Origin of the sequence: Bradyrhizobium sp. CCGUVB14, assembly GCF_024199935.1 — a bacterium.
Classification (GTDB): Bacteria; Pseudomonadota; Alphaproteobacteria; order Rhizobiales; family Xanthobacteraceae; genus Bradyrhizobium.
On sequence record NZ_JANADS010000001.1, the window covers coordinates 1,125,116 to 1,238,061 of the forward strand.

The 112,946-nt window shown below is 60.0% G+C and carries 110 protein-coding genes and 8 pseudogenes (2 of these 118 running past the window's edge); 64 read left to right on the plus strand and 54 right to left on the minus strand.

All coding sequences use genetic code 11. The features are described from left to right. From clpB to NLM32_RS05420, 11 genes and pseudogenes are all read left to right on the plus strand, one after another. Positions 1-541, plus strand: partial view of an ATP-dependent chaperone ClpB gene (gene clpB, locus NLM32_RS05365; RefSeq protein ID WP_254128220.1) — the 3' end only. It extends 2,099 nt beyond the left edge of the window; 541 of the gene's 2,640 nt are visible here — the last part of the coding sequence; its start codon lies off the left edge, out of view; the stop codon is at positions 539-541. A 127-nt stretch (positions 542-668) separates the two neighbouring features. After that, entirely contained in the window at positions 669-977 is a 309-nt protein-coding gene (locus tag NLM32_RS05370) for a UBP-type zinc finger domain-containing protein (RefSeq protein ID WP_083514123.1), read from the plus strand. Positions 978-1,142: 165 nt separating this feature from the next. Beyond that, positions 1,143-2,717, plus strand: coding sequence for an aldehyde dehydrogenase family protein (locus NLM32_RS05375; RefSeq protein ID WP_254128221.1), 1,575 nt, complete (start codon positions 1,143-1,145; stop codon positions 2,715-2,717). Between the two features lie 12 nt (positions 2,718-2,729). Continuing rightward, complete coding sequence (locus NLM32_RS05380; protein WP_254128222.1) at positions 2,730-4,478, plus strand: cyclic nucleotide-binding domain-containing thioredoxin-disulfide reductase; 1,749 nt, start codon at positions 2,730-2,732, stop codon at positions 4,476-4,478. Positions 4,479-4,565: 87 nt separating this feature from the next. Then, positions 4,566-5,051 carry a DUF1931 family protein gene (locus tag NLM32_RS05385; RefSeq protein ID WP_254128223.1) on the plus strand — a complete coding sequence of 162 codons (486 nt, stop codon included), beginning with the start codon at positions 4,566-4,568 and terminating at the stop codon, positions 5,049-5,051. 225 nt (positions 5,052-5,276) lie between these two features. Continuing rightward, positions 5,277-6,048: pseudogene (locus NLM32_RS05390) on the plus strand (aldo/keto reductase). Positions 6,049-6,065: 17 nt separating this feature from the next. Further along, on the plus strand, positions 6,066-6,527 hold the full coding sequence (gene trxC / locus NLM32_RS05395) for a thioredoxin TrxC (RefSeq protein ID WP_254128224.1): 462 nt from the start codon (positions 6,066-6,068) through the stop codon (positions 6,525-6,527). A gap of 132 nt (positions 6,528-6,659) precedes the next feature. Then, positions 6,660-6,878, plus strand: coding sequence for a hypothetical protein (locus NLM32_RS05400; RefSeq protein ID WP_254128225.1), 219 nt, complete (start codon positions 6,660-6,662; stop codon positions 6,876-6,878). A gap of 194 nt (positions 6,879-7,072) precedes the next feature. Further along, entirely contained in the window at positions 7,073-7,681 is a 609-nt protein-coding gene (locus NLM32_RS05405; RefSeq protein WP_254128226.1) for a hypothetical protein, read from the plus strand. 82 nt (positions 7,682-7,763) lie between these two features. After that, on the plus strand, positions 7,764-8,486 hold the full coding sequence (locus NLM32_RS05410; RefSeq protein ID WP_254128227.1) for a Bax inhibitor-1/YccA family protein: 723 nt from the start codon (positions 7,764-7,766) through the stop codon (positions 8,484-8,486). A 609-nt stretch (positions 8,487-9,095) separates the two neighbouring features. Continuing rightward, positions 9,096-9,488: a BLUF domain-containing protein gene (locus NLM32_RS05420; RefSeq protein WP_254128229.1), complete on the plus strand. Its 393-nt coding sequence runs from the start codon at positions 9,096-9,098 to the stop codon at positions 9,486-9,488. Positions 9,489-9,589: 101 nt separating this feature from the next. Here the strand turns inward: NLM32_RS05420 and NLM32_RS05425 are convergent, their stop codons facing one another. From NLM32_RS05425 to NLM32_RS05485, 13 genes are all read right to left on the minus strand, one after another. Then, a complete protein-coding gene (locus tag NLM32_RS05425) occupies positions 9,590-9,928 on the minus strand; it encodes a hypothetical protein (protein WP_254128230.1) in 339 nt (112 codons plus the stop codon). A gap of 62 nt (positions 9,929-9,990) precedes the next feature. Next, entirely contained in the window at positions 9,991-10,152 is a 162-nt protein-coding gene (locus NLM32_RS05430) for a hypothetical protein (protein ID WP_254128231.1), read from the minus strand. 97 nt (positions 10,153-10,249) lie between these two features. Continuing rightward, complete coding sequence (locus tag NLM32_RS05435) at positions 10,250-10,969, minus strand: type 1 glutamine amidotransferase domain-containing protein (RefSeq protein WP_254128232.1); 720 nt, start codon at positions 10,967-10,969, stop codon at positions 10,250-10,252. Positions 10,970-10,991: 22 nt separating this feature from the next. Then, complete coding sequence (locus NLM32_RS05440) at positions 10,992-12,203, minus strand: alkene reductase (protein WP_256568213.1); 1,212 nt, start codon at positions 12,201-12,203, stop codon at positions 10,992-10,994. Between the two features lie 157 nt (positions 12,204-12,360). Beyond that, positions 12,361-13,095, minus strand: a complete 735-nt coding sequence (locus NLM32_RS05445; protein WP_254128234.1) for a DUF6894 family protein — start codon at positions 13,093-13,095, stop codon at positions 12,361-12,363. 72 nt (positions 13,096-13,167) lie between these two features. Beyond that, positions 13,168-13,446, minus strand: a complete 279-nt coding sequence (locus NLM32_RS05450) for a chaperone modulator CbpM (RefSeq protein WP_254128235.1) — start codon at positions 13,444-13,446, stop codon at positions 13,168-13,170. 2 nt (positions 13,447-13,448) lie between these two features. After that, positions 13,449-14,360: a DnaJ C-terminal domain-containing protein gene (locus NLM32_RS05455; RefSeq protein ID WP_254128236.1), complete on the minus strand. Its 912-nt coding sequence runs from the start codon at positions 14,358-14,360 to the stop codon at positions 13,449-13,451. Positions 14,361-14,405: 45 nt separating this feature from the next. Further along, on the minus strand, positions 14,406-14,948 hold the full coding sequence (locus tag NLM32_RS05460) for a nucleotide exchange factor GrpE (protein ID WP_254128237.1): 543 nt from the start codon (positions 14,946-14,948) through the stop codon (positions 14,406-14,408). A 40-nt stretch (positions 14,949-14,988) separates the two neighbouring features. Continuing rightward, complete coding sequence (gene dnaK, locus NLM32_RS05465; protein WP_254128238.1) at positions 14,989-16,902, minus strand: molecular chaperone DnaK; 1,914 nt, start codon at positions 16,900-16,902, stop codon at positions 14,989-14,991. Positions 16,903-17,049: 147 nt separating this feature from the next. Further along, positions 17,050-17,529, minus strand: coding sequence for an Hsp20/alpha crystallin family protein (locus tag NLM32_RS05470; protein ID WP_254128239.1), 480 nt, complete (start codon positions 17,527-17,529; stop codon positions 17,050-17,052). A gap of 39 nt (positions 17,530-17,568) precedes the next feature. Further along, complete coding sequence (locus tag NLM32_RS05475) at positions 17,569-18,222, minus strand: BON domain-containing protein (protein WP_254128240.1); 654 nt, start codon at positions 18,220-18,222, stop codon at positions 17,569-17,571. Positions 18,223-18,455: 233 nt separating this feature from the next. Then, complete coding sequence (locus NLM32_RS05480; protein ID WP_254128241.1) at positions 18,456-19,091, minus strand: hypothetical protein; 636 nt, start codon at positions 19,089-19,091, stop codon at positions 18,456-18,458. Between the two features lie 36 nt (positions 19,092-19,127). After that, positions 19,128-19,598: a PRC-barrel domain-containing protein gene (locus tag NLM32_RS05485; protein WP_254128242.1), complete on the minus strand. Its 471-nt coding sequence runs from the start codon at positions 19,596-19,598 to the stop codon at positions 19,128-19,130. Positions 19,599-19,954: 356 nt separating this feature from the next. Between NLM32_RS05485 and NLM32_RS05490 the strand changes: the two genes are divergently transcribed. Beyond that, a complete protein-coding gene (locus NLM32_RS05490; RefSeq protein ID WP_254128243.1) occupies positions 19,955-20,662 on the plus strand; it encodes a helix-turn-helix domain-containing protein in 708 nt (235 codons plus the stop codon). Between the two features lie 319 nt (positions 20,663-20,981). On the opposite strand, the gene NLM32_RS05495 is transcribed toward NLM32_RS05490, so the two are convergent. Both NLM32_RS05495 and NLM32_RS05500 read right to left on the minus strand, forming a co-directional pair. Then, positions 20,982-21,551: a type 1 glutamine amidotransferase domain-containing protein gene (locus NLM32_RS05495; protein ID WP_254128244.1), complete on the minus strand. Its 570-nt coding sequence runs from the start codon at positions 21,549-21,551 to the stop codon at positions 20,982-20,984. 43 nt (positions 21,552-21,594) lie between these two features. Continuing rightward, on the minus strand, positions 21,595-22,803 hold the full coding sequence (locus NLM32_RS05500) for an alcohol dehydrogenase catalytic domain-containing protein (protein WP_254128245.1): 1,209 nt from the start codon (positions 22,801-22,803) through the stop codon (positions 21,595-21,597). Between the two features lie 298 nt (positions 22,804-23,101). Between NLM32_RS05500 and NLM32_RS46185 the strand changes: the two genes are divergently transcribed. Next, complete coding sequence (locus NLM32_RS46185; protein ID WP_375143521.1) at positions 23,102-23,332, plus strand: hypothetical protein; 231 nt, start codon at positions 23,102-23,104, stop codon at positions 23,330-23,332. A gap of 88 nt (positions 23,333-23,420) precedes the next feature. On the opposite strand, the gene NLM32_RS05505 is transcribed toward NLM32_RS46185, so the two are convergent. Beyond that, positions 23,421-24,032 (minus strand): HdeD family acid-resistance protein, encoded by a 612-nt coding sequence (locus NLM32_RS05505; protein ID WP_254128246.1) that lies wholly within the window; start codon positions 24,030-24,032, stop codon positions 23,421-23,423. 103 nt (positions 24,033-24,135) lie between these two features. Between NLM32_RS05505 and NLM32_RS05510 the strand changes: the two genes are divergently transcribed. Next, a protein-coding gene (locus NLM32_RS05510) for an IS630 family transposase (RefSeq protein ID WP_254128247.1) occupies positions 24,136-25,078 on the plus strand; the annotation gives its coding sequence in 2 pieces (ribosomal slippage) (positions 24,136-24,474 and positions 24,476-25,078; 942 coding nt in all). A 436-nt stretch (positions 25,079-25,514) separates the two neighbouring features. On the opposite strand, the gene NLM32_RS05515 is transcribed toward NLM32_RS05510, so the two are convergent. Then, positions 25,515-26,531 carry an NADP-dependent oxidoreductase gene (locus NLM32_RS05515; RefSeq protein WP_254128248.1) on the minus strand — a complete coding sequence of 339 codons (1,017 nt, stop codon included), beginning with the start codon at positions 26,529-26,531 and terminating at the stop codon, positions 25,515-25,517. 608 nt (positions 26,532-27,139) lie between these two features. Here NLM32_RS05515 and NLM32_RS05520 point away from each other — a divergent pair. Both NLM32_RS05520 and NLM32_RS05525 read left to right on the plus strand, forming a co-directional pair. Beyond that, positions 27,140-28,240, plus strand: coding sequence for an AI-2E family transporter (locus NLM32_RS05520; RefSeq protein WP_254128249.1), 1,101 nt, complete (start codon positions 27,140-27,142; stop codon positions 28,238-28,240). 321 nt (positions 28,241-28,561) lie between these two features. Then, the gene (locus NLM32_RS05525) at positions 28,562-29,074 is read left to right on the plus strand and encodes a phosphate-starvation-inducible PsiE family protein (RefSeq protein WP_254128250.1); all 513 of its coding nucleotides are present in this window, start codon (positions 28,562-28,564) and stop codon (positions 29,072-29,074) included. Here NLM32_RS05525 and NLM32_RS05530 read toward each other — a convergent pair. After that, positions 29,056-29,445 (minus strand): PRC-barrel domain-containing protein, encoded by a 390-nt coding sequence (locus NLM32_RS05530; RefSeq protein WP_254128251.1) that lies wholly within the window; start codon positions 29,443-29,445, stop codon positions 29,056-29,058. The genes NLM32_RS05525 and NLM32_RS05530 overlap by 19 nt on opposite strands. Before the next feature lie 271 nt (positions 29,446-29,716). Continuing rightward, a complete protein-coding gene (locus NLM32_RS46015) occupies positions 29,717-30,673 on the minus strand; it encodes a helix-turn-helix domain-containing protein (protein ID WP_254128252.1) in 957 nt (318 codons plus the stop codon). Between the two features lie 532 nt (positions 30,674-31,205). On the opposite strand from NLM32_RS46015, the gene NLM32_RS05540 reads away from it, so the two are divergent. The 3 genes and pseudogenes from NLM32_RS05540 to NLM32_RS05550 all read left to right on the plus strand — a co-directional run bounded on the left by NLM32_RS05540 (position 31,206) and on the right by NLM32_RS05550 (position 33,238). Continuing rightward, entirely contained in the window at positions 31,206-31,799 is a 594-nt protein-coding gene (locus NLM32_RS05540) for a TetR-like C-terminal domain-containing protein (protein ID WP_254128253.1), read from the plus strand. Between the two features lie 202 nt (positions 31,800-32,001). Further along, positions 32,002-32,532: pseudogene (locus tag NLM32_RS05545) on the plus strand (NYN domain-containing protein); the annotation flags it as partial. A gap of 313 nt (positions 32,533-32,845) precedes the next feature. Next, complete coding sequence (locus tag NLM32_RS05550) at positions 32,846-33,238, plus strand: response regulator (RefSeq protein ID WP_254128254.1); 393 nt, start codon at positions 32,846-32,848, stop codon at positions 33,236-33,238. Between the two features lie 137 nt (positions 33,239-33,375). Here the strand turns inward: NLM32_RS05550 and rpoH are convergent, their stop codons facing one another. The 3 genes from rpoH to NLM32_RS05565 form a co-directional block, all read right to left on the minus strand. After that, positions 33,376-34,362, minus strand: coding sequence for an RNA polymerase sigma factor RpoH (rpoH, locus tag NLM32_RS05555; protein WP_254128255.1), 987 nt, complete (start codon positions 34,360-34,362; stop codon positions 33,376-33,378). 141 nt (positions 34,363-34,503) lie between these two features. After that, complete coding sequence (locus tag NLM32_RS05560; RefSeq protein ID WP_254128256.1) at positions 34,504-35,064, minus strand: hypothetical protein; 561 nt, start codon at positions 35,062-35,064, stop codon at positions 34,504-34,506. A gap of 179 nt (positions 35,065-35,243) precedes the next feature. Then, complete coding sequence (locus NLM32_RS05565) at positions 35,244-35,702, minus strand: Hsp20 family protein (protein WP_254128257.1); 459 nt, start codon at positions 35,700-35,702, stop codon at positions 35,244-35,246. A gap of 427 nt (positions 35,703-36,129) precedes the next feature. Between NLM32_RS05565 and groES the strand changes: the two genes are divergently transcribed. The 11 genes and pseudogenes from groES (at position 36,130) to NLM32_RS05625 (ending at position 44,586) form a co-directional block, all read left to right on the plus strand. Next, positions 36,130-36,444 (plus strand): co-chaperone GroES, encoded by a 315-nt coding sequence (gene groES / locus NLM32_RS05570; RefSeq protein ID WP_254128258.1) that lies wholly within the window; start codon positions 36,130-36,132, stop codon positions 36,442-36,444. A 35-nt stretch (positions 36,445-36,479) separates the two neighbouring features. Next, positions 36,480-38,099, plus strand: a complete 1,620-nt coding sequence (gene groL, locus NLM32_RS05575) for a chaperonin GroEL (protein WP_254128259.1) — start codon at positions 36,480-36,482, stop codon at positions 38,097-38,099. Between the two features lie 202 nt (positions 38,100-38,301). Further along, positions 38,302-38,640 carry a hypothetical protein gene (locus NLM32_RS05580; protein ID WP_254128260.1) on the plus strand — a complete coding sequence of 113 codons (339 nt, stop codon included), beginning with the start codon at positions 38,302-38,304 and terminating at the stop codon, positions 38,638-38,640. Between the two features lie 64 nt (positions 38,641-38,704). Continuing rightward, entirely contained in the window at positions 38,705-38,893 is a 189-nt protein-coding gene (locus NLM32_RS05585) for a hypothetical protein (RefSeq protein ID WP_254128261.1), read from the plus strand. A 215-nt stretch (positions 38,894-39,108) separates the two neighbouring features. Further along, complete coding sequence (locus tag NLM32_RS05590; protein ID WP_254128262.1) at positions 39,109-39,567, plus strand: Hsp20 family protein; 459 nt, start codon at positions 39,109-39,111, stop codon at positions 39,565-39,567. Positions 39,568-39,649: 82 nt separating this feature from the next. Beyond that, on the plus strand, positions 39,650-40,141 hold the full coding sequence (locus tag NLM32_RS05595; RefSeq protein WP_254128263.1) for an Hsp20/alpha crystallin family protein: 492 nt from the start codon (positions 39,650-39,652) through the stop codon (positions 40,139-40,141). 80 nt (positions 40,142-40,221) lie between these two features. Then, positions 40,222-40,557 (plus strand): hypothetical protein, encoded by a 336-nt coding sequence (locus tag NLM32_RS05600; RefSeq protein WP_254128264.1) that lies wholly within the window; start codon positions 40,222-40,224, stop codon positions 40,555-40,557. A 129-nt stretch (positions 40,558-40,686) separates the two neighbouring features. Continuing rightward, on the plus strand, positions 40,687-41,901 hold the full coding sequence (locus NLM32_RS05605) for a trypsin-like peptidase domain-containing protein (protein WP_375143522.1): 1,215 nt from the start codon (positions 40,687-40,689) through the stop codon (positions 41,899-41,901). Between the two features lie 498 nt (positions 41,902-42,399). Then, complete coding sequence (locus NLM32_RS05610) at positions 42,400-42,615, plus strand: hypothetical protein (protein WP_254128265.1); 216 nt, start codon at positions 42,400-42,402, stop codon at positions 42,613-42,615. Between the two features lie 1,129 nt (positions 42,616-43,744). Then, positions 43,745-44,086 (plus strand): annotated as a pseudogene (locus NLM32_RS05620) (YcnI family protein); the annotation flags it as partial. Positions 44,087-44,412: 326 nt separating this feature from the next. After that, positions 44,413-44,586, plus strand: coding sequence for a DUF3606 domain-containing protein (locus tag NLM32_RS05625; protein ID WP_080669711.1), 174 nt, complete (start codon positions 44,413-44,415; stop codon positions 44,584-44,586). 84 nt (positions 44,587-44,670) lie between these two features. Here the strand turns inward: NLM32_RS05625 and NLM32_RS05630 are convergent, their stop codons facing one another. Continuing rightward, a complete protein-coding gene (locus NLM32_RS05630; protein WP_254128267.1) occupies positions 44,671-45,036 on the minus strand; it encodes a hypothetical protein in 366 nt (121 codons plus the stop codon). Positions 45,037-45,127: 91 nt separating this feature from the next. Further along, positions 45,128-45,385 (minus strand): hypothetical protein, encoded by a 258-nt coding sequence (locus NLM32_RS05635; protein WP_254128268.1) that lies wholly within the window; start codon positions 45,383-45,385, stop codon positions 45,128-45,130. 275 nt (positions 45,386-45,660) lie between these two features. Here NLM32_RS05635 and NLM32_RS05640 point away from each other — a divergent pair, with 275 nt between their 5' ends. Further along, positions 45,661-45,906: a DUF6894 family protein gene (locus NLM32_RS05640; RefSeq protein ID WP_014491569.1), complete on the plus strand. Its 246-nt coding sequence runs from the start codon at positions 45,661-45,663 to the stop codon at positions 45,904-45,906. Positions 45,907-46,020: 114 nt separating this feature from the next. On the opposite strand, the gene NLM32_RS05645 is transcribed toward NLM32_RS05640, so the two are convergent. Beyond that, positions 46,021-46,368 (minus strand): hypothetical protein, encoded by a 348-nt coding sequence (locus NLM32_RS05645; RefSeq protein WP_254128269.1) that lies wholly within the window; start codon positions 46,366-46,368, stop codon positions 46,021-46,023. 344 nt (positions 46,369-46,712) lie between these two features. Between NLM32_RS05645 and NLM32_RS05650 the strand changes: the two genes are divergently transcribed. The 3 genes from NLM32_RS05650 to NLM32_RS05660 all read left to right on the plus strand — a co-directional run bounded on the left by NLM32_RS05650 (position 46,713) and on the right by NLM32_RS05660 (position 47,608). Then, on the plus strand, positions 46,713-46,979 hold the full coding sequence (locus NLM32_RS05650) for a hypothetical protein (RefSeq protein WP_254128270.1): 267 nt from the start codon (positions 46,713-46,715) through the stop codon (positions 46,977-46,979). Further along, complete coding sequence (locus NLM32_RS05655; RefSeq protein ID WP_014491572.1) at positions 46,972-47,268, plus strand: hypothetical protein; 297 nt, start codon at positions 46,972-46,974, stop codon at positions 47,266-47,268. Before NLM32_RS05650 ends, NLM32_RS05655 begins: the two co-directional genes overlap by 8 nt. Positions 47,269-47,329: 61 nt before the next feature. After that, positions 47,330-47,608 (plus strand): DUF1488 domain-containing protein, encoded by a 279-nt coding sequence (locus tag NLM32_RS05660; RefSeq protein ID WP_014491573.1) that lies wholly within the window; start codon positions 47,330-47,332, stop codon positions 47,606-47,608. A gap of 488 nt (positions 47,609-48,096) precedes the next feature. Here NLM32_RS05660 and rpsU read toward each other — a convergent pair whose 3' ends face one another. Then, complete coding sequence (gene rpsU, locus NLM32_RS05665; protein ID WP_014491574.1) at positions 48,097-48,375, minus strand: 30S ribosomal protein S21; 279 nt, start codon at positions 48,373-48,375, stop codon at positions 48,097-48,099. Between the two features lie 448 nt (positions 48,376-48,823). Here rpsU and NLM32_RS05670 point away from each other — a divergent pair, with 448 nt between their 5' ends. The 3 genes and pseudogenes from NLM32_RS05670 to NLM32_RS05680 all read left to right on the plus strand — a co-directional run bounded on the left by NLM32_RS05670 (position 48,824) and on the right by NLM32_RS05680 (position 49,641). Then, positions 48,824-49,033, plus strand: coding sequence for a cold-shock protein (locus NLM32_RS05670; protein WP_254128271.1), 210 nt, complete (start codon positions 48,824-48,826; stop codon positions 49,031-49,033). A gap of 96 nt (positions 49,034-49,129) precedes the next feature. Continuing rightward, positions 49,130-49,370, plus strand: a pseudogene (locus NLM32_RS05675) (transcriptional regulator). Between the two features lie 55 nt (positions 49,371-49,425). Continuing rightward, positions 49,426-49,641 (plus strand): hypothetical protein, encoded by a 216-nt coding sequence (locus tag NLM32_RS05680; RefSeq protein WP_309144830.1) that lies wholly within the window; start codon positions 49,426-49,428, stop codon positions 49,639-49,641. Here NLM32_RS05680 and NLM32_RS05685 read toward each other — a convergent pair. Beyond that, positions 49,638-50,399 (minus strand): IS5 family transposase, encoded by a 762-nt coding sequence (locus tag NLM32_RS05685; RefSeq protein WP_254128273.1) that lies wholly within the window; start codon positions 50,397-50,399, stop codon positions 49,638-49,640. The genes NLM32_RS05680 and NLM32_RS05685 overlap by 4 nt on opposite strands. A gap of 210 nt (positions 50,400-50,609) precedes the next feature. On the opposite strand from NLM32_RS05685, the gene NLM32_RS05690 reads away from it, so the two are divergent. Genes NLM32_RS05690 through NLM32_RS05705 form a run of 4 tightly spaced genes read left to right on the plus strand, consistent with a single transcriptional unit; the run spans position 50,610 to position 54,223 of the window. Continuing rightward, positions 50,610-50,972 (plus strand): DUF3302 domain-containing protein, encoded by a 363-nt coding sequence (locus tag NLM32_RS05690; RefSeq protein WP_254128274.1) that lies wholly within the window; start codon positions 50,610-50,612, stop codon positions 50,970-50,972. Then, entirely contained in the window at positions 50,969-51,136 is a 168-nt protein-coding gene (locus NLM32_RS05695) for a hypothetical protein (RefSeq protein WP_254128275.1), read from the plus strand. Before NLM32_RS05690 ends, NLM32_RS05695 begins: the two co-directional genes overlap by 4 nt. A gap of 3 nt (positions 51,137-51,139) precedes the next feature. After that, positions 51,140-52,282: an HlyD family secretion protein gene (locus tag NLM32_RS05700; RefSeq protein WP_254128276.1), complete on the plus strand. Its 1,143-nt coding sequence runs from the start codon at positions 51,140-51,142 to the stop codon at positions 52,280-52,282. Between the two features lie 48 nt (positions 52,283-52,330). Then, positions 52,331-54,223 (plus strand): alkyl sulfatase dimerization domain-containing protein, encoded by a 1,893-nt coding sequence (locus tag NLM32_RS05705; protein ID WP_254128277.1) that lies wholly within the window; start codon positions 52,331-52,333, stop codon positions 54,221-54,223. Positions 54,224-54,327: 104 nt separating this feature from the next. Here NLM32_RS05705 and NLM32_RS05710 read toward each other — a convergent pair whose 3' ends face one another. The 3 genes from NLM32_RS05710 to NLM32_RS05720 form a co-directional block, all read right to left on the minus strand. Further along, the gene (locus NLM32_RS05710; protein ID WP_254135219.1) at positions 54,328-54,510 is read right to left on the minus strand and encodes a hypothetical protein; all 183 of its coding nucleotides are present in this window, start codon (positions 54,508-54,510) and stop codon (positions 54,328-54,330) included. 306 nt (positions 54,511-54,816) lie between these two features. Continuing rightward, positions 54,817-55,824, minus strand: coding sequence for a putative zinc-binding metallopeptidase (locus tag NLM32_RS05715; protein ID WP_256568214.1), 1,008 nt, complete (start codon positions 55,822-55,824; stop codon positions 54,817-54,819). Then, positions 55,821-55,991, minus strand: a complete 171-nt coding sequence (locus tag NLM32_RS05720; protein ID WP_254128279.1) for a hypothetical protein — start codon at positions 55,989-55,991, stop codon at positions 55,821-55,823. The genes NLM32_RS05715 and NLM32_RS05720 overlap by 4 nt, the downstream gene beginning before the upstream one ends. 219 nt (positions 55,992-56,210) lie before the next feature. Between NLM32_RS05720 and NLM32_RS05725 the strand changes: the two genes are divergently transcribed. Further along, positions 56,211-57,020: a transglutaminase family protein gene (locus NLM32_RS05725; protein ID WP_254128280.1), complete on the plus strand. Its 810-nt coding sequence runs from the start codon at positions 56,211-56,213 to the stop codon at positions 57,018-57,020. 60 nt (positions 57,021-57,080) lie between these two features. Here the strand turns inward: NLM32_RS05725 and NLM32_RS05730 are convergent, their stop codons facing one another. The 4 genes from NLM32_RS05730 to NLM32_RS05745 all read right to left on the minus strand — a co-directional run bounded on the left by NLM32_RS05730 (position 57,081) and on the right by NLM32_RS05745 (position 60,013). Further along, positions 57,081-57,320: a hypothetical protein gene (locus NLM32_RS05730; RefSeq protein WP_375143523.1), complete on the minus strand. Its 240-nt coding sequence runs from the start codon at positions 57,318-57,320 to the stop codon at positions 57,081-57,083. A gap of 477 nt (positions 57,321-57,797) precedes the next feature. Then, complete coding sequence (locus NLM32_RS05735; RefSeq protein WP_254128281.1) at positions 57,798-58,034, minus strand: DUF6894 family protein; 237 nt, start codon at positions 58,032-58,034, stop codon at positions 57,798-57,800. Between the two features lie 259 nt (positions 58,035-58,293). After that, entirely contained in the window at positions 58,294-58,494 is a 201-nt protein-coding gene (locus tag NLM32_RS05740; RefSeq protein ID WP_254128282.1) for a hypothetical protein, read from the minus strand. A 259-nt stretch (positions 58,495-58,753) separates the two neighbouring features. Next, complete coding sequence (locus tag NLM32_RS05745; RefSeq protein ID WP_254128283.1) at positions 58,754-60,013, minus strand: GAF domain-containing sensor histidine kinase; 1,260 nt, start codon at positions 60,011-60,013, stop codon at positions 58,754-58,756. Positions 60,014-60,134: 121 nt separating this feature from the next. Between NLM32_RS05745 and NLM32_RS05750 the strand changes: the two genes are divergently transcribed. Next, entirely contained in the window at positions 60,135-60,497 is a 363-nt protein-coding gene (locus NLM32_RS05750) for a response regulator (protein WP_309144831.1), read from the plus strand. 613 nt (positions 60,498-61,110) lie between these two features. Continuing rightward, the gene (locus tag NLM32_RS05755) at positions 61,111-61,308 is read left to right on the plus strand and encodes a hypothetical protein (RefSeq protein ID WP_254128284.1); all 198 of its coding nucleotides are present in this window, start codon (positions 61,111-61,113) and stop codon (positions 61,306-61,308) included. Positions 61,309-63,457: 2,149 nt separating this feature from the next. On the opposite strand, the gene NLM32_RS05760 is transcribed toward NLM32_RS05755, so the two are convergent. Then, positions 63,458-63,739, minus strand: a complete 282-nt coding sequence (locus NLM32_RS05760) for a hypothetical protein (RefSeq protein ID WP_254128285.1) — start codon at positions 63,737-63,739, stop codon at positions 63,458-63,460. 273 nt (positions 63,740-64,012) lie between these two features. Here NLM32_RS05760 and NLM32_RS05765 point away from each other — a divergent pair, with 273 nt between their 5' ends. The 13 genes and pseudogenes from NLM32_RS05765 to NLM32_RS05825 all read left to right on the plus strand — a co-directional run. Continuing rightward, entirely contained in the window at positions 64,013-65,026 is a 1,014-nt protein-coding gene (locus NLM32_RS05765) for a YiiX/YebB-like N1pC/P60 family cysteine hydrolase (RefSeq protein WP_254128286.1), read from the plus strand. A gap of 95 nt (positions 65,027-65,121) precedes the next feature. Further along, on the plus strand, positions 65,122-65,901 hold the full coding sequence (locus tag NLM32_RS05770; RefSeq protein ID WP_254128287.1) for a DUF6088 family protein: 780 nt from the start codon (positions 65,122-65,124) through the stop codon (positions 65,899-65,901). Beyond that, positions 65,898-66,971: a nucleotidyl transferase AbiEii/AbiGii toxin family protein gene (locus tag NLM32_RS05775; RefSeq protein WP_254128288.1), complete on the plus strand. Its 1,074-nt coding sequence runs from the start codon at positions 65,898-65,900 to the stop codon at positions 66,969-66,971. The genes NLM32_RS05770 and NLM32_RS05775 overlap by 4 nt, the downstream gene beginning before the upstream one ends. Beyond that, positions 66,968-67,825, plus strand: a complete 858-nt coding sequence (locus NLM32_RS05780) for a DNA-binding response regulator (protein WP_254128289.1) — start codon at positions 66,968-66,970, stop codon at positions 67,823-67,825. The genes NLM32_RS05775 and NLM32_RS05780 overlap by 4 nt, the downstream gene beginning before the upstream one ends. Next, the gene (locus tag NLM32_RS05785) at positions 67,822-68,400 is read left to right on the plus strand and encodes a hypothetical protein (protein ID WP_254128290.1); all 579 of its coding nucleotides are present in this window, start codon (positions 67,822-67,824) and stop codon (positions 68,398-68,400) included. Before NLM32_RS05780 ends, NLM32_RS05785 begins: the two co-directional genes overlap by 4 nt. Position 68,401: 1 nt before the next feature. Beyond that, on the plus strand, positions 68,402-71,806 hold the full coding sequence (locus tag NLM32_RS05790) for a UvrD-helicase domain-containing protein (protein WP_254128291.1): 3,405 nt from the start codon (positions 68,402-68,404) through the stop codon (positions 71,804-71,806). An 82-nt stretch (positions 71,807-71,888) separates the two neighbouring features. Then, positions 71,889-72,635 carry a multiubiquitin domain-containing protein gene (locus tag NLM32_RS05795; protein WP_309144873.1) on the plus strand — a complete coding sequence of 249 codons (747 nt, stop codon included), beginning with the start codon at positions 71,889-71,891 and terminating at the stop codon, positions 72,633-72,635. Continuing rightward, the gene (locus NLM32_RS05800) at positions 72,610-73,791 is read left to right on the plus strand and encodes a ThiF family adenylyltransferase (protein WP_254128293.1); all 1,182 of its coding nucleotides are present in this window, start codon (positions 72,610-72,612) and stop codon (positions 73,789-73,791) included. Before NLM32_RS05795 ends, NLM32_RS05800 begins: the two co-directional genes overlap by 26 nt. A gap of 77 nt (positions 73,792-73,868) precedes the next feature. Beyond that, positions 73,869-74,225 carry a DUF6527 family protein gene (locus NLM32_RS05805; protein ID WP_254135222.1) on the plus strand — a complete coding sequence of 119 codons (357 nt, stop codon included), beginning with the start codon at positions 73,869-73,871 and terminating at the stop codon, positions 74,223-74,225. Between the two features lie 151 nt (positions 74,226-74,376). After that, complete coding sequence (locus NLM32_RS05810) at positions 74,377-77,013, plus strand: PD-(D/E)XK nuclease family protein (RefSeq protein ID WP_254128294.1); 2,637 nt, start codon at positions 74,377-74,379, stop codon at positions 77,011-77,013. After that, positions 77,010-80,318: an exodeoxyribonuclease V subunit beta gene (locus NLM32_RS05815; RefSeq protein ID WP_254128295.1), complete on the plus strand. Its 3,309-nt coding sequence runs from the start codon at positions 77,010-77,012 to the stop codon at positions 80,316-80,318. Before NLM32_RS05810 ends, NLM32_RS05815 begins: the two co-directional genes overlap by 4 nt. Before the next feature lie 155 nt (positions 80,319-80,473). After that, entirely contained in the window at positions 80,474-80,827 is a 354-nt protein-coding gene (locus NLM32_RS05820; protein WP_254128296.1) for a hypothetical protein, read from the plus strand. 19 nt (positions 80,828-80,846) lie between these two features. Beyond that, positions 80,847-81,662 (plus strand): annotated as a pseudogene (locus tag NLM32_RS05825) (IS630 family transposase); the annotation flags it as partial. Positions 81,663-81,758: 96 nt separating this feature from the next. Here NLM32_RS05825 and NLM32_RS05830 read toward each other — a convergent pair. After that, a pseudogene (locus NLM32_RS05830) lies at positions 81,759-81,992 on the minus strand (transposase domain-containing protein); the annotation flags it as partial. Between the two features lie 306 nt (positions 81,993-82,298). Here NLM32_RS05830 and NLM32_RS05835 point away from each other — a divergent pair. Together NLM32_RS05835 and NLM32_RS05840 are read left to right on the plus strand one after the other, a co-directional pair. Then, positions 82,299-82,517, plus strand: a complete 219-nt coding sequence (locus NLM32_RS05835; protein ID WP_254128297.1) for a hypothetical protein — start codon at positions 82,299-82,301, stop codon at positions 82,515-82,517. Then, positions 82,504-84,576 (plus strand): recombinase family protein, encoded by a 2,073-nt coding sequence (locus NLM32_RS05840; RefSeq protein WP_254128298.1) that lies wholly within the window; start codon positions 82,504-82,506, stop codon positions 84,574-84,576. Before NLM32_RS05835 ends, NLM32_RS05840 begins: the two co-directional genes overlap by 14 nt. 27 nt (positions 84,577-84,603) lie before the next feature. On the opposite strand, the pseudogene NLM32_RS05845 reads toward NLM32_RS05840, so the two are convergent. The 16 genes and pseudogenes from NLM32_RS05845 to NLM32_RS05920 all read right to left on the minus strand — a co-directional run. Further along, positions 84,604-85,956, minus strand: a pseudogene (locus NLM32_RS05845) (IS66 family transposase); the annotation flags it as partial. 125 nt (positions 85,957-86,081) lie between these two features. Then, complete coding sequence (tnpB, locus tag NLM32_RS05850) at positions 86,082-86,435, minus strand: IS66 family insertion sequence element accessory protein TnpB (protein ID WP_027584880.1); 354 nt, start codon at positions 86,433-86,435, stop codon at positions 86,082-86,084. Beyond that, a complete protein-coding gene (locus NLM32_RS05855; RefSeq protein WP_254128299.1) occupies positions 86,416-86,814 on the minus strand; it encodes a transposase in 399 nt (132 codons plus the stop codon). Before NLM32_RS05855 ends, tnpB begins: the two co-directional genes overlap by 20 nt. Positions 86,815-86,925: 111 nt before the next feature. Further along, entirely contained in the window at positions 86,926-87,744 is an 819-nt protein-coding gene (locus NLM32_RS46020; RefSeq protein ID WP_254128300.1) for a cytochrome P450, read from the minus strand. Beyond that, positions 87,744-88,100 carry a hypothetical protein gene (locus NLM32_RS05865; RefSeq protein WP_254128301.1) on the minus strand — a complete coding sequence of 119 codons (357 nt, stop codon included), beginning with the start codon at positions 88,098-88,100 and terminating at the stop codon, positions 87,744-87,746. The genes NLM32_RS46020 and NLM32_RS05865 overlap by 1 nt, the downstream gene beginning before the upstream one ends. Before the next feature lie 416 nt (positions 88,101-88,516). Then, complete coding sequence (locus tag NLM32_RS05870; protein WP_254128302.1) at positions 88,517-90,040, minus strand: malonyl-CoA synthase; 1,524 nt, start codon at positions 90,038-90,040, stop codon at positions 88,517-88,519. Further along, positions 90,037-91,446: a malonyl-CoA decarboxylase domain-containing protein gene (locus NLM32_RS05875; RefSeq protein ID WP_254128303.1), complete on the minus strand. Its 1,410-nt coding sequence runs from the start codon at positions 91,444-91,446 to the stop codon at positions 90,037-90,039. Before NLM32_RS05875 ends, NLM32_RS05870 begins: the two co-directional genes overlap by 4 nt. Positions 91,447-91,562: 116 nt before the next feature. Continuing rightward, the gene (locus NLM32_RS05880) at positions 91,563-92,768 is read right to left on the minus strand and encodes a diaminopropionate ammonia-lyase (RefSeq protein ID WP_254128304.1); all 1,206 of its coding nucleotides are present in this window, start codon (positions 92,766-92,768) and stop codon (positions 91,563-91,565) included. A gap of 172 nt (positions 92,769-92,940) precedes the next feature. Continuing rightward, on the minus strand, positions 92,941-94,167 hold the full coding sequence (locus tag NLM32_RS05885) for a Zn-dependent hydrolase (protein ID WP_254128305.1): 1,227 nt from the start codon (positions 94,165-94,167) through the stop codon (positions 92,941-92,943). A gap of 51 nt (positions 94,168-94,218) precedes the next feature. Further along, positions 94,219-95,376, minus strand: a complete 1,158-nt coding sequence (locus tag NLM32_RS05890) for a M20 aminoacylase family protein (RefSeq protein ID WP_254128306.1) — start codon at positions 95,374-95,376, stop codon at positions 94,219-94,221. A gap of 37 nt (positions 95,377-95,413) precedes the next feature. Continuing rightward, positions 95,414-96,463, minus strand: a complete 1,050-nt coding sequence (locus tag NLM32_RS05895) for an amino acid ABC transporter substrate-binding protein (RefSeq protein ID WP_375143622.1) — start codon at positions 96,461-96,463, stop codon at positions 95,414-95,416. Between the two features lie 296 nt (positions 96,464-96,759). Beyond that, on the minus strand, positions 96,760-97,452 hold the full coding sequence (locus tag NLM32_RS05900; RefSeq protein WP_254135223.1) for an amino acid ABC transporter ATP-binding protein: 693 nt from the start codon (positions 97,450-97,452) through the stop codon (positions 96,760-96,762). Positions 97,453-97,613: 161 nt separating this feature from the next. After that, positions 97,614-98,753: an amino acid ABC transporter permease gene (locus NLM32_RS05905; protein WP_254128308.1), complete on the minus strand. Its 1,140-nt coding sequence runs from the start codon at positions 98,751-98,753 to the stop codon at positions 97,614-97,616. 2 nt (positions 98,754-98,755) lie between these two features. Continuing rightward, positions 98,756-99,955 (minus strand): amino acid ABC transporter permease, encoded by a 1,200-nt coding sequence (locus NLM32_RS05910; RefSeq protein WP_254128309.1) that lies wholly within the window; start codon positions 99,953-99,955, stop codon positions 98,756-98,758. Between the two features lie 111 nt (positions 99,956-100,066). Beyond that, positions 100,067-101,074 (minus strand): amino acid ABC transporter substrate-binding protein, encoded by a 1,008-nt coding sequence (locus tag NLM32_RS05915; protein ID WP_254099488.1) that lies wholly within the window; start codon positions 101,072-101,074, stop codon positions 100,067-100,069. Between the two features lie 180 nt (positions 101,075-101,254). After that, positions 101,255-102,691, minus strand: coding sequence for a M20 family metallopeptidase (locus tag NLM32_RS05920; protein WP_254128310.1), 1,437 nt, complete (start codon positions 102,689-102,691; stop codon positions 101,255-101,257). A gap of 349 nt (positions 102,692-103,040) precedes the next feature. Here NLM32_RS05920 and NLM32_RS05925 point away from each other — a divergent pair, with 349 nt between their 5' ends. Next, positions 103,041-103,541, plus strand: coding sequence for an Lrp/AsnC family transcriptional regulator (locus NLM32_RS05925; protein ID WP_254099484.1), 501 nt, complete (start codon positions 103,041-103,043; stop codon positions 103,539-103,541). A gap of 11 nt (positions 103,542-103,552) precedes the next feature. Here NLM32_RS05925 and NLM32_RS05930 read toward each other — a convergent pair whose 3' ends face one another. Together NLM32_RS05930 and NLM32_RS05935 are read right to left on the minus strand one after the other, a co-directional pair. Next, on the minus strand, positions 103,553-106,471 hold the full coding sequence (locus NLM32_RS05930; RefSeq protein WP_254128311.1) for an FAD-binding and (Fe-S)-binding domain-containing protein: 2,919 nt from the start codon (positions 106,469-106,471) through the stop codon (positions 103,553-103,555). 254 nt (positions 106,472-106,725) lie between these two features. Further along, positions 106,726-107,431 (minus strand): annotated as a pseudogene (locus NLM32_RS05935) (GntR family transcriptional regulator). Positions 107,432-107,581: 150 nt separating this feature from the next. Between NLM32_RS05935 and NLM32_RS05940 the strand changes: the two are divergent. From NLM32_RS05940 to NLM32_RS05955, 4 genes are all read left to right on the plus strand, one after another. Further along, positions 107,582-108,763 (plus strand): alanine--glyoxylate aminotransferase family protein, encoded by a 1,182-nt coding sequence (locus NLM32_RS05940; protein ID WP_254128312.1) that lies wholly within the window; start codon positions 107,582-107,584, stop codon positions 108,761-108,763. Between the two features lie 585 nt (positions 108,764-109,348). Next, on the plus strand, positions 109,349-110,935 hold the full coding sequence (ggt, locus tag NLM32_RS05945) for a gamma-glutamyltransferase (protein ID WP_254128313.1): 1,587 nt from the start codon (positions 109,349-109,351) through the stop codon (positions 110,933-110,935). A 582-nt stretch (positions 110,936-111,517) separates the two neighbouring features. After that, on the plus strand, positions 111,518-112,528 hold the full coding sequence (locus tag NLM32_RS05950) for an SDR family oxidoreductase (protein ID WP_254128314.1): 1,011 nt from the start codon (positions 111,518-111,520) through the stop codon (positions 112,526-112,528). A 341-nt stretch (positions 112,529-112,869) separates the two neighbouring features. After that, positions 112,870-112,946: the start of a TetR/AcrR family transcriptional regulator gene (locus NLM32_RS05955; protein ID WP_254128315.1), read on the plus strand. It continues 580 nt past the right edge of the window; only the first 77 of its 657 coding nucleotides appear in the window; it begins with the start codon at positions 112,870-112,872; its stop codon lies beyond the right edge, outside the window.

Sequence of the window (112,946 nt, forward strand, 5' to 3'; positions counted from 1 at the left end):
GACCGACGGCCAGGGCCGCACGGTCGACTTCCGCAACACGTTGATCATCATGACCTCCAACCTTGGTTCTGAGTTCCTGGTGAACCAGCCGGAGGGTGAGGATACGGCTGCGGTTCGCGAGCAAGTCATGGGCATGGTGCGGGCGCATTTCAGGCCCGAATTCCTGAACCGCGTGGACGAGATCATCCTGTTCCACCGCCTGCAGCGGAGCGAGATGGGCCGGATCGTCGAGATCCAGTTCGCCCGGCTTCAAAAGCTGCTGGACGATCGCAAGATCACCCTCGCGCTCGATGCGGACGCGAGGGATTGGCTCGCAGCGAAGGGCTGGGACCCCGCTTACGGCGCGCGGCCGCTGAAGCGGGTGATTCAAAAGTATCTGCAGGACCCCCTGGCCGAGATGATCCTAGCAGGCGAGGTGAAGGACGGCGACAAGGTCGCGATCTCGGCGGAAGGCAATGTCCTGACATTCAACGGCAAAGCGCCGCAGACGGCGGAAATAGCGCAATTCAACGCGCCCTCTCCGAAACGAAAGTTGCATTGAATGGCCTGCCTGGGTGCCGGCCCAGCACGCTGCACCGGCGAATATCAGACATAATCGGCAGGACGTCCGGCAACGAGGCAGCAATTGAGATCAGGCAGAACGCAGTAGGTAGAGCCTGAGGGATGATATGGCACAGCGTTGCAGACACTTGGCAGGAATTCACGACGTCGTTCCTCATTCCCTCGGGTGCGAAGAATGCCTGCAACTGGGCGATCCGTGGCTGCACCTGCGCGTCTGCCGCACCTGCGGTCATGTCGGTTGCTGTGATCAGTCTCCCAATCGACACGCGACGAAGCATTTTCATGCGACCGGTCACCCAATCATCGAAGCCTATGATCCGCCCGAAGGCTGGGGCTGGTGTTACGTTGACGAACTGATGTTTGACTTGTCGGATCGACCCACGCCGCAACTAGGTCCGATCCCAAGGTTTTATTGACGCGCTGCATCGCGCCGTTCGACCAGGGCCTCTCAAGGCTTGGGCGAACCGCGCACAAGCAGTCGATGCGATGCTTTCCCGCGTTTCGGTTGACGGCTGTCAAGGTGAAGCGTCGCCCGACGGGGCATGGTCGGCTGCGAAAGCTAACCTGCTAAGGAGATGGACATGGTCGCGCGCAGTGCCAACCGCAGTTCCGACCGACACGCAGCCATAGTACCGGATGGCACCAAGGTTCAAACGAGAGATCCGCAACCTTATGATCAGTTCGAGCTGCTGCCAATCGCCGGAGATTGGCGCCACGGGCAGGCGGAGCACAGGCTCGTCGACACGAACCCTTTTACCGGAGATGTCCTCCTCGAAATCAAGCAGGCCGATCGTCGCGATCTTGATGCTGCGTTTGCAGCGGCTGCCAAGGCTCAGATACAGTGGGCCGTCTCATCACCGGCGGCGCGGACGCAGGTATTTCGCCGCGCAGCAGAGGTGATGGAAGCGCGCCGTGGCGAAATCGTCGATTGGCTGATCGAGGAATCTGGCAGCACGCGACTGAAGGCGAACCTTGAGTGGGAAGTGACGCACACCGTCATGCTGTGGGCCACCTCGGTGCCCCATGCGGTCGAAAGCCGCTATATTCCGTCCGACATTCCGGGCAAGGAAAATCAGGTACGCCGCAAGCCGGTCGGAGTGGTCGGGGCGATCAGTCCTTGGAACTGGCCGCTCCATCTGAGCAATCGCACCATCGCGCCGGCGCTCGCGGTTGGAAACGCCGTTGTGGTGAAACCGGCGAGTGATACGCCTGTAACAGGCGGATTGTTACTAGCGAAAATCTTCGAGGAGGCGGGCCTGCCGCCGGGACTCCTGAGCGTCATTGTCGGCTCCGGCAGCGAAATCGGCGACGCTTTTGTCAGTCATCCTGTTCCACGAGTGATTTCATTTACCGGTTCGACGCCGGTCGGCCGCGGGATCGCGGAACTTGCGGCGAAGGCCTCGATCATCAAGCGCGTCGATCTGGAGCTCGGTGGCAATGCTCCCTTCGTTGTGCTCGCCGACGCCGATCTTGATCAGGCCATCGAGGCCGCTGTGTTCGGCAAGTTTCTGCATCAGGGCCAGATCTGCATCGCTATAAACCGCCTCATTGTCGAGGAGCCCGTCTATCACACGTTCGTCGAGCGCTTCACGGAGCGGGTGGCGAAATTGAAGGCCGGCGATCCCCGCGATGGCGATACCGTGATTGGTCCGATCATCAACAACTCGCAGCTCCAGAAGCTGATCGCACGCGTTCGCCGCGCCGGCGACGACGGCTGCAAACAGTTGCTCGGAGGCGAGCCGGACGGACTCGTGTTGCCGCCGCATGTCTTCGTGAACGTCACTAACCGGATGGAGCTTGCCGCAGAAGAAATATTCGGACCCGTGGCGCCGATCCTCCGGGTCGGCAATGCCGAAGAAGCCTTGGGTGTGGCCAATGAAACGAGTTTTGGACTAAGCGGCGCCGTATTCACGCGCAACGTGCACCGGGGCGTGCACTTTGCAGAGCGAATGCAGGTCGGTATGGCCCATGTCAATGATCAACCCGTCATCGACCTGCCGACCTGTCCGTTTGGCGGCGAGAAGAATTCCGGCATCGGCCGATTCAATGGCTCTTGGGCGATCGACGCTTTCACGACGGACCAGTGGCTGACCGCGCAGCACGCGCCGCGAGGCTTTCCCTGGAGCGCTTCCGCCGTGCAGGGGCCGTGGTCCTGAAAGGGGCATAGAATGGACGACCTATCCAACAAGGTTGCCGCCGGTCTCCAGACGAGCGGCAACGGCATGCTTGAGGCCCGCCGCGAGCACATGTTCCCCAAGTTCGCGTCGGACGAAATCGACCGCATGCGCCTCTTCGGCGAGATCAAACACCATGCCGTCAATCAATATCTATTCCGGACGGGTGAGATTCCGCCTGGCATGTTCGTCATCATCGCCGGTCGGGTGTCTGTCGAAGCTCGCGGTCGACCTGAACGGGCGGAGAAGATCGTGGAATTGGGTGCAGGCGAATTTGTCGGTGAAGTCGCGCAACTCTCCGGCGGACCCTCCCTGGTCGATGCGCGCGCAACCGAGCCCGTTGAATCGCTGCTGTTTCCGCCGGCAAGACTTCGCGCTTTGCTGATCGCCGACGTTCAACTCGGCGAGCGCATCATGCGAGCCCTTGTTTTGCGACGGGTGTTCCTGATCGAGGCCGGCGCCGGCGGTCCTTGTCTGATCGGGCATGACGGCCACCCCGGAATGGTGCGTCTGCTGGAATTTTTGGCGCGCAATGCCTATCCGCACCAGGTGCTCGACCCCACCAAGGAGCCGGACGCGCAAGCATTCTTGAAGCACTATCCTTGCAAGCCGGAAGAATTGCCGCTGGTCGTCTGTCCGAACGGGGTTATCCTGAAAAATCCGAGTGAATCCGATTTGGCGCGGGCCCTCGGCATGGTTCCGCCGGATCTCGAAGGGCGCCGATACGACGTAGCAATTGTCGGTGCCGGGCCAGGAGGACTTGCGGCTGCCGTGTATGCGGCATCCGAGGGTTTGTCAGTCGGCGTCTTCGACGCACGGGCGTTCGGAGGGCAGGCCGGTGCCAGCAGCTGTATCGAGAACTATCTGGGATTTCCGACGGGAATTTCAGGCCAGGCGCTGGCTGGGCGTGCCTATGTGCAGGCCCAGAAGTTCGGCGTGGAGATGATCATCCCGGAGGCGGTCACCAACCTTCATTGTGAGCGCTATCCATTCGCGATCGAGCTCTCCGACGGTCGGAGCGTCACCGCACTGAGCGTGGTGATTGCGAGTGGCGCGCGCTATCGCAGGCCAAACATACCGAATTTGGAGCAGTTCGAGGGGCGGGGTATTTGGTATTGGGCCTCCCCGATCGAGGCTCGTCTATGCCGAAATGAGGAAGTGGCCCTGGTCGGCGGAGGCAACTCCGCAGGGCAAGCGGCTGTGTTTCTAAGCCGCTATGCCAAGAAGGTATGGATGCTCGTGCGAGGATCCAGCCTCTCCGAGAGCATGTCGCAATATCTGATCGACAGGATCGCAGCGACGGCGAACATCGAATTGCTCACCTGCACGGAGATCGTAGCGTTGTCGGGTAACGAGCAGGGCCAACTCGAACGGGTCCGCTGGCGCGACAGGACCGGCGCGGAAGCTGAGAAGGCGATCCGCAACGTCTTCATGTTCATCGGTGCGGAGCCCGCAACAGAGTGGCTGAGCGATTGCAACGTTAGCCGTGACAGCAAGGGGTTTGTGCGAACAGGCACGAACATACCCCCTGACGACCTTCCATCAGTTGACGGCGCGAGCGTGCCATCGCTCGAGTCGAACGTGGCTGGTGTGTTTGCAGTGGGTGATGTTCGTTTCGGATCGGTCAAGCGCGTCGGCGCGGCGATCGGCGAGGGAGCAACCGTTGTGCAGCAGGTTCACGCTTTTCTCGAGACGGCGCGGACCAGCCGGAGGGAAGACTCGGTGCAGGCCGCCGCGGCATGATAAGAGCTGCAGGCGGCTCGTGAAAAAGATCCCTCGCATATGACGCCTGTCAATGCGACTGGCGGCAAAAAATGACAAACGTGCCCAATGATCGCGCAACTTCCTTCTGACAAGATGCCTCCGCCGCGCCCAGAGGGCGTGCGGCAGTTCCAGCGACTGTTTCGCGAGGTGGCTGGTCTCCACTTGGATAAGGCTGACCTCAAGCGCTACGAGGAGTTCATCGATCACAGGATTTATCGGCTGTTACTGCGCGCCGAAGCCGACGCCAAAGCTGGCGGCGACGTCCTGATCGAGCCCTGGAATCTTCCGATCACCGCCGGGCTCCAGGAATGCGTCGAGCAATTCAGGAAAATGGATGAAACGATAGAGCTGGCGCCGATTCTCGACCGTCTGGCTCATCGGCCGCCGCTGCAATTCAGCTATAGCGCCGAGACCGAAGCAATGCTGCCAGATCTTGCCGGGGGACTTGGCGTCGCGGTCGCCCGCGCATTGAAGATCATCGAGCCGGATTTGAAAAATCCGCAGACCGCGCAGTGGGAACTCGCCTCGCGGATTTTCGAGCTGCTGCTATAGCTCTCGCATCTAATTCTGCAGGAGCTCGCACATCGATACCGGACTCATCTGCCGGTGATTTCGTCTATCGAGCTCGGCAGGGGCGATGTTCATTCTGGCGATATGAAGCTCAGTCCCATTGTAAAAGACAAGGGAGTGCACCTTATGACTTTGATGGAGACCAGCCGGACGATCGTGCTTCCTTCAGGTGAACATGTTCCAAGGCTCGGCCAAGGGACTTGGCACATGGCCGAGAATCCGCTGAAGCGAACGGAGGAGGTCAACGCGCTACGTGTCGGCATCGATCTCGGCATGACCCTGATCGATACGGCCGAAATGTATGCCGACGGTGGCGCCGAGCGTGTCGTCGGCGAGGCGATCAAGGGGCGGCGGGACGAGATATTTCTGGTGAGCAAGGTGCTACCTCAGAACGCCACGCGGCACGGTACGATCGCGGCTTGCAACCGAAGCCTGGCTCGGCTTGGGGTGGACGAGATCGACCTCTATCTGCTGCATTGGCGAGGGTCGGTTCCGCTGGAAGAGACCGTCGATGCCTTCGAAACCCTGGTGGGTGCGGGTAAGATCCGAAGCTGGGGTGTCAGCAATTTCGACGTCCCCGACGTGCAGGAGCTCGTTGACTTGCCCAATGGTGCAAACGTTGCGACCGATCAGGTGCTCTACAATCTCGCGCGCCGCGGCATCGAGTACGATCTCATGCCTTTGTGCCAGCGCAGCGGCCTGCCCGTCATGGCCTATTCACCGATCGAGCAGGGGTCGTGTGTTGCACCACGTCACGCTCAAGACGATCGCAACGCGTCTAGGCGCAACACCGGCACAAGTGGCGCTGGCCTGGGTGCTGCGCCAGGATGGTGTATGCGCGATACCACAATCGGGCAAGCGGGAGCATGTGCGCGAGAACCGTGGAGCGCTCGACGTCCGCCTAACGGCTCAGGATCTGGCCGAACTCGATGAAACCTTTCCGCCGCCGGATCGCAAGCAACCTTTGGCGACGCACTGATCGGGAGACATTGAGCCATGAGCAAAGAGGCCCGCCACATCGTCTGCCCGCATTGCGCGAGCACGAATCGCATTCCGGCCGGGAGGGACGCGCGGCACGCGAAATGCGGACACTGTCGACAGCACCTCTTTACGGGACACCCGATGCCGGTTTCGGGCGGCAGCTTCGCCACGCACATCCAGCGCAACGATATTCCGGTTGTGGTCGATTTTTGGGCGGCATGGTGCGGGCCGTGCAAAGCGATGGCGCCGGCTTTCGAGCGCGCCGCCGGCGAATTCGAGCCCGAGCTTCGCTTCCTGAAGGTTGACACCGAGGCGGAAGCGGAGCTGTCGGCCCGCTACAACATTCGAAGCATTCCGACCCTGATGCTATTCCAAAGAGGCAACGTCGTCGCTCAACGCGCCGGCGCCGTCGGCGTCGCGGCTTTGCGCGACTGGTTGCTCCAGCATGCGCCTTCAGTCATGCCCGCAGCCTCATGAATTGCAGGCAAAGGGTGTCGCGTAAATCATATCGCCGCAAGGGGACCGTCTATCGTGTGCGCGCGCCTTGACAGGCGTTAAGGTCATCCGCGGCCGTCGCCGACAAAGAAGTGCAACCATGGGCTGGTCACCATGCAGGCTAATGACACAATCACCCTGATTGAGGCTTACGAAGCGATGCGGATCTTCGTGGAGACCGTCTGGCGTCGCATGGACAAACCTCAGGAGGAAGTCGCATTTCTGCTCGCCGGTTTGAAATGGGCCGACGGCTCTCCGGTCGATCCGGCGATGTGGCAGAGCTGGCTGGCGTCAGCACAGAGCGTGAGGGAAGAAGGAGCCGGCTCGCCTTAGCCTATAAGCCCGCGGTCTGCGTCGCGCTTGACGGCGTCGCGTTGCACCTCGTCAAACTGCGACGCTGCGCAGCACGGCGCTGATTCTGGGCATTTCAGTTGATAGCCGTCAAGGTACGACAGTTATGGCGATGTAAAGGTACAGCGCCCACAAAGGGAAGAGCTGGGTAGGTCGGCTTCGCAAGGGCTTGCATCATGCTAACCACTATCTGTCGCCTCTACGATGCCTATGCCGACGCTAACCGCGCCGTCCTTCTATTGGAAGTATCCGGCGTTCCGCCTTCGGGCACCAGCCTGATTTCCAATAACTGCGATGCCTGGTTTCGTGGCCCGGCGAGGCCAAACGTGGTGCCACTGCGCAGGCAGCGCGAAAGCAGCGATGCCGGCATTAGAACTGAAAGTACGGCCATCGGTGCGACCGCCGCAACCGCAGGCCTTGTTACAATACTTGCCGTGCCCGGAATTGGTCCTGTGGTCGGCACAGGCTGGCTCGCGACCATGTTGAGCATCATTGCGATCGGCGGGGTCACGGGTGGCCTTCCGGGCGTGCTGACGAACGCGGGAATCAACGAGGTGGATGCGCAGCTTTTTGTCGAGGTCGTGCGGCGCGGTGGAACGCTGGTCACCACACGAATGCCGCAGGAGGATGTATCTCGCATCGCAGCGCAGATGAACCGCGGCGCCGTAAATCTTGCTGAGCGGAGCGAACTCTATCGAAAGGCGGGCTGGCTTTCTTTCGACCCCAAGGCGCCACCTTATACCGCCGACCAGGTCCGCTGCGAACGCGCTCTGCACGCACGCTGAGCGGACCGTCAGAAGCGAGGTGACCCGAGACGACATAAGTGATCGCGCCCACAGCATTTAAACGAACCTGCAGGAGCGAGCGATGAGCCGCTATGGCCCCAACGATCAACGATTAACGTTCGGCACGGCACCGCAAGCGCGGATCGAAGCCGGTCTCCGTCAGCACATGCAGCGCATCTATGGCTATATGTCAGCGGGGCTGATGTTGAGCGCCCTCGTCGCCTATGTGGCCGCTGTTTCCGGCTTCTATCAGGCGATCGCCGGAACACCGCTGCTCTGGATCGTCATGCTGGCTCCCCTTGCCTTTGTGCTCGTTCTAAGCTTCGGGCTCGAACGCATCAGCGCCGGCACTGCGATCCTGCTGTTCTGGCTCTATGCCGCAGTCATGGGGCTGTCGCTGGGCGGCATCTTCCTGGTCTTCACAGGAGGTTCGATTGCGCGCGTCTTCTTGATCACGGCTGCGACCTATGGCGCAATGAGCCTCTACGGGTTTACAACCGGTGCCGATCTCTCAAGGTTCGGGTCCTTTCTGTCCATGGGACTGATAGGCATTGTTATCGCCTCACTCGTGAACGTCTTCGTCAGGTCAGACACCGTCCAGTTCGTGATCTCGATCGTCGGTGTGGTCCTGTTTGTGGGACTTACCGCCTACGATACGCAACGCATCAAGGCCATGTATCTGGAATCGGACACGGAGGAGCTGGCCGGCAAGAAAGCCGTGCTGGGCGCGCTTGCGCTCTACCTCGACTTCGTAAATCTCTTCATGATGCTGCTGCAATTGTTCGGCCAGCGGCGTCAGAATTGATTCGGGAGCCGACATTTGGCGCCCTCGTCATCTAGCGCGGGAATGTGATCATCCAGTGTTTTGCGGATGAAATGGGGCAGAGATCGATGATGAGAACGCCCGTCACAGCGCTCCCGCCCAAAAGAAAACTGGAGAAGCGTTATGTCTAAGCGGCGTCGCTTCAAGCAATCGCAATCATTAGATGAGCGCCTTGCGGCGGAGGCTAAGCACCTGCGCGAGAAGGCCGAGAAGGCTCCCCCAGGTAATGAGCGGGATACCCTTTTGCGTAGAGCCAGCCAGTTCGAAGAGGGTTTGCACATGAGCAAGTGGCTGAGAATACCTGGCCTCGAATAGCCGATGTGATCGCGTGATCTCCGAGTGCTACTCTCGCCAAGCGCTTGGCGTCGAACCTCCACACTCGCGTCGGCACAGCGGCGGCGAACGCTCTCGGCGTCGTCGTGCCGCATTCGCGATAAGGTTGTCGAAAAGCTCCGCCCTTGCGACTGTACTCACCTATCGTAGTGACAATTGGGCTGACTGTCGTTTTTATGCTCATGTTGATCTTCACGAAATAATCCTGCCTCGGTTATCGTCATCTTTCGTGCAGCGCGGATCGAACTGAGAGTATCAATGTTTGCAACGTGGCTCTACGTCAGTTCCAGTTCGCTCGGGCAGAACGCTGAGGCCGAGATCGCCAACATTCGAAGCATCGCGGAAGCTCGAAATCCCGAACTTGGGCTGACTGGTGTTTTGCTGTTTTCCGGTCGCCACTTTGCTCAGTTTCTTGAGGGCGCACAGGCTAACCTCCATATCATGAAGACTTCGATTTGTAGCGATCACAGGCATGCGGGGATTGTGACATTGCAGACAAACCCGGTCGAAAAGAGAAGGTATGGGCGTTGGGCATTGGCTTATTCGGGCTGGGCCACCCATATTGACAGGGTCCTCGCTGACGCTCTGCGCGAGAACGACGGGCGAAAGCTATTGCGCTACATGGACGAGTTTGTAGCGAAGCGTCACTGAATCAATGCTCATTGCTGCGGCGCATTAGCGATGGCACTTGCATGGCTATTGAGGCCGGAGCTGCCTTCGGCCGGGGGGCTCTATGCGTGCGCAGCCACTTGTCATGAGTCCTCCAGTGTTTTGCAGGATTGATACGCGCGTTTGAAGCCGATCATCTGAGGCGTTTTCTGATCGGGAAAGGTAATGTCAAACCTCGTGATCGCCACATGGATCGCAATCCCTACCTCCGCCCTTCGTATAACGATACTTTCTCTTCGCCGACTATTGCCGGTCGGATCGAGGATCGTGCCATGCGCGAGCCAGTGACAAATGGTCTCGACGCGCGATGAACGGGCTTCCCACGCGGGCAAGGCGTCATCGTCGATAACTGGAAGCATTCCGGAGGCAGCGGCGGCCAAGGTCGCGGCGCACTCGAAATCGCCGCGATGGAAATGGTCCATGGCTGCGTGTATCTGGCGCATTGAGGCGTATCTGACAGAGGTTTCGATGAATGGTACGCTGATTATTGTGATCTCCCAATCTCGCTCGGTGTCCAAGCGAACTCGCGTGGCGGCTGCAATTCGCTGTTGAGCAGGTTCGAAATATCCCGTCGCTGCATCGGATCACTGCAAGTGACGACCATGCGCTTGGCATCGGCGGCTCGCTCGCGGACCAGGCGCAGCATCTTCGCGCATTCCGGACAAGGATATGACCTGAAGCTTCTGCCCATCGATGATGCTCGCGCCCTGTTGAACCTCTCGGTATTCTTCTGCATTACGCCGTCACTTTGCAGCACTATCAGTTCGCGTGCCGCTGGCGCGACTAATCCGCAACCGTTCGACCAGCGCGTTGGCTACGGCATTCGACGACGCGGGATTTTGTCCTGTGATGAGATTGCCATCAGATACCGCGTAAGGCAGCCACTTGTCGTGCTTGGAATAGTTGCCGCCGTTATTCCTCAGGATGTCCTCGACCAAGAAGGGAACGACGTCAGTCAGCTCCACCGCGGCCTCCTCGGCGTTGGAAAAGCCGGTGACAGATTTGCCGGCGACGAGGGGCCGTCCATTTGCGGCCCTGGTGTAGCGCAAGGCGCCGGCCCCATGGCAGACCAGTGCAACGGGACGCCCCGTGTAAAATAAGGTCTCGATTATTGCGATCGAATGCGGGTCATTGGCCAGATCCCACAACGGTCCATGACCGCCAGGATAGAAGACAGCATCATAGTCGCGGGCCGAAATGCTCGACAATGTTCGGGTATTCGCGAGCTCGGCCTGTGCGTAGCCATCTGCCTGGAACCGAATGGCCGCCTCGGTCTGCATCTCAGGTCGTTCACTCCTGGGATCAATTGGAGGCAAGCCGCCATTGGGAGACGCAAGCGTCAGCTCGGCCCGAGAGTTCCTGAAAATGTAGTATGGTGCAGCGAATTCCTCGAACCAGAAGCCGGTCTTCCTGCCAGTGTTTCCGAGCTGGCTGTGCGACGTGAGGACGATCAATATTCTCATGCGGACCGGCTCCTCTGCTTCATCATCGCCAACGCTGGTCGACACAGGCCTTCGCCTTTTCGCCGCGGTCCTGTTCCAGTGAAGGATAGTCCGTGTAGCCTTTCTCGCCGCCACCATAGTATGTGGTCGGGTCGTCCACGTTCAGTGGTGCGCCGACGCGCAGCCGTTCGGGCAGGTCGGGATTGGCGATGAATTTGCGGCCGAAGGCGATCAAATCGGCATGGCCATCGCGCAGCCATTGCGTGGCGCTATCTGCGTTGAAGCCTCCGGCCACGATGAGTGTTCCCTGATACTTGTTCCGGATCAGTCGGGCCATGCTGAGGGCGTGCGGCTCAGGCTTCTCGCCATTCTGCATCTGCTCGAGCGCCGGATTGACGATGTGCAGATAGGCCAATCCATAGCCGGAAAGCTGCTCGGCAAGGTAACCGAACGTCAATTCCGGAGCGTCGTCGCTGATGTCGTTCATCCTGCCGAGAGGTGAGAGCCGGACGCCGATCCTGTCCGCCCCGAGAATGGGAATCAGGGCTTCCGTAATTTCGAGCAGAAGCCGCGCCCGATGTTGGACTGACCCGCCATAAGCGTCGTTGCGACGGTTGGTGCTGCTCTCGATGAACTGATCGATCAGGTAGCCGTTGGCCGCATGAATCTCGACGCCATCGAACCCCGCGGCCGCCGCATTTCTCGCCGCGCGCTCATACTGTTTGATAAGGTATGGCATCTCCTCTGGCATCAGCGCACGTGGACGCACAAATGGGACCAGTTCTCCCTCGCCACGCTCGTTTTCGATGAAGGCCTTGCCCGCGGGCGTGATCGCGGAGGGTGCGACGGGTAACATGTTGTCCGGCTGCAGGGCCGGATGTGAAATGCGGCCAACGTGCCAAAGTTGATTGAAGATCAGTCCACCAGCCTCGTGCACAGCCTTCGTGACCTGCCGCCAGGCTTCGACTTGTTCGCGGCTATGGATACCCGGCGTCCAGGCATAACCCTGGCCTTGCATCGAGATCTGGGTGGCCTCGCTTATGATCAGGGCGGCAGACGCACGCTGCGCATAATAGCAGGCTGCGAGTGGGGACGGCACATTGCCGGGCTGTCGTGCTCGTGAACGGGTCAATGGCGCCATGACCACTCGATGGGGCAGGCTGAACGGCCCGAGCCGGTATTCTTGGAAGAGCGGGTTCGTATCCCCATTTTGAACCGCGTGGAGTGCGCGGACGTGCGCTGTAGTGCTGACCATATTGCCTCACGTCGGAGCAGTTAAGTGTCCGAAGACCTTTGGATCTCTGGACACCAACATAACGACGGATCGCTAAATCGCGTTGACAACCGTCAATGCTCGGACCCTGGTCAGCTTTCGTAGGTGTTTCGCTTCGAGTGCGGTCCTCGGCTTACGGTCAAGCTTCAATTGGTACGCGCGTGATCGTTCGTCCCCGTTCGTCGGTAACAACGACTGAAAAGCCAGACCAGTCGCAATCCCGCGCCAGCTCACGAGCAATGGTCAGTCCATGTTCCGCCGCTTGGCCGGGTGAGGGGAAAACGCTACCGCATTCGTCGGGATATTTCGCTCCGTTCTCGATATGAAAGAAGAAGCGGCCTCCTCCTGCGGGGTTGGTCGTTTGCGGATCGCCAACTTGCTGTTCCCCGTTCAGGCGATCGAGATAGCAGCGCGCCGCATACCTCAGGGGTTCGGCGATCGTGGCCATCAGTAGCTCAACATCTTGAGAAAAATGACGGCCGATCCGTTGATGAACGCCAAGAATGACGGAGTGACCCGCAGTGTCCGTGAGCTGCGTTCCGAGGATGTCCCGAACGCCGCAGCTCAGCACAAACTCATTGTACCACTCGCTCCTCCGCAAAAGTGCCTCTGGAAGACATCTGGAGAGCATGATCCAGCGCGCATCCAGCAGTGGCGAGTATGGATCGAGCGCGGCGTAGTGGTCGACGTAGCGAGGCTTGAACTCGGCGCTGAGACCGCAAAAGACGGCTTCGTCGATCGCACCCGTCGTCTTGTTCGTGACAATCAGCGCCGCACCCGCCACGCTCGCCTCATCCATCAGCCTTTCAAGTGCTGTTGGCCAGGCATCCGCGGACAACGCTGCATCGTGAAGTGTTGAGAGAAGTGACTGCATGATTCGTGGCCTGCAAAGAACTTAGCGAACCAAAATGCGCAAGCTCATGATAGTCGATCAATCGCAAACGCTTCAATTGGAGCGATCAGAAGGTGAGGCCCGCATCGCCTGGATGTCTCGCAGCAGGCAACGCAGCCCAAATAATTGATCCAACAGATGTAGAACCAGCGCGATACCTTCGTCGTTGACACCCAGATCGCCCTTGAGATCCTGGATGAGGCGCGCACGGGCAAGATCCTGCTCGGAAAACGAATGTCCTGGTCGATGTGCTACTAGCCATTCCGCATTCACCCAGGCTTCAATCGTGGAGGAATCGAGGTGAGATCGATCGGCGAATTCCTGAAGCTGCATCGTCACACTCGCATTGACTGTCTTGGGCTATCAGAAGGCTGCCACTCACTTACAAACCGTTCGAGATCCGGGTCTGGCTTTTTCGGCAGAGCCAGTTTCAGCGTGACGTACTGGTCTCCTCTACCGCCATCGGCGCGCGGCACGCCGCGTCCCTTAATTCGAAGAACCCGGCCCGAACTCGACCATTTTGGCACAGAGACCGCGACAGCGCCGCTCACGGTAGGCACCTTGAGTTTCGCGCCCAGCACGCCTTCTTTCAGTGAGATCGGCAGGTCCAGGTGGATGTCGTCGCCTTTGCGAACGAAGTACGGATGCGGCAGGACACTGATCTCGATCAGGGCATCGCCTGGCGGACTGTCCCCGGTTCCCCGACGACCCTTCCCCTTCAGCCGCAGAATCTGGCCGTCGCTGGTGCCGGGAGGGATGTTGACCTCCAGGGTCGTCCCATCGGGCAGGACAACGGATTGCTTGCCGCCGTTGACGGCATCGAGAAAGTTGAGCTCAAGATGATATCGGACGTCAGCCCCGCGTCCGCGCCGGGTGGTGCGGCCGGCACGTCCAAAGATCTCGGAGAGAATATCATCGCTGCCGGCGAAGTCACTGAAATCGGCAAAGCCGGCCCCACTGGTGTAGCCCGACCCGCCCTCCCGATCGGCGAAATCCCGGTAGTATTGCCGGGACTGCTGCTCGGTACCTGATGCATCGATCTCGCCGCGGTCGAAGCGGGCGCGCTTGTCCGGATCGTTCAGAAGATTGTAGGCGGCAGAAAGCTCCTTGAATTTCTCCTCTGCCGTCTTGCTGCCGGGATTGAGATCAGGGTGCAGCTTCTTCGCGAGCCGCCGGTAGGCCTTTTGAATGTCGGCCTGCGTCGCGTCTCTCTTGACGCCCAGCGTTGCATATGGGTCTGCAGCCAACACCAGCTCCTGTTTACGCGTCGTCCGGACCGAGCGGACCGCCGTTCATTGTTGCGGCGGTGACGGCGATTGTGGTTTAGGCGGTTTGGCTACAACGACCCGGGCCGGCCGCAAGAGACGGTCGTGAAGCATGTAACCATTCTCCAAAACGTCCACGACGTTTCCGGGAGACTGGTCGGACCGGTCGGTTTCCATCACTGCTTCGTGCTTCATCGGGTCAAATGGCCGATTCAGAGCCTCGATTTCTTCGACACCGAAGCGTTTAAGTATCTGGGACAGGATACGATTGGTGGCGACGACTCCGGCGAGAAGGCCGTCGTCGTCCTTGGCTTCCAGATCCGGCGAGCCGGCGTCGATGGCTCGCCGCAGATTATCCGCCACCTGCAGCAGTTCGCGGGCAAAGTCGGCGATCGCATATTGCCGGGCGTCTTGGACCCGACGCTCCGCGATGCGCCTCGTGTTCTCGGCGTCGGCAAGTGCACGCATCAGGCGGTCGCGCTCGGCGGTGGTTTCTTGCGGCCGGTCGCTTTCCTTGCGCTCGCCCGCGGGAAGCTCGCCGAGCCCATCATCCATGGTTTTGGTAGCCATGTCGTGCTCCATCTGTCGCGTTCGGGCCGATTGGAAGGCTTCAAGAGGCCTTTCGATCGCCGGGATCGACCTCTTCGAATTCCGCGTCGACGACGTCCTCGCCGCTGCCAGACGATCCCGCCTGTCCGCCGCCGGAAGCGCCGCCTTGGGACGCAGCGCGGTTCAAGGCTTCGCCGATCTTGGATGCCGACTGCTGCAGACGCTGGCTTGCCTGCTGGATCGCTGTCACGTCCTCGGTGCTCAGCCGTTGCTTTGCGTCGGCGATCGCCTGCTCGATCTCCCTCTTGACGTCGGCAGGGATCTTTCCTTCGGAATCCTTCAGGGCCTTCTCGGCGCCGTAGATCACCGCGTCGGCCTGGTTGCGGGCTTCGATAAGCTCCTTGCGTCGCTTGTCCTCGTCGGCATGCGCCTCGGCCTCCCTGACCATCCTCTGGATGTCCGCTTCGGTCAAGCCGCCGGACGCCTGGATCCGGATACTCTGCTCCTTGCCACTTGCCTTGTCCTTGGCCGATACGTTGACGATGCCATTGGCATCAATATCGAAGGTCACCTCGATCTGCGGCACGCCCCGCGGTGCCGGGGGGATTCCGACCAGATCGAACTGACCAAGCAGCTTGTTGTCCGCCGCCATCTCGCGTTCACCCTGGAAGACCCGGATTGTGACGGCGGTTTGATTGTCCTCCGCTGTCGAGAACACCTGGCTCTTCTTGGTTGGGATCGTGGTATTGCGGTCGATCAGCTTCGTCATGACGCCGCCAAGGGTTTCTATGCCCAAGGACAAGGGTGTCACGTCGAGCAGCAGGACGTCCTTGACGTCGCCTTGCAGAACGCCGGCCTGGATCGCGGCACCGACCGCGACCACTTCATCGGGATTGACGCCCTTGTGAGGTTCGCGTCCGAACAGCTTCTGCACGGTTTCCTGAACCTTCGGCATGCGGGTCTGGCCGCCCACCAATACGACTTCGTTGATGTCCGATGGCTGCAGGCCGGCGTCATTCAACGCTGCCTTGCAGGGGTCGATGGTGCGCTGGATCAGATCGTCGACGAGCGCTTCGAGCTTGGCGCGCGACAGCTTGATATTAAGATGTTTCGGTCCGGCCTGATCTGCGGTGATGAAGGGCAGATTGACGTCGGTCTGGGTGGCGCTGGAGAGTTCGATCTTGGCCTTCTCGGCCGCATCCTTGAGCCGTTGCAGAGCGAGGCGATCTTTGCGGAGGTCGATTCCGTTCTCCTTGCGAAACTCGTCCGCCAGATAGTCGATGATCCGCTTGTCGAAATCCTCTCCACCGAGAAAGGTGTCGCCATTGGTTGCCTTGACCTCGAACACGCCGTCGCCGACCTCCAGGATCGAGACATCGAACGTGCCGCCACCGAGGTCATAGACCACGATCTTGCCGCTGCCTTTCTTGTCGAGGCCGTAGGCCAGGGCGGCCGCAGTCGGCTCATTGATGATGCGCAGGACCTCCAGCCCGGCGATCCGGCCGGCGTCCTTGGTTGCCTGGCGCTGCGCGTCGTTGAAATAGGCGGGCACGGTGATGACGGCCTGTGTGACGGCGCCGCCAAGAGTGGCTTCCGCGGTTTCCTTCATCTTGGTGAGGATGAAAGCGCTGATCTGGCTTGGACTGTACTTCTTACCCCGGACGTCGACCCAGGCGTCGCCGTTGTCGCCCGACACGATGTGGTAGGGCACCATGGTCTTGTCTTTTGCTGTGATCGGGTCGTCGTAACGTCGGCCGATCAGTCGCTTGATGGCATAGATCGTGTTCTCGGGGTTGGTGATACTTTGCCGCTTGGCCGGCTGCCCGACCAGGACTTCGCCATCGTCAGTGAAGGCAACCATGGACGGCGTGGTGCGTCCGCCTTCAGCATTCTCAATGACCCTGGCTTTGCTACCTTCCATGACAGCCACGCACGAATTGGTGGTTCCGAGATCGATGCCGATTGCTTTTGCCATGATCAGGTTCCTTCGGGTTTAAATCCTGGGACAGCTGCGGCTATCCAGAGGTCTGTGGGTGCCTCGCCCTATACGCGATGAGAGGCGAGACGCACCGAGCTGGGCTGTGAGGAGACGAATGGCTCGGGCGTCTCGCCGCGCCGACGGTCAAGCAGCTTCCTTGACTTCGATCTTCTTCGGTTCCGGCTTTGCGGGCTTTGGAATCGTGATCTTCAGGACGCCGTTGGTCATCGTTGCTTGGACGGAGGAAGGATCGATGCCAGGCGGCAGCTGCAGCACGCGGAGGAACATGCCGTAGCTGCGTTCGCTGTGCTGGACATTCTTGTCGGTCTTGCCGCCGTCCGTGCTCTGCTCCACCTTCTTCTCGCCGCGAATAGTAAGCGTGTCCTCCTCGAGGGAAATGTCGACGTCCTTGCGCTCGAGCCCCGGCATTTCGGCGGTGACTTCGATCGCCTTGTCTGTTTCCGCGATTTCGATGTTCGGTACGAGTTGCTGTCCGTTGGGGCTCAGGCCTTGCGAAAACTCGCTGAACAGGCGGTCGATTTCCCGGTGCAAGCCGAACAGGCCGAAGTCGGGCCGCATCAGCATTCCTGCATCACGAGACGGGACGAGTGATCGTAATCTCATTGAGTTCTCCTCTTGTCAGCTTTCAACGCTATCTTGGCTCTAGGGGCTCACGACGATGCGATCGTCGACCCTGCTCACGCCGGGCGCCGACCAGGCGACGCGCTCGGCCTCCTCGCGTTCGATCCAGGAGCGTACCGTTCCCTTAAGGACCACTTCGCTGCCGTTGGCCTCGACCTGGATCCGGTTGGCGTCGACTTCCGCGTTTCGCTTGAATGCCTCCTGAATCTTCTGCTTGAGCTCGGAGGGTTGGACTTTCGGTTGGACGATGATCACGTTGATGACGCCTTTGACGCCTTTGACCTTGCGTACCGCGTTTTCAGCAGAGGTCTTTTGATATTGCCATTCAGCGGAACCTTCGAGCGTGATCCAGCCGTCTCTGACGGTCGCCTTGATCTTGTCGTGAGAGATCGGAAGCTCCGACTTAAGCGCTGTGACCGCGTCGCGTGCGATATCCGGGTCCGGGCGTTGATCGATCTTTGGCAGCCGAACCTCGATATCATTGGCTATGGCGCGAACGCCCGCTACGCGCTTCACCGCGGACTCGGCCTCAAGCCGATCGGCGTAACTATGCGTGAACCCTGCAAGCGTGACAACGCCGTCTTTGACCGAAACGGCAATGTCGCTGGCATCGAGGTCGGGATTCCATTTCAGTTCGTCACGGACATCACGTTCGATCTCACTGTCTGACTTCATGATTTGGCTCCTGGCACTTGAGAGTGGCATTTTCGGCGCGGCTCCGTCATCGCCGGTGGGGGCAACTTACGCGCGACGACCTTGCGAGCCATGACGACCGTCAACTTCTGTCTCGACTTTCTCGCTTGAGCTTGTGAATCCGAACTGGATGAAGGTCGCCAAAGATGACCTCTGTGGGCGGAGTGCGAACAATTGGGAGAAATGGCGCGGGCGCAGCATGTGTCGTGGCCTCGTTACGGTCGCCCGAGGCGTTCGTCACCCAGCCAGGGATCCGGACGAAGTGAGTGCATCGGCAAATCTTCCGGCCGCTTTTCCAGGTCGATTTCATGAACGTGCACGGCCTGCCCGCCATGCCGAATCAGAATCTCCTGGGCCTGAGCTTCCTTCTCAGGTGCGCGAACCCGAACCCATATCAAGAGGCCATCCCATTCTGCAACTGGCTCCAAGCCTCTGACGTGTTCGCGGCGCAGTAGTCGGTATATGGGCACGATGACGATGGCACCCGCGCAGATCCCGATCAGGATCGACCACATGGCGATTGCCATAGCTTCATAGCCTTTGATTGTCAGGAAAAGAGCGGAGCCAACCGCTACGATGCAGCCGAGAACGCTGCTCGCGACGGCTTCTGCGCCAAGCAGATCGTCGTCGCCAAAGAAGGGCTGTCTCGGCGTGGTCGGTATATCGGCGAGATCGGCCGGAGGAATCACAGCATAATTCAGCCGCCGCTGCACTTCGTCGGGAGATGCGCTGAGGTCGATGTCGGAGCGATCAAATCCCGACAGAAGAAGATCCTGGGCCGCGTCATCGAGCGTACGTCGCGAATGAAAGACGCCGGTCACTTCGCGAGTGCGACTACGGTCCAGGATCATGTCGGTTGATCTTGACGTCGTCATATGATGTGACCGTCAAGAGGATCGGTAGTGGAATTCCGACAGCTTCTTCAGCTCTTCCTTCGACGCGCCAGGAAGAGTGACCTTGGTGCCGGTGTCATCGATGACCAGACTTTCAACCGGGACTGCGACCAGATGGCCGCCTACGCCGAGAAAACCGCCGACCTGCAGAATCGCGAAGTCGAGTTGTTTCTTGTCTTTGCCGGCAATCACGTCGTCGAGGCTCCCGATCTTCTCATTCTTGTCGTTGTTGACGGTGCTGCCGATCAGCTTGCTCATGCGATAGCCCTGCGCGACGACGCTTAGGTCGACCTTGACGAGAGCTACGCCGGCCTGAGGTAGGGCGGGATTGCTGCTGAGGACAGCCAAGATTCCGGCAAGCGCCGCGAGGCCGGAATATCTCCTCCACTTCGCTGCGTTCGGCCGGCACGGTGTGGTCGCGATGATAGTGAGTTTCGAAAGGGGGCGGGAGATGATTGCTTCCATGTCTCTCTCCTGTGGCTATCAGTGGCTTAGCGAGTACCCCGTTTGAACCAGGAGTGCGCTGACCATTGTCAATTTGCAGATCGCTTAATCCGGCACCGCGTCGAGCGGTCACGGCTGCTGCCCATTTGCGGCAGCCGGATCAATCTCGCGATAGATGCGAAGTCCTAGGAACCAATGTCGTGGTAGCGGACTGCAATCAACGTACGAAGCGGTGTGCCTTCGATGTGTCTCAAGCACGTTACGTGTTTATACGTATGAAAATTTCCCAAGTTTACACGGTTGTGTTGCTGGTAGTTGATTGCCCTGCAAGCGGATCGTTCCTCCCGCCGAAAGTGCGCTGAAGAAAGGACAGAGAAATGAAGCCGATAATCCACCCAGCGGACTATTATCGAAGGATTCTCGCCGCACAGTCGCACGCGTTGAAGCGGCTCGATGGATCGGTCGCAATTGTCAAACTGAACCGCGACCAGCAGGTTCCGGAAGGCGACGGAACCGCGGGACATTGGTACTACGTGATTGCCGGCGCCGTACGGCAGTCCACCATCCGCCCCGACGGGCGCCGGCAGATCCTGGATCTAATGCTGGTGCATGATTTCTTCTTTGTCGGAAGCGACCAGAGAGAAGAAACGATCGAGGCTATTACGGAAGAGACCGTGCTGGCGGGCTATTCCGGGGCGCGGCTTGAGAATCTCGGCGAGCGCGATCGCGAGTTCGCGAGAGAACTGAGGGAGATCACCTTTCAATCGTTAGAACGCACCCGACAGCAGCTCGTAGTCCTCGGGGGTGTCACGACGGCGGACAAGGTGAGTGCGTTCCTGCTGCTACTCGAGAAACGCTATGGAGATCAGCGGGGAGACATACGGCTTCCGATCACGCGGTATGATCTCGCCGAGTACCTCGCCGTGTCCGTGGAGACTGTATGTCGCGCGTTTTCAGATCTGCAGCAGCGCGGAATCATTGCTCTGATTGGGATCCGAACGGTCCGGATTGTGGATCGCAATGCACTTGAACACCAAATCGGTAGAAAGTATCCGAACGTTGGTTCTGACACGATCGCCGCCTAATAGGGTTCAACGAACAGCAACGCTCCTGTCTTCAGACGAGAATAAGTAGTCTTCAGGCGAGGTGGTTGTCATGCGCCTCGCCGGCCGTTAGCGCGATGTGCACTTGCAGGCCATTTCATGTCAACCACCGCACGGCTTTTGCAGATCGCGCGCCATGTCATGGGCTGCGGGCAGGCAAGCCATCGTGAAGAGCTGGAAAATCAGCAAGGTCGGGATAGCCCGCTGGTCTACGACGGCTTCACTGCCGAGCTTTGCCTCGACACGTCGGACGGAACAGAAGCGCCCGCGCGAGGCGCCCATCAGCTCGCTACGTGTCGCTTCACGCAGCGTGACTGCATCCTCGCGCTTCGGCGAAGAGCTTGATCATCTCTTTGTTGAATGCCGCCGGGATATCATCGGGCTTGCGGCTCGTGACCAGGCCTCGGTCCACAACCGCTTCCTGATCCACCCAATCCGCGCCGGCATTTTTCAGGTCGGTCCTGAGTGAAGGCCACGATGTCATGCGGCGTCCCCGTGCTGCGCCGGTCTCGATGATGGTCCATGGCCCATGGCAGATCGAGGCGACTGGTTTGCCGGCATCGAAGAAGGCTTTCGCGAAGGCAACCGCCGTAGGCTCGATGCGAAGCGCGTCGGGATTGATGACGCCACCCGGCAGCAGCAGCGCGTCGAAGTCCTCTGCTTTGGCCTGATTGAGGGGAACGTCCACCGGGAACTCGTCGCCCCACTCCGTGAACTTCCAAGCACGGACCCGCTGGTCTCTCGGCGAGACGATGCTGGTTTTGGCGCCAGCCTGGCCGAGCGCCTTGCGAGGCTCCACCATTTCGACTTGCTCGAATCCATCCTCGACCAGAATCGCAACCTTCAGGCCGTCCAGTTTCTCACCTGCCATTTCCAAACTCCTATTGTGCATCCGCCCAGCGCTCGGCGCGCGTTCAGGCAGCCTTTTTCAGCATGTTGTGCGGATCGATGACGAACTTTTTGGGTGAACCGTCGCTGAAGGTGTTGTAGGCCGCCGGTGCGTCTTCCAGCGAGATAATCTCGGTGTTCGCCACTTTGCGCAGATAGGGCATGCGGTCCCATAGGATCGCCATCATCAGATCGCGATTGTAGTGCATCACCGGCGCTTGGCCGCCGGTGAGTTTTGGCGACTTGATCCAGGCCTTGCTGAAGGCGAGCGGAAGTTCTCCTTTCTTCGCCATAGCGGTCTTCGGCGCGCCGGGATCCAAATTGGTATAAATGCCCGGGATACCCATCGCGCCGCCGGCGCGGACGATATCGAACAAGACATTGATGACCGCTTCCGAGTGCTCGCTCCGGTCTTCCTCGCCATAACCGTGAGCTTCCAGGCCGACGCAGTCGACGCCCGCATCGACTTCGCGCTTTCCGAGGATCGCCTCGATTTGATCGGGAATCGGCGTGGCGCTGGTCGTGTCGACGGTCTCGTATCCGCATTCCTTCACGAGGTTCAGCCGCTCCCGGAACCTATCCGCTACGATGATGCACGACGCCCCGAGAAGACGGGCGCTGGCAGCGGCACAACGACCGACCGGCCCGGCGCCCGCGATGTAGACTGTTGAGCCGGTCCTGACGCCGGCCTCGATGCAGCCATGATAGCCGGTCGGCAGGATGTCGGAGAGCAATGTTAGATCCAGGATCTTTGCCATCGCCTGGTCTCTGTCGGGGAATTTCAGTAAATTCCAGTCGGCATAGGGGACCAGCATGTAATCGGCCTGTCCGCCTTGCCAACCGCCGAGATTGAACCCATAGGCGCCGCAATCGACGATGTCGTTGACGTACGCGTTTTCACAAACATCGGTATGCCGCTCTTTGCAATTGCGGCAGCGGCCGCAAGAGACGTTGAAAGGCACTGATACCAGATCTCCTTTCTTGATGAGTTCCACGTCGCGGCCGACCTCGACGACTTCACCGGTATTCTCATGGCCCATGACCATGCCTTTCGGGGCCTCAAAGCGACCGTGATAGATGTGCTGGTCGCTTCCGCAGATATTGGTCGACACCAGCTTGACGATCACGCCGTGTTCGATCTTTCTGCCGTGCGGATCCTCGAGCTTCGGATAGTCAATAGTTTTGACCTCGAGCTTCATGGGACCTTGAAATGTCAGAACGCGATTGCCGGCCATAGTTTGAGTCCTTTGCGTTGACGGCTTGCGGGATGTCTCTTGCTTTTGCTCGCTCTAGGCGAGCAACCAATCTTTGCGGGTCGCTCTGTGCGATCTCCTGGATTCGAGGAGCGTTGGCTTCAAACAGCATACGGAAGTGTTTTTTTGCGCGCCCTGACGTTCGTCAACAATTACGAAAAACGAATTGGAAGGGGCCGTTTCGGGCTGCCCCTCAACCCGCAGCGCAATGGAGGCATTGTTCACTTTTGAACAATTCGCTCGGCGGCTCGTTGACGTCTGAATGGAGAAAGGAGGCCCAATGCCTCGGTACTTCTTTCATGAGCATGTGCGCGGCCAAAAAACCGAAGATGCGCGTGGAACGTTATTACCAACCGCCGCCACAGCGTGTCACCGAGCCGCGCAGCGGATGCCGGCCCGCCTGAAAAGAGCTGCGGAGCGTTCCCGCAACACGTATGTTGCCACCGAAGTGACTGACGGCAAACGGACCCTGTTCGTGGTGAGGGGAACAGTCATTGTTGAACGGCGGTAAGGCCGCATCGGCGGCGGCGAACGCTCCCGGCGTCACCACCGAGCAGGTTTTGTTGATCCGCGCATTGAGAGAGCTCGGCAGAAATGGCTCAAGCCGCCGCGGCGAGGGAGCCAGTCTGCTCGTTCTGGCGGGCGCGCAACCTGAAGGACAGAACGACCAGCGCAATACCGAAGGCCATCGCGTAGGCTCCCATCCACCACGTAAGCACCACTGCCCCGATCAGCGGCATAGCAACCAGCAGCGCGCCATACACGAGGGACAACACCCCGCCCAGAACCATCCACCAGCGGCCATGATCAAGCTTGAGGCGGAAGCCAGCAGTCATCATCAGTGCGCCTGAGATGATCGCCCAGGCGGCGACCATGAAGACAAAGGCAAGCACCGTCAGGCCAGGCCAGATAAAGGCGGCAACGCCGACAGCGATATTGAGAAGGCCTTCAAATATCAACAGTCCCCATTCATCCTTCCGTCGCATCGCACGAACCGCGGAAATGATTCCTGCTACGCCGTCAACCAACATGTAGGCGGAGAACAACAATGCCAGCGAGAGCATGGTGGGACCCGGGAAGAGGAAAGCGAGCAACCCGAAGACAATTCCGAAGATGCCCCGCAGCAGGAACAGCCACCAATTCTTGGCAAGCATCGCGGAGGCAGAGTCGATGTTAAAGTCAGCATTGCTGTTGAAGGTCGTGCTGGTCATGTCTAGAGCGGTTTCCACTTTATGTGAATCGGAAGGGTACAGGGGATTCCCTCGGTCGCGCAAATCAGATTCGATTGCTCTGGCTTTAACGACGGGGCGAGCGATGGCGAAGGGATATTCGAAAGACCTGAGAGTGCGTGCGGTGGCACTTGTCGAAGACGGCGAGAGCAGACGGGAAGCCGCGCGCGTGCTCGGTCTCAGCGCCTCGACCGCGATCCGCTGGATCGAGCGCTGGACGAGGACGGGCAGTGTGGCGGCATTGCCCGGCACGGGCCAGAGCCGCTCTCCGCTCGAGGCGCATCGCCAGTGGCTGCTCAATCTCATCGCCGCGGAGCCGGACTTGACACTCGAAGAGATTCGCGCGCGGCTCAAGTCCGAGAAGCGGCTGAAAGTCGGGACGACATCGGTCTGGCGCTTCTACGAACGCCACGACATCACGTTCAAAAAAAACTCTGCACGCCGCTGAACAGGATCGCTCCGATGTCGCTGCCGCGCGCGCCGAGCTGAAGGCCGAGCAATCCAAGCTTGAAGCGCCGCGCCTCGTGTTCATCGACGAGACGGCGGTCACGACGAAGATGGTACGGCATTACGGCCGCTCACCGCGTGGCGAGCGTCTCGTTGCGAGCGTGCCGCACGGCCACTGGAAGACGCTGACACTCGTTGCCGCGCTGCGCATCGATGGCTTGACGGCGCCGTATGTCTTCGACGGGGCGATGGACGGGCCGTCATTCCTCGCTTATGTCGAGCAGATCCTCGCGCCGACGCTGCGCAAAAGAGACATCGTCTTCATGGACAATCTGCGTACCCACAAGATCGACGGCGTTCGCCAGGCGATCGAAGCGGTCGGCGCCAAGGTGCGCTATTTGCCGGCCTACTCGCCCGATCTCAACCCGATCGAAATGGCATTCTCGAAGCTGAAGACCGCGCTGCGCAAGGGCGCGGCACGCACCGTCAAGGCGCTCATGAAACTGATCGGCAAGCTCATGAAGACATTTGCGCCCGACCAGTGCGACAACTACTTTCGACATGCAGGATACGGGGCCTGATCCACATCAAGCGGAAAATGCTCTAGCTCCAAAATAGCTGTCGGTTTCCAGGTCCGGCCATAGTAGCGACCTGCCGCGACGACGTGCCTTGACAGCTATCAAGCTTTGCTCGCTGCGAGACAATCCGAATGGGCATCGGAGGCCTTACGTAGTAATCCTGAATCGCAGCGCCGCCGCTTCGCGAGTAGTATGATGAGCCATTGCGCAGAGCACTTTGTGCCGAGCCAGAGGAGAAGATAGAGTGCCAAAAGAGCGTCCCATGAATGGGGTTGAACCCGAGAAGTCCGAAGATGACATTCAGCGCGAGCTGTTAGGGCCGCGCGGCGTTCCCGGAGCGCCCGACCCAGCCAAGATGACGCCACAGCGCGCGAAGAAGACGCCGCTCTACCATCTGGATCCAGGCCACCCGTCCTAGGGGAGGAGCGGGTCCTCGCAATCATGCGCCGTGAACTGTCAGCACGATTTTTCCAAGGACCTTGCCTGCCTCGAGACGTAAGTGCGCCTTGTGGGCTTCAGCCAGCGAATAACGCTCTGCGATCGGAACCTTGAGCCTCGCCGCCTGTACTGCGTCATTGAGGTGCTCGAATTCACGGACTCCGGCAACTGCGTCATATCGCGTCAATGTAGTGCCGCGTCGCTTCCTTGGCGCTGGCTCGATGCCGTTCGGATGAGCCACCCTTCCTTTTGGTCGAAGCGCATCGAGGCATTGCCCGAGCGCGTCGCCGCCGACAAGAGCGAGCACGGCATCAACTCCCTCGGGCGCAAAAGCGCGCGCGCGATCGTCGATGTCGACCACCCGCTTGCCGTCGAGGACCGCATCGGCACCCATCTCTCGTACCAGTTCCACGCCCTCTATCCCGGAAGCCGTGGCAAATACACGAGCGCCGCGCAGCTTGGCAAATTGAACGGCCAGAGTGCCGACGCCGCCCGAGGCGCCATGAATGATGATTGTCTCACCCCTCTTTAAAGTCAGGGCATCGTCGATGCCTTGCAGAGCCGTCAGACCTGTTGTGGCAATAGCTCCTGCGTGCTGGAGATCCAGCCGTTTCGGGATCGGCGCGACATTGTGGGCGGGGACTGCCACGTACTCGGCGTAGAAGCTACCCTTTGGGCTCTGCCAGCTGTACGAATAGACCTCGTCGCCAACTTTCAGTCGGCCCACGCGCGAGCCGACAGCAACGACAATACCGGCGCCATCGACGCCTGGAACTATCGGGAAGTGCGGCTTGCGGCTCGCAAAGCGTCCGAGGCGCACGTCGATATCCCATGGTCCGACTCCTGATGTGTCGAGCGCAATCAAGACTTCGCCAGGGTCAATCGTCGGAACCGGCAGCGCGTGCCCGGTGAGTACGGCGGGTTCGCCGAAGCGATCCATGGCCGCGGCATACATCGTGCGGGGAACGGGAATTGCGTGAGTTCCGGCCAGAGCGGCACGACGGGGTCGGTCAAGCATGGGTTGGCTCCTCAATGGGCAACGACGAGCGGGATCGGCGAACGACGCAGCAGGCGGATCGTCGTACTGCCGGGTAGCAATTCATGCAGGGCGGAATGGCCGGCCACGATTGATCAAATGGAAACTTACACCCGACTGACTTGACCGGCTGAATAGAGAGGATGAGTGGCCCGATCGAAGCGACCCGGAAGGTGCGCGGTTGCCATCCTTCGCTGAGCGAGACGTACTCGCCAGGCACGAAGGTGTGCACGCTGAACCTGTAGCCAGCTTCATCGTTACCGTAGCCTTCTGGGGTTAGGCGACCATCCAACGCACATGTTCGGAGCCGCCTCGCCCATGAACGAGCCAACCGAGCTCTTCGTCCTCTTGATCTTGCAGCCAAGTACCGTGGAGCGGCCGATAGATGCCATGATGGTTGTCAAGCCAAGCTGGGCCAATGTCTCGGGCGCAGCTCTTTGACGAGGTGCCCGGCTTGTCGGTGGAGCTATCGAAAACCACGGCCAGGATGACGTTCATCAACGCGGGAACCCGACCGATTGCTGAATCGTGTCGGATAGCTTGGGAGCACGCATCGTGTGCTCCGAACTCGATCACACAGGCAGAAAGTCATGCTGGTCGGTGAAGGAAACGTCTCCAGGCACGCGGATCCAGCAGCTCCGCCAGTCGATGCCAAGGTGCAGGCCGCGGCTCGTGTCGCGATCGGGGGCGTCGTTGTGGCTGCGGCGGCCTGGGTCGCGTGGGAGTTTATGGCAGCGTTGGTTTGGGCCGCCATCATAGCCATCGCAACTTGGCCACTTTACAATCGTCTGGCAGCGATTGGCGGCAAGCGATCACCGGTCCTAGCGCCACTATGCTTCACCCTAGTGCTGGCATGTTTCGTGATCGTGCCGACCATGTTGGTGGCACGGCAGATTGCCGAGGGCAGCGGTGCTTTGCTGGCTTCGCTCCATACGCACGGGATCAACGGGATTGCCGCTCCATCTTGGCTGTCGCGATTGCCGTATGCCGGCCAATGTCTTGATCAATGGTGGCGGGAGAATCTCAGCGACCCCAATGCTCTCGTCGTATCGCTACGGCGCGTCAATCTCGAAAGCCTGGCGACCTGGGCAGGGTCTCTTGGCGGCGTGATGCTTCGAAGATTTCTTGAGTTGCTGACGATGTTGCTTGCTCTCTTCATTGCGCTCCGCGATGGCGCATGGCTCGCCGTTCGATTTCGGGTGCTTGCGCGAGATCTGATCGGGATGCAAGGAGAAAGTCTGTTGATCACCTTGGTTGATGCCATCCGTGCGACTGCGAACGGTACTGTGGCGGCCGCGCTCGCCAAGGGCGGCGTTTTTTGGCTGGCATTCGTCATAACTGGTGTGCCGCATCCATTGCTGTTTGGCGCGACCATGGCTCTTTTTTCTATCATACCATTCGGAGCCTGGATTATCCTGATTGCTTCCGCCGCTTCCTTGCTTGTCGTGAACGATGCGCCAGTGGCGTGCGCTGGACTAGCAATCTTCGGCAGCGCTGTATTGTTGATCATTGATCATTTCATTCAGCCGGTACTGATCGGAGGTGCTGCACGACTGCCTTTCCTGTTCGTGCTGATCGGTATCATCGGTGGGATGCGATCCCTCGGGCTCCTCGGCCTGTTCATCGGGCCGGCGATCATGGCCGCTCTGCTGACCATAGCGCGTAAGTGGATCCGCGCCGAGGACGGCTGATCTCTCATCGCGTGGAGAAAGAAGGGACCGCACAGCTGTATGCTGGGCGGTCCAAGTCAAGGGAGGACGCCCGGGAACGGGCAGCGAAGGTGGGACGCCTCGCAATTGAATCATCGCAAAAGCTAAGGGGCCCTGCATTGATAGTTCTCAATTGGATCGCGGGGAAAAATGAAGAATGTGGCGTGATGAGCGCGCGACATCTGCTGACAGCAGTCAAGGCGGAAGAATATCTCCCGGCCATATGGTCCCGTGCGAGCCCGGCTGACAGCTAGACCCGATACCACGCGTCAGGCCAGCGAAAGGAAGAGAGCGAAGGCGATCATGTCGATCAATGATGAATTCCAGGAGACAAAGAGCGAAGTCAGGTTGGCGTCACTTTATCAATGGTTTGAGCGCGCTGTAGTGCTCTTCCTGACGTTCCTGATTGCGATCGTCGTGGTCGCGGCGGTCTGGACACTGAGCCTGAAGATATTGTTCGGCTTGGTCTTGGCGGGCAGTCTGGATCCGTCTGATTTCAGGGTATTCCAGGCCGTTTTCGGTATGATCTTTACCGTGATCATTGCGTTGGAGTTCAAGAAGTCACTCTTGGTGGTGGCTGAACGCCGCGAGGCAGTGGTGCAGATCCGCTCCGTGATCGTGATCGCGCTGCTTGCCATCTGCCGAAAGGTCATCATTCTGGATTTGAACGAAGCGGATGCCTTGCACATGCTGGCATTGGCGACCGTTATCCTTGCGCTCGGTGTGGTGTATTGGCTGATACGCGACAGCGATTGCCAGCGGGAAGAAACAGCCTACAGGAAGTTATCACGTCGGCGCTATGGGCTGCTCAGATAGACGGGCAGTTTTCCAAGCGCTGCCTGGCTGGCGCCTGGAAGCACGATCTCCCCTCGTGGATCGTTGAGCTTGAGGCTATGGAAGGGTATTGCGACGAGATGACCACCGGGGCCAACGAGATCGCTGACCTCGAGTACGGCGTAGATGTTGCCATCCTTGCCAAAAATGAAGTCGCTGATTCTTCCGATCATCTCGCCCTTGTCGTTGATCACAGACTTTAGCTTGAGGGCCTCAGCACGATAGCCTTTGGCGACCTCCCTCGACTCCATGGGCGTCAGTGCGATTTCCTGACCAGCGGCTCGGTCGAGTCCTTGAACAAGGGTTGTCAGGGCCATGGCGATCGCGGCGAGAAAGGAACGAGTGCGGTTCATGAAGATCGGCTCCTGACTGAGAGCGGAGATGCTCTTGCCGAGCAGCCCTCGGCGGGTCTCAGGGATCTTTCCTGCAAAATGTCCCCGGTCGACGCGGCGTCGCCGCCATTTTGGGCCTCGACACCCAATCTCGCTAACGTCAGATGCCGACCGCTGCATTGATGATTGTCACATCGGCACGGCAAATTGTCAGATTCGCACGCGAGGAGCTCGCTCGATGTAATTGACGTTAGTGAAAGCGCGGTAATCTTCAGCCAAAGGTCGTGATGGCTTACGTCCGACGAGCCAGCAGCTGGCATTCGCTTGGGGTGACGCCGTAAGCAGCTTTGAATTTTCGCCCGAAGTGAGTGAGATCGCCGAATCCCCACCCAAATGCTATCTCGCTCACGGTGCGATGAGCTTGATCGGGATCTTCCAGTGCATAGCGGCACCGGGCCAGACGCCGTGCCAGCACCAGTTGCATGATGGATGTGTCCTGCGCTGACAAGAGTCCATTCGCATAGCGAACACTGATGCCGACCGCGTCAGCGATGTCCTGTGCATGCAAATTCGAATCAGTGAGCCTCGCTTCTATCGCCGTACGAATGCGAGCAAGCAAAATTGCCTTCGACGACGAAACCCGAATAGTCTCCCCTTCAAGAGTTCGGGCTATGGACAAGGCAATCAGGTCAACGGCGTGATTGCCCACCATTTCCTCCGTGACGGGTGCCATCTTCGCGGCGAGAGAGGGCAGCATCGCAGTGAGCGTCAGAGTCAAACTGTCGTCGACTTGGATCGGACGGACGAGACGGGCGACAAGTTCCCGATTCCGACCAAGGCGGGCCCGCAACTCGAGCCGCGGCACTTTCACAACGAGCGTCTTTGAGCCATCAAGAAACCTGCAATCATAGGGAAGCAACGGATCGATCAGCGTGAGGTGTCCCGCGCTCAAAGTCACTTCACGCGCATTTTGTGCCATGAAGACGGAGCCAGAGACCTGGTAGCACACGAACAATTGGTCCGAACGCGCTCGATCCGCGTGCGCCAGGGTGTGGCTTACCTGCATCGGGGAATTGTGAAACTGGACAAGCTCCAGATTGCCGAGGCCGCCCACCTCAATTGACGCCGCAAAGTGCAAGCGATCCGCCGGGATCGTCTCGTGCTCAACGATCCTTTGGCAAGCGACGCTGTGCCAGTAGTCAAACCGATCGCGAGCCTGGACCTGATCGGTCGAGAAGACTGTCTGCACGTAACGAATCCTTTACCGTCGTTTGGCCGAGCAGTGGCGCTCATTCGACCGAGCGCCGCACGAGGAAGGGCCTATTCTCAGCCTTGTTCGAAACCCGGAGGCCGTTTCCCGCTTAGCCAATTGTCGAAGAAATAGCGACTTAAAGCTTCCAGGAACCCGTAGAACTACTTGCGCCGTGCAACGATGCTGAACACGTCCGAACACGAAAAGAAGCCGCGGTCGATAGCTCAAAGGAAATCGACCGGATTGGATCCCGCGAAGAGCCGACCTCACACGTTGGGCTTTCCGGCACTTCGCACGGAATCAAAAAGGGTCACCCTCACTGATCCGCTGGATGCGCGGTGTGTCGCCCTTGACGAGTCATGGTCGACCGATTGCCAGGTTCTAAGCGTCTGGGAAGGTGGAGCGCGCTTGTTGGTCCGAGATCCGCAAGACTTTACCAGGTTTTTTCTTATTTTCGCGTCCACCCCGAAGCCGGTATTTCGACGATGCAAGCGGGTCTGGGTCCGCGGCAACGAAATTGAAGTCAGCTATGAACGGCAGCCGCCTTGCTTCGCACTGGAAAGGAATCCGCTCGATGAAGCACCCGCGCGACTTCTCGATCGATGAGATCCTGGCCTCGAACTGGGACAAGCGGCTCGCGGACGACATCGCGGCCGAATTGGAACTCGCCTCGGGTGAACCACGCACCAGCATTCCGGAGATCCGGCGCTTCTTGGCGATCAAGTCCTGCCGGGATTTGTTGGGTCGGCTCGAAAGCGCACGCGACGGCAAATCGTCGTTTTCGGCACTCAGGGCAGTCGCCCGTGAAATGCGCCGGTTTGCGGTCGAGCACCCCGGACTGGCTGCAGCAACTTTTCGTGCACCCGTAACTGAATGTCCGCAATGGCGGCGAGCCTACCAGGAACTTCATGAGTTCCTGGTCGCGATTTTTGCCCAATGCAACATCTGCGGCCGTGAAGGCGAAGATTCATTGCAAATCCTCCGATGCTTGATCCGCGGCTTTGCGCTCCACGAATTCATGGACACGTTCTTACACACTTATTCATACGATGACGCGTACGAGCGGGCGTTGGATATCTTTATTGCGGGCCTGCGCGTCGGTGAGAAAAGAGGACCTGAATAGGTTTTACGACATACCGTGTCGGCGGCCACGAGCGAACCAAGTAGTATGAGCCCCTTCACTGATTTCAATCTCTGAAGGTGGAGGTCTTTGCTCAACGTCGATCGTGCCCAATAGGCCGACTGATTGCTCCCAATTGGCCGAGCGAGATGGAAACGGTAGATGGCATCAGCGTGAGCCAAAAACGCGATTAATGAGGCCACCAATGGATCACAGCCGGGGGACTGCCGCACTGTTCATTGACGGGGATAGTCTTCATTCGACCGCAAGGGGCCTGCGCTTCGAAATAGATTACCGAAATCTACTTAGCGAATTTCGAGGCAGGGCTACCATCTTACGAGCCTTCTACTACACCGTAATCGCCGAAAACCAGGAATACTCCGGCGTTCGACCTCTGCTCGATTGGCTCGACTACAACGGCTTCACGGTGGTCTCAAAGCCGGTCAAGGAATTTTCTGACGAGAGGGGCCGCCGCAAGTTCAAAGGTAACATGGGCATCGATCTCGCTGTCGGCGTCATGCAAATATCGGAGCAAGTGGACGAGATTTTCCTGTTGTCAGGCGACGGAGGGTACAGTTCGCTGGTCAGGGCTGTCCAACGGCGCGGCGTTCGCGTGACCGTTGTTTCGAGTCTTGCGACTCAGCCAGCAATAATCGCCGATGAACTGAGACGGCAGGCTGATGACTTCATTGATCTGGCCGGACTGCAATCAAGAATTGAACGTCATCCGGGCGAATGAGCGATGCGGGTGAACCGAATTGAACGTATCGGCGGAGCTTAGTGCGGGTGTCGTCGCTTGCAGAAAGGGGCGCCACAGATGGCTTCTTCTGACAGCGACATAGGGGGGCAGGCCACTCGTGACGACAGGTCAGATGGCCCTTCGGAAGGCCGTAAGGACTTTGCGGGATCTCTCGGACCCTTCCAGTCGCGGAGCCGCCCCACACGTGCCATTGGTTTAGTTGACACTCCTCTGACTCGATTTCGCAGCTGGAACTTATGTGCACTTCAGCACTTAGCAATTGCCGCATTGGTGCGGCGGAGGTGGGATTGTGCACAGCGCAGTAGTGTTAATCCTAGTGGTAGAAGACGATCCTCTGATCCAAGACCTTGTCGACGCCGCCCTTGTCGAGGGCGGATTTGAAAACGAGATCGTTGCATCTGGGGAAAAGGCAATCGCTCTACTCCATGACGCCCCTACGAAGTATCGAGCGCTCTTGACCGACATTAACCTGAAAGGCCAACTGACGGGCTGGGACGTTGCCAAACGGGCCAGGGAGCTTAATCCGGAGATGCCGGTAATCTACATGACTGGCGCTGCGGCGGACGAGTGGCCCTCGCACGGCGTACCTAATAGCATTCTCCTGAACAAGCCATTTGCGCCTGCCCAAGTCGTGACGGCAGTCTCTCAGTTGATCAACCAGACGCCGCCGCCGAGAGAGTAGGCCGCCTCCGTTTATGGAACCTTTCCTTCAGCCAACGCTATAGTTCCCGCTTCCGGCCCTTCGCGCCTGATTCAGCTGCGCTGCAGAATTGCGCTATCGGTGCATAGCGGACGCCGGCAAGTCGTCCGCCCGGCAGATTATGCGTTCACGGCCTGATGTCGTTGATTCAGCAGGCCGCCGATCGAGGTCTCTCTCGCTTTTCTTGTGTTCGATTGGACCGGCATGGCATTCCTTGCGCCAGTTGTCGCGGCTTTCAAAGAACTGCCGCCCGGTTGCATTGCCCGCTTTATCTTCTCGAATGCTCGCTGCTCTATCTGGCGAACACGCTCGCGGGATACTCCATATGCTACCGCGAGTGTCTCCAGTGTTGGAGGCGTATCCGTCAACTGGCGCGCAGCGAAGATATGTCGCTCGCGCGGACCAAGCGTTTGGATAGCGGCTCGCAGCGCGCGTCGGCGTTGGACCAGTTCGTGCTCATCGGCCAACTTGTCGTCTTGTGCAGGCGAAGGGTCCACAAGCCGTTCGATCACCTCGCCAGAGTCTGGATCGTCGTGAGTCCGGGAATTCAGCGACACGTCACCTCGCAGGCGCCGGTCCATATCGACGACTTCTCGTTCCGGGACCTTGAGGCGCGCAGCAATTGCTTGGACCTGCTTGGGATGCAGATCCCCGTCTTCGACAGCCGAGATCGCACGCTTCGCTTGCCGTAACTTGAAGAAGAGTTTCTTTTGTGCGTTGTTTGTTGAAACCTTCACCATCGACCAGGATCGAAGCACGTATTCCTGAATCGTCGCCTTGATCCACCACAATGCGTAGGTTGAAAGACGAACCCCTCGTTCCGGGTCGAAACGTCGTACGGCCTGCATCAATCCGATGTTACCTTCGGAAACGATGTCGGCGATGGGCAATCCATAACCGCGATACCGCATCGCGATCTTCGCAACGAGGCGCAGATGGCTGGTGACGAGGCGATAGGCGGCGTCGCGATCGCCCAGTTGGCGCCAGCGTCTCGCGAATTGGATCTCCTCCTCCTGTGTCAGGATGGGGAATTTCTTGATCTGGGCGAGATAGTGAGTGAGTCCTGTCGCAATGGAAGGCAGCGGCTGAGAATACGTGTTGTGCATGTGCCCCTCGTAGTTGGCCTTGTCTGACAAGGCCGGTATCGAGCCATGATCAGAGTGGCGTTGGTCTCGAGAGTTTGCTTGCGATGACCGCCACGCTCAAAAGGGATCCGACTGACCCGACCAGTGTTGCAACGAGATCGATCAGCATCGATTTGTCCTCCTGCAGTCATCATGATGCCGACGCTCTGTGGGGAGCTGGGGTCCTGTACGCCTCTCCTTTCGATCCGGCTCGCATTCATGATCGAGCTTCTCGGTCTCCGTCTGCGAGGAGAGATCACATAGCGCATCAACAATATCTTCGAGCCGGGCGCTCGTATCGTCGTGGCGCGGGTTCAAGTGGGAGCGATCTTCGGCGAGGCAGTGATCCTCGAGCCAGGAGGACAAGATGGCCCGCTTCTCGTACGCGGTGAGATCGGGATCATCGAGGACATCCAGGGGATGCTCAAAGGCGTCGGCGGGATGCAGGAACTCCGTCAGCTCCAATAACGTTGTGCGCCGATCTGCCCCGGGTTTCGTCGTCCAGAGTGACAGCCGATCCGGGTAGGCCTCTCGCAGGAGAACTTTCACGGAAGCTCGTTCGTCAAGCAATCGTCGCTCGATATAGCCCCGTTCAAGATCCGTGAGGGACGTTGCGAGGAGCCTACGATAACGACAAATATTGTTTCTGTGAGCGCGAAGCCGTTCAATGTGTTGGTCAGTCATGACTGCCTCTCCCGCGTCACGTGGCGTTTGTCTGCTTGATCCGACGAAAGTTCCGTCGGCCGTCGATTGGCGAGAGACGCGTGTTGTCGTCAGCGGTCGTCAGCCGCATCGTATCCTCCTGTCCGTTGACAAATTGCGGCAGCCGCGCGAATGCGCGCGGCGCCGATCAGGCAGCTTGGTTACGCCGCTGCTTTGGTCTCTAGTTTCTGGACATTGTCCGCCGGCGCGTCGTTGATCGCGATACGTCGCGGCTTCATGGCTTCCGGAATCTCCCGGACCAGGTCGATTCGGAGCAGTCCGTTTTCGAAGGATGCGCTCTTAACCTGAACGTAGTCCGCCAGGTCGAACTTCCGCTTGAAGCCGCGCGTAGAGATGCCGCGATGGATGAAATTCCGCTCGGCATGATCCGGCTTACTGCCCTCGATGGTGACCACGTTCTGTTCGGCCGTGATGGCGATATCACTTGGCGCGAAGCCCGCGACCGCCAGCGAAATCTGATAGCGGTCCTCGGAGAGGCGTTCGATGTTGTAGGGTGGGTAGTTGTCCTCGCCGGCGCGCTGCGCCATCTCTGCGAGGTCAAAAAGGCGGTCGAAGCCAATGGTCGAACGCCAGAGGGGCGATAAATCGTAAGTGCGCATAGCCAAATCCTCCAAGAGAGCAAGATGGTTACGAGCGGCACCGGACACGACCGGTGCCCGTCTCATTTACCCGGACCCATAAGGCGTCCGAATCCCACGTTCCGTGACGATCGGAAAATTAGCAAAACCGTTTTCGGTTTCAAGAGGGGCCGAAAAAATTCTAGCAAACGCGCGCGCGAAATGCGGATTATCGAAATCGGTGGCACGGCCAAGAACTTAGTGCGACTCCGCGGCACGGTTTACCAATTGATTACGGCAAGCCCTTGGTCAATGCCCGCGGCTTCCGTCCGACTGCATGGGCGCGGGCTGAAAAATTTCACTCGAGCGGTCTTGCGCGAAGCCGATTCGACTCCCAGTTCGTTTTTCGCCCGGGGGCCGGTTCCGGACCCGGATTTTGGACATCGCTGAACCTGTGAGGAGGATGTGCATGCATTTCCGTCCATTGCACGATCGCGTGCTCGTGCGCCGCATTGATGCCGAAGAGAAAACGTCTGGCGGCATCATCATTCCCGACACTGCCAAGGAGAAGCCGCAGCAGGGCGAGATCATCGCCGTCGGCCCGGGAGGCCGCAACGAGCAAGGTCAACTCGTGCCGCTCGACGTCAAAGTGGGCGACCGCGTGCTGTTTGCGAAGTGGTCGGGCACCGAGGTCAAGATCGACGGCAAGGAACTGCTGATCATGAAGGAGAGTGACCTTCTGGGTGTGGTCGAAAAGACCGAAACGCTCAAGAAGGCTGCGTGAGCTGACAGTCATCGAAGAGAAAGGAGATTTTCAAAATGGCTGCCAAGGACGTGAAGTTTTCGACCGAAGCTCGCGAGCGGATGCTGCGGGGTGTGGACACGCTGGCGAATGCGGTGAAGGTCACGCTCGGTCCGAAGGGGCGTAACGTCGTGATCGAAAAATCGTTCGGCGCGCCCCGCATCACAAAGGACGGCGTTACCGTCGCCAAGGAGATCGAACTCGAGGACAAGTTCGAGAACATGGGCGCGCAGATGGTGCGCGAGGTCGCTTCCAAGACCAATGATCTCGCGGGCGACGGCACCACCACCGCGACCGTTCTGGCGCAGGCGATCGTCAAGGAGGGCGCCAAGGCCGTTGCGGCCGGCATGAACCCGATGGACCTGAAGCGCGGGATCGATCTGGCGGTCGACGCAATCGTGACCGACCTCAAAACCCACGCCAAGAAGGTCACTTCCAACGATGAGATCGCCCAGGTCGGCACCATCTCGGCCAATGGTGACCCCGAGATCGGCCGCTACCTCGCCGAGGCCATGCAGAAGGTCGGCAACGAGGGGGTCATCACAGTCGAAGAAGCCAAGAGCCTGAACACCGAGCTCGAAGTGGTCGAAGGTATGCAGTTCGACCGCGGCTACGTCTCGCCCTACTTCGTTACCAACACGGAAAAGATGCGGGTCGAGCTCGAGGATCCCTACGTGCTCATCCACGAGAAGAAGCTTTCGGGCCTGCAAACCATGCTGCCGCTGCTCGAGCAGGTCGTGCAGTCCGGCAAGCCGCTTCTGATCATCGCCGAGGAAGTCGAAGGCGAAGCGCTCGCCACCCTCGTCGTCAACCGTCTGCGGGGCGGGCTAAAGGTCGCCGCCGTCAAGGCGCCAGGCTTTGGCGACCGGCGCAAGGCCATGCTGGAGGACATCGCGATTCTCACCGGCGGCACCGTGATCTCAGAAGACCTCGGCATCAAACTCGAAAACGTCAACGTGAAGATGCTCGGGCGCGCCAAGAAGGTGGTGATCGACAAGGAGAACACCACAATCGTCGACGGCGCCGGCGCCAAGAAGGACATCGAGGCGCGTAGCCAGCAGATCAGGGCGCAAATCGAGGAGACGACCTCCGACTATGACCGCGAGAAGTTGCAGGAACGGCTGGCGAAGCTTGCCGGCGGCGTCGCGGTGATCCGCGTCGGCGGCGCGACCGAGGTCGAGGTGAAGGAACGCAAGGATCGCGTCGACGACGCATTGCACGCGACGCGGGCAGCGGTCGAGGAAGGCATTCTGCCGGGTGGCGGCGTGGCGCTATTGCGCTCGCTGAAGGCCCTTGAGGGCATCAAGATCGCCAATTCCGACCAGAAGGCCGGCGTCGATATCGTGCGCCGCGCGGTCCAGGGACCTGCCCGCCAGATCGTGCAAAACGCGGGTGAGGACGGGTCGGTGGTGGTCGGCAAGCTTTTGGAGCACCAGAGCTACAACTGGGGCTTCAATGCCGCGACAGGCGAATACCAGGACATGGTGAAGGCCGGCGTCATCGATCCTGCCAAGGTCGTGCGCACCGCCCTGCAGGACGCGGCTTCGGTCGCGTCGCTGCTTATCACCACGGAGGCACTGGTAGCTGACAAGCCGAAGAAGACGGAAGCCGCGCCGTCTCCCACCATGGACTTCTAACGCGCATCGGGCCCGGCTGATCCGGCCGGGCCCACCTCTCACATCAAGCAGAAAGGGCAATTCGCAAGAGCAAGGGAGCTTCAGATGAACAGCTCACATCAATGGCGTCTGGGGCTGGCGCGCCACATACTCGATTGGGGCATGTGCGCCGCAAGCGTCACGACCATCATCTGGATCTGTTTTCGGACGGTAGGAGCATGAGATGATCAAGGATCAGTTCACATTCTCCGCTCGGGCGGAGAGCACCCACAATATCCTACGCAATCTCGTCGCAGTGACGCTCGGAGGTGTCATTGCTTTGGCGCCGTTTGCAGCCCAAGGGTCAAAAACGACGTCCTCGTTGCGGGCGGCAAACGGCGGCTTCGAACAAATTGCGCTGCCGGCGATTCCACAACTGGACACGATGCCGTGGCTGAGCTGGCCGCAAGCGCCCTCTACGGTGAACGTGGACACGCTGCTCTCGCCAATGCTGGATGCACCCCGGTTGAGGTTCGACCTGTTGCCGATTCAGCGCGAGGGGACCCAGACTACAACCAGCTAGTCCGGGTGGAGCGGCCGGTTGATCCGGCCGCCCCAAACTTCCGTGCGAGCTGTGAGGACTCCCCATGCCGTTTGAACCCGCTGTTGGCGACGCGGTTGCGTTTCTGATCGAAAGCCAGCGACGCGTTATTTTGCATTGCGAAAGGCTCTTGCCCGCCAACGACCTCACCCCTGAGGATCGCACTCGCCTCGTGCGCCTGCGCAATGCCGCCGAAGCGGAGCTGGCCCGTCTGACGTACGCCGAGGCCGCATGATCCGGACGGAAAAATGCGACCCGATTGAACTCGAAAAATTCTTGGACGCCCTCTTGAAATCAGTTGCCTTTTTTTTAAGTCATTTTTCGCCGCGAGAGCGGTGTGCCGGACGCCAGTTTCGGGGCCGGCATGGGCGCCGGACCGGGCTTCCGATCATACCGTAAGTACGGTCTTGCGTTCCTTCGTATCCATCTTGCTCTTTGGAGGACTTGGCTATGAGGACACTCGACTTCGCGCCGCTGTGGCGCTCCACGATCGGCTTCGATCATCTGGCAAACCTTGTCGATTCGACGCTGCGTCAGGCGACTGAAGATAACTATCCCCCCTACAACATCGAACGCTTCGGCGAAGACCACTACCGCGTGACCCTGGCAGTGGCCGGCTTCGGCGTCCAGGACATCGCTGTGACGGCGGAACAGAACGTGCTGACCGTCGAGGGCAAGAAGCCCGACGGTGCCGCGCGCGAATACCTCTACCAGGGTATCGCGGCCCGTCCGTTCCGGCGCGTGTTCAACCTCGCTGACTATGTCCAGGTCAAGCAGGCCTCGTTCCAGGATGGTCTGCTGACAATCGATCTGGTGCGCGAGGTGCCGGAAGCGATGAAGCCGCGCCGAATCGAGATCGCAACGGCGGCTTCCTCCTCACCCCAGATCGCGCAGAAAAAGGCAGCTTAGGCGCGATTGGAGCATCGAGACGGGGCGTGTGGCGCGCGCAGCGTCCGCACTCCCTGTCCCCATGAACAAGTGAGGTCAAACAATGGCTATTCGTGATCTGATTCCGTGGTCGAAAACCCAGGAGCTTGCGCCCGCTCGCGGCAGCTTCGATCCCTTCCTGACCCTGCACCGCGAGATGAACCGTCTGTTCGACGATGTGTTTCGAGGCTTTGGCAATCCAGGCCTGTCGCCGTCGATGGAAGGTCGCCTCGGTTGGCCAAAGGTCGAGCTCAGCGAGACCGACAAGGCATTGACCGTGTCGGTCGAACTGCCGGGGATGAACGAAAAGGACGTTCAGGTTGAAATCACCAAAGGCGTCCTGACTATCCGCGGTGAGAAGAAGGCCGAACGCAATGGCGAAGGCCGATACGTCAGCGAGCGGTATTACGGCGCCTTCGAGCGCCAGATTCCGCTCGACGACGTGCAGGAGGACAAGGTTGAGGCGACGTTCAAGAACGGCGTCCTGACTGTCTCGTTGCCCAAATCGGACAAGCCGCGCGAGGGCGTGAAACGCATCGCGATCAACGCTCCATGATCAGAACAGGAAGCGGCGGCTCCGCCGCCGTTTCTCACAACGGCAATCCCTTGGAAAGGAGAGATAAGGGAGACACGACGATGACGAACACCAATGCAAATACCCAGAGCCTTCATCCGATCTTTTACCCTGCCACGCACTACGATTCCCCGACGAGGGTGTTGAACGACAACGAGCTCTCCGCGCCGGAGAAGCGCGTCATCCTGTCGTCCTGGGCCTCCGACATGTATGCGGTGGAATCCTGTCCATGGCTGCGCGAAATTCCTGGCATGAGCCATACGGTCCAGCTCGCGGATATTCTCGCAGCCTTGCGCAAGCTCGACGGCGACAATGACGATGATGACCCGCCGCGTGGTGGCGGCGTGCCGATGCGGCTGCGGCGGCCTTGGGCCGCCGCAGAACGGAGGGCCGCATGATGGTCACGCATGCTGTCCTCGGCCTTGTCCTGTTCGGCCATATGGCTGCGGCCTGTGTCGTTCCCTGCGTCGCTCTGCAACGTGCGATGTGGCTGCCGGCAAGCGCTTGAGCCGGCTCCCGCAAATATCATGGTGCACAAGATGAAAAATGGTCGAGTAATCCAATTGGCCCTGTTGGTGTTGACGCTGACGTTTGGGACACCGTCTCTCGTGACTGCGCAAGTTCCCGATCTCAAGACCGGGGCGCCGATCCCGACATTGGCGCCGCTCGTTCGCCAAGTCACGCCTGCGGTCGTCAACATTTCCGTGCACGGTCGCGTGCGTGAAGACAATCCCCTCTACCGTGACCCGGTGTTCCGCGAATTCTTTGATGTTCCGAAGCAAATCGAGAAAGAGGTCAACGCAACCGGCTCCGGAGTGATCGTCGATGCTCTGCGCGGCTATGTACTCACCAACAACCACGTCGTCGAAGGCACTTCCACCGTGCAAGTCACCACGAAGGAGGGCCGACAGTTTTCGGCCAAGGTGATGGGTCGCGATCCGCCGACCGATGTGGCCGTGTTACAGATCCAGAGCCCCGTGGGGCTCAAGGCGCTTGCTTTTGGCGACAGTGACATCCTGGAGGTCGGTGATTTTGTGCTCGCGATCGGCAATCCCTTTGGTCTGGGTCAAACCGTAACCTCGGGTCTGGTCAGCGCACTCGGCCGCACTGGCCTCGGCAAGCAGGGCTTTGAGGATTTCATTCAGACTGACGCGGCGATTAACCCCGGCAATTCCGGTGGCGCGCTGGTCAGCCTGCGCGGCGAGCTGATCGGAATTAATTCAGCGATCATCTCGCCTGCGGGAGGAAACGTCGGGATTGGCTTTGCGATCCCCGCCAATATGGCGCGGAGAGTGATGGAGCAAATCGTTGCCACCGGCCATGTCGAACGCGGCCGTATCGGCGTTTCTCTGCAGGACCCGCGGCCGTCCGGCGCTCGGGCCGAAGGCGCTTTAATAGCTGAGGTTCTGCCAAACTCGCCGGCAGAAGTAGCCGGTCTGCGCAAAGGGGACATTGTGACAATGGCCGACGACCGTCCCATTCGGTCGGCTGCGCAATTGCGCAACAAGGTCGGCTTGGCGCGAGTCGGACAGGAGTTGAAATTAACGCTTCAGCGAAGGGAAGGCATAAGCAGTGTCGTTGTCAAAGTGGCGCCCCGAATGGAGCGAGGCGCGGCAGTTTCCCCAGGTGACTTCGGATTGACGAGCCGGCTATCGTCTGCAGGCCCTGCGGCGCCCAATTTCAGTGCTGCTCCGGCTCACGCAACCGATGGCCATCTCCCGGGCTTGAGCCGTGCTTCATAGTCCCGTGTCGCATCAATTTCCTACTTTCGAGATCATCCTGCAGCCCAAGGGCCGGCGATGGCGCTGGCGTGTATGTTCAACAAGTGGAACAATCGTCATGCAGGGTTCGCGAAGCACCCGTGCTGCTGCGAGATACGATGCGCATAGTGCGTTATTTCTCCTGCTGCTCTCGACAACCAGCGCGGGCTGGCCCCGGAGGTAGAGCGGAGGTAGAGGAGCTCGGCTAATTTATGATCGCTCTGCTATTTCCACGAAGCCTTTGCGAGCGATCATAGAAGGCTTTTTCGGTCTCCGGGCGGCTCTAGTAATTACCCCCTTCCTGTATGAGGCCCGGGGCTGTTGTGGCTTTAGAATCGGCGCCCCGACCGGCTCTGACCCGCCCCCCTGAGGGAGTACGCCACGCTTCGAGCAGCATCTTGAAGCATTGGCTGCCATTAGGGGATCGCGTCCCGCGCGGCGGCAACGTCGGCATCGGATTTGCGATTCCCGCTCAGGGTGATGGAGCAGATTATCGCGACGGTCATGCGTAAGCCGCCGCTCGCCGAAGATGGCGGGGAAGTGACCTCGCCAGATCGAACACAGGCGACGTCCCGCTACCGGCGGGCGGTGGGACCGTTGCAGCGTTATCCTTCGCGGTGGCAGCTAGCGAGCGGGCTTTCCATACGCGCCGCCGGGTTCGCCGACCCGGCGATCAGCAAGCTGAAAGCCGCCTAGGTAGATCACACCGAGCGCGAATACCGCGGTTCAGTGATTTCGAAATCGAACCTGCCGTCGCTGCTTGGGGTTAGCGCACGCGCCATCGTTCTTACGCGTCATCTGCTCGATTCGTTCGGAATAACGAAATTCGCCGCGAGCGGTTGTTCTTCCAACTACCGACAAAAATACCGACAACACGCGCGGCTGGAGCGAATTTTTACGCATGTTTTCAATGTGCGTTGAGAATTTTCCCGAAAATCTGGAATCGAACCATCAATGTAAGCTATTGTTATTATTGATGTTTTCGTCTTGGTGCCCCTGGCCGATAATCGACTAGTCGCATAACAAATTGAATTTGCGATACTTTTAGTCGTCGGTTGCCTCAGATACCGACGGGAATACCGACAAGATGATGGACGGGAGGCGCTCGCAAAAAATAAATTTGCGAGCGCTCTGCAGCGCGCACAGTCTTGCGGTTCTTGTCTTCATGATCGCCGGCCGGAGTCGAACCCGTCTCAGACTCGAAATCTTTTTGGGGAGGCGGGCGAGCGCTTACTACTGCGGTCGGCGAACGCAGAGAGTTGAAGTACGTCTGCGAATCTCTCGGTTCGCGGTCGCCGTAAACTTGGCGCGGAAGATTGGAAGAGATGTCAGGGCCTCAGCTTGTGTGGGTTGGTAGCGCTCCCCCGCTACCAATTGTACGACTTTGTACGCCAGACCACGATTTTCTGCGATTTCGTACTCCCTTGGATGCGTGCCGCGGTCGGCCTTCGTTACAAATCATCGACAAGCCCTTCTCGTCCATTCCTGCTTCGGATGCTATCTCGTAAGAGCGAGGGCCTCCTTGCATCGTATCGCGAACGTCACGAGGTACTCGCCGATCTCTGCGCTCAGCGCAACGCTGGGCTCGATGTCCTGCGTGCTCATATTGAGCGCGTAGACCGGCCAGCCTTCGAGGACGATGGGAGCAGCGACGGCGAGCACGCCAGGCTGCCAGGAAACCGCACAATACCCATCACGCCTAACAGCGCGGATTGATTTCTGCACTTCACTGAATAACGCCTTTGTAGCGGCGACGGAGCGCCGTTTGAACCGCGCGATGAGGCGGTCGCGATCAGCATCCGGAGTTCCTGCAAGATAGGCGCGCCCAAAAGGGGTCGTCGGCGTGAAGCCGATGCCGAAGCCGGGCTGGCAACTCGACCTCGTGAAGGGCAAGTACGACAAGTCCTATGCGATGTTCCACAACAGTGTTACCGAGGGCGTCAAGGAAGTGTCGTGGAGCGGCAATCTTCCCGATGACTATTATGAGGAGTTCGTCGTCGCCGTTTACCTGACGGACGATCTGCAGCCCGGACGCACGCTGTATTTCCCTGTTGTGCAGGAATGCGAGAATGGTGTGCACCGCTGGATCGAGATCCCCGCCGACGGCAAGTCCGCAGGCGATTACAAGGAGCCCGCACCGGGTGTGAAGCTGCTGCCGAGACAATAGTTGTCACGGTCTGCTCGTGGCCCATCACGTCATTCTGCGGTTGCACGGAGGCGTTCGGTGTCGGCGCTAAGTGGACATCACTCATCATTTATAAGTACGCGCCCCAGCTAATCGGCAATAGGAATCTCAATTGCGACTGCGGCCAGTACACCTAAGCCGCTACGCGCCGAGATATTTCCCGGAATGGCGGAACGCCGGTCTGGGTGGACTGTTGCCTCCACGGCGGCGGAATCTTCGCGAGGAGCGGGACAGTCTCCATCGCGGGCGGAGCGGCGTAACGCCCGCTTGGTCGCGATCAAGCCATCCCTCCAAGCAAGAGAAATATCATGAACAGGTCGAAGCCAACCCATTTCCGCAACTCGTTGAATTTGAGAGACAAGGTGCAGGTCAAGATCCTGCGCAAGCGGCTCAAGCTGACGGATGAGCAGTTTAGCAGCGTCCTTCGCAAATCGGGCATTTCAATCTCGGCTATCGCCAAGGAAGCCGCTACTTTGAAGTAACGAACAGCAGCGACGGGCATGAAGATAGTCTTGTCTCCATTGTCTTGCGACGCGATTGATTGTCTTTTTGATTGTCCCAGTAGCTCAATCGCGACAGATGCTTTCAGATTCGTCGGCGTATCGCCAACGATATAGCGCCCGGGCAACCGGATCACGCGGCGCGAACATGGCTGGGTTACTGACTGCCGGCCGGTCATCACTCATTGAACACCAGCCGTCCGCCTTAATGCAGATCTCGACTCGAGCGTCCCTTTGCGCTCGATACGGATTATTTGTCCCACCGTTGTGAGCTTCCGTCCATTTTGCCGCGTCGGAGGCCGTTAACTTGTCTGCATCATTCTCGCACTGCTTTGCGATCTGAATCAGACGGTCGCGGGGAAAAGCATAGTATCTCACGGCATGGGGAATCAGCGCGAGCGCAATGGCTGCTGCCAACGTGAGCTTGATCAATCTCAGCAAATGGCGCCCCAACCGGCAAACAAAACAGTAGAAGAATGCTCGACAGGCTTCACCTCGGGGCCGCACGCTGCGCCAAGGTATTTCACCGCTTCACAGGCTCAGTCGGTTTCGCGGTATCCCATGGGCGTTTGCCGGACGCGTCACGATCCCATGAGCGCGCAACCGATGCTGATTTCTCTTCCAATACATCTTTAGCGCGTGCGGCCTTGATCTGGTCGCGAATTGACATTTCTGTTGCAGCAGGCGCTTGCTCGGCCGCTCGAACATTAGCACTGGATGACAAGAAGAGGATCGCGCCGACCACCAAGATCTTTTCCATCAATGCCGATAGCACGATCACCCGTTGTTGTCCGATCTATCTTCGACCCCAACGCGGAGCTAACAACAACGATCGCCTTCCACGCAACGCAGTCGACGCAGTGATAGTCACCCGAAGGCTGCCGTGCAGCTTACGCAGGTGTGCCAGGCTAGACAGCGGACTTTGAGATCCTCGTGCGGGCCGTCGGACCAGCAACCATTTTCTGCCACATCTCTTGTCCTCCATCACCGATCGAGGCTGCACAAGGGGCATCGGTCGCTGGCACATGGAACTCCCGTCTGTCTCCGGAGTGCGTCATGACCCGGTACTATTTCGATCTCGTCGACGATGACGGCCTGTTCCTTGACGAGGAAGGTCTGGAACTTGCTGACTTTCGGGCGGCGCAGGTTGAGGCGGCAAAGTCATTGGCCGACATGGCACGGGATGCGACGTATGAATCTGGCAGTTCTTCAAAGCGCCATATGGCAATTGCGGTACGGGACGACGCCGGTCCCGTGATGCATGTGGGGTTCGAATTTGGCGACGGAGGGCGGCAACAGTGACAGGGCCTATAGGTGCCGGCGTTGCTCCTCGATCCACCTTCGAGCATCCATGAGGTGGCCCCTCGTCGCGCCGCAATAGCGGTCAAGCGTCCGCCTCAGGCTTGACTGCGCCGCCTACCTCTTTTTTGCCGACCCGAAATCCGGCTGCCAGGCGACCTCTTTCCGGCTGGGCTGTGCTGCGATCACCTTGGCTTTTTCCTTCTTCGGCTTCTTGGCTTCGCGATTGCCGCGTTGCTGTCCCTTGGCCATGACGTCCATCTCCTGTTGGGGTCCAAGTTCTTTCAGTTCGTCCGACTGCAGGATGCGCCCGCGAGGCGTGCAGACGCGGACATCCATGTAACCGTCGCGCAGCAGCTTTCGCGCGAGCCGCAGTGCAACGATCGCGCTGCCACGGCCGAGATTGGCGCTGCCATATTCGTTGGTCCCCATGACCAGGTAAGGCACGCGCGTTGCCTTAGCCATTGAGGATGGCCGCAGCACACACCAGAAGCAAAAGGAATAACGGAACGATCACCGGCGGGACCATCCATTCCGAGGCGCGAACGCGACATCGAGCGCTCCTGCAACTCTGTCGGCGGGAGCGCACGTGACCCTCAGTCACCGGTCGATGCCGTTGAGAAGTGCGGTGATGCGACAACCCTACGCCTGCGAGGCGCCAATAGCGAGTGCTAAAACGCAGTTCGGGCAAGGCTGCACTGCGACGTCAGCGCGCGGCAATGGCGAATGTGCTGGCTATTGCTCAATGACGGGCGCATGGTCGTCGCTGTCGGTCGGTTAGGGCCCCTCTTGCAAAAAGGCAGGCGTGCATGACCATCCGCTCACGGCGAGAGACCTTCACGTTCAGACATCCGTTCCGAATCCGCGGCATCGAGCGGCTGCTGCCCGCCGGCGCCTACGAGGTCATCACTGATGAAGAAACGATCGAGGGTCTCACCTTCTCGGCCTATCGCCGTATCGCGACGATGATTATGGTGCCGGCGGAAGGCGTTCGCGACTCAATGGAGATGCTCTCGATCAGCTCAGGCGATCTCGCCAATGCGCAGGCTGCGGATGCGAGCGCCGCGCATGACTGACCATCCCGTAGATCTCGACAAGCATCGCGGCATGGCTGCGCAGAAGGCTACCGATCTGCGCCGCGCGCTGGCAGACGTCGAGGCCCATGTCAGGGAATTGCGTGAGCGGGAGGCCGAACTTGAACACCGCATGATGACGGTGCCCGCCGCTTCCTGGCCGGAGGCTGCGGTCAAGGCGCGGCACCTGCTCAACCTCTATGCCGCGAGCCTGCCCGCCGAGGATACGAGGCACCGGGCGCTGGTCGCGTCGTTGCTCGACGACTTCGTCCGGCTCTCGGGCGAGGACTGATGGCAGAGCAACTCTCCGCACGCGCGATCGTGCCAGCAACGGTCACTTAAAGGAGGAAGCCATGACGCTCACGAGCGGTCGCTACATCGGCCACGAATATGACCGGATGATCGTGCTGTTCTCGATGCAGGACGGCGGTAAGGAAATTCCCTGCGCGATCTCGACCACCGCGATGGACTATCTTGAGCGCGGCCCGCAGGTCCGCCCCGAGCAGCGCGAAGCCCAATTCGTCCGCCTACGCGACCGCATCGAGGCCCGCGCGGCCAGCAAGTATCGAGCGACGGAACTTGAAGGAGATCCTCGGGGTATCGTGCTGCGCGGCATCGATTTCAGAACCTAACAACATGCCATGTCGTGATCTGGGAATCGCTTAGGCCAATTCTTCACAAGTTGGCCCCGGCGCCCGATAACTCGCCCAGCAGAGACGGACAGGCCGATGCTCAAGACAACGTCAATGCGTTCTGGACGTCGCAAGGAACCCGTAAGCGACTGAAGGCCAGTTAACGATCAATAGTTTTTCTTGAACGATCGACGCGGACGGCCCTGAACTCCGATGGTCCCTCGATCAAACGCTGCCTTCGCATCGCTTGATCGTCGCCATTCGCAGAATCCTCTCGTCTATAACTTTGCCAGCCAGGTGAGCGGCACGCGCGCGTTGGGTCAGAATGCGATGATCACTCGTGCCCGTCTTCGTCATCTCGATCTCCTGGATTACAGACCGCGACTGAAATCTGGCAGCTATGCAGCCCCGCTTTTGCTGCGTCGAACTCGGCGCAACCACCATGGCAATTAATCTATGGCAATAACGTTCCTCTACGCGAATTCCCGTTACGCGCGCTCCTTGCCGGCGATCTGCGGCAAGGGAGGCTTGCGCTCGGGAAGCTTCTTTTTCGGGGGCGCCGGCAGCAAACCTTCCCTGATGGCCTGCTTCCGAGCGAGCTTACGGGCCCGGCGAATAGCCTCGGATTTTTCGCGCGTCTTTCTTTCGGAAGGCTTTTCGTATGAGCGCCGCTGCTTCATTTCGCGAAAGACACCCTCGCGTTGCATCTTCTTCTTCAGAACACGAAGGGCCTGGTCGACATTGTTGTCGCGAACAAGTACCTGCAATTGACATTCCTCGCTGGGCTGCGAATGCGCAAGTCCTGCATGCAGCCAACTGCGCAGGAGTCTCGTGGCGATTGTGATGATAGGAGTGACGGCCTCTTATTCCGCCAGCCTCGAACACGCCGGTCTATGCGTCACGGCAATCAAGTTCGGCAGAACAACGTGACTACTATCAGCCGCGCTGTCAATGGATAGCGCCGTCACCACACGTGTTTGGCGCCTCTCGCTGGCAAAGAACGCGCGCCCCAAAGCGCTCACCTAAGAACGCTCTCGAAAACAGTTTTGAGCATTGCCTTGCAAAAAGCCGAAAAAGATGTATATTGAAACTACTCGATTAGCCGCTGTGCCTTGTTGAACGCGCCCGCGGGCTCCTTTTCCAAAGACATCGACGAAGTTGAAGTAATCGCGTGATCGTCACGCGATGCGCGCTCGCGCGCTTTGGAGAATGAAAATGACGAGAGGTACTGTTAAGTGGTTCAACGGCCAAAAAGGCTTTGGATTTATCCAGCCGACCGACGGCAGCAATGATGTGTTCGTTCACATCAGCGCGGTCGAACGGGCTGGCCTTGCGGGTCTCGCCGAGGGCCAAAAGGTTAACTTTGAGGCCAAGACCGACAAGATGCGCGGCAAAGTGAGCGCCGAAAACCTCTCGCTGGCTTGATTTGTCGACGCCGCTTTCACGGATGTACTGAAACGGCAGGCTGCCCGCTCGATCTTCGGATGGAGCGGGTTTTGTTTTTCATAATGCGGGTTGAGCATGATCGCCAGGAAATCGGCAGAGCAGTCGCCCGAAGGCATCGCGCTCGAACCGCAAGCGATTGGCCGCTGAAGACGGCGCGCGGGCATTGGCTGACGCGGAACGGCAGGCCATCGAGGTGCGAAAGAACATGGCGCGCCTCCGCGAGCTGCGTGAGGCCAAGGAAGTTGCCGACATCGCGTTTCGGGCATCGCTGCCTGCGCCCGCACCGACGAAGCGCAAAAACAGGTCGGCGCGATAGTCGAACTCGCAATCGCACGGCATCATCGTGAAACCGAATTGCACGGGCTGGGTGGATGCCTAGAGTCAAAGCAGACGGCGGGGGAACGGTCACTTTCATGCTTGCGCTTGGCGCAGCACGGCAGATTTGCAGGCTTACAACGACGTTTCAGACCGACAAGCAGGCCTTCAGTTATCTTCACAAATATCGAAAAGAATTCGAGCATATCGCCCGTGCGCGGCTCGCCTCCGGCGAGCTCGAAAACGGAATCGTCGTGCTCTCGATGCTCTAGGACGTGGACTCATTAAGGCGTAGCCATAGTCTGATTGACGCAAGTTGAACGAATGTGAGATAGTTGGCGGCGAGCCTATCGTAGCGCGTCGCCACCCGACGACATTGTTTGATCCTGTTGAAGAACCGCTCGATCTGGTTGCGGGCACAATAGAGATAGGGGCTGAAGCAGATCGGTTCGCTGCGATTGCTTTTCGGCGGGATGTTGGCCCACGCGCCCTTCTTCATGGCAAGCTCTCTGATCCAGTCCGCATCGTAGCCACGGTCGGCAAGCAGCATTGACCCCGATTTCAGGCGAGACAGCAGTTTTCCGGCGAGCCGAACGTCATGGGCCTCACCTGGGCTCAGCGCCAGCCGTACCGGCAGACCATTGCCATCGACCACCGCATGGATTTTGCTCGTCAAGCCGCCGCGTGACCTTCCCATCGATTGGCGCTGGTTTCTTGTGATGCAGGCTCCATGCTGATGCACGCGGACAATGGAGGTATCGATCATCTGGACAGCGGCATTATGCGCAGCGGCAAGTGCATCTATGATGCGGCCCCAGACACCGGCCCGTCGCCAGCGTACGAAGCGGTTGTAGCAAGTAGTGTATGGGCCAAAAGCTTCCGGCAGATCTCGCCAAGGTGCTCCAGACCGCAAGACCCAGAATATGCCATTTAGGACACGACGGTCATTCACTCGCGGCACGCCACCGGGCTTGTTGGGAAGCAGCGGCATTATGCCAGTCCATTCGTGATCCGCGAGTTCGTAGCGCATGATTTGAGCTCCAGTTTGGGAGCTTGAATCACGGTGGTCTGAACAAACGCAATGCTCTTCGCGCGACCATGTGGAACCGCAAGGGACCACGAGCCGGAGGGACACGAAATGCGTTTGACGAGAAGCGAGCGTTTGTGGTTCGATCGGTGCAACCGCAGATTTTGCCCTTGGTTTTTTGATTGAACCGACTGCTAAGTGCGGAGGCGTGTCATGTCAGCCAGCGCGACCCTGATCGGCCAGTCCAGCTTCGATTTCATCTGGTGGCTTTGCCTGGCGATCCTTGTCGGCCTGTTCATCGGGGCTGCATGGTGCCTCTATTGGCTCGGCAAACTTCCCGGCGAGACGGCCTCCCGCCGAGGCCATCCGCAGGCCACCGCTATTGCCGTGTGCGGGTGGCTTGGCTTGCTGTTTCCGCCGCTCTGGCCCGTGGCACTGATCTGGGCCTATCTCGTTCCTGCCGGCCGCGAACCTGCCCCGCCGCCGGACCTTACCGGCCTCAAAGACGCTCTGAAGACGACCTCGGATCGCATCGCGGAGATCGAGCGGCAGCTCGGAAAGGCGGGCGCTCGATGATCCCGGCCATGATCGCCTCGGTGTTGATCCTCTACTGGTACTGGCGCGAGAATCAGCCGAAGCCCGGCGAGCCGGAGCCCGGCAGCGCCGAGGCACTGCGGCGCGAGCTGGCGGACCTCAATGCGCGGCTCGACGGCATCCGCGACCGGCTTGCAAGGAGCTGACCCATGCAATGGCCGCTCTTCCTCGGATATGCCGCGATCGTCTGGCTGATCTTTGTCAAGTTCAGGCTGATCCGCCTGTCGCTGCCGATCGCCATCGTACTGGCCGCCGCCGGGCCGCTGCTGTTCATCTACATCCTGTGGGCGATGAACTTCTACCATCCGGGCTCAAGCGACGTGCAGGTGCTGCGCCGGGTCGTGCAGATCGCCCCGCGCACCTCAAAGCCCGGCCGTGTGGCGGAGGTCGTCGTTGCCCCGAACAATCCGATGAAGAAGGGCAGCGTGCTGTTCACGATCGACCCTAAGCCGTTTCAGTTCGAGGTCGAGCGGCTGAAGGCCTCGCTGGCGGCTTCCCAGCAGGGCGTATCCGAGTTGAAGGCCGCCCTCGACCAGGCGATTGCGGCGCGCCAGCGAGCCCAAGCCCAGACCGCGCTGGCACAGCAGAGCTACGACCGCGAAGCGCAGCTTCTGAGCCGCAACGTGGTCGCGCAAGCCACGGTCGACACCGCCAAGCGCGACCTCGACGCCGCGACTCAGGGAGAGGTCGGCGCCCGGGCGGCCGAGGAAGCAGCCAGGCTCCGCTTCACCTCCAACGTCGGCGGCGAGAATACCACAGTGGCGCAAACGCGGCAGCAGCTCGAGGCGGCAGAGAACGACGTGGCCGAAACCAAGGTCGTCGCGCCCTGCGACGGCTTCGTATCCAACGTCAACATCCTGCCTGGGCAGATCGTCAGTCCGGGGAGCGCCGTGATGCCGTTCGTGTGCGACGTCGCCGAAAGCAGCCGCGGCAGGGTGGTGGCGACATTCCCCGAGGGATCCTTTCTCGGCGTCAGCGCGGGCGATGCGGCCGAGGTCATCTTCCCGATGTATCCGGGGCTCGTCTTCACCGCGAAGGTGGTCGACACCGTCGACATCACCAATGGCGGCCAGATTCCGGTCGGCGGCGTCATCGCGGCGCTGACGTCGTCGACGAGCCCTCCGCCGCGCTTTGCTGCGGTCCTGCAGCTCGACGACGCCAACCTTCGCCTGCCTGCCGGCGTGCGCGGCGAAGCGGCCGTCTACACCGACCGCGTTCCTTTCGCCGGCACCTTCCGCAAGGGGGTGCTCCGCACCAGCAGCATCTTGAACTATCTCGCGTGGGGCACATGATCCGAGGGCCGTCCGTCCGAACGACCAAGTCTGCAGGAGGTTAGAGGCATGTCGAATTCACCGATCAACCGACGCGATGCCCTTCTTGCAAGTGCAGGGATACTCGCCACGGCCGCTGCGCCCGCATCGGTATCCGCGCAAGCGCCTCAATCATCGCCGTCGCCGGTTGGCGGCTCAACAATCCTCAAATCCCAGAGCCTGGCGCCGCTGATGGGCGCGCCGGTGCAACTCGGGAAGGCGGAGAACGGCGCGATCGTCAACCAGGCCGCGCTCGACGCCCATGCGAAGACGTTTCCGCCGCGCCGGGAGACGATCAAGGTCGCCGACAACATCTGGGTGATGCAGACCCCGAGCGTCGGATCGGCCTTCATCGTCGGCACGGACGGCGTCATCGTCTGGGAAACCGGCGACAACCTGGAAGACGGCAAGATCTACAGGGAAGAGATCCGTAAGGTCACCGACAAGCCGATCAAGGCCGTGCTGTACAGCCACTCGCATGAGGTGCTCGGCACGGCGCCCTTGCTCGAAGGCGAGAAGGACGTCCTCATCATCGGTCATCCGAACCTGAACGCCAACCTGCAGACCTCAGGAGTCGGCGCCTATTTTCCAGAGACCGAGCCGCTGCAATGGGCGCGGGTCTACCAGTATTTCAACGCGTTCCTGCCGAACGAGGGCCCCGACGGCAAATGGGGGCTCACGGTCGAATTGGGCGCGCGCGGCTTCGTGCCGGTCAACCATCCAGTGAAGCACGGGGAGGAGATGACGATCGCCGGCATCCGCTTCCAGTTCTTCACGGAAGGAAGCACCGATTCCAGCGACACCATGCTGGTCTGGATGCCCGACCAGAAGGTGGCGTTGAATAACGTGCTGTGGCCCTACGCGCCCAACATCTACACGCCGCGCGGCTCGCTGTGGCGCGATCCGCGCGCTTGGCGGGATGCCACGCGCGTGCTGCGCGATCTGCAGCCGGAAATGCTGATCGGCCAGCCGACGCTGACCCTGAAAGGCAAGGATGCGATCTTCGCCCACCTCAACAACTATCTCGACTTCAGCAATCTGATGCTGGACCAGACACTGCGGGGCATCCTCAAAGGTCTCGGCCCGGAGGACCTGATCGACTTCGTGCAGTTACCGGATCACCTGCGCAACGATCCGTACCTCGCCGAAATCTACGGCCTGTTCGCATGGTACCCGCCCTACATCGCCGAGTATGCGCTGGGCTGGTGGGATGGCGACGCCGCGACTCTGTTCAGGTTGCCACGGAAGGAGGTCGCATTGCGCCTCGTTCCAGCGCTCGGCGGTCGGGACAAGGTGATCGCACTCGCCAAGGAGGCGCAGCAGAACAAGGAATACGCGTGGGCATTGGAGCTCGTCGGCTACCTCTGGCGGCTCGACCCCGGCGATACCGAACTTCGTCAACTCAAGGCCGATCTGCTGCGGACCGCCGCGCAGCATACCACCTCGATGATTGCGCGCCCGGTGTCGCTGACGGCAGCGCTGGCGCTGGAGGGCAAAGCTAAGGTCCCGCGGCTGGTGCCGCCGACGCTTGAGCAGGTCAAGTCGTTCGGCCCCGGCGAATTCGTCGACCGGCACCGCGTCCGAATCGATCCGGTCAAGGCCAAGGACACCGACGCCATGATCCGGTTCGAGTTCACCGATGCCGACAACAAGGCGGTGGCGCTGCACGTCCGGCGCGGCGTCGTCGAATATGTCCCGGATGCCGGCCGCTACTATCGCAAACCGGATTTCACGCTCGCACTGACGCGCGAGGGGTGGACCAAACTCTATCTCAACCAGGCGACTGTCGCGCAGCTCGCCGACAGGAACGAATTGAAAGTCGTCGGCGACGCGGCAGCTTGCGACCGTGTGTTGGACTTGTTCGACAAGTTCGAGCCGGAAAAGAACACACTGGTTCCAGCCAGCGGCGTCGGTCGGCTCTGAAATCCGGAATATGTTTTAGCAAGTTCTTAGCGAATGGGTCCGTACCGAGCGAAGCGGGCTCAAACTAGGATTTATGAGTACGCGCCCTAAATCGAGAGCGACGATTATGCCCGGGAGTCTTTCGGCTTGGCTTCACGCGCCAATCGGGCCGCCTTCAAGCGCTCGTGGTTATCGTGCAGGGATTGCTGATCTTTCGCGTAATCGGTCATTGGTTTTTCTGTTCGCACCGCTTTGAACACGTTGTTCGCCTCCCGCAGATGCCGGGCAGCCTTCGCTTCGCTTTTCATCATTTTGATCTCCAGGAATTGGATCAGCGCCGGTCTGGGGCTCGGATAGTCGCCATGGCAGCCCAAGGGGTATTCGCCCGGGAGCGGGCCGGCTTGAACGCTCCGCTTTGCGCCAGATCTTTCGCGAGGTCCCGGCGCGTTGTCGAGCAACGGCAAGCGGAGGCCTGCAATCATCAACGTCATCGCAGGATGCAGGTTCCCGAGTGGCGAGCTAGAGTCCAGGCAACTCCTCTGCCGGACGTTCAGCCAAAGTCGCAACCAAGTGCCGCGCGGCTCGCGAGCTAAGCGCTTCAACCAGGATTCAGGTTAGCACATCATCTGCGTTGTGGGCGCATTTCCCTGCCGATTCCTGAAGGCGGTGATTGCCATGTGCACGAGGCGCAACTTTCCCTCGACTGCAGGTGAAATGGCGAACGGGTACGCGTCGGCAAGACCAAGTGAGCGGTTGAGGCGGTTGATCGTCAGAGCGAGCGGGGTCCACAACTCAAGGAGCGCACCGAAATCGCTTTCCAGATACGGGTCATTCAGCGTGTGCTCTCCGCGCGCGTCCAACGACAACGGAAGTCCCTCCAGGGAATCCAGGGTCGAGACGATGTGCAGGAAGTGAGCGAAAGTCTCCGCCCAATCTTCCCAGGGATGAGAGGTCGCATACATGCTAATGTGAGTTGCGGGATCGCAAGACCAATCTTGACGGGCATAATAGTCGGCAAGCGCAGCCTGGTAGTCCTCGGTCTCGTCGCCAAACACAAGCCGAAACGGCGCTCGAAAACCGGCTTCGTTGATCAGGGCATTCCAGTAAAAGTGCCCTATTTCGTGTCGAAAGTGACCAAGCAGGGTGCGATAGGGTTCGCGAAAGGAGACACGCCTGATCTCGCGTTGCACGTCGTCGGCCTCCGCAAGGTTGAGCGTTATCAGGCCGGATTCGTGACCGGTCATGACCGGTGCATGCTCGTCCGAGAGAATCTCGAATGCGAGGCGAAATCCGCCCGCGAACGCGATAGGCACGCGGAGTCGTCGCAGGTCGTAGATCAGCCTGCGCTTGGCTTCCTCCACGCGCTTCCAAAGGGCCACGTTACGAGGATTTTGCGTGGCGGGAATGACATTGGTCAGGGAGCACGACATGCAGTAGGGAGTCGTCGCAACCGCGCGCCAGTTGCAATTGATGATATTCCGGTTAACGCATTCAGTGGCACTTTCCGCGCCGATCATTGCCATGTTTTCGGGATCGAAGATCAACGGCTGCATACAGCCATTGCATTTGGAGAGCTCGAAGGCCGATAACTGCCCGCAATGAGGGCATTTGAAATCTCTCATGAAGGCGCACGACCATTGAGGGTGTCGATCAGCGCACGTTGCCTCTTCAACGCGCGTTTCCTCAGAATGTCAGCATCGGCCTCGCTCACGCTGCGACACGCGCCCTGGTAGGAGGCCTTCTCGGATACAGGCTGTGCCCGCCAGTCTTGCGCCGGTTGAATGGACATGGGCGTAACTCCGGATCGCATTTTCATCTTCAACAAAGCTTTCAGTTTGAGACGGGTTCCGCCAGGCGCCGGGCGGATGTTCTTAACGCAATCGAGCATACGGCTGGCAGTCGGGACTGCGATGGCATACTGTTCACACCGAGCGCTCGCAGCCTTCATCGGTAACGATGCCCCAACGGGTTTCGCGACGATCGCAATCATCTCTTTGGAGCTACATCCATGAAGATCCGCGTCGGCTTCGAGATGATCTACGACTTTCCGCAACCGACCCCTCTTATCGCAGTTGTCGGCACCCACTTCACACGGGCATCCGACATTGTCCTGCCCGATCATCTTGTTAGCGAGCCGTCAGTGCCGATCACGCCATACCGTGACGGTTTCGGAAATTGGTGTAGCCGTCTTGTCGCGCCCGCCGGCCGCATGCGCCTCACAGCGGACGGCACGGTCCGAGACAGCGGTGTACCCGACGTGATCGTACCATCGGCCCGGCAGCACGCAGTGGAAGATCTTCCGTCGGACACTATCGTATATTTGCTCGGCAGTCGGTATGTCGAGACTGACCGACTTACCGACGTGGCGTGGAAGTTGTTCGAGAGGACCGCGCCCGGATGGGCACGGGTCAAGGCGATCTGCGACTTCGTGCATGACCACATCGCTTTCGGCTACGAGCACGCCCGCTCGACCAAGACCGCCTGGGAAGTGTTCAACGAAGGCAAAGGCGTTTGCCGGGACTATGCACATCTGGCTATTGCGTTCTGCCGCTGCATGAACATTCCTGCGCGCTACTGCACCGGCTATCTCGGTGACATTGGCATGGAGCCCCCCTATGCCGCCGGCGATTTCGCGGGCTGGTTCGAAGCCTATATCGGTGGTCGCTGGTACACGTTCGATCCGCGTAACAACATTCCGCGGATTGGTCGCGTCCTGATCGCGCAGGGCCGAGATGCCGCCGACGTTCCGATCACCCAGACATTCGGACCCAACACGTTGCTGAGTTTCAAGGTTTGGACCGACGAACTCACCGGCTGATCGCAAAAGGGCTGCAATGCGACGGTCCATATCGAATCCCCGGAACCGCGAAAGACAGAACTATTGCCCGGCCTTATTCGCTTCGAAGGTCAATGCGGCTTGAAATACGTGCTCGGCTTCCGTTCGAACCTCGATAGCAACGTCCGGCCGGTGTTCCTCACCGGCCAAATCGCGCGCCAATCCCGCCAAGGTGTGAGCTGCCTCCATCTCGGCCTCACGTTGCGTTGAAAACTCTATTCCGTCTTCGTCCGGGTACAGTTCCCGATCGTCTCTGATATCGAAGAAATATCGGATCATCATGAGCGCCTGTTGGAAAGATGTCTGCGCCAGCGCGAGAGGTCCGCAAGCCGATCCAGGATTCGAATTACATTGGCGGCTGAAGTCCCGGAGAACTGAGCCACCTGTTCACCTCCAGGGCAACATCGATCTGCCGGGCCTTCTGAAGTAGTTCGGCGCGCCGGACGCAAACAGGCATCTCTTGAGCCTGCTGGCGCAAATTGATCGCCTCTTGAGTGAGACGGTATTCGAATGTCGAAGATTGAGACTCGCTACTAACCTGCACGGCTTTCTCCCTTGAATGGGCGGGAGCGCGACAGGCGTTCTCATCACCGATGGTTGCCTCGGGTGGGGCGGTGACCACCTTGATATATGTGCTCGAAGGCGCTCCGACCAGACATGATTGAAGAAATGTTTTTGGACAGCCTCACGGCTAGTCGAGTACTCCAACTGCAGCCGGAGACCCAGTCGAGATGGAGGCGTCTGTTCTCACAGGCAGCCTCAATGTTTCGTGCTCTCACTTCGATAGACGATCGATACGCAGAAAAGCCGTTCAGTCATCGAGCGCACTTCAACCGCCAAATCTGGACGACTGCCTTTGAACACGGACTCTCTGGCGATCCCCGTCAGCGTTTGCATCGCTTCAACTTCAGCAGCCTGCTGATTGGGCAGTCGTAGTCCTTCCTCGTCGGCGAAAAATTCGCGGCCACTCTGGATGTCAAAGAAATAGCGTTCCATAAGAGCACTCCACTTCCATGCAGGCGGGAGCGCTCTCGGTCTCTCAGTCGCCGACGCCTACGGGACAAGCCTCGGCCGGTGATCGGAAGACAATACGCCAGCTCTAACTTGGTTGCCAGAGATTCCGGGGTCTGCCGGGTCTAAGCCGCGGCAACTTGGACAGGCTGCCTCCGTAAGCGCCTCAGAATCGAATTCGAGCCATCGGGCATCGACCACCATCACCTGACTTGGTCAATGGATTGTTCCAGCGACAAGACTATCAGACCGGTGGCTGCAGTTCCGGCGAATGCGCCCATTCATCCAGGTGGCAGGCGACATCGGCCTGACGGGCCTTCTTGATCAGCGCATCCCTTTCTGGTCCCGGCGGGAGCTTGGCGGCCTGGTCAAGAACCTCCTTGGACCACGTTGTCAGTCGCTCCTGCAACGTGAGTTGTTGTTTGAAACGACGTCGCTTCCGCATGGCGTTCATCTCCAAGTTGATATCGACAACTGGCGACCGGGCGATAGCCACGGGCTCACGACGAACAAAACGCTACAAAACAGATAAGTTCAAACCATAACAAAGATCAACATGACCAGAAAAAATCTGGCGCAAGCCGCGCACAGCAGCTCTCCGTTCTAATGGATCGAGATTCGGCTCGCCAACAGGCCGATACAGAGAGCTTCTTTGGTGTCTTGAGCTACTTGCTCAATCTACTCTGTTTGCCCGCAAGAGCGGCCTAAGTCGTCGCAGGCATGCTGAACTCGAAAATTGTATCTTTGCCGCTCGAGACGGCCTTCAGCGTCCCGTCATGGGCTCGGGCAATCTCGGATGCGATGAAGAGGCCGAGACCTAAACCTTGCTGGCTGGGACGGTCGCCGCGGGTGTACGGCAAAAACAGGCTTTGCATCGCCTTATCCGAGATCGGCGTACCGTAGTTTGTCACCCTGAGGGTAAATCTTCCATCGTCCGTCTTCGCCGAAACAATGATTGGCTTGTCGCTGTCGCCATAGGTGATCGCATTCCCGAGTAAATTGGAGAACAATTGGCTGATCTTGATGCGATCGCATCGAACCGGCTCGTTCAGGGCAATATCGGTTTCGATGCTAAGGTCTGGCCACGCCAAACGCATTTCGTTGACAACGTGTTCGATCACGGGGCTCAGTGGCTCGCTTGCGTCGGGCCTGATCGTCAATCCGCCGCCGAGGCGACCGCGGGCAAAATCCATGATGTTGTCCACCAGACCCGCCATTCGCATCACGGACTTCTGGATTGATGCGACGATGTCGGGCGCTCGCTCGCTATTCGCCTCTTTGAGGAGAACGCGCATGCCGCCGGCTATTGAAGCCAGCGGATTGCGGAGGTCGTGTCCCAAGACGCCGATAAACTGCTCCCGCAGCTCCGACGTCTTTCGTTCATCAAGCAGATCGGCTCGGGTGCTTTTCAGATCCGCTTCGGCAGACTGCCGCCCCACCTCACTGGCGAGCAGGCTCTCCGACCTCGCGGCAAGGTCAGCTTGAGAGCGCTCGAAGCGCTCGTTGAGATCGAGCTGTGCAGCGATCAATTCCCCAAAGAGCCGAACGCTATCGACGATCTCAGGTCGATCTATTTCTCGCGGTCGCGGATCGATCGCGCAGAGCGTGCCCCAGATCTCTCCGTTCGCACGCCTGATCGGAGCCGAGATGTAGCTCCTGAAACCATACATGCGCGGCGTGGGGTGATTGCAAAATCCAGCATCCGTCTCGACGTCATCGATGACAACGAGTTCGCCATGGTCGCGAATCTCATTGCAGATCGTCGTTTCGACGCGAAGTTCGCTCCCTTCCACGAGGCCGAAATCGATGCTGTCACGAACGGCACAGCACAACCAGCGATCGCTGGTCACTCTGGCGACCGCTACAAAGCCCATGCCCGTCATTCGGGTTACGGCATCCAAAATTTTCGGAACAGCGTTGATTTGCTGAACAGCAGTGATGTCGGCGCTGAGGTCAGTCATCATTGAACTATAATCAGGGAGCATTCCGGTTCCAAGACCAACGCCCGAAAGTGAAAACGTTCTCGGAACAATACTAGGGGGCGACAGTTACCTGTGGACCTCAAGAGTAAAGTACCCCCATTCGGTGGCTCACAAATTCCTTGTGTTGATAGTCGAGGACGAGTTTCTCATTCGTCTGAGCGCGGCTGAGATGGTGCGCGAGTTGGGTTTTGAGGTCATAGAGGCCGTTGATGCCGATCATGCAATCGAACTTTTGGAGACCACCGCTGACATCGCGATCGTATTTACCGATATCCAGATGCCCGGCTCGATGGACGGCCTTGGACTTCTAGCCATTGTTCGCAACCGTTGGCCTCCGATCGCATTGCTGGTCACATCGGGCCAGGTAGAGCCTGTCGTGGAGGATTTACCCGCCGAAGCCCGCTTTCTGGCCAAGCCCTATATGCAAAGGCAACTCGGCCAGCATCTCCATGCTCTCACCGGATGATGGCCAGTCCGCCCGTCGCGTCACGCGCGCCAGCGATGGAAGTACCTGGAGCTGTAGAAGCGCCTTTCGAGTGGTTTGCGTGCACACGGACCAGCACCAGCGCGTACTTAAAGCGTCCAACTAGGTCAGAAGGACAGCTTGCACTCTTGCCTTGGCGGGAGCTCCCAATGCCTGGCGAAATTGGCTTCGGCATAGGAGTGTCGTACTCGGGACTATCCGGTCGTGTTGGTGATTGCCGCTTTTTTTTGGAGGTGAACGCGCCCGATCCGGAGACGCAATCGACTGCCAGTCTACGTTCGGCAGCAATGGGCCAAGATTGATCTGGCTCGGTGGTAAGAAGACTGCTATAGGATGGCCATCACCGCGCGCTTAGTGGCTGTTATCGGTGACTGAGAGCTTTGCGCTCCCGCCTCAACCCAGTGAAGGCGGTAAGATGTCAAAATCCGACAAATTCGAAATCCGTGAGTGGCTTGTGCCGCCGCTATTGGTGCCAGTCTTCCTCGCACTGCTGATTGCGGTTGTGGCTATTCTGTAGCTGCGAGCGGTTCAGTCACCATGCGTTCAAAATGCAAATCGAATGCCTCGAGCGAGTTTGGGCCAATGGGAGCCGATAATGGCAAACACTGCAGTCATCAGGGATGCCTACGGCGTTCCGGCAATTTTCGTTGGCTCGAAAACAGGCCGGGACGATGCGCCTATTGTTTTCGTGAGCGTCGGAGGTGAGGAGCGCCGGATGCGCTGCTCGGAGTGGGATGCTCTTCCAATCTGGACCGGCGAGCGTCCTTCTTGGGTCAACAAAGGTGGATCGTGACGGGACCTCCAGTATGAGCAGAACTCGATCCGGTATTCGGACAGCGGCGCTCTTGCTCGCGTCAGGATTAAGCACATCTGCGGCAGCCGCTTCCGTAGCGGAGCCGAATTGCAGCGCGATCGAGAGCACGAGTGCCCGCCTCTCCTGTTACGATGCGGCGTTTCCACCAAAGGCCAAGAAGCCCGCCGAAACGGATAGTGCCCCATCGTCAGGTTACAAGGACCCATTCGTCGCGGAAGAGGCTCGAACCGCCGCAAAGCTGAAGAACATTTGCCGCGGTTGCTGAGCTCCGCCGACCGAGAGCGGGCGCGTCCGATTCATGTGCGCTCCAATTTGAGGGTCCAATTCGATGACGAACGAGGATGCAAGAGGTCGTCGGACGGGTCGCAAACGAAGGCGAGCCCATCGTTTGGCGGGTGCGGTGTTGGATGACAGGGCCGACAGCTCCGCGAGTTCGCAGGAGCACCAGATGCGCAAGCAGCGTCTTCTCGACGGACCCGCGGAGTTTAGGGAAGTTCGAGTCGATCGTTCAGAGAAGACTTCAAGCGACGCTGATTGATCAGCGTTTCTCGCTGTCTAACGTGTTGATTCGTCGCAGAGCGATGACGGTGCATGGAACATCAGGGTATTGAGTATACGGTGGTTCAAACGATCAATCCACCTGGCTGGAAATGGTCGTTTGAGCGAGCCGGTCGGTCATCGAAAACAGGCATCGGCTTCAATCGAGCAGAGGCTATCATCGCAGCTCAACGTGCCATCATCCAATGGCTCAGGGAAAAGCAGCTTCGATCAAATACGCTCGGTCTGCGACCTTGCGATTCTTGAATTATCTTTGACCTCGGGCGTTGCCACTCGATGCCGATGAACCTTAGGGCGACACGTCGGGACTAACCTTTATCGGGATTTTACTCTCACCCTCCCGGGGCTGGTGATCCGCCGCCTGCGCTTTATTTAAGCGGGCGGCGTTTTTTGTTGCCTTTGTCCCAAGCGACGACTCTCTGACAGATGTTTGGGTTTGCTATCGGCGCGTCGCCATGTGTTGCGCTGCCATTGAGGTGCTGTGGTCTTTCTCGCGTATCTGCAATTTACAGGCGGTAGCTTATGGCGTAAGCGGCCATTCACACTTTCCAGCCACCACGCCTACCGCCAGAGCTTAGGGGGCGCCTCTTGGGGCCCGCTCTCGTCCGGCGTGGCGAAGAGATTGAGACCGTCGCTTGTTACGGCGGAAATCTTGGCGGAACTCCTTCGCGGTAGCAGCTAGCGAAGCGGGCTTTCCATACGCGCCGCCGGGTTCGCCGACCCGGCGATCAGCAAGCTGAAAGCCGCTTAGGTAGATCACACCGAGTGCGAATACCGCGGTTCAGAGATTCCGAAATCGAAGCTGCCGTCGCTGCTTGGGATTAGCGCACGCGCCATCGTTCTTGCGCGTCATCTGCTCAATTCGTTCGGAATAACGAAATTCGCCGCGAACAGTTGTTCTACCAACTACCGACAAAAATACCGACAACACGCACGGCTGGTGCGAATTTTTACGCGTGTTTTCAAAGGGCGTTGAGAATTTTCCCAAAAATATGGAATCGAACCAGCGTCATAAGCTATTGTTTATATTGATGTTTTCATCTTGGTGCCCCTGGCCGATAACAGCATAGTGCAGTAATTTGTTGAATTTAAAATGGATTTTTTCGTCGATTGTTGCCGATACCGACAGAAATACCGACAAGCTGATGTGCTGTCTTAGCTTGAAAAAATACTTTCAGCGGGTCCTTGGAAGCAGTCCTTGGAAGCAGGGCAGGCCCATGCCGTTCCGGTCTCCGCAATGTCCCAACCGGAATCGAACCTCAGCCGTGACGAGAATTAGTATGCGGGGTGGGGCAGGGCTTCGGGCCAACACTGTTGCGTTGCGCGAGACCGAGCCAAAAGCGCCTGATCGCGCGCCGCTGAACTGGACGTCCAACGACCAAGGCGTGCCAAAGTCAGATGGCGTACAATGTCTGACGAGACAATTTAAAAAGACGCAGCGGATTGTGGGCTGCAATATTGGCACCGCCGGCGACCACTACGAGATTGCGCTCGATCGTGTCGACCCTACTCAACGAGGAGGGCCCGCTCGACGGCGATTTACCGCCGCATCCTACGCAGATCGGCGGGCCTAATTTGCTCTCGTTTCGACCCTCGGCAGCGAAGCGTGATATTTGTCGACGCTGTCGAGGTCTATCATGGTTTTGCCTCCCATCTTGTAGGCCCTAATCCTGGCGTCGCCGATCAGCTCATAAGCCTTAGTCCTTCCGAATTTGCCATAGCGGCAGCCGTCCTTGAACTCGACGAGCCGGCGCCGGTTGTTCTTTTCATTCTCAACCATGATTCCCGCATGTGCTTCGATGATCTCCACGAGAATAAAATAAAGCAGCTCTGAACAAGAAAGGATGTTCATGGCGCGACCTGCGTACCCTGGCGTACAAATCGGACGGACGCGGAAGCGCTGTTGCTAGGACGTGCCTGCCATTCCCAGTGCTCAGTTGGGCCTCCTTGGGCAACGCCCGGTGCAACAGAACTATTCAAACCCATCGCTTTGCGATGTCGATCGTGGAAGCGACAGGAAGCAAGTCGTAGCGCAGAGTGAACAGTTGCGATGTAACGACGCAATCGTGATCAAAGCTTTGCAACACTGGTCGCTGCGCCGGTGCGCAGACATCCGATTGAGCCAATGAAAAAACTGAACCCTCAACGCCTGCAGGTAGGCGATATCATCCTGACGTCGGGCCCGGGCAAGGTGAGCAAAGCCGTCCGGCGCATGACCAAGAGCGAGATTTCTCACGCGATGGTCTACGTCCAACACTCCTCGCTCATCGACGCAACGGCTCATGGCGTCCATTCCAGCAACCTGCAACGGCTCTTCCTGGAAGACGACGCCATCGTCGTCGCCTTGCGGCATCGAACGCCGTTGAGTGAAGAGGTGATCCGGCAAGTCACCGATTTCGTCAGAGCAGCCACCGGGACCGAATACTCCAAGAAAGAGGCGATGGCCGTTGTCGCACGCACGATGCGGCGCGCCGGAAGTCGCAAGCAATTCTGTTCGCGGCTCGCCGCCCAGGCCTATGCTTTCGCTGGGATTAGCTTGGTTCCGGATCCCGACTACTGTAGCCCTGAAGACCTTCGCACCAGCACGCACCTCGTCGAAATTCCCGACGTGGAGCTGCCTGCGTCTAATCAGGAGGTAGCCTTCTGGGAAGCGAGAGCGAACACGCTGGTGGCGATGTCTGAGGCGACGAATGCGGTTCTTAAAGCCGCTCGCAAGCGGTCCGACAGCATTCAAAGCCTCAACGACATCATCGGCTATTTGCTGGCCCATCCCGAGGAGGATCGGCACCTTCGCCGGGCTTACGAGAAATCGGGATATTTGACGGTTTGGCAGCTCGAACTCGCCAAAAGCGGCTGGCAATACCATCTGGAGCTGATGCGGGCGGCAATCGAGCGCGACCCGGCCGGCGCGCCCTCAATGGAGGAGTATTGCCGAGAATTGCTGGGGGATCCGGAGGGCGGGCGGCGGTTCGAGATCAACTATTTGGGCTATCTGGAGCTTGCGAACCGGACCGGACTGAGCACGTTTCGAGTGCTGGCCGAACTCTATGCGCGACTTATGGCCCTGCACCAAATGCGGGTTGAGGCGGCACGGGCGTGGCTCGCGGAAAATGCCGGGAACCGCCAAAAACCTGGGTAATTTCAGCTGGTTCAATTTAGTTGTCCGAATTTTGTATACATATTTCGGACGACTAATTTTGTGTTAAGTCCGAAAAAGCTATACATTTTTCGGACATGACCGAAGACTCACCCGATCTGAAGGCTGCAATCCTGGAGCGAATCCGGGCCGATGTGCCACGCAAGGTTTGGACGCCAACCGACTTCGTCGACCTCGCCTCCCGGGACGCCGTCGATAAGACGTTGCAGCGGCTGACCAACGCCAAAAACCTGAGAAGGGTTGACCGCGGGCTCTATGATCAGCTCGGTTTCAACAGGCTGACCCAGCAGCTCAACCCGCCCGATCCTCGCTCCGTCATCGACGCCGTCGGTCGGCGCGACCAAGCCCGGATGCTCGTCGACGGCATGACCGCCGCCAACGATCTTGGCCTGACCGACGCCGTGCCGGCCAAAATTGTGGTCCATACCGACGCGCGCAAACAACCGATCAAGCTTGGCAATGTCACCATCACTTTCCGTCTAACCGCAGCCAGCAAGCTGTTTTGGGCCGGCCGGCCGGCCATGCGCGTCATCCAGGCACTTCACTGGTTGCGTGATCTCCTGGCCCGTGAAGGCGAGAGTGATCGGGTTAAACAGAAGCTAGCCAAGCTCTTCGACGACCCGTCGGCAGGACCGCCGCTCAAGGCCGATATCGACGCCGGCAAGACCGCGCTTCCGACCTGGATGTGGGGGTTCCTCAAGCCGCTGATAGAAGGTGACACCAATGTCCAAGATCGGCATGTCGATGCTAACCATGCCGCCGATGATGATGATCATCTCGCCGCCGGCACCCGGCCCAGGGACGACTCAACAAACAAGGTGCAATCAGCCAAGCGCGTCAGGGGCGAGAAAACATGAATCGGGCTTTTGACGAGGTCCTTGCAGCCGGAACGGACGCGATGTTGAGCGCCTTCGATACGACCGCGCAGCGTCTTGGCACCGCATCCCAAAATATCGAAAAGGATTTCTGGGTCTGCTGGACGCTCGACGCCTTGTTCCATGGCTTGAAGGAGGGAGGGCCCCGCCTGCTCTTCAAGGGCGGAACGTCCTTGTCCAAAGGCTTCGGCCTGATCAATCGCTTTTCCGAGGATATCGACGTTACGGTTTTTCGGGACGACATCGGCGAGCCGGCGACCATCGAGGAGCTTAATGCTCTTAGCAACAACAAGCGCCGCGCGCGGCTTGACGCGATCAAGGCGGCCTGCCAGGCCTACATCAATGGCTCCTTGCGCAACGAACTGACGCAGATCCTCGCCGATCGGCTGAAGGCTGCCGGTCTTGACGCAGGCGCCGCACGGGTGGAAGCCGACGACGCCGACGGCGACAAGCAGACGCTTCTGATCTGGTATCCGACGGCGACCCCGAAATCGGATTACATCCGCGCCGCGATCAAGATCGAGTCCGGCGCCAAATCCGCCCTCGATCCAAATAGCGAAGTGCCGATCAAGCCCTATGTCGACGATGATTTGCCTGCGCTCGATCTGACCGTTCCGGCTGTACGGACCGTCGATCCCGAGCGAACCTTCTGGGACAAGGTCGTCATCCTGCACGGCTTGCGGCGCTGGTTCGACAAGCGCGGCGAGCTGCGCGGCGGCGGCCAGCGCGTGTCGCGCCATTATTATGACCTGCATAAGCTGCTTCCGACGCGCGCCGGAGCTTCCGCCATCAAGGACCCGGAGCTCGGAGCCGACTGCGTCGCGCACGCACGGATGTTTTTCAACCGCCCCGATTTCGATCTGGCCAGCGCTGTGCCCGGCTCCTTTGCGCTCGTACCGCATGACGAGATGATCGAGCAGCTGCGCGTCGATTACCGAGCCATGACCGGCATGATCTTCGGCGACCCGCCGGCCTTCGAGGCGGTGCTAGAGAGCGTCACCACACTCGAGGCGCGCCTGAACAAAAGCGCCGGCGGCAGGGCAGTGCGATGAAACGATCGGACGACAATGCTGGCGTACAGCCCCGGGCGGATACGCCGCCGTCAAGCGACGTCGTCGTAACTCCGCTTCGCAAGCGACGCCTGACCGGTGAACTCTATGAACGCGATCCGAAGATGACCGCGCTCATCGCCGAGCTCGCGCTGCTGCCGCGCGACGACCTCGTCGCCAGGGCGGCCATCACCAAACGCTCCGAAAAAGCCTACATTCCCAGCGAATGTCTCATCTATTTCATCCGCGCAAGCCGCCGCGACAATAACGAAATCTGGTTCGAGCGGCTCTATCGGATCCTGACCGAGAGGGTCCTGCGCAGTCTGCCCAAGGCTGAGAGCCGAGACGGTAAAACCGAGTCGCTGACGCGCGGAATCGTGCGTGACAAGGTGTTCGGTCGATTTGTCGAGCTGCTTTCGGCGGATCGCACTGACTATGTCGACAAGCTCGACTATTTCGAGGTGCGGTTCGATGGTGCGTTGGCCAGCCTGCGACGGGATGCACAGGAACAGGCTTGGCGCGACGAGAACCGGTCCCAGCCTCTGGAATACGACGAAGACAGCGGGGAACTCTCGGAGGAGGTCGAGACGGCTGCAGGGGCCTACGATCCCTTCGCCGCATCAAATTTCGACGATCCGGCTTACCGGCTGCGTCTGGAGGCGGCGATTGACGCCTTGCCACCAGAACAAAGCAGGATCATTCATATGCTGAGAGAGGGTTACCCCATCGACCCCAAGGATAAAGAGGTCATGTCCATTCCCAAGGCCCTACGCCGGTCCGAAAAGACCGTCCGGACCTACCGTGACAAGGCCTTTGCCGCCATTCGGGCCGCCATGGCCGAAGGAGATGAGCTATGAGTCCTGCTGGCGCACGGCCATCCCGAGAGGACGTGCTCGACGCGTTTGCCGTCGAAACCATCCCTGATCGCGCGACCTTGGAGCGCTATCTCCGGCTTTACCCCGAATATGCGGCCGAACTCGTAGACCTTTCGCGCGAGCTCGGCCGCGAATGCCACGACGAGACGGGACCCCTGACGGCTGACGATTCGAAATTGCTCGATGCTGTCTGGGCGCGCCATGCGGCGGCGCTGCCGACGGCGGCGACCGAACCCTTCGCAGCGCTGACAGCCGATGACTGGCGCAAAGTCGCCCGCCGTCTTGACGTACCCCGACAGGTCGTCACCGCGTTGCGCGAGCGCCGAGTTCTGCTCATCAGCATCCCCAAACGATTTCTCCAGATGTTCGCTGACGCCGCCGGCAGCACCATCGCGCTTGTCGAGGCGGCATGGGGCTCGCCTGAATCGTACCTGGCGCGGAGCTACAAGGCCGACAGCAAGCCCACGGTCGGTGAGCAAGTAACCCTTGAGCAGGTCCTCATCGAGGCCGGCGTCCCGGCGGAGAAGAGGATTCGATTGTTGTCCGAGGCGGACTGACATGGATGGGGTGGAGGTCGCCAGGCAGATTGCTGCTGAGCTTCACGCTCGCCTTGTCGCGGCTGGCGCTGATCCCTGGTCGCCTTACGAGTTTGCTGTCGCCGAGGCCAGCCGACGAGGGATCGACGTCGAGCCGGCAGCGGCGGGAGCAGCGGTGCTGGACGGCGGCCGCGCGACCTTCGTCGCCGCAGACGATCTGATCATCCATGAGAATATTGGCTCTTGCTTCGACCAGGCCTTTCTCGTCGCGCACGAAATTGGCCATGTCGAGCTCGGCGACGATCCAAATGGGGCTGTGGCGGCAGCGACCATTCATCCAGCTCGGGCCGCCGAACCGTCGCCCGTCGGCATGGACCGCGTGGTCGACTATGGGCGCAAGCAACGCCGTGAAGTCCAGATGGACCTGTTCGCGCGCGAGTTGCTGCTCCCCCGTAGTGTCGTAAGGGCACTCCATGTCGACGAGGGGCTTTCGGCGTCCGCCATAGCCGTCAAACTAGGCGCACCATTCGAGATCGTCGCGCAGCAGCTTTTCGACGCTTTGCTGTTGCCGTCGGTCCCGCCGACGGCCGCAGCAGAACATGTTGAGCGACCGCTCAACGCACTACAGGTTGCGGGGGCAACGCATCGCGGTGAAGCCTATCTGCTCGAAGCGGGACCGGGCACCGGCAAGACGCAGACGCTGATCGCGCGGGTCGAAGGCCTTCTGGAAGAAGGCGTCGATCCGAGGCGGATGTTGTTGCTGACGTTTTCGAACAAGGCTGCCGGCGAAATGGCGGAGCGAATTGCACGCAAGCGTCCCGACGCTGCAGCGGCCATGTGGATCGGGACGTTTCACGCATTCGGCCTCGATATCATTCGCCGCTTCCATGCAGAGCTCGGCCTGCCGAAAGATCCGCGGATGATGGATCGGACCGAAGCTGTCGAACTTCTCGAGGAAGAATTCCCGCGCCTGCGTCTCGCGCATTACCGCAATCTTTATGACCCCACCCAGATCATTGCCGACATGCTCGCGGCTGTGTCGCGGGCAAAGGACGAGGTGGTCGACGCCGAGACTTACGCTTCACTTGCTGCCGGCATGCTGTCAAAGGCGCAGACAGCCGATGCCCGTGAAATGGCGGAACGCGCGGGCGAGGTGGCCCGTGTCTATGCCACGTATGAGCAGATGAAGCGCAACGCGCATTGCGTCGACTTTGGTGACCTTGTGACCCTGCCGGTGCAATTGCTCGACAAGGACGCAGCGATCCGCGCGACGTTGCAGGCGCAATATGATCACGTCCTCGTAGACGAGTATCAGGACGTGAACCGCAGCAGCGTGCGATTGCTTGCCGGGCTGCGGCCAGACGGGCGTAATCTCTGGATGGTCGGCGATGCCAAACAGTCGATCTACCGGTTTCGCGGCGCTTCTTCCTTCAACATGACCCGGTTCGGAAAGGAAGACTTTGCCGGCGGCAAACGTGGTCGATTGAAACGCAATTACCGTTCGGTGCCAGAAATCGTCGATGCCTTCTCCAGTTTCGCGACCAAAATGCTGGCTGGCGATGCCGACAGCGGCCTGGAAGCCGACCGAGATGCCAACGGACATCGATCGGAATTGCGCACCGTCCATCGCGCTGAGCAACAGCAAGTCGCCTTGGCTGATGTGATCGGACAGCTCCGCGGCGAAGGCTATGCGTATCGCGACCAGGCCGTTCTCTGCACCGGCAACGAAAAGCTTTCAAAGATCGGCCAGGAATTAGAGCGGCTCGGCGTGCCGGTCCTGTTTCTGGGCAGCCTGTTCGAGCGGGGCGAGGTCAAGGACCTCCTCGCTCTGCTGTCGCTCCTTGTCGACCGTCGCGCCATGGGCCTGGTGCGCATTGCTTGCTGGCCCGAATTCGCCACTTCCTTTGCGGATGTCGTGGCCGTATTCGATCATCTGCGGACGGTCGAGCATACGCCGGGCAGCTGGTTGCGGCAGGACGAGGCGATCGCCGGACTGAGCGAGCCTGGCCGCGCGGCGCTTGCCGCGCTCTCGGCAGCGCTCGACGGCTTCGATCAGACAGCCTCGCCATGGACCGTGCTTGCGACCATCCTTCTTGAGCGCACCCGCATGGCCGCGCGCCTCGGAACGTCGGCGGACCTGGCCGACCGCACCCGTGGCATTGCCATATGGCAGTTCCTGAATTTTGTCCGGGTGCAGCCGGCGGGCCGCGGGCTTCCCATCACGCGTCTGCTCGACCGCGTTCGCAGGCTCGTCCGACTTGGCGATGATCGTGACCTGCGTCAGTTGCCTGCGGCAGCGCAACATCTCGACGCAGTTCGCCTGATGACCATCCATGGTGCGAAGGGTCTGGAGTTCGGCGCCGTGCATATCCCGGGCATGAACAGCGATACCATGCCGCGGACGCCGCCGGCGCCGCCCTGTCCGCCGCCCGACGGCATGGTCACCGGCGCTGAAGGCAGCGCGATCGATGCGTTCCGCGCCGGTCAGGCCGAGGAGCAGGAATGCCTTTTTTACGTGGGCCTGTCCCGCGCCCGTGACCGCCTGTTCCTCTATGCACCGACCGAGAAGAGCAACGGCCACAACAGGCCGGTTTCGCCGTTCCTCGACCGCCTTGGCGGGCATTTGGCGCGCCGTTCGGTCGTTCCCGCCCGACCGCTCCCGGTGGCAGAAGAAGCGCGTGGCATTGACCTGATCGTCGACGGCAAGCTGCGTTTCGGAGCCCCGCAAATCGCGCTTTATGAGTCCTGCCCGCGCCGTTTTTTCTACACCCACGTCCTGCAGGTCGGCGGTCGGCGCACCGCGACCGCCTTCATGCATCTGCATGAGGCTGTCCGCTCGGTCGTCGAGGCTGTCGTCGCATCGGAGGAAATCTTAAGCGAGCAGGCGCTGCAGGACCGGACCGATGCGGCGCTTGCCGGGGAGGGGCTCGCCGACCACGGTTATCGCACTGATTTTCGCGATCTGGCGCTGGAGATGCTGCGCTTTTTCCTGGGCGATCGCGCCGGCGCGGTCGCCGAGCCGCCGGTCGTGCTGGTTCTTAACTTTGGTGGCGAGGAGATCATGGTCCGGCCGGACGAGGTGCTGGTTCGACCGGACGGCAAGCGCGCCGTGCGCCGGATTCGCACCGGCCACATGCGATCGACCGACGCCAAGGATGTCGGCGCGGCGGCGCTGATCTTGGCCGTCAAGCAGGCCTTCCCAGGCGCCGTCGCGGAACTCGTCTACCTCTCCGACGGGGACACCCACTCTATTTCCCTGTCTGACCGCGAGTTAAGAGGGCGCGAGGACAAGCTGGTCAAGTTCCTCGCTGACATCCGGGCTGGCCGGTTCCCGGCGGAGATTTCGTTCCGCACCTGCCCGAACTGCCCTGCCTTCTTCATCTGCGGCCAGACCCCCGCCGGGCCAGTGAAAAAAAACTTCGCCTGACCTTACCGGTTGGCCGACCTCGCCCCGATTGGACCTTTGGAGCCCGGCACTTGCCGTGGCCAAACCTAGAGGAACCAATCTGATGAAAACCGAAGAACTGCTTGACTATGACGACCTCGGCGACGCCCTGCGCGAAGGCCGGCCGCTGCGTCCGGCGCGGGAGTATCGCTTTCTCCTCGCGCAGGGCGATCTGAACTTCCAGCCCCGCCACGTCAGCGACCCGGTGCCGCTGGGCCGCCAGTTGCTCGAGGCCGCCGGCCTCGACCCCGAAGGCGGCTATAGCCTGTTCGCGATCATGCCGACCGGCGATTTCGAGGACGTGCTGCTCGACCAGCCCTTTGACCTCCGCGCACGCGGGGCCGAGCGTTTCATCGCCTTCCAGACCGACCGAGACTTCAAGCTCACCCTCAACAAGGAGGAGCTGCGCTGGGGCAAACCGGCGATCAGCGGTGCGGTGCTCTACGGTCTTGCCAAGCCTGCCGAGGGTGAAGCCGTCTTTCTCGAGATCCCCGGCGGCGAGGAGCGCCTGATCGAACGCGGTGATCTGGTTGATCTGACGGAGCCCGGTATCGAACATTTCATCACGGCGAAGATGGGTTACGAAATCATCGTCAATTCACGGCCTCGCACCGTGCCGGCGCGCAAGGTCACGTTCGAGGAAATCGTCCAGCTGGCCTTCCCCGGTCAGCACGCCCCGAACGTCGTCTTCTCCATGACCTTCCGCCACGCGGCCTCGACGCCGCACGCCGGAGAGCTCGGCGCGGGCGGCTCGGTCGACGTCAAAAAGAAAGGCACGGTGTTCAATGTCACGCGAACTGTTCAGTCGTAATCCGGACCTCAAGCGGCTGCGGGACGAAGGCTACTTCGTCCAGCAGCAGGGCGGGTATCTCGTCATGCGCGAGGTGCCCTATGTCGATGCGCGCCGGGAGGTGCGCATCGGCACGCTCATCTCCAGCCTCTTGCTGGCCGGTGATCAGACTCGCCCGCCCAACGCCCCCGGCGCCCATGTAGTCCATTGGAATGGCGACTTCCCGTGCCGTGCCGATGGGACGCCCATCCAGGGCATCTCGCACGCAGCCGGCGCCTTCGACCTCGGCCACGGCCTGAAGGCGACGCACAGCTTCTCCAGCAAGCCGGACGGGGGTTACACCGACTACCACCACAAGATGACGAGCTACGCGAACATCATCGCGGGTCCGGCCGCAGTGTTGAAGTCAGGTGCGACGCCTCGCACCTTCCGCGAGCCGGAAGAGGAGGAAGACAGCGTCTTCAACTATGTCGAGACCGCCTCCGATCGTGTCGGCATCGGCGTCCTGACCGAGCGACTCGTCAACGACCGGGTCGCAATCATCGGCGTCGGCGGCACCGGCGGCTACATCCTGGACTTCGTCGCCAAGACGCCGGTCCGTGAAATCCGGCTGTTCGATGGCGACGAATTCCTGACCCACAATGCGTTCCGCGCGCCGGGTGCGCCGAGCCTAGAGGAACTGCGGGAGGCGCCCAAGAAGGTCGATTATCTGAAAGGCATCTATAGCCGGATGCATCGGAACATCGTGGCCCACGACGTCACGCTCGGCGCCGATAACATCCACCTGCTCGACGGCGTCACCTTTGCGTTCTTGTCTCTCGACGCTGGCGAGGCCAAGCGGTTGATCGTCGAGAAGCTCGAGGAGATCGGTGCCGGATTCATCGATGTCGGCATGGGTCTCGAGCTCGACGAAGGCTCACTCGGCGGCATCCTGCGGGTGACCGCCAGCACGCCGGAGAAGCGGGATCACGCGCGCCAGCGTATCTCCTTTGTCGGCGGCGGCGCCGAGGACATCTACGCGTCCAACATCCAGGTCGCCGACCTCAACGCCCTCAATGCCATCCTTGCGGTCATCAAGTGGAAGAAGATCCGCGGATTCTACCGAGACCTCGAACACGAGCATCATTGCACATACACGACCGACGGCAACATGCTGATCAATGGGGACCTCACGTGATCCGATACAAAAAATTGGAGCATCGGTTCGTCGAGCATATTCCCGAACGCCTTCAGACAGGCATCCTCTATGTTTCGATGGAGTATGCCACGTCGGCCCACAGCTGCTGCTGCGGCTGCGGCGAGGAGGTTGTCGCGCCCTTCACGCCGACAGATTGGAAAATGACATTCGATGGCGAGACCATCTCAATTCGCCCGTCGATCGGCAATTGGACGCTGAAGTGCCGGTCGCACTATGTGATCGACCGTGGCAAGGTAATCGAAGCCGGCCCCTGGAGCGATGAGCAGGTCGAAGCCGAACGGCGCCGCGATCGCGCCGCCAAGGCACGCTTCTACGGCCAGCCGCCACAGGCGGAGCACCCGCCGCAGCCCGGTCAGCCCAAGGCAACGCCAAGCATTTGGCGCCGCGCCTGGCACTGGGTCTCGGGCAGATAACGCGGGCCCGGCGGCGACCTGCCGCCGGGCTGCCTTCTTTGCGCGATTTGGCGCAGGGGCGATGATGGTGTGGGCACGCCACGCCAGATATCCAAGTCGGTGGGATTCGTTGATAACGTTGTTGCCGGAAATGGGGACGGGGACAGTGGTGATGAGGAGGACGGTTATTGTCCAGGGCGGGCTCGCTTTCGCCACCCGGCGCGCTACCGCCGCCCGCGATGGCGAGAACGGTTTGCAGATCATGACCGTGACGCAATTGGCGGCGCGGCTGGCGGGCGGCTTCCTGCATCAGGTCACAGGCGAGGAGCTTGAATTTGTTGTCGCGCGCGCCCTCGATGCAGGCGGCTTCGAGGACATCGAGACCGTTCGGCATCTTCCCGGGATGACGCGCGCCGTCGCACGAACGTTGAGGGCGGCATGGAACGCGGACACCCGTCTTGCTCACGCTCCGGACAGTAACGCGCGAATCCGCGATCTTGCTCGGCTTGAGAACCGTGTGCGCGACTTTCTGGTTGGCGGCGCGCGCCTGCCGACGGATCTCCGTGACGAGGCGCGCGCGCGAATGCAATGGGCGCCTGAGGTGTTGGGCCCGGTCTCCATCATGGGGGTGCACTTCATCGAGCCGGTCTGGCGACCGATCGTCCATGATCTCTGCGCCATGGTGCCGGTCGTCTGGACCGCGCCGCCCGGCGCCGACACGGCCTGGTTTCGAGGTGAGGTCAGAACGGTGACCGCCGTGGCGGCAACGCCCGTACAGGTCACATGCGCTGATCCGCGCCACGAGGTGCTCGAGGCTTTTCGCTGGGCGCGCGCCTTGATCGCCTCGGGACAAGCCGAGCCCAGTGACATAGCGATCTGTGGCGTCAGCACCGACGAATGGGACGAGTACATCGTCGCGCTGGCGCAAGAAACCGAACTGCCGGTGAGCTTTCCGCACGGCCGGCCGTGTCTCGGCACCGCGGATGGACAGCGTTGCGCTGCGCTCGCCGATGTCCTGCTTCACGGCTTGAGCCAAGCCCGCGTGCGGCGTCTGCTTGCTCTGTCAGCAGGCCAGCGAACGACGATTGACGCCTTGCCGCGCGACTGGCTGCGCGTGCCGCGCAGCGCCTCGCTGACCTCGGCCGCAGAATGGGGGCGGGCCCTCGACCAACTGACCTTTCCCGATACCGACCCGCGCCCGATTGTGATGCAGCTGTTGACCTTGCTGGAACGAGGAACTGCTGCTGCCGAAGAAGCGGCGGACGTGTTCCTGCGTGGCCGCGCGCGCCGCCTTTGGGAACGAGCGACACGAAGCGCGCCAGCGGCCGCACTGGAGCTTTCGCTACGGAAAATCCGCGTCGAGGATGAACGAGATGCCAGTGACGCCGTGGTCTGGGCGCCAGCATGGCAGCTAGCCGCATCGCCACGCCCTTGGGTTCGTTTGCTTGGACTGACCGAGCGCGGATGGCCGCGCGCGTCCGGCGAAGACCCTCTGCTGCCGGACCATATCGGACCGCCGGGTCCGCTCGACGCCGATCCGCCCGCTGAAGCGGACCGGCGGGCATTCGCCATCATTGCCGCTTGCGCGACACAGGGCATTGTTCTTTCGCGCAGCCGTCGCAACGCACAGGGCGGTCGGGCGGGCCCGAGCCCGCTCCTGCCTCCCGGCGGCAATGCGCTCGCGCTAGCGCGCACGCGGATCGCAGAGCACGCGGCGAGCGAATCGGACCGACTTACCGCTCGCCCGCAAGAGATTGCGGGGCACCTCGCGACAGGCTCCGCTCTGCAGTGCTGGCAGAGCTGGCACAGACCAGAGTTGACAGCCCATGACGGGCTGCTGGTCGCGGGGCACGCCGTGATCGCCGAAAGCCTCGCCGAGATCCAGTCGCCGACTTCGCTCGCGCGCTTGCTGCGCGATCCGCTGGGCTTTGTCTGGAAATACGCCCTCGGATGGCGTGCACCGGACGACCGGGAGCGTCCGCTGATGCTCTCGCCCGACGAGTTCGGCCGGCTGGTCCACGAGCTGCTGCGCCGCGCCGTCGACGCGCTGGAGCCGGTGCCCGGGTTCACCGTGGCCGGCACGGAGGAGATTGAGGGCGCGCTGGCGGCGGCGGTGCGACAAGTGATTGCAGCATGGCCGCTGGAACGGCCGGTGCCCCCCGAGGTGCTCTGGGTCAACACCGTGCGCCAGGCATCCGCCATGGCGCTGGCTGGCCTGACGAACGAGAAATTCACCGAGAGCGGCACGCGCAGCTGGACCGAGGTGCCGTTCGGCGAACATGCCGATCCGCCAAAGGCGATGAACCCCGATTGGCCATGGGACCCTACGTTGCGGGTCGATGTGCCCGGTACTGCGGTCGCCATTCGCGGGAAGATCGATCGCCTCGACCTGCGTGCCGGCGGTGTCGCTGTCCGTGTGACCGATTACAAGACAGGCGAGCGGCCGGAGAATGCCGCCGACAGAGTCATTGCCGGCGGCGCTGAGCTGCAGCGGGTGCTGTACGCCTTGGCATGCCGCCAGCTTCTGTCGGAGGTGCCCGCCATTCGAACCCGGCTCATCTATCTCAAGGACGAACCAGCGATCTTCTTGCTGCCGGATCTTGATGACGCAATTGCGCAAACCGCAGGCTTCGTCAACGCGGCCTCCGCCGCCTTGACGCGCGGCCATGCTGTCCCAGGGCCGGCGGCCGATGACCGTCTCAACGATCTTCGGCTCGCGCTTCCTGCATCTCCAGCCTACTTCCGCAGAAAGCAGGCTGCATTTGTCGCCGCCGCCGGCGATCTCGCCCGGTTCTGGGAGTTGCCATGAATGAGCTCGCCGACAGCGCCGACCGGCGGCGCGCCCTCACGGTCCTTGATCAAACCTTGCTGGTCGAAGCCGCGGCAGGCACCGGCAAGACCTCGCTGCTGGCCGGGCGCGTGACCATGCTGCTTGCCAGTGGCATCGCACCACGCAACATCGCCGCCATCACGTTCACCGAGCTCGCGGCCGGAGAATTGCGCGTGCGGGTGGAGCGGTTTGTCAACGAGCTGCTGAAGGGAACCATCCCTGAAGACCTGGCGCTCGCCGTCGACAAAGCGCTGACTGCGCCGCAGAGAGCTGCATTCATCGCGGCGCGCGCGCGACTGGACGAGCTGACGGCAACCACGATCCATGGCTTCTGCCACAAGCTGCTTCGCAGCTACGCGATCGAGGCGGGCGTCGATCCTGGCGCTGAGGTTCTCGATGCGGTCCAGACCGAGTTTGCCTTTACGACCGTGTTCGAGCGTTGGCTGCGACGGCGTCTCGGCGAGAACGCCGATCCGACCGATCCGGTCGTTGTCATGGCTCGCCGAGACCCAAGGGAAGCGGTCGACACGCTAAAAAAGCTCGGCAAGTTCCGGCGCGACTTTCGGACTGCAAAGCCTCTGCCCCGCGATCTTGCCGAACATGCCGATCTGGAGTTTGTCGAGAGCGTGCGGGAGTTTCGCCGCTGGATCGACGGCACAAAGGCTCCCGACCGGGCGCTCGAAGACGTTGCCGATCTTGAGAGGCTCGCCGCCTTCTTCGCAGGCGCCTTCGATTCTCCTCCGTCGTTCGAGCGGCTCTGGGAGCTTGCCCATCCGCCTCGCGTCAATGCAATGGCCTGGCGCTCCAGCGATCTGCGCCCTTATCGGCGCTTGGGGGCCTGGAAATACGTTGCCGGCAAGGACGAAGGAACGCGCCTCGCAGAGCAGGCCACATCCCACTATGACCAGTGCGCGGCGGAGTTTCGTGCCCTTCTTGGCAGTATCGCGACAGCGCTGGTCGCGACCTTTTCCAGCGCGCTTGATGAGCTCCTTGAAGACTTCGAGGCATACAAGCGCAACGCTGCCGTTCTCGACTTTGACGATCTGCTGCTCGCCACGCGCGAGCTTTTGCGCGGTCACGAGGCTGTCCGGCAAGCGGCGTCGAACCGCTACACGCGAATCCTCGTCGATGAATTCCAGGACACCGATCCGGTGCAGGCCGAGATCCTGTTTCTGATCGCCAGCGCCCCCGGCGGGGCTCCGGCCTGGCAGGCGCGAAAACTGATTCCGGGCAACCTGTTTATCGTCGGCGATCCCAAGCAGGCGATCTACAGATTCCGAGGCGCGGATGTAGCGACCTATATGGAGGCGCGCAAAGCTGCCGAGCGTCAGTTTCCCGACAATATCCTGCGGATCACGACGAGCTTCCGGTCACGCGGCGAGATTCTAGACCACGTCAATCGCTGTTTCCACGGTCCGTTGGGCCGACAGGCCCCTGGTTACGTCCCCTTGGTGTCCTCGCTCGGTCCAGCAGAGCACGGTCTGCCTTGCGTCATGAAGGCCACGATCCGCATCGGCGAGAAGAGCCGCGCGGCGTTCATACGCGACGAGGAGGCGCGCGCCGTTGCCGACATCTGCGCCCAGCTCATCGGAAATGTCCGCGTGCGGCGATCCGGCGGAGAAAACTCCTTGATTGTGCCCGGCGACATCGCCTTGCTCGCGCCGGTCGGCACCGAGCTCTGGCGTTACGAACGGGCGCTCGAGGAGCGTGGCCTGCCGCTCGTCTCGCTGGCCGGTCGCAACCTCTTCCGGCGCCAGGAAACGCAGGATTTCGTCGCGCTGATCCGGGTGCTGGCGGACCCAGGTGATACGTTAGCACTCGGCGCCCTGTTGCGCGGACCGCTCGTCGGTCTCACCAATCACGAATTGCTCGATATCACGCGAGCGCTCGCGCCAGATGGGACAGAAGATCGCTCGCCGACGCCGAGGTTGACGCTGCAGACACAGCCAGAGCAGATCAACCATCCGCTGGCGCGGGAGACGCTGATCGTACTCCGAGATCTGCGGCGGCGTGTGCGTCGAACGACGCCATTTCTTCTGCTGAGCGAGGCGATCGATCGGCTGCGCGTGCGAGCCACGCTTGCCGCGCGGGGCAGCGATCAGGCCGCGCGGGCTCTGGCTAATCTCGACCTTCTGATGGAGCGCGCACGCCGCTACGGTGTGCGCGGTCTTAAGCAATTGGCGCAGGACATCGACGCTGACTGGGAGGGCGGACCCCTCGGACCCGAGCCCTACGACGAAGCGCGGCTGGATGCGGACCGCGAAGCGATCGAAATCATTACGGTCCACAGCGCCAAGGGCCTCGAATGGCCGATCGTCATTCCGATCAATATGGGATCTGAACTGAGACGGCGCGAGCCATTTATCCACCGCCGTCAAGACGACACGCTGCACTGGGTGCTGGGCGATGTCGTTCCGCCAGCAATCGCGGATGCCATCAGCATCGATGACCAGGACAGTGCAGAGGAGCACGAGCGGCTCCTGTACGTCGCCTGTACGCGGGCAATCGAGATGCTGATCCTGCCGACGTTGTCGGTGCCGCGCGCCAAAAGCTGGGCACACCTTCTCGATCTGGGGCAGGACGATATCCCGGAATGGGATGCTGCGCACTTCTCTCGGCGTCCTCTGGCAAGGGTCGTGGCAGAAGAAAACCATCAGAGCGAAGAGGCGTTTGCAGCTGAGCAAACCTCGATCACGGATGCGTCCCGGCCGATCCGGTGGGTTCGGCCAAGCGACGGCGACGCCGATCGCCTGGTTGAGGTTGCACGGGTCGACGAGGCCGCTGACCCTGACCCCTCGGGTCTTGTGACGGTCAAGGGCAGCGCAATCCGGGGCGCGGTGCTGCACAAGCTGATCGAAGAGGTGTTGACAGGAGAGATCGAGGAGGCGGCAGCTGTTCTGGAAGCCCGAGCCGGCGTCCTCCTCGCGCAGCTGGGCCCGCTAGAAGCGGGAACGGTGCCCGATCCGGTGGAGATGGCCGTGACCGCCTTACGAGCCCTGCGTCTGCCGGGCGTTGCAGAACACCGAGCCGCGCTCGTACCGGAGATCCCCCTCTATGGCGCCCGCGATGCTGGCAGAACCCTGACGGCCGGCCGCGCAGACGCCGTTGCCATCGCAGCCGGCCGAACCGTTCTTGCCTTTGACTGGAAGAGCGACGTGGCCCCGACTGCCGCCGACCGGCAGGCCTATGCCGGGCAGCTGCTGCAGTATCTGGAGGCAGTCGGTGCACCGCTCGGTGCTGTCGTCTATCTGACGCTCGGCGAACTGGACTGGATTGAACGATAAGACGTTCGGGCAGTTTCGAAGGCAGCTTTCAGTTAGACGTATGAGGCCAGTAGTGTTGCTGAAGATGACGCGAGGCAGAGGAATGAAACGGAGAAAATTGGCAACGTCACCGCCGGAATGGCAAGCCCCATCGTGCAACCAACTACGACGGCGCCATGACAGACCGCTGCAATACGCTGCTGAGGGAGATCGTTTCTGATCCGGCGCGTCGGAGAGACATTCTCGCCGATCCGCGAAATCTCCATCGCGAACTATTTGCATCCTTCGTGCCGCCAGGACACGATGAGTATGCCGGGACCTATCGAGGCACGCCGGACACGTCACTCGTCGACCGCAGGATCGTCACCGATAGCCTGATCCAGCCAGGTAGCTATGAATTCTGCATTCCGGCCGAGGTGCCCGCGCGAATGGACCAATTAATACAGCAGACCCGCGCTTGTCTCGCTGATGCTAAACTCGGCGACTATGGCAGACTTCTCGCTCTAGTATCCGCTTTTCTTGGAACGTGAGTCGTGATTCAAGGTTGGGATGATACCCGAAGCAAGAGAAGTCCACCTTTCGAGGAAAGATCGCAAGGTGCTTGAGGCGTGTTGCCGCTCGCCGGTGACATTGCAGCGCGATTTGAAGCGGGCGCGGATAGTTCTGTTGGCGGCGGATGAGCGCAGCACCCGGTCGATCGCCAAGGAAGTTGGGGTCCAGCCGCGGATTGTCAGCCTTTGGCGGCATCGCTATGCCGATCAAGGACTTGAAGGCCTGCAGGACAAGCCGCGGCCCGGCAAGCAGCCGATCTATACGAAGACGACCGACAAGCGGATTCTGAAGCTGCTGGATAAGCCGCCCCCGCAAGGGTTTGCGCGCTGGACCGGTCCTCTGCTGACCGAGGCGCTGGGCGATGTTGACGTCCAATATGTCTGGCGGTTCCTGCGCAACCACAAGATTGACCTCGCGGCTCGCAAATCCTGGTGTGAGAGCAACGACCCGAACTTTACGGCCAAAGCCGCCGATGTCGTTGGCCTTTACGTCGCCCCGCCAGCGAAGGCTATTGTGCTATGCGTGGACGAGAAGCCCTCGATCCAGGCCTTGGAGCGAGCGCAGGGCTATCTGAAGTTGCCCAATGGCCGCGCCTTGACCGGCCAGAGCCACGATTACAAGCGGCATGGCACCACAACATTGTTTGCGGCGCTCGAGGTCGCCACCGGAAAGATCATCGCTACGCATTCAAAACGCCGTCGCCGTGTCGAGTTTCTCGATTTCATGAACAGCCTCACCGCGGCCTTTCCAGACCGAAAGCTCCACGTCATCCTCGACAACCTCAACACTCACAAGAAGAATGAGGATTGGCTGTAAGCGCGCTTTTTGACGCACGGTGCAGCATCATCTCCTCGTCTGCGCAGGGCGGGGATTTTGATTGGTGGAGTGTCCCTGTTGGCTTTAAGGCGATCAGCCAGGGTTGATGGTCTCTGCGTGCTTGGCAAAGTTGAATGGCAACAGGTCTTCGATGTCGGCGTCGGGCGGACGCTGCGGCAGTTCAGCGAGCACGTGACATAGCCAGGCGTAGGGCTCAACGTCACAGGCCCGGCATGTCAGCACCAGGCTGTAGATCACCGCGCTGGCCTTTGCGCCGGCGACGGTGTCGCTGAACAACCAGTTTTTTCTTCCGGTCACCATCTTGCGGTCATTCTGCCCATATCGGGCAGGATGTCATCATCCATTATCGCTGGCATCCGTTGTACGGGCAAAGCGCGCGTCGCATTCAGGTTGAACGGCGCGCATCGGGCGAGTTCGTGCACGTCGAGCTGGCGCCGGGCGTCGTGACGATCCTGCCGGCGTGGAAGCTCGATGCGGTTTATTGCGCCGGTCTCAAGGTCGGCGCACCGCAGGTCTCATTGGTAGCGCTCTGCGCATTGCGTGAGCTGCTTATCGCCTGCGAATCAGGGCTGGTCTCCACGGACGGCAACATCGTCACGCAGGAGACGCAGGATGGGATCGCAGCTCACGCTCACACGAAGGACGGAACTTGTTCCGCGGCTGAAGCACACGCCCCCGACAGCACCACGCCAGCTCGATCTCGTTCTCGACGACGTGCGGCTTCGGGGCATGAGTCCGGCGGAGCGCCAAGCAGCTCTCAGGTCGCTGGCGCATCTGCTGCTCGAGGCGAGCGGCATCGCAACGCAGGAGGCGGACGATGAGCACGCATGACCCGCTACTTCCGGCAGCCGTGCTGCAACGCAAGGCGGTCGTCTATGTGCGCCAGTCGACGCCGCAGCAAGTGCAATCGAACCTTGAGAGCCAGCGGCGGCAGTACGAACTTGTCGAAGTCGCGAGGCGGTGCGGTTTCACCAACGTCGAGATCATTGACGACGATCTCGGCCGATCTGCGAGTGGCACCGTCGACCGGCCCGGCTTCGACCGATTGGTCGCCGCTCTGTGCGCCGGGCAAGTCGGCGCTGTGCTCTGCTTCGATGCCTCGCGGCTCGCCCGCAATGGACGCGACTGGCACCATCTGCTGGAGTTGTACGGATTGGTGGAGGCCCGTGTCATCGACCTCGATGGCGTGTACGATCCGTGCCGGCCGAACGACCGCCTGCTGCTCGGCATGAAGGGGAGCATCAGCGAGTTCGAGCTGGGGATCATCCGGTCCCGAATGTACGAGGCGGTCCGATCGAAAGCGAAGCGCGGCGAGTTGAGGATCTCGATCCCGATCGGCTACACTTGGGACCGGCACATCGGCCTCGGCCTCGATCCGGATCGACGGCTGCAGGAGGTGATCAAGCTGGTGTTCCAGAAGTTTCGTGAGCTGGGCAGTGCCCGTCAAGTGCTATTGTGGATGGCGTCGCAGAATATCCACTTTCCGTACCCGTCGAACGGCAGGACGTTGACGTCGTTCGAGTGGCGGCCGATCAGGTATCGCAATGTCATCTCGATTCTCAAGAATCCCTTCTATGCGGGCGTCTACGCCTACGGGAAGAGCGAGAAGCGCACCGCGATCGTCGATGGCCGTGCGCGCAAGAGCTATGGCCACCACAAGCCGATGGCCGCGTGGGAAGTGTTCATCAAGGATCATCACGAGGGCTACATCAACTGGGCGGAGTACGAGCGCAATCAGGCGCTGCTCGCTGGCAACGCCTACGGCAAGGTGGGAGACACCAAGTCCGGACGGGGTGGGCGTGCACTGCTGGCCGGTCTCATCTGTTGCGCACGCTGTGGCCGTCGGCTCAACGTTGTCTACACCGGTCGCTATCCCCGACCAGTCTACCGTTGCGACAGGCCAAACCTGCAACTGGGGCAGCGGCGTTGCTTCGGCTTCGGGGGCAAGCGCATCGACGAGATTATCGCCGCCGAGATGCTGCGCGCAGTTGCGCCGATGGCCATTCAAGCGGCTGAGGAGGCCGAGCGCATGCTGAGAGACGAAGACAAGGACCGACGGCGCATCGCCGAGCTGGAGCTGCAGCAGGCCCAGTATGATGCATCGTTGGCAGAACGTCGCTATGCCGCTTGCGACCCCGACAATCGCCTGATCGCAGCGCAGCTGGAGAAGGCATGGGAGGCCGCGTTGCAGCGTGTCGAGACCTGCCGGCAGCGGCTCGATGGAATGCGTGAGCCCGATGCCGGCGGCGCTCGCCTCGACCTCTCCGGACTGGCTGATGACCTCTCGGCAGCATGGAAGGCACCGAGGACGACGATGCGAACGCGCCAGCGACTTGTGCGGGCGCTGATCACCGAGATCATCGCCGACGTCGACGAGGCGGCCGGTGAGATCGTGCTCGTCATCCACTGGAAGGGTGGTCAGCATTCCGAGCTGCGCGTCCGCAAGCCGCGAACCGGCGAGCACGGCTGTAGCACACCTGAGCAGGCGCTCGCCGTCATGCGCAGCATGGCCGGCCGATGGTCCGATCGAGACATCGCCGCATCGCTGAACCGAATGGGAATGCCGACCGGCCAAGGCAGGACCTGGACAGCGCGCCGTGTCGGGTCGCTGCGCCAGGTGCACGGTATTCACGGCTATCGCTCCGCCGACAAGAACGGCGAGTGGCTGACACTGCGCGACGCCGCTGCAAAGCTCGGTGTTAGCCATCATCAAATTCGCAGGCTTATCCAAGGCGGATTGCTGGTCACCGAGCAGGTCATGCCCGAGGCCCCTCACCAGATCCGTGCCGCCGACCTCGCAAGCGACGAGGTCGTCGCCGCGCTCAAGCGAAAAGGTCGCCCGTGTCGGGTCGATTCCAAAAAACAGATCTCAATGTTTCCAGGCACTTGAGGAGGAGCTGCAGAATGAATCGGTCATTGCAAAGGGTCTGATGTCGCGTTCGAGAACATTGTTGTCGATCGGCGCAAGGCCATCATTGGCGTAGCGGGCCAGATAATCCCATTGGTTGCGGGCATAGGCGATGGCCTTGCCGGTCAGGCTTTCGGGCAGCACGTTCGGCGCCTGATCGTCGAGCCAATTTTTGAACGCAGCCAGGACCGGGACGCTGTGCTGCTGGCGCAGCCGCAAGGCGTATTCGGCGCGCGTTTTGCCGTCGGGCGGCGTCTGGCGCGCCAGCCTCTCGACCTCATACAATGCCTCGAAGAACCTGAGTGCCTGCAACGAGAGGCCGCCGGGCTTCTTCATCGCCTTGAGCGCGTCGGTAAATTTCCTGCGCGCGTGCGCCATGCAGCCAAGATGAGTGACACCGGAGAGCGTGCGCCAGGCGTCATAGCCGTCGCTCATCAACAGGCCGCCCCAACTGGCCAGGAAGGCCTGTGGATGCTCCTGGCCGCGACCGGGCTGGTAATCGAACAACACGACTGGCTGGGCGCTGTCCTGGCCACTGCGGTAGACCCACATGTACGATTTGGTCTGCGCATCCCGCCCGTCCTCCTTGAGGACCTTGACCCACGTCTCGTCGCCATGGATCAGAGGCTGCGACCGGAGCGTTTGCTTCAGCGCATCATACACGCGTTGCAGGTGCAATTCGCTCGACCGGATCACCCAATTGGCCAGGGCGCCGCGGCCGACGCTGACGTTGGCGCGTGCCAGCGCGTCCGCCAGACGATACAGCGGCGTGCCGTCGACGTATTTGTTGGCCAGCACGAGCGCCAGCGTCGAAGCCGTGGCGACGCTGCCCGGCAATGGCTGCGCCGGCATCGGTGCGATCACGATCGGGGTGTTCAGCGCAGTGCGCTCGCAGTGACGGCACGCGTACTTGAACCGCACGTGCTGCAGCACTGTCGCCTTCACCTCGATATGCAGTTGTTCGGTGACGTTCTCGCCCATCCGGTGCATCCGATTCCGGCAGCACGGGCAGGCCTTCCGGTCCTCGGGCAGATCATGTTCGATACGCTGGCGCGGCAGATCCGCCGGCAGAGGCTTGCGGCCGCGCTTCTTCGGCGCGGGCGTCTCACCCTCCGGCCGCCCCGTATCCGGCACGACCGCCGGTTCGAGATCGTCCTGTTCCGCGCCTTCTTCGGCGGAAGCCTGTTCGGCTTCGTTGAAGATGCGATCCTTGAGCTTCTCGCTGCGTGGCGCGTAGCGATGCAGCCGCTCCAGCCGCAACTGCTCCTCAAGGTGCGTCACGCGCTGCGCGAGCTTCTCGTTCTCGGCCTTCAGCGCCGCGATCAAGGCTTCCAGCTCGTGCGTCGTGGGCTTGCGACTCATCGTAGTCTTGAATCGAAGTCATGCCGCCGCGTCAACCGGGCTCCCATGTCTTCGTCATGTCTTCGGCGGCGTCATCTGAGAACGGCCATGCCGAAGCCCGATGACGCCGCCCGCATCGAACACGCTCAGCCCACGCTCTGATATTGCCGCACCGGATGACGACGCATCGCCGCGATGTTGATGCCGTCAAGCAGCCAGTGCAGCTCCTCCATCGTCAGCGTCAGCACCGCCTCCTGACTTCGGGGCCAGTGGAATCTGTCGGCCTCCAGCCGCTTCAGCAGCATCCAAAATCCTGACCGATCATAAATCAGCAGCTTGATCCGGTCGCGGCGACGATTGCAGAACGCGAACACCGCGCGTTGGAACGGATCCAGCCCCATCGACTGCTCCACCACGATCGCCAGGCTGTTGATGCCCGCCCGGAAGTCAATCGGTTCGCGGTGAAGGTAGACCCGAAGATCAGACGCCAGTCGGAACATCGCAACGCCCCAGCGCTTCAATCACCGCCGACAGCAACTGCGCGTCGCCGCCTTCCAGCGAAAGCGTCACGCCGTTGGGCATCGATGCCGTCAGCCGCCCTGCACAGGATCGCTCCGTCGCGCAAACCGGAATAAAAGCTGGCGCAATCGGCGCCCGCGCCTCCGGCTGGTCATCCCCGTTCTGAAGTTGTCGCTTGGCCACCCACTTGCGCAGCAGGTTCGCGTTCACGCCGTGTTGCAACGCCAGCCCCGCCAGCGACACGCCAGGCTGCAGACAGGCCTCGACCAGTCGCTGTTTGCTGGCCGGATCATAGCGACGCCGGCCATTGCACAACACGCCGACCGTCTCAAGTCTCAAAGGTTCTTCTGGAGTGATCATCGATGGTGTCCACCTCGCTCATGGTGGACACCTCATCCCATCCCCGCGCTCAACTGCATAGGTGCGTAGAAAGGAGCGCTTACGAAAGGCCAACGAACCGTGCAGCCAAATCTAGCGGTGAAGGGAAATTTGAAGTTCTCCATACGCATGAATCATATTATTTGGAGTTGGCGTGGCGGAATGAATTTGAATAGTAGAAACTTTGCGGACCAGTGCGTCGAGCATGCAATGACCTTCGAGCCTCGCTAAGGCTGCTCCCGCGCACAAATGCACGCCATGGCCGAACGATAGATGCGGTGTCCCTCCCCGGGAAATATCAAATTTATCGGGCTCGTTCCAGGCGCGGGGGTCCCGATTGGCTGCTGCAAAGAGCAAGAGCACGCGCGCTCCGGCATTGAGCCTGACGCCGTCGAATTCATATGGCTCGGTTGCGACCCGGCAGAATCCACGGACGGGCGTTCCCAATCGAAGTGCCTCATTGTAGGCGTCGGGTATTAATTCGGGTCTTGCCCGAAGCTTGCGCCATTCACTTTCGTTTTGCCCGAGAAGATGGATTACGTGTTGTAGTGAGGAAATCGTCGTATCGAGAGCCGCCGCCAGATAGGCGACCATCAAAGTCGCCCCTTGCTGGTAGGTGAGGCGTCCTTGTCCGACTGCGGCGAAGATATGCGCACCGGCACTACCCGGCAACAGCCGGGACGGAAGATCAGGGCTGAACGCATAGGTGAATACCTCTTGCGTTGGCCCTTGCGCAGCACGCCAGCGCTCATTGGGTGGTCCAAACCCATCGAATAGCGCCGAGGCCCACGGCAAAAGTCGGCCGCGATCCTCTTGAGGAATGCCAATCATGTCGCATACGACGCTCAGGGGAAAGGCTTGTGTCAGTTGCTTAACGGCATCGAAAGGACCTACGCCGAGGAGGGTGTCCACTAAAGCATCCGCCTGATCTTGGATTTGCGTCTTGAATTGGGCGAGAGCTGGGGGGAAAAACGCTCAAGCAGCACAGACTTGAGTTTTCCATGCAGGGGTTCATCGCTGCCAAGTACGCTTCCTTCGCTTTGAGCGTTAACGGCATCGTTCAAACCAACACCTTTCCCCGAGATAAAGATGTGAGGCAAACGAAGGATATTCCTGCACTCCGCGTAGCGGGTGACTGCTGCGGCGTTCAGCCGATCGAACCAAACTAACGCTCCCTGCTCCTGCAGTTGTCGATAAACTGGCCACGGATTAACCAGAACCGAATCCTCGAAGATATCGATTGAACTGCGCTGGATCATCACGGTCATTCGCCCTCCTCCCCGCTACGTCGGTGGAAGAACAAGCGAAAGCTATGTTACAGTCCTTCCCGCGCCCCATCTTAGGACCGAAGCATCTACTCGAGAAACCGATCGTGCAGATGGTTCGTATTGATACGACCGATATTAGACCTCGACAGGACTCATTCGGCTGCCAATAACGTGGGCGCAACATCTTCGCCCGGATGCGCTCGAGCAACTCGCCCTCCGCGTCGGGCGCGTTCTCCGCCATAGCGGCGACAAAGACGCCGTCCAGCTCAAGACATGCGGTCAGCCCGACGCTCGCAGCATAACCGCCACGTCGCGGTCCTTTCTGAAGCGCATAGAATTGCTTGGCTTCCTTGCCGAAGCGCCGAAGCGACTAGCTCGACGATCATGCGCTTAAGCTGGACGTCGTGGCGCGGCGTTCACCCGACCTTGGTCGAATAAAGATCGCTAAACCGCTCACGTAGCAGGCCCTTCTGCACCTTGCCCATAGCATTGCGCGGCAAAGTGTCGACGAAGATGACGCGCTTCGGCTGCTTGAACTTTGCCAGTCGCCCCGACAACGCGTCGAGAATGGCGCGTTCATCGACGGTAGCGCCTGGCGTTCGCACCACTGCAGCGGTGACGCCTTCGCCGAAATCGGCATGCGGAACGCCGACGACGGCGCTTTCGGATACGCCCGGGATCGCATCGATTTCAGTCTCGATCTCCTTTGGGTAGACGTTGAAGCCACCGGTGATGATGAGATCCTTGCCGCGGCCGACGATGTAGAGATAACCACGCGGATCGAGCTTGCCGAGATCGCCGGTTATGAAGAAGCCATCGGCGCGGAATTCGGTCGCAGTCTTCTCCGGCATGTTCCAATAGCCGGCGAACACGTTCGGTCCCTTCACCTCAATCATGCCGACTTCGTCGGTAGCCAGGCCGGAGCTGGTCTTGGGGTCGGTGATGCGGACTTCGACGGAGGGCAGGGGAAGCCCGACGGAGCCGGGGATGCGCGCTCCTTCGTATGGATTGGAAGCGATCATGCCGGTCTCGGTCATGCCGTAGCGTTCGAGTATCTCGTGACCGGTTCTCTCTTTCCAGTCGCGATGGGTTTCCGCCAGTAACGGCGCGGAGCCTGCGATGAACAGCCTCATGTGGGCGGTCGTGCGATCGCTTAAATTCGTGCTCTGCAGCAGGCGGACATAGAAGGTCGGTACGCCCATCAGCACGGTCGCGCGCGCCATCGCCGCGATAATCTGCTCCGCATCGAACTTTGCCATGAACAGGATGCGGGCCCGCGCGGCGAACGTCACGTTGCAGGCCACGAACAGGCCGTGGATGTGATAGATCGGCAGCGCATGGATCAGAAAATCGTCGCGCGAGTATCGCCATTGCTCGACCAGCGTCAGCGCGTTGGAGACCAGATTGCCGTGGGTCAGCATCGCTCCCTTGGAGCGGCCGGTGGTGCCTGACGTGTAAAGGATCGCAGCCAGATCGTCCTTTGCCCGCGGCACGGTATCGAAATCCGCCGGAAAGCTTGCGGCGGCATCGGCGAGTGAACCGTTGCCCTTGTCATCGAGCGTCTCGACCCGGCCGCCAGCCTTAGCGGCTATCGCGCGCAGCTCGCTCTCTTCCCGCGGGTCGCAAACGATCAATGTCGGCTGCGCGTCGCGGACAAAGTATTCGGTCTCCGCCGCGGTGTAGGCGGTGTTGAGCGGCAGATAGACTGCGCCTGAGCGCAGCGTAGCCAGATAAAGCGCGATTGCCTCGACGGATTTCTCGACCTTTGCAGCGACGCGGTGGTTCGGCCCAACGCCGATATTCGCCAGGAAGTTGGCGAACTTGCCGCTTGCGGCAGCGAGCTCGGCATAGCTAAGCCGGACGCCGTTCTCCTTCTCGATGCAGATCGACTGATCGGAAGTTACGGAAGCAAGCAGGCGGTCATACAGATTCCATGTCATGACGAGATCTTCAGTTGAGAGTCAGCTTGGGGGCTCGGAACCAGGTCGTGGGACGACAGTTTTGCGCGCAGCGACTTTTTCACCTTGTCGGCGGCAACCACGGTGCCGTGTTCGGCAAACGCTTCATGGTTCGCCTCGATACGGTCGAGCGCGTAGAGGTAATTGACCATCAATCCGTAGGATTGCTTGATGCCCTTGCCTGAGGGATCGCCCAGGAAATTCAGGCGCTCCAGCCGAGCGCCGTTGCCGAGATGGAAGCGCGCGACCGGATCGACCGGCCTGCCGGATGGAAGCTTTGCCTTGAGGAAGTAATAGGCGGCGAGCGACGTTACCGCCTCCTTCGCCTGCTCAATATCGCCGCCGTCCTCGAGTGCGGCCAGCGCGCGCCGCGTGTCCACGTCGAGCGCGGTCGAGGCTTCGGCCTTCAGCTCGCGCTTGACCCAGCCGGCGAAGCCGGGGACCGGCGATAGCGTGACGAAGGTCCTCAGGTTCGGCAGCTCGCGGGCGAGATCCTGCACCACCTGCTTGATCAGGAAATTGCCGAACGAGACACCGGCAAGACCCTTCTGGGTGTTCGAGATCGAATAGAACACAGCCGTGGTCGCTTCGCGGGCGTCGATCGCCTGTCGCGTTTTGTCCAGCAGCGGACCGATCGCGCCGGGAATCTCCTTGGTCAGCGCAACCTCGACGAAGATCAGCGGCTCGTCGGCCAACTGGGGATGAAAGAACGCATAGCAGCGGCGATCCGGCGGCTCGAGCCGGTTGCGCAAATCGTCCCAGTCCTGGATAGCGTGGACCGCTTCATATTTGATGATCTTTTCGAGGACGCTGGCGGAGGTGTTCCAGTCGATCGGTCGCAGGACGAGAAAACCCCGATTAAACCAGGAGGAGAACAGATGGACAAAGTCGTCGTCTACCGCCTGTAGCTCGGGATGCTTTGACAGCAGCGAGAGCAGCACCTGGCGCATGCGCACCAGTAGCGCGGTGCCTCCGGGCGCAAGGTTGAGGCGCCGGATCAGCTCCTGCCGGCGTGGCTCCGCGGCGGCGTGGAGAGCTTCGAGTTTGCTGCGATCGCCGCCTTCCATGGCCCGATAGGCGGCAACCGCAAGTTCGATCGCGCGGCGATCCGGGCCGAACCGGTCGGCGAGCGATGCGAGAAACTGCAACCGCTGCTCATCGTCTGCCTGCTCGAACACGACGAACAGCGATTGGGCCAGCGCGACGCCCGAAGCCTCGCCGCGGCGCGACAGCAGGGCTTCGCCCAGGATTTCGAGGTTACGATCCTCCGTTTGGTCGCTTGGCGGCTTCATGCCGAGAACCGCGCGCCCGCGTTCCGTCAGCGTGTCGATCAGGCCCCGGAGGAATTCGGGCGTTGTAATGCGTCCAGATCGGGTGTCGTTCAGCACGGTCTCGTCTCCGCGATCATCGGGAAAGTCTATGCCAATCGCGACGGCCTGCGTGCGCGTAAGGATCGAGTATCAAGACGTGTTATGATTATGAGCCCAGCTTGCCGCAGCGTCCCTCAAGTCTTGTTCAGAACTCTCGCCGTCACGTCCTCAGGCGGAACGCCCACGAGCCGCTCATAAAGCACTGGATCAGTCGCGCCCTCAGTATTGATCAGGAAGACACTCGCATCCGAGCCGAGTCCGATTTCCGCACGTAGCGCCGGGTCACCCGCTACCTTTGCCAATCCAGCGAGACCGACGCCGCCACTTTCGCCGGCCACGATCGCCGGATCACCGTCAACAGGATAGGCGAGATCTTTCATCATCGCGATCGCCTCGTCGTCTTCAATGGTCATGAAGGCATCGGCAACCCGGGACAGAATGCGCCAGGCAACAAGTGATGGCTCATAGCATTCCAGCATTGCCATGACCGTCGGCTTGTCATGCGGAACCTTCACGACATGGCCGGCCTTAGCACTCTCGAGGAGGCAGGCGGCTCGCGCCGGGTCCACCACAGTGAGGAACGGTCTGTCATCGCCGAAGACGAGTGCAAAGTGTGCGGCAACCGCTGCGGCAATTCCGCCGACGCCAGCCTGAATAAACACATGGGTTGGGGGTTTTGGTAGTGCGGCAAGCGCCTCACGCAGTAGCGCGGTATAGCCCTGCATGACAAGGTGCGGGATGCGTTCGTAACCAGGCCACGATGTGTCGGAGACCACGATCCAGCCCCGCTCGCTGGCGACACTCGAAGCCGTCGCAACCGAATCATCGTAGTTGCCCTCAACATGCTCGATGCGAGCACCATAGCGGGCGATCGCTCGGCATCGCTCCTCACTAACGCCCGCATGGACAAAGATGACGCAGTTTGCGCCAACCAGTTGGGCGCCTTGCGCGACCGACCGGCCGTGGTTGCCGTCGGTAGCACAGGTCACCGTTAGTCCCGCGGCGACTGCGGCCACCTCAGGTGAGCGCCACTCGGAAACGTCGACCGGACGGCCGAGTTGTTTCGACGCCAACTCGAGTACAAGCTGGATGACGGCATAAGCTCCTCCGAGCGCCTTGAAGCTGCCGAGACCAAGGCGGTGTCCCTCGTCCTTGAGGTATATGGATTGGACACCCAGGCGACGCGCAAGCGCCGGAAGTGAAACCAGTGGGGTCGGGGTCGCCCCCTCTCGATGTTGGAGAAAGCGTTCCACCGCTTGAGCCGCTTCAATGCCGAGAGCGTCGGCGTCGGAAGGATCGAGTGCAGAACGATAGTCACTGAGAGTATTGCGGAGCAACATGGCGTCATCTTCCGTTGAGCAAGTTCATCATAGATACCGTCCTTAATTTGATCACGGCGCTACAATTTCACCCGGATATCGCAGATTTCCCTCTCGCTCACCCTCTCAAATGAGCGTTTCGCGTCGGCGACGTTACGAGGCGTGCGTCGGGTCAAGCGTTGAGCCGTCTTACTCATTGGCTCAGCTTCCTCGCGACGTCGAGAAGGACGTTGGCGCCCGCGATCAGCTCATGATCGGCCGTGAACTCTGCGGGGTTATGACTAATCCCGCCCTTCGATGGCACGAATATCATTGCCGCCGGCGCAACGCGCGCGATCATTTGCGCGTCGTGACCTGCGCCTGACGTCATTCGCCGGCAGAGTAACTGCCGCTGGCCAGCGGACTCCTCAACGGCGCTCACAATTTCAGGCGCGAATATCACCGGCTCAAAGCGAGCCAAGCGCTCGGTCTTTACCTCGTAGCCTTCGGTGACAAGTCCGTCCAGGAACCTCCGAAGCGCCGCCTCCTGAGATCTCAGCCGATCCTCGTTCGGATTCCTCAAGTCGACAGTGAAGACAGCGGCTGACGGAATCACGTTGATCGCATTCGGTTCGAACCGGATGGTGCCGACCGTCGCCACAGCATTCTGCGTTTTTCGCGCTAGGTCATCAAGGAAAGCGATAACTCGTCCCGCTGCAACACCGGCATCGCGACGCATAACCATGGGCGTGGTTCCTGCGTGGTTCGCCGTGCCGGCTATTGACACCTTTTGCCACGAAATGCCCTGGAGGTTTTCGACAGCACCGATAGGCAGGCCTTCGGCTTCCAAGACAGGGCCTTGTTCGATGTGAAGTTCGATGTAAGCATGGGGTCGCAGGAATCCCGGTTCTCGAGATCCGGCGTAGCCGATACGAGCAAGCTCCGCACCAAGCGTCGTTCCGTCGGTCCCGACGACTGCAAGAGCGTCGTCAGTGGCCAATCCTCCCGCTGCGACGAGACTGCCCATCATGTCAGGAGCGTAGCGCACACCCTCTTCATTGGTGTAGGCGACGACGGCAAGAGGCCGAACCGGTCGCAGGTTCGCTTGCTGCATTGCTTCGATTACCGCCAAACCGGCCAGAACACCAAAGCAGCCATCGTAGATGCCGGCACCAATTACGGTGTCTATATGGGATCCCATCACTACCGGCTCGCCTGAAGAGCCTTCCGGCTCCCAGACGCCATAGATGTTGCCGATGCGATCGATTTCGATGCGCAAGTCCGCTTGCTTCAGCCAACCACACAGAAGGTCTCGTCCCTCGCGATCGGCGTCGGTAGCCGCGACACGGCAAAGGCGTCCGGTTTCGTCGTGGCCGGTTGCCCCCAGTTCTTTGATACGCTCGATCAGGCGAGCTGCGTCAATCGCAAGAATCATTGCCATCCATCCTTGTAGGTCGCTCCCAGCCAGGCTCTTCAGCCGTTGTACCCAGCGTTACGTCGCTGGTAGTCGACGCCGCGTGATTGCGACGTGGAGCTTGGTGCCGGTAAGAAGCCCCTCGTCGTTGAAGTCGTAGCTTGGGTTGTGCAAGGGAGCAGAGTTTGTGCCATTGCCCACGAATAGAAAGCAGCCCGGCACGTGCGCCAGAAACCGTGCGAAGTCTTCCGATCCAGTCATAGGTTCACGTGCGATCGCGACATTCCCTGGCGGAGCGACGGTGTGTGCGGCGGCAAACGCTTCCTCGACGAGGGCAGGGTCGTTCAGGAGCGGCACAAACTCGCGCGTATATGTAACCTCGACGGCAAGATTGTAGGTGCGGGCGGTTCCTTCAGCAATCACACGCATCTGGGCTTCGATCTCCGCGCTGACTTCGGGGCGGAAGCTGCGTGCATCGCCCAGGATTCGCGCCAGTCCTGGTAGCGCGTTCCGCGTACCGTCGGTAATGAGTTCGGTCACGGAGACGACGCCGATATCGGTCGGGCTCAGCCGCCGAGACACTATCGACTGAATATTCATGACGGTCGCGCAGGCGGCCACAAGGGTCTCTTTGCCATGATGAGGACGGGCGGCGTGGCCGCCGATGCCCTTCAGTACAATTTCGAAGTTGTCCTCCGCCGACATAATGGGCCCAACACGGGTTTGCACATGCCCGACCGCAAGACCTGGCATGTTATGGAGGCCATAAATTTCCTCAAACGGAAACCGTTCCATCAAACCGTTGTCGAGCATCGCGAGTGCCCCTCGGCCCCATTCCTCGGCGGGTTGGAAGACGAAACGCACTGTGCCATCGAACCCTCCTTCTTCAGATAGAAGCTTGGCGGCCCCAAGAAGCATCGCGGTATGACCATCGTGCCCGCACGCATGCATAACACCGGGATTGAGTGACCGATGGCCAATCTCTCCTTGCTCAGAGATGCGTAGTGCGTCCATGTCGGCGCGCAGCGCGATGCAGCGATTGCCTGTTCCGCGCCTCAGCGTCCCAACCACTCCCGTACCGCCAACCCCCTCGGCAACGTCGTCTAAACCAAATTCGCGGAGCTTTGCTGCCACGAAGGCTGCAGTGCGGCGCTCCTCGAACCCGAATTCTGGATGCCGATGGAGATCGCGTCTCCATTCAGTCATCTCACGGTCCAGCGTCGCAAAGTCGATCATTGGCATGTCTCCTTGGAAAGTGCGTATCTCGCTGCGATCAACGCATCGGAGGGGCGTAGTGCGCGCCGCCATCCTTCACGAGGCGGTTGATGCCGCGGGGAATGCCCAGCGGTACAATATTGCGATTCCAGATCTCGGCGAAGTTGCCGACCGCCTTAACTGCGTTCACAGCCCACTGGGTGTCCAGGCCCAAAGCCGCGCCGAGATTGTTCGTCTCGCCCATGAAACGCTGAATTTGGGGATCAGCGCTCTTACGGAACGTTTCTATATTTGATTGGGTGATCCCGAACTCCTCGGCGGTGAGCAGCGCGACATGCGTCCAGCGGACGATGTCGAAAAAGCGTTGGTCACCTTTGCGGACGAAAATTCCGAGAGGCTCTTTCGATATGATTTCGGGTAGCACGACATAGTTGTCGCCTGCGGGACCCAGCGTCGCCTTGAACGAACCCAGTTGCGCACTGTCATTCGTGTAGGCGTCGCAGCGGTCGCTCATCAGCGCGTCGCGGATCTGTTCTAGCTTCTCAATGACAACAGGTTTTAGTTCAAGCTTATTGGCTCGAAAATAGTCGACGAGATTCACCTCGCCGGTCGAACCAGGCTCCACACAGACGGATGCGCCGTTGAGATCCAGCGCACCTTTTGCACCAATGCTTTTCTTTACGAGAAAACCTTGGCCATCATAGAAGTAAACTGCAGCGACCTCCAGACCAAGACTGGCCTCACGGGTGAGAGTCCAGGTCGTATATCGCGCAACGAGGTCGACTTCGCCAGACTGCAGTGCGGGAAAGCGCGTAAGACTAGTCAAAGAAGTGAGGCGCGCCTTCGCGGGATCGCCGAAGATTGCGGCTGCGACGGAACGGCAGAGGTCAACATCGAGCCCCTGCATGACGCCCTTGCTGTCGGGGAAACTAAAGCCGGGTTTGTCCCCCGAGATGCCACAGATCAGATATCCGCGCGCTTTGATGGCACCGAGCGTGTCTACCGTACCGGCTGCTGCGGGTGAGTTCTGTGCCTGAGCTTGAGTGACCAACGGCGCGATCGCTAACGCTGCTGCGCAGATCGTCGTACGCAAGGCTCGGCGCAACACGTCATGGCGCTTCGCGGGCGTCGAACAGCGCAAATCCAAATGTCTCATGTTGTAGTCCTCCTCCAAAGGCAGTGTGGTTGTTCGCGTTGATCTTTTCGCGGCCTCTTCGTCTCAAGACGGGATCTGCGCTGGCTAGGCGGCGAGACGTCTTTCGTTCGGACGAGTCGCGTCAATCGCAAGTGACATTGCCATCCATCCATAGAGCCGCTTCCGGGACGCGCCTCGGCGAGCCGCGGCCTCCTGTTGTGTCAATCAATCCATCGGCTCCGTATTTCCCGAGTTGGCACATCGGAAGATCAGTGCTGTCTAAGAACTTGACCTAAGAACAGCTTGAGCCGATCGGTCTTTGGTTGGCCAAACACCGCCTGCGGACTTCCAGATTCGACGATCTGGCCGTGGTCCATGAACACGACGCGATCGGCGACTTCGCGGGCAAATCCCATCTCATGCGTGACGCAAATCATCGTCATGCCATCCTTCGCGAGCGAAACCATCGTATCGAGCACCTCTTTGACCATCTCCGGATCGAGGGCCGACGTTGGTTCGTCGAACAGCATGATCTTCGGCTTCATGCAAAGGGCGCGTGCGATAGCAACGCGCTGTTGCTGTCCGCCCGAGAGTTGGCCGGGGAACTTGTTGGCCTGATCCGGAATACGGACACGCTCCAGGTACGCCCTCGCCTGAGCTTCGGCGTCTGCGCGAGCGACGCCGCGCACGAGCATTGGTGCGAGCGCACAGTTTTCGAGCACCGTCAGATGCGGGAACAAATTGAAACTTTGGAATACCATTCCGACTTCCCGGCGAATGGCATCCAGATGGGCGATGTTGTGGTCGACCTGTATACCGTCCACGAAGATCTTGCCCTGCTGATGTTCCTCAAGATTGTTGATGCAGCGAATAAGCGTGGACTTGCCCGAGCCTGAAGGCCCGCAGACCACGACCCGTTCTCCGGCTGCAACGTCCAGGTCGACGTCGCGAAGTACGTGCATGTTGCCGTACCATTTGTTGACCTTTTGTATTGAAACCGCGATCGCCTTTGTTGGCGAATTAGTCTCGGCGATCGCTGGCTCGACCACTTTAAGTTCCTCTTGATTCATCTGCTGTCTCTCGCGGAAGGAGCGGCTCAAGTTGTCGCCCGACTGGTCAATGGTTAGCGGTGTCTATGCATGTTGAGGCCGAATTCCAGCCATTGGCTGTATCTCGACATCGCGAAGCAGAAGACGAAGTAGATCAGGCCGGCGACGATGTAGGTCTCCACTCCGAATCCCTGCCAGGCTGGCTCGGCGACGGCGACCTGTGCCGAATGCAGGAGGTCGTATAGACCGATGATCAGGACCAGAGAGGTGTCCTTGAGGAAGCCGATGAAGTTGTTGACAAGCGGTGGAATGACCGTTCGCAGGGCCTGAGGAAGTACAATCCGTCTCGAAGTCTGCCAATAGGAAAGCCCCAAGACGTAGGCGGCCTCATACTGCCCCTTTGGAAGCGCTTGCAGGCCGCCACGCACGACCTCCGCGAGATACGCAGCGAAGAACAGGATGATAGCGATCTGGGCCCGAAGAAGTTTGTCAAGATTGACACCTTCGGGCATTAGCAGCGGAAACATGACACTCGCCATGAAAAGGAGGGTGATCAGAGGGACGCCGCGAATAACTTCGACATAGGCCACGCAGAGCCATTTGATGAATGGAAGGTCCGAGCGTCGGCCAAGGGCTACGAAGACTGACAACGGAAACGCGAGCGCGACCCCGATAGTCGCAATGATAAGCGTAAGTGGCAGGCCGCCCCAGCTTGCCTGGGAAACGAATGTGAGTCCGAATACGCCGCCCCACATGAGCAGTCCGATCAGGAGGAGCGTAAGCACCCACAGTGCTGCCAATTCGATGCGCCAGAACCGCTTCATCGCAGACACGACGAACAATCCGACGAAAAGGGCGATGACGATCGCCGGTCGCCATTGCTGCTCGAAGGGATATATGCCGAACAGGATGAAGCGGTACTTCTCCCTGATGACTGCCCAGCAAGCTCCACTTCCTATCGCTCTACAGCTATCGGTTATGGGGCCCTGTGGGCCGGCTGGAACACTCCACACGGCGTCCAAAAAAGCCCAATGAAACAGCGAGATTCCGGCCTTCGTGATGACCGCCAGCAAGACCAATGTCGTGAGCGAGGAAAGCCAAGAGTAGAAGAGTTTCTCCCGCGCCCAAGCGAAGAAGCCGCCACCGATCAATTCCGGGCGTTCGCGCGCTTCAACGGGTGTCGGATTGACGATGTGTTCAACCAAAGCGGTCATGGTCAGCGCTCCACCAGCGCCACGCGGGCGTTGTAGATGTTCATCAGAAGACTGATAGAAAGACTGATCGTTAAATAGACGCCCATGATGACGCCCACGAGCTCGATGGACTGACCCGTTTGATTCATCGAGGTGGTCGCGACGGACACAATGTCCTGGTAGCCGATCGCGACGGCGAGCGAGGAGCCTTTGGTCACATTCAGATACTGGCTCGTCAAAGGAGGAACAATGACGCGCAGGGCCTGCGGAAATACGATCCAAGTCAGAATGTTTTTCGGATGGAGCCCGAGGGCGCGAGCCGCTTCGTGCTGCCCTCGGCCCACCGATTCGAGCCCCGATCGGACGATTTCGGCGATGAACGCAGCATTGTAGATGACTAGACCTACGAGAAGCGCGAAGAATTCCGGAGAAACGGTGACGCCGCCGCGAATGTTGAAACCCTTTGGCTGAGGCATATCAAGGTTAGTCGATGCGCCGAGCGAGAACCCGACGACGAGCGGGATGATGACCAAAAGGGTGATGGCTACCGGCCAGAACGATTTTGCGCGTCCTTCCTCCAGTTGCTTGCGCGACGCTCGCTTCGCGTACAGCGTCGTCGCCAGTAGGCCGAGCACAAAGGCGAGCAGCGTCCAACCATGCGCGGTTTGCCAATCGAGAACGGGGAAGCTCAATCCACGATTCGATAGAAAAACGCCGGCGACGGGATTTAGAGCTTGCCGCACGGGCGGAAGTTTCTGAAGGATGGTGTACCAAAGAAAGAGCTGGAGCAGGAGCGGGACGTCGCGGAACAGATCGACGTAAATGGAAGAAAGCTTGGCGAGCAGCCAGTTCTTCGAAGTGCGCGCGACGCCGATTGCGGTGCCGAGAATGGTCGCAAGAATGATGCTCCAGAACGCAACCGATAGCGTATTCAGAGTCCCTACGAGAAGCGCGCGGAAATAGCTGTCTGCCGGCGTGTAAGCGATCAAGTGTTCGGCAATAGGCAAACCCGCTTCGCGAGTAAGGAAGCCGAAACCCGATGCGATGTTGCGCGCTGCAAGATTGTGGTGGAGATTGCCGGCGAGCCAGAAGACGCTTCCAAACAGGGCAAGCGCTGCGAGCGCTTGCCAAACGATTCTACGCACGGCGACGTTTGAAACAAACGAGCCCAGCATTATTGCCCGACGATTGTGCGCTTGTATGTCGTTGTTGAGTGCCGTCATGTCGCTCTGCTACGAACTGCAAGAAGTGAGTCAAATTTAGAGTACGTCTCCCTAGGAGAAGACGAGAGGATTGCCGGAAGGCCTTCCTCACGCCGCCGCTCGCGAGCGGTATCACCGCATCGGGGGAGCGTATTGAAGGCCACCATCCTTCGCGAGGCGGTTTACGCCGCGCTGAATGCCCAGGCTTGCGATGGTGCGGTCCCAGAGCTCAGCGGTATTGCCGACGGCCTTGACCACATTGACGGCCCATTGCGCATCCAGCCCAAGAGCTGCACCTAGATCGCCGGTCTCGCCCACGAAACGCTGATTCTGTGGGTCTCGTGTCTTCCGGAAGGTGTCGATATTGGTTTTGGTGATGCCGCTTTCCTCGGCGGTCAGCATGGCAATGTAAGTCCAGCGAACGATGTCAAAGAACCGTTGGTCGCCCTTGCGGACGAAGGTTCCGAGCGGTTCCTTTGATATGATGTCGGGAAGAAGAATGTATTCGTCGCCGGCTGGACCCATCGCAAATTTCAAGGAGCCGAGGAGCGTGGAATCGTTCGTATAGGCGTCACATCGGTTGTTTGCCAACGCATCGCGGACCTGTTCGATCTTTTCGATGACGATTGGCTTCAGTGAGAGATTGTGGGCGCGGAAGAAGTCGACCATGTTGGCCTCGCTTGTCGAGCCCTGCGTCACGCAGACGGTGGCGCCATCGAGCTCCAGCGCGCTCTTTACGCCCAGGCTTTTCTTCACCATGAACCCCTGGCCGTCATAGAAATAGACCGAGGCGACGTCTAGTCCGAGGCTGGCTTCGCGAGTGAGAGTCCACGTGGTGAAGCGGGCCAGCATGTCGACTTCGCCGGATTGGAGTGCAGGGAAGCGCGTCAAGCTGGTGAGGGAGGTGAAGCGAATCTTCTCCGGGTCGCCGAAGATCGCGGCTGCGACCGAGCGGCATATGTCCGCATCCAGGCCTTGCATCACGCCTTTGCTGTCCGGGAAGCTGAATCCCGGCCGATCGCCTGCCACTCCGCAGATGAAGTACCCCCGTGCCTTGATGGCTCCGAGCGTGTCGACCTTGTCTGAAGGAGGAGCACTCTGACCGGTCTGGGCTTGGGCGCTTCGCGGGACGATGGTCATCGCCGCTACCAGCGCCGCAGCACCAAACGCGATCGCCAGTGTTGAATGCGGCCTACCTGCGCGCGTGCGAGCGGATCCTAAAGTCACCATAGTCGTTCCTTCCCTGTTAAATGCGATGTGTTTGTTTTTCTTGGGCGTGCCTTACGGCATCACCGTTCGTCGAGCGAGGAGTGGTCGGAGTCAGGCAGTCGTCGATGCGACTGGTTGCCTATCCCGGATCGCTGCCTCTCCGAGATCCCAGAACAAGCCCGTCATGATCTGCATTCCTTCTTCCACCACGGAGACGAGCATGTGCTCGTTCGGTGCATGCTGGGAGCAGGACGGATAGGAGTGCGGAATCCAGAGGGTCGCCATGCCGATGATCTCGGCAAAGACTTCGTTCGGCAGCGACCCGCCAAAGTTTGGCAACAAAGATGCTTCGCGACCGAGCGTCGTCTCCATCGACGAGAGAGCGAACTGAACCCAACCGTTGTCGAGGTTGGTCCGGGTCGCAAGGTAAAAGTCTTCCTTGATTTCCTCGATCGTCACGTCGGAGAAACCTCGCGCGTCCAAATGGGCGCGCAGGGCGGGAAGAACTTTCGCCGGATCGACGCCAACGACATAGCGCAGCTGGCAGATCGCGTTAGCGGTACCCGGCACGGCATTGACCGGCGCGTCAGGCCGGCCACAAATGAAGGCCAGGACCTCGAAATTGCACCAGCCGTAGACCTGTTCCGCGCCCGCCAATCCCGGCTCACCCCAGTTGTCGTCGATCTCCGGGTCCTCGGGGCCTGTTTCGAGGGCAATCTTTTTCAGGGCTGCGCGGACCTCGGGCGGCATGCGATCCGGAGTCCATTCCGGAATCGCGATGCGGCCGGTTGGATCGGTAATAGTGGCAATCGCATGGGCAAGCCTGATGCCGGGATTGACGAGCAGGCCACCCCAGTTCCCGGAGTGGTATGCTCCTTCGCGGATCTCGCAGGTGAGACGGAAGCCGACGCTGCCGCGACCGCCGAGAAACAAAGTTGGAGCACCTGCTGCCAAACGGGGGCCATCGGAAGCGATGAGACAGTCCGACCTAAGCAGATCGCGATGCTCTTTTGCGAGTTCGGCCAGCCCGAGCGAGCCGGTCTCCTCGCCCATCTCGATGAGCACCTTGGTGTTGAATCCCAGATGGCCGCGTTTTTCCAAGACGATGCGCAAGGCAGCTAGGTTGATTGAGTGCTGCCCCTTGTTGTCCGCAGTGCCCCGGCCATAGATGCGACCTTCGGCTTCATCCAGTATCCAGGGGTCGCGACCGTCCTTCCAATCGCCAGCCATGCCCCACAGGACGTCGCCATGGCCGTAGATCAGAATGGTAGGACGACCCGGATCTTCGATTCGCTCGGCATACATAGCCGGTAGACGCCGCTCGACCGGGTTCTCGATGACTTGGCATGAAAAACCCATCCGTTCCAGGAGCGGACGCATTTCCTTGTTCAAGTAATGAAGGTTGTCGTCGCGGCTATCCTGGCGCGGGCTTTCGCTGCGGATTGCAATGCGAGGGGCCATCTCGGCCGTGAAGCCGCCGTCAACGACGTAGCTTCGCGCGGCGGCGATCGCATCTTCCCTCGTAGTCGGGTGGGCAACGCTAGACATCAGAACTCCCACGCTGCCGCTCCCTGTGCCGCGGTTCTTATGCTTTAAGAATGTGCGTATTCGGATATGATCAGTATTGCGGCGTGGCCGAGTTGTGCGCTCGGATTCAAGCTTCCGAATGCAATCTTCCCTCGTTTTCTCGGCATTGGCCGAACGAATTGTGGTGGTTCACTCGAAATCGCTCGGAGCGATATTTCGGGGGAGCGCCGAAAGCTCGGGTCGGGGTTGTCGACGAAAGGAGGAGGGGCGAGGGGAGCCCGAGACGCAGGGGATTCTCGTCGAAAAGATATTGCGCGCGAACTCAAAAAGGCTTTTAGCTTGAGAGGCTTACTTGCCGATGGAGGGGTTAATGCCGGAGAGGCTCGGGGTGCAGGACCTCGATCAACATGATCTAGCAATCCTCGAAATTCTTCAGCGCGACAACACAACTCCGCAACGCACTATTGGAGACATGGTCAATCTCTCCGCTGCGGCTGTTCAACGCCGGATCAGCAGGCTTCAGAAGGGCGGCGTCATCCAAAGCAACGTCGCCATCCTTGATCCAGAAACTGTGGGACTACCGATCACGCTTCTCGTGGAAGTCCACATAGAAAACGAGCGTCTTGATCTGCTCGAGGCTGCCAAGAAGGCATTCAAAGCAACTCCCGAAGTCCAGCAGTGCTACTACATTACTGGCGACAACGACTTCTTGTTGGTGATCACCATTGCTTCGATGAGAGACTACGAAGAGCTTACGAAGCGGTTGTTTTTCGAGAATCACAACGTCAAGCATTTCAGGACGATGGTGGTCATGGATCGCGTGAAAGCGTCGATGGGCCTAAAGTTACCCACCGAGAAGACGACCAAGTAGGGGTCTGCTGATCAATCGTCTAGCGCCATCGCGAGGACGCGCGCGACGTGAACGGCTTCCCGGGCGGCTCCGTCCCAGATCTGATGGCGACAACTTGTGCCGTCCGCGACGACGAGATCCTCGGGGGCTGCCTGGCGGACGGCGGGGAAAAGGGACAACTCGCCCATCGCCGTCGAGATATCGATCGTGGCTGCTGCGTAACCGAATGCTCCGGACATGCCGCAACAACTGGACTCGATGGGCTTGACGTCGAGTCCCGGGACAGCCCGTAACGTTTTTTCCACCGCGCCCATCGCGTCGAACGCCTTTTGATGACAATGACCATGCAAATGCACGGTCCGCCTCTGTTGGTCCCGGAAAGACAAGGTGGTAGCACCTGTCGCCAGGTCATCGGCCAGCAATTCTTCGATCAGCCTAGCCGCCTTGGCCAAGGGCGCAACTTCGTCCTTCGGCAGAAGGGCGGCGAATTCGTCCCGGAACGTCATCAGACATGAGGGTTCGAGCCCGACGATCTTCGCTCCCCTGGATACGAATGGCGCAAGGGCTTCCGCAGTCCGCCTCGCTTCCAGGCGGGCCTCTTCTACAAGGCCTGCCGAAAGGAAGGTTCGTCCGCAGCACAATGGCCGGCCGCCGTCCTTTGCGGTGACGTGATGCATCCGGTATCCGCCGGCCTGTAGCACTTTTTCAGCCGCTTCCAAGTTTTCGCGTTCGAAGTACCGGTTGAAGGTGTCGCCGAAAAGTACCACGTCGCGTCCGTCGCCCACGACGTCCGATGGTGAAGCTTGACGACGCTTGTCGCGCCAGGGGGCGCGCCACACAGGCAACGTACGTCGCGCCGAAAACCCCAGCCAGCGTTCAGTTAGCCACGCCAGGCCAGGTATGCGGTCGCGCAAATTCATGAACGGGGCGAGCCTCGCAGCAAGTGGAGCATAGCGCGGCAAGTATGCGATCAGTCGCTCCTTAAGCGGCAGGCCGTGCCGACCATGGTAGTGGTGCAGGAATTCGATTTTCATCCGCGCCATGTCGACGCCCGTGGGGCAGTCACGCTTGCAACCCTTGCAGGAGACGCAAAGGTCCAGTGTTTCCTTCATCTCTGGAGAGGTTAGGGCTTCCGGGCCAAGTTGCCCGGAGATCGCGAGCCGCAACGTATTTGCCCGGCCTCGGGTCAGGTGTTGCTCTTGCCGTGTGACGCGCCAAGACGGACACATCGTGCCCCCTGCCATCTTCCGGCATGTGCCGTTGTTGTTGCACATCTCGACGGCGCCGCCGAAGCCGCCCCATTCGGACCAGTCGAGAGCCGTCTTCGTGGGAGCAGAGGCGCGATACTCCGGCGGAAAGCGCATCAAGCTGCGATCGTCCATGTGATAAGGTCGGATGATCTTGCCCGGATTGAGCCGGTTTCCGGGGTCGAAAGCGTCCTTGACCTCCTCGAAGGCGCGTGTGAGCGATCCGCCAAACATCGGCTCGATGAAATCTGAGCGGGAGATGCCATCTCCGTGTTCGCCTGAGAACGACCCTTTGAATTGTCTCACAAGGTCGCAAGCTTCTTCGGCGATGGCTCGCATCGCCTTGACGCCCTCTTCGGTCTTCATGTTCAAGATGGGACGCACATGGAGGCAGCCGACGGACGCGTGAGCGTACCAGGTTCCGCGCGTGCCGTGCTTCTCGAATAGCGCCGTCACCGCATCCGTGTAGTCCGCCAGGTGCTCCAGGGGAACGGCGCAATCTTCGATGAAGGACACGGGTTTCCCATCCCCTTTCATCGACATCATGATGTTCAGACAGGCTTCTCGAACTTCCCAAACCCGCTTCTGTCGCTCTGGTTCGACGACCTCGACCACCGCATCCGCAAAACCGTGGTCGGCCATGCATTGATCCAGTCGTTTCAGATCTTTTCTCAATTCTGAGAGATCATCTCCAGCGAACTCGACCAGGAGGAGGCAGTTCGGTTTTCCTCTCGTGATATCGTTGAGAGTGCGGATGAACAGCGGGATGTCGGCGCCGAGAACCAGAACGTTGTTGTCGACGAGCTCGACCGCAACGGGATTTAGTGCGACGAGATGCTCGGTCGTCTCCATGGCAGCGCGAAAGCTCGGGAAGTGGCAGACGCCCATGACGCGATGCCGGGGCAGCGGCGAGAGGAGCAGTGTCGCTTCCGTCGTGATTGCAAGAGTGCCTTCCGAGCCGACAAGGAGGTGGGAGAGGTTGGGTCGCACCGCCAGCAATTCATCGAGGTTATAGCCGCCGACGCGACGCTGGACCTTCGGAAAGATGGTCTCGATCTCGGATCGATGGAGCTTGGCTAGCGCAAGCATCCTGTTCATCAAATCGCGGGTGCGCGAGGATGAGTTATCGCCGATCGGTCGATCACTTAACGTGAAGGATTCGCCGTCATTGAACATGGCCTTGAGTGCGATGACATTGTCGACGGTCTTGCCATATCTGAGCGAGCGTGCTCCGGAAGAATTGTTGCCTGTCATTCCGCCGATCGTGCAGCGGCTCGCCGTCGACGGCTCGACGGGGAAGAACAGGCCGTCTTTCTTGACGAATGTGTTGAGTGCCTCGAGAACGATTCCGGGAGCGACTGAGATCGAACGGGCCGCGGGATCGTACTCGCGGATCGCATTGAAATAGCGGCTCAGGTCGAGCACGAGGCCATTGCCGATCGGTTGGCCATTCTGAGAAGTGCCGCCGCCACGCGCGATCACGGGGATTCCGTGTTCGGCTGCAATTGTCAGTGCCGCCGCGATGTCTGCCTCGGTTTTTGGGAAGGCGACGCCTTGGGGCATGATCTGATAGATCGAGGCGTCCGTCGCATACCGTCCGCGGGTGAATGCATCGAAGCGGACCTCACCCTCCAATGCGCGAGAGAGCTGCCTCTCGAAGGCGACATCGTACCGGTAGGGGCCTGCATAAGCGGTCTGGTTCATGTCGCGCCTTCATCATGGAGCCCCAGAGACGAAGGAATGGGTGATCATCGGCGGGAATGGCCCGTCTTGACCTCGGTCCCATCCACGCTACCCGTGTCCGTCCCTGTTGGGTTCGGTACCGCGCCGGCTTGCAATTAGTTGGCGCGTCGGCAGGACACTAGAACGAAACAATTTTGCATGCAATATTGAATTGGACATCGCAGAATATGCCGACACAATGCCGGATGGGCCAAGTGCTCGACATGGGGGGCGCCTTAAGTCTGCCCTTGCGCGGCCTTTCGCTTGTTTCTGAGGTGCGCGAACAGAATGTTGGCTAATTCGCCTCCGGATCGGCGGCGGAGCGCGTCCAGGATGGCCTCGTGTTCGCGCATGGCCTCCCCCCCAGCGATCGCGATCTCTGGCCAGATTGGCCGTATAGCGAACCCGGCGGATCCGGCCAGACAGGTTGGCGTAAGTCGCCGTTAGGCTGGGATTTCGAGCGGCCGCCAAGATCTTTTGGTGGATGGCCTGATTGCTCTGGAAGTATTCGTGCATGTCCCGCCGAAGATAATCTCGGTACATATCGTGGTGAATCTGCTCAATTTCGGCGATTTCCTCGTCCGTTATGCGCTCGCAGGCCAGTCGACCTGCCAGCGCCTCGAGACCTCCCATGAGGTCGAAGAGGTCCTGGATGTCGTCGGAGCTCAAGGCGCGGATGCGCGCGCCGCGATTGGGGAGCAGTTCGATCAGCCCTTCGGCGGCCAGCACCTTCAGGGCCTCGCGGAGGGGAGTCCGCGAAATGTTGAACTGCTCGCATAGGGTTCGTTCGGGAACGCGTGCTCCGTCGGCGAGATTGCCTTCGACGATGAAATCCCGAAGCTTGCCAAGCAGTTCGTCGTGCAACGAGGCGGGGCCTTTGTCGTCCCCGTGAGCTGCTGGGGTTGTCTGATCTTCGGATGGTTCAAGCGCTGTGTCGGTCATCTCTTGTCGGTAAGCCCGCCGGGAGAAGTTTGTCGAGACTCCATAGTCATATTTTGAATTCCAAAATTTGATTGACTTCCAAAAAAATGAATGCAAAAAGAACGGAGCACACCACTGGTCAGCGCTCTAGTCCATTTGGAGGAGGTCATCATGCAAGGTCGCCACTTTTTGCAGATTCCCGGACCTAGCCCGATACCCGACCGCATCCTGCGCGCGATCGCGATGCCCATTATCGATCATCGGAGTGCCGAATTCGCCGAGTTGGGGAATTGCGTGCTCGATGGCTGCAAGGACGTGTTCAAGACGAAGCAGCCCGTCATTATTTTCCCCTCGTCCGGCACCGGTGCCTGGGAAGCTGCCATCGTCAATACCTTGTCGCCGGGCGACAAGGTTCTCATGGTCGAGACGGGGCATTTCGCAACGCTTTGGAAACAGATCGCTACGCGTTTCGGTCTTGAGGTCGACTTCGTTCCCGGCGACTGGCGCCATGGCGCCGATCCAGCAGCAATCGAGGCAAAATTGCTGGAGGACAAATCCCACAGCATCAAAGCGGTGATGGTTGTCCACAACGAGACCTCCACGGGAGCGACCAGCCGGATCGCCGAGATCCGACAGTCTATCGATGCAGCGAAGCATCCGGCATTGTTCATGGTCGACACCATCTCCTCGCTGGCCTCGGTCGACTACCGCCACGATGAATGGAAGGTTGACGTGACGGTCTCCGGATCTCAGAAGGGATTGATGCTTCCTCCTGGATTGGGCTTCAACGCGATTTCTGAAAAGGCGTTGACTGCGTCGAAGGACAACAAGATGCCCCGGTCCTTTTGGGACTGGCAGGAGATGCTGAAGCACAACAATGCTGGGTTCTTTCCGTACACTCCTGCCACCAACTTGCTTTACGGGCTGAAAGAAGCGCTCGAGATGCTGAAAGAGGAGGGGTTCGACAACGTCTTCGCCCGACACAAGCGTCTCGCGACGGCGTGTCGCGCCGCGGTCGAAGCGTGGGGCCTTGAAGTGCTCTGTCAAAATCCGGCCGAGCAGTCGCCTGTTCTGACCGGGGTTTTGATGCCACCGGGCCATGACGCCGATCGCTTCCGCAAGATCGCGCTCGAGAAGTACAACGTTTCGCTCGGCTCCGGACTGGGCAAGGTCGCAGGCAAGGTCTTCCGCATCGGTCATCTCGGCGAATGCAACGAGCCCAGCCTGCTCGGGGCGTTGTCCGGAGTGGAGATGGGCCTGGTGGCTGCCGGCGTGCCCCACCGCGGCGGAGGTGTCGATGCTGCCATGGCCGTTTTCGAGGACAAGCAGCGGATCAATCGAACTGAGCGCTAGCCGTCGGCAAGGCAGTTCCTGGTTTGAGAGATCGCTGATATGAAATCCGCGATCCGCCTGGTCGGAGAGGTGCTCAAGCACAGAGCTGAAGCGCGATGATGATTCACCCCAATCCCATCGCGCCTTGGGTCACGATCGCTACGCGTAGATATTCTTTGGCGATAAGATAGAGCTTAGGAAGACGCGATCGAAAGGGGCCGAGCATGCCTTCGTGCGGAAGACGCACGCTCGCTCACGTCGAAGTTCCTGCACTCATCTCCATGATCGAACGGCATCTCACAAGGTGTCGGCTTTGCGAATTGCGACCCTATTCTGCAACATTCATGCAGAATGCGGGCGCATTTAGACGCGTTTCTGACCGTCAAACGCACTACGTGTAGGAAATACTCTCGTGGCGAAGCTGTAGCTATCCGACGTTCGGCGAGCGCGGTCTTAGCGTTGAATTGAGACCAAGCTCAGCTTCCTGAGACACTGCGTTCGACTCCTTACCTCCCAAACTTACCGGGGCTCGTGCCCCGGTCTTTTTTGGACGTGACTGGTTGGGAGCCAACCGGTATCCCGACACACTTTGAAAGTCTGGCGAACATGAGAGATTTCGAATTCCCAGGAAGTTCCGAAGCATTCGGCGTCAATGGAATGGCCGCGACCCCGCACCCGCTGGCCACGCTGGCGGCAATCGACGTGCTCCGCGAAGGCGGCAACGCCATTGACGCGGCGGTGGCGGCTGGAGCTGTGCTTGCTGTCGTTGAGCCAACCCAGACCGGTGTGGGTGGAGACTGTTTCGTTCTACTGAAGCGGGAAGGGCAACCGATCATCGCGCTCAACGGATCTGGAGCAGCGCCGTCGGCCGCGAGTGTCGAACGGCTCGCTGAAGCCGGCGTAACGACGCTCGACCCCGAGAGTGCGCACGCGGTTACGGTTCCAGGTGCCGTACGAACGTGGGCCCGGCTGGCCGAGGATCACGGGACGCTTGAGCTCGCGCGTCTCCTTTCACCTGCCATCGCCGCTGCGGAAAATGGCTATCCTGTCGCTGAGCGACTGGCGAGGGACTGGGGGAGGCATGTGCCGAAGCTCTCTCGTCTGGCTGCTACGACTTCGGTCTTTCTGCCTCGCGGCGAAACGCCGGCCCCCGGCGATTTGCACACGCAGCCTATGCTGGCCCGCACCCTTCGGGATATCGCCGCAAAGGGGGCCGACGTGTTTTACGAGGGATGGATTGCGGAGAGCATCGTAAAGACTCTACGCTCGCTCGGTGGTTTTCATACCGTCGAGGATTTTGCTGCCTTCCAGCCGCGCTACGAGAAGCCAATATCCGCGTCCTACCGTGGTTTTGAACTGTGGGAATGTCCGCCAAATGGCACAGGCGTTGCCGTTCTCGCCATGGCAAGTTTGCTCGACCGTTATAGCGTCGCCGACTTCGCTCCCGTATCGGTGGAGCGCTACCATCTCTTGGCCGAGATCGCGCGCATTGGCTATGCAGAGCGCGACTCCTTCGTCGGCGATCCCGACACCGGGCATGTGCCGGTCGAGCGCATGACCTCGTCTGCCCGTGCCGACATCCTCTCTCGCCGGATATCATTTAGCGGGCGGCTGAGCGACGTCGCGCCGATCACAATGCCGGAACACAAAGATACGGTGTTCCTGTCCGTCGTGGACAAGGATCGCACCGCAGTTTCATTTATCAACTCCGTCTTCGACGATTTCGGCAGCGGCATCGTGGCCCCCGAATGCGGGGTCCTGCTACACAACCGCGGCTTTGGCTTTGTGCTCGAACCCGGCCATCCCAACGTGCTCGCGGGGGGCAAGCGACCAATGCACACCATCCTGCCTGCGATGCTGACGCGAGGCGGCGAGTGCGTCTTGTCGTTCGGCGTGACAGGAGGGCATTTCCAGCCCATCGGACAGATCCAGGTTCTGTCGAACCTACTCGATCACAAAATGTCGGTGCAGCAAGCGATCGACCAACCGCGTATCTTCGCGCGCGGCGACGTGCTGGACGTCGAAGCGACCGTTCCGGCTAAGATCGTCGAGGGGCTTCGTGCGTTGGGACACCTTCCTACGCGAACTCAGAGTCCGCTCGGAACAGCCCAGGCGATTTGGATCGACCGTAAACGTGGACTTCTCAGAGGCGGGGCTGATTCCCGCCGAGATGGCATCGCCCTTGGTTACTGAGATCAGACGTCGAAAATTCTCTTTCCATTGGTGGTCGAGTGCGGAGATACGGCAACCGTCGCGCAATGTTTGAGTTGAGAGGTTGACGTCTCTGCACCGAAAGAGAGGCAGCGCCCGAGTTTGGTCTCAGCAATGCAGCCTAGCTGTGCGATTTCGGCGCCGACCTAAAATTGCACTCAGCTTGGGAATGGCGTGATTGGCGCCCGCGAGGTGCACGAGTGACGAAATCTAGTTGGACCGAACACTTGCGGTGCCCGAGCTGTGGACGGACCGGTCGCGCACAGCTTTCCGAAATCGAACCTTTGCGAAACCGGATTGATTGGGTCACGGAGGAGTTCGAAATCCGTACGGATAAACGGGGCAGCGATTTTTGGTGCAAGATCTGCAAGGTGCCTGCCGTCCCCTAGTATGACGAGATAGCTCGCCAAGAGGCGTATGAAGCCCGTATGCAGAGCCTTCGTGGAGCTTGTTCAAACCCAACACCGCTCCGCAATGGGCATCTCCTGGGTGTCGTGCCAGAATTGTCACATCCGACGACAGGCCGAGTTTTCAGATCCGTAAGCGACGGTTGTGAGCGTCGGGATGACAGCGATCTTCCTACCCAATTCACCCACGTTCGTTTCTGATTACTTTCCTGAAGGGCACCTCACAGGCAACCGCGTAGCTCCGCGTTCACTCCTCGGTCCACGCCATCCACTTATGTATGCCGGCATAGGAAATTGGGTAATTGCTATTCTGTCCGTCCAAGGCGAAAGGAGCGCCAGAAATGAGGAAAACAAATCAAGCTCCATAAAACGCGCCGTTCACATCGGGCGCGCCAAAGGACGAAATAGGAGACGAAATATGGGTAAACTAGGTGGCAAGGTTGCTGTTATCACCGGCGGCAGCGATGGAATGGGCTTGGCGACAGCCAAGCTGTTCGCACGCGAGGGCGCGAAGGTCATCATCACCGGGCGCGATCAGGCAAGGCTCGATGCCGCGGCGCAGGGCATCGGAAATGGCGCCGACGCGATCGGCTGCGATATTTCGAAGATTGCGGACATCGAAGCGCTGCGTGCGTTTGTCGAGAGGAAGCACGGCCGTGTCGACATCATCTTCGCGAACGCCGGTGCGGCGCGACCGAACATGTTTGAATACATGTCGGAGGAAGAATTCGATTTCACGATCGACTGTACCTTCAAGGGAACCTACTTCACGGTGCAGAAACTCCTGCCGCTCATGACATCCGGCGGCTCGATCGTCCTCAACACCACGACCCTGACCACGAAGGGCATGCCCTATGTCAGCGTCTATTCAGCGGGCAAAGCGGCAATTCGCTCGCTGGCGCGCTCGCTCACGGCGGAACTAATCGGCAAGGGCATACGAGTGAACGCAATGGCGCCCGGCTACATCGACACTGACCAGGCACGCAAATCGGGTGTGAGCGAGGAGATGATCCAGCAGACCAAGACCCATGTGCATACCCAAATTCCGATGCACCGCAGCGGCACCGTCGATGAGATCGCAAAAGCCGTCCTATTCCTAGCCTCCGATGACTCGTCCTATCTGACAGGCAGCGAACTCTGCGTCGACGGCGGCTGGAATCAAGTCTGATAGTTCCTGCGACCAAGCATGACGAGGTCATCCGCTCTGTTCGAGGCGGATGGCCTTGCGGAATGGATTTGACCATCGCCCATTAGAATCGGCGCGTGATCGTATGTCTGAAGACTCTGTGCTGAAACCCGGGAATGCCAGGCACCGTCATCATTGCGACGGACATCGGAATTCCATGCGCTGCATCGGGAATGCTGGCTGAGGCGACTTTGAACTGCTCATAAATCGATACGCGATCGGCAATCAGCGGAAAGGAACGGCGCTAGCAGCTCCCTCGATGTCCAGGCTCGGCGGTGGCCACGGCTGTTGATTTTACAAGACAGTCGGTCTAATAAATCGCTGTGAAAGTGATTTTGCCATCAACAGGGCCCCGTCGTCGTGGTCGCCCGCCCAAGGACCAGTCACGGCCGGACGCGCC

Bases quoted from the DNA above. Each gene is read 5' to 3' on its own strand.
- NLM32_RS05435 (WP_254128232.1), bottom strand. From the start codon at position 10,969: ATGAGAATATTGATCGTCCTCACGTCGCACAGCCAGCTCGGAAACACT.
- NLM32_RS05715 (WP_256568214.1), bottom strand. From the start codon at position 55,824: ATGAGAGATTTCAAATGCCCTCATTGCGGGCAGTTATCGGCCTTCGAG.
- NLM32_RS05700 (WP_254128276.1), top strand. From the start codon at position 51,140: ATGCAATGGCCGCTCTTCCTCGGATATGCCGCGATCGTCTGGCTGATC.
- NLM32_RS05940 (WP_254128312.1), top strand. From the start codon at position 107,582: ATGCAAGGTCGCCACTTTTTGCAGATTCCCGGACCTAGCCCGATACCC.
- NLM32_RS05890 (WP_254128306.1), bottom strand. From the start codon at position 95,376: ATGATCGACTTTGCGACGCTGGACCGTGAGATGACTGAATGGAGACGC.
- NLM32_RS05770 (WP_254128287.1), top strand. From the start codon at position 65,122: ATGACCGAAGACTCACCCGATCTGAAGGCTGCAATCCTGGAGCGAATC.
- NLM32_RS05880 (WP_254128304.1), bottom strand. From the start codon at position 92,768: ATGTTGCTCCGCAATACTCTCAGTGACTATCGTTCTGCACTCGATCCT.
- NLM32_RS05800 (WP_254128293.1), top strand. From the start codon at position 72,610: ATGTCACGCGAACTGTTCAGTCGTAATCCGGACCTCAAGCGGCTGCGG.
- NLM32_RS05370 (WP_083514123.1), top strand. From the start codon at position 669: ATGGCACAGCGTTGCAGACACTTGGCAGGAATTCACGACGTCGTTCCT.
- NLM32_RS05410 (WP_254128227.1), top strand. From the start codon at position 7,764: ATGAGCCGCTATGGCCCCAACGATCAACGATTAACGTTCGGCACGGCA.
- NLM32_RS46185 (WP_375143521.1), top strand. From the start codon at position 23,102: ATGCCTCGGTACTTCTTTCATGAGCATGTGCGCGGCCAAAAAACCGAA.
- NLM32_RS05795 (WP_309144873.1), top strand. From the start codon at position 71,889: ATGAAAACCGAAGAACTGCTTGACTATGACGACCTCGGCGACGCCCTG.
- NLM32_RS05710 (WP_254135219.1), bottom strand. From the start codon at position 54,510: ATGAAAAGCGAAGCGAAGGCTGCCCGGCATCTGCGGGAGGCGAACAAC.
- NLM32_RS05660 (WP_014491573.1), top strand. From the start codon at position 47,330: ATGACGCTCACGAGCGGTCGCTACATCGGCCACGAATATGACCGGATG.
- NLM32_RS05625 (WP_080669711.1), top strand. From the start codon at position 44,413: ATGAACAGGTCGAAGCCAACCCATTTCCGCAACTCGTTGAATTTGAGA.
- NLM32_RS05460 (WP_254128237.1), bottom strand. From the start codon at position 14,948: ATGGCTACCAAAACCATGGATGATGGGCTCGGCGAGCTTCCCGCGGGC.
- NLM32_RS05735 (WP_254128281.1), bottom strand. From the start codon at position 58,034: ATGGAACGCTATTTCTTTGACATCCAGAGTGGCCGCGAATTTTTCGCC.
- NLM32_RS05475 (WP_254128240.1), bottom strand. From the start codon at position 18,222: ATGAAGTCAGACAGTGAGATCGAACGTGATGTCCGTGACGAACTGAAA.
- NLM32_RS05920 (WP_254128310.1), bottom strand. From the start codon at position 102,691: ATGTCTAGCGTTGCCCACCCGACTACGAGGGAAGATGCGATCGCCGCC.
- NLM32_RS05485 (WP_254128242.1), bottom strand. From the start codon at position 19,598: ATGGAAGCAATCATCTCCCGCCCCCTTTCGAAACTCACTATCATCGCG.
- NLM32_RS05525 (WP_254128250.1), top strand. From the start codon at position 28,562: ATGTCGATCAATGATGAATTCCAGGAGACAAAGAGCGAAGTCAGGTTG.
- NLM32_RS05440 (WP_256568213.1), bottom strand. From the start codon at position 12,203: ATGGTCAGCACTACAGCGCACGTCCGCGCACTCCACGCGGTTCAAAAT.
- NLM32_RS05640 (WP_014491569.1), top strand. From the start codon at position 45,661: ATGACCCGGTACTATTTCGATCTCGTCGACGATGACGGCCTGTTCCTT.
- NLM32_RS05430 (WP_254128231.1), bottom strand. From the start codon at position 10,152: ATGCTGCGCCTGGTCCGCGAGCGAGCCGCCGATGCCAAGCGCATGGTC.
- NLM32_RS05815 (WP_254128295.1), top strand. From the start codon at position 77,010: ATGAATGAGCTCGCCGACAGCGCCGACCGGCGGCGCGCCCTCACGGTC.
- NLM32_RS05480 (WP_254128241.1), bottom strand. From the start codon at position 19,091: ATGATCCTGGACCGTAGTCGCACTCGCGAAGTGACCGGCGTCTTTCAT.
- NLM32_RS05585 (WP_254128261.1), top strand. From the start codon at position 38,705: ATGCCGTTTGAACCCGCTGTTGGCGACGCGGTTGCGTTTCTGATCGAA.
- NLM32_RS05905 (WP_254128308.1), bottom strand. From the start codon at position 98,753: ATGACCGCTTTGGTTGAACACATCGTCAATCCGACACCCGTTGAAGCG.
- NLM32_RS05840 (WP_254128298.1), top strand. From the start codon at position 82,504: ATGAGCACGCATGACCCGCTACTTCCGGCAGCCGTGCTGCAACGCAAG.
- NLM32_RS05445 (WP_254128234.1), bottom strand. From the start codon at position 13,095: ATGCAGTCACTTCTCTCAACACTTCACGATGCAGCGTTGTCCGCGGAT.
- NLM32_RS05820 (WP_254128296.1), top strand. From the start codon at position 80,474: ATGACAGACCGCTGCAATACGCTGCTGAGGGAGATCGTTTCTGATCCG.
- NLM32_RS05380 (WP_254128222.1), top strand. From the start codon at position 2,730: ATGGACGACCTATCCAACAAGGTTGCCGCCGGTCTCCAGACGAGCGGC.
- NLM32_RS05520 (WP_254128249.1), top strand. From the start codon at position 27,140: ATGCTGGTCGGTGAAGGAAACGTCTCCAGGCACGCGGATCCAGCAGCT.
- NLM32_RS05600 (WP_254128264.1), top strand. From the start codon at position 40,222: ATGACGAACACCAATGCAAATACCCAGAGCCTTCATCCGATCTTTTAC.
- NLM32_RS05490 (WP_254128243.1), top strand. From the start codon at position 19,955: ATGAAGCCGATAATCCACCCAGCGGACTATTATCGAAGGATTCTCGCC.
- NLM32_RS05560 (WP_254128256.1), bottom strand. From the start codon at position 35,064: ATGACTGACCAACACATTGAACGGCTTCGCGCTCACAGAAACAATATT.
- NLM32_RS05470 (WP_254128239.1), bottom strand. From the start codon at position 17,529: ATGAGATTACGATCACTCGTCCCGTCTCGTGATGCAGGAATGCTGATG.
- NLM32_RS05930 (WP_254128311.1), bottom strand. From the start codon at position 106,471: ATGAACCAGACCGCTTATGCAGGCCCCTACCGGTACGATGTCGCCTTC.
- NLM32_RS05950 (WP_254128314.1), top strand. From the start codon at position 111,518: ATGACAGCGATCTTCCTACCCAATTCACCCACGTTCGTTTCTGATTAC.
- NLM32_RS05655 (WP_014491572.1), top strand. From the start codon at position 46,972: ATGACTGACCATCCCGTAGATCTCGACAAGCATCGCGGCATGGCTGCG.
- NLM32_RS05745 (WP_254128283.1), bottom strand. From the start codon at position 60,013: ATGATGACTGACCTCAGCGCCGACATCACTGCTGTTCAGCAAATCAAC.
- NLM32_RS05835 (WP_254128297.1), top strand. From the start codon at position 82,299: ATGGGATCGCAGCTCACGCTCACACGAAGGACGGAACTTGTTCCGCGG.
- NLM32_RS05420 (WP_254128229.1), top strand. From the start codon at position 9,096: ATGTTTGCAACGTGGCTCTACGTCAGTTCCAGTTCGCTCGGGCAGAAC.
- NLM32_RS05565 (WP_254128257.1), bottom strand. From the start codon at position 35,702: ATGCGCACTTACGATTTATCGCCCCTCTGGCGTTCGACCATTGGCTTC.
- NLM32_RS05760 (WP_254128285.1), bottom strand. From the start codon at position 63,739: ATGAACATCCTTTCTTGTTCAGAGCTGCTTTATTTTATTCTCGTGGAG.
- NLM32_RS05505 (WP_254128246.1), bottom strand. From the start codon at position 24,032: ATGACCAGCACGACCTTCAACAGCAATGCTGACTTTAACATCGACTCT.
- NLM32_RS05900 (WP_254135223.1), bottom strand. From the start codon at position 97,452: ATGCACGTACTTCGCGACGTCGACCTGGACGTTGCAGCCGGAGAACGG.
- NLM32_RS05755 (WP_254128284.1), top strand. From the start codon at position 61,111: ATGGCAAACACTGCAGTCATCAGGGATGCCTACGGCGTTCCGGCAATT.
- NLM32_RS05590 (WP_254128262.1), top strand. From the start codon at position 39,109: ATGAGGACACTCGACTTCGCGCCGCTGTGGCGCTCCACGATCGGCTTC.
- NLM32_RS05530 (WP_254128251.1), bottom strand. From the start codon at position 29,445: ATGAACCGCACTCGTTCCTTTCTCGCCGCGATCGCCATGGCCCTGACA.
- NLM32_RS05605 (WP_375143522.1), top strand. From the start codon at position 40,687: ATGGTGCACAAGATGAAAAATGGTCGAGTAATCCAATTGGCCCTGTTG.
- NLM32_RS05725 (WP_254128280.1), top strand. From the start codon at position 56,211: ATGAAGATCCGCGTCGGCTTCGAGATGATCTACGACTTTCCGCAACCG.
- NLM32_RS05705 (WP_254128277.1), top strand. From the start codon at position 52,331: ATGTCGAATTCACCGATCAACCGACGCGATGCCCTTCTTGCAAGTGCA.
- NLM32_RS05805 (WP_254135222.1), top strand. From the start codon at position 73,869: ATGGAGTATGCCACGTCGGCCCACAGCTGCTGCTGCGGCTGCGGCGAG.
- NLM32_RS05740 (WP_254128282.1), bottom strand. From the start codon at position 58,494: ATGCGGAAGCGACGTCGTTTCAAACAACAACTCACGTTGCAGGAGCGA.
- NLM32_RS05450 (WP_254128235.1), bottom strand. From the start codon at position 13,446: ATGCAGCTTCAGGAATTCGCCGATCGATCTCACCTCGATTCCTCCACG.
- NLM32_RS05870 (WP_254128302.1), bottom strand. From the start codon at position 90,040: ATGACATGGAATCTGTATGACCGCCTGCTTGCTTCCGTAACTTCCGAT.
- NLM32_RS05885 (WP_254128305.1), bottom strand. From the start codon at position 94,167: ATGGCAATGATTCTTGCGATTGACGCAGCTCGCCTGATCGAGCGTATC.
- NLM32_RS05785 (WP_254128290.1), top strand. From the start codon at position 67,822: ATGAGTCCTGCTGGCGCACGGCCATCCCGAGAGGACGTGCTCGACGCG.
- groL (WP_254128259.1), top strand. From the start codon at position 36,480: ATGGCTGCCAAGGACGTGAAGTTTTCGACCGAAGCTCGCGAGCGGATG.
- NLM32_RS05580 (WP_254128260.1), top strand. From the start codon at position 38,302: ATGATCAAGGATCAGTTCACATTCTCCGCTCGGGCGGAGAGCACCCAC.
- NLM32_RS05685 (WP_254128273.1), bottom strand. From the start codon at position 50,399: ATGCGCTACGAACTCGCGGATCACGAATGGACTGGCATAATGCCGCTG.
- NLM32_RS05695 (WP_254128275.1), top strand. From the start codon at position 50,969: ATGATCCCGGCCATGATCGCCTCGGTGTTGATCCTCTACTGGTACTGG.
- NLM32_RS05645 (WP_254128269.1), bottom strand. From the start codon at position 46,368: ATGGCTAAGGCAACGCGCGTGCCTTACCTGGTCATGGGGACCAACGAA.
- rpoH (WP_254128255.1), bottom strand. From the start codon at position 34,362: ATGCACAACACGTATTCTCAGCCGCTGCCTTCCATTGCGACAGGACTC.
- NLM32_RS05925 (WP_254099484.1), top strand. From the start codon at position 103,041: ATGCCGGAGAGGCTCGGGGTGCAGGACCTCGATCAACATGATCTAGCA.
- NLM32_RS05515 (WP_254128248.1), bottom strand. From the start codon at position 26,531: ATGCTTGACCGACCCCGTCGTGCCGCTCTGGCCGGAACTCACGCAATT.
- NLM32_RS05595 (WP_254128263.1), top strand. From the start codon at position 39,650: ATGGCTATTCGTGATCTGATTCCGTGGTCGAAAACCCAGGAGCTTGCG.
- NLM32_RS05790 (WP_254128291.1), top strand. From the start codon at position 68,402: ATGGATGGGGTGGAGGTCGCCAGGCAGATTGCTGCTGAGCTTCACGCT.
- NLM32_RS05855 (WP_254128299.1), bottom strand. From the start codon at position 86,814: ATGATCACTCCAGAAGAACCTTTGAGACTTGAGACGGTCGGCGTGTTG.
- trxC (WP_254128224.1), top strand. From the start codon at position 6,066: ATGAGCAAAGAGGCCCGCCACATCGTCTGCCCGCATTGCGCGAGCACG.
- NLM32_RS05865 (WP_254128301.1), bottom strand. From the start codon at position 88,100: ATGACCGTGATGATCCAGCGCAGTTCAATCGATATCTTCGAGGATTCG.
- NLM32_RS05910 (WP_254128309.1), bottom strand. From the start codon at position 99,955: ATGACGGCACTCAACAACGACATACAAGCGCACAATCGTCGGGCAATA.
- NLM32_RS05385 (WP_254128223.1), top strand. From the start codon at position 4,566: ATGATCGCGCAACTTCCTTCTGACAAGATGCCTCCGCCGCGCCCAGAG.
- NLM32_RS05775 (WP_254128288.1), top strand. From the start codon at position 65,898: ATGAATCGGGCTTTTGACGAGGTCCTTGCAGCCGGAACGGACGCGATG.
- groES (WP_254128258.1), top strand. From the start codon at position 36,130: ATGCATTTCCGTCCATTGCACGATCGCGTGCTCGTGCGCCGCATTGAT.
- NLM32_RS05375 (WP_254128221.1), top strand. From the start codon at position 1,143: ATGGTCGCGCGCAGTGCCAACCGCAGTTCCGACCGACACGCAGCCATA.
- NLM32_RS05650 (WP_254128270.1), top strand. From the start codon at position 46,713: ATGACCATCCGCTCACGGCGAGAGACCTTCACGTTCAGACATCCGTTC.
- ggt (WP_254128313.1), top strand. From the start codon at position 109,349: ATGAGAGATTTCGAATTCCCAGGAAGTTCCGAAGCATTCGGCGTCAAT.
- NLM32_RS05400 (WP_254128225.1), top strand. From the start codon at position 6,660: ATGCAGGCTAATGACACAATCACCCTGATTGAGGCTTACGAAGCGATG.
- NLM32_RS05780 (WP_254128289.1), top strand. From the start codon at position 66,968: ATGAAACGATCGGACGACAATGCTGGCGTACAGCCCCGGGCGGATACG.
- NLM32_RS05425 (WP_254128230.1), bottom strand. From the start codon at position 9,928: ATGGACCATTTCCATCGCGGCGATTTCGAGTGCGCCGCGACCTTGGCC.
- tnpB (WP_027584880.1), bottom strand. From the start codon at position 86,435: ATGTTCCGACTGGCGTCTGATCTTCGGGTCTACCTTCACCGCGAACCG.
- NLM32_RS05500 (WP_254128245.1), bottom strand. From the start codon at position 22,803: ATGGCCGGCAATCGCGTTCTGACATTTCAAGGTCCCATGAAGCTCGAG.
- NLM32_RS05495 (WP_254128244.1), bottom strand. From the start codon at position 21,551: ATGGCAGGTGAGAAACTGGACGGCCTGAAGGTTGCGATTCTGGTCGAG.
- NLM32_RS05680 (WP_309144830.1), top strand. From the start codon at position 49,426: ATGCCTAGAGTCAAAGCAGACGGCGGGGGAACGGTCACTTTCATGCTT.
- NLM32_RS05670 (WP_254128271.1), top strand. From the start codon at position 48,824: ATGACGAGAGGTACTGTTAAGTGGTTCAACGGCCAAAAAGGCTTTGGA.
- NLM32_RS05610 (WP_254128265.1), top strand. From the start codon at position 42,400: ATGGAGCAGATTATCGCGACGGTCATGCGTAAGCCGCCGCTCGCCGAA.
- NLM32_RS05540 (WP_254128253.1), top strand. From the start codon at position 31,206: ATGAACGGCAGCCGCCTTGCTTCGCACTGGAAAGGAATCCGCTCGATG.
- dnaK (WP_254128238.1), bottom strand. From the start codon at position 16,902: ATGGCAAAAGCAATCGGCATCGATCTCGGAACCACCAATTCGTGCGTG.
- NLM32_RS05765 (WP_254128286.1), top strand. From the start codon at position 64,013: ATGAAAAAACTGAACCCTCAACGCCTGCAGGTAGGCGATATCATCCTG.
- NLM32_RS05810 (WP_254128294.1), top strand. From the start codon at position 74,377: ATGAGGAGGACGGTTATTGTCCAGGGCGGGCTCGCTTTCGCCACCCGG.
- NLM32_RS05720 (WP_254128279.1), bottom strand. From the start codon at position 55,991: ATGTCCATTCAACCGGCGCAAGACTGGCGGGCACAGCCTGTATCCGAG.
- NLM32_RS05915 (WP_254099488.1), bottom strand. From the start codon at position 101,074: ATGACCATCGTCCCGCGAAGCGCCCAAGCCCAGACCGGTCAGAGTGCT.
- NLM32_RS05405 (WP_254128226.1), top strand. From the start codon at position 7,073: ATGCTAACCACTATCTGTCGCCTCTACGATGCCTATGCCGACGCTAAC.
- NLM32_RS05690 (WP_254128274.1), top strand. From the start codon at position 50,610: ATGTCAGCCAGCGCGACCCTGATCGGCCAGTCCAGCTTCGATTTCATC.
- NLM32_RS05730 (WP_375143523.1), bottom strand. From the start codon at position 57,320: ATGATGATCCGATATTTCTTCGATATCAGAGACGATCGGGAACTGTAC.